This window comes from Nocardioides sp. T2.26MG-1 (assembly GCF_950101795.1).
In the GTDB taxonomy this organism is placed as follows: Bacteria; Actinomycetota; Actinomycetes; order Propionibacteriales; family Nocardioidaceae; genus Nocardioides.
Window position 1 is genome coordinate 224,999 of sequence record NZ_CATNLZ010000032.1, and the last position, 111,709, is coordinate 336,707.

107 protein-coding genes and 1 pseudogene (2 of these 108 cut by a window edge) are annotated in these 111,709 nt (G+C 72.4%); 61 read left to right on the plus strand and 47 right to left on the minus strand.

Translation table 11 applies throughout. The features are described from left to right. The 4 genes from QQZ14_RS16115 to QQZ14_RS16130 all read left to right on the plus strand — a co-directional run. A protein-coding gene (locus QQZ14_RS16115) for a LysR family transcriptional regulator (protein ID WP_284535378.1) crosses the window boundary here: on the plus strand, positions 1–778 show its 3' portion. The gene continues 68 nt to the left of window position 1, outside the view; the window shows 778 of its 846 coding nt (coding positions 69–846); its start codon lies beyond the left edge, outside the window; the stop codon is at positions 776–778. Positions 779–840: 62 nt separating this feature from the next. Further along, positions 841–4,425: an ATP-binding cassette domain-containing protein gene (locus QQZ14_RS16120; protein WP_284535379.1), complete on the plus strand. Its 3,585-nt coding sequence runs from the start codon at positions 841–843 to the stop codon at positions 4,423–4,425. Between the two features lie 46 nt (positions 4,426–4,471). Further along, positions 4,472–6,037 (plus strand): peptide chain release factor 3, encoded by a 1,566-nt coding sequence (locus tag QQZ14_RS16125; protein WP_284535380.1) that lies wholly within the window; start codon positions 4,472–4,474, stop codon positions 6,035–6,037. 43 nt (positions 6,038–6,080) lie between these two features. Further along, positions 6,081–6,437: a hypothetical protein gene (locus QQZ14_RS16130; RefSeq protein ID WP_284535381.1), complete on the plus strand. Its 357-nt coding sequence runs from the start codon at positions 6,081–6,083 to the stop codon at positions 6,435–6,437. A gap of 16 nt (positions 6,438–6,453) precedes the next feature. Here the strand turns inward: QQZ14_RS16130 and QQZ14_RS16135 are convergent, their stop codons facing one another. The 3 genes from QQZ14_RS16135 to QQZ14_RS16145 all read right to left on the minus strand — a co-directional run bounded on the left by QQZ14_RS16135 (position 6,454) and on the right by QQZ14_RS16145 (position 8,418). Further along, positions 6,454–7,488, minus strand: a complete 1,035-nt coding sequence (locus QQZ14_RS16135; RefSeq protein ID WP_284535382.1) for a threonine aldolase family protein — start codon at positions 7,486–7,488, stop codon at positions 6,454–6,456. 129 nt (positions 7,489–7,617) lie between these two features. After that, positions 7,618–7,836, minus strand: coding sequence for a hypothetical protein (locus tag QQZ14_RS16140; protein WP_284535383.1), 219 nt, complete (start codon positions 7,834–7,836; stop codon positions 7,618–7,620). Between the two features lie 81 nt (positions 7,837–7,917). After that, positions 7,918–8,418: a hemerythrin domain-containing protein gene (locus QQZ14_RS16145; protein WP_284535384.1), complete on the minus strand. Its 501-nt coding sequence runs from the start codon at positions 8,416–8,418 to the stop codon at positions 7,918–7,920. 117 nt (positions 8,419–8,535) lie between these two features. On the opposite strand from QQZ14_RS16145, the gene QQZ14_RS16150 reads away from it, so the two are divergent. Continuing rightward, entirely contained in the window at positions 8,536–9,738 is a 1,203-nt protein-coding gene (locus QQZ14_RS16150) for a hypothetical protein (RefSeq protein ID WP_284535385.1), read from the plus strand. A 21-nt stretch (positions 9,739–9,759) separates the two neighbouring features. Here QQZ14_RS16150 and QQZ14_RS16155 read toward each other — a convergent pair whose 3' ends face one another. After that, entirely contained in the window at positions 9,760–10,365 is a 606-nt protein-coding gene (locus tag QQZ14_RS16155) for a TetR family transcriptional regulator (protein WP_284535386.1), read from the minus strand. Positions 10,366–10,570: 205 nt separating this feature from the next. Between QQZ14_RS16155 and QQZ14_RS16160 the strand changes: the two genes are divergently transcribed. Genes QQZ14_RS16160 through QQZ14_RS16170 form a run of 3 tightly spaced genes read left to right on the plus strand, consistent with a single transcriptional unit; the run spans position 10,571 to position 13,722 of the window. Further along, positions 10,571–11,836 (plus strand): glycosyltransferase family 4 protein, encoded by a 1,266-nt coding sequence (locus QQZ14_RS16160; RefSeq protein WP_284535387.1) that lies wholly within the window; start codon positions 10,571–10,573, stop codon positions 11,834–11,836. Then, the gene (locus tag QQZ14_RS16165) at positions 11,823–12,581 is read left to right on the plus strand and encodes a class I SAM-dependent methyltransferase (protein WP_284535388.1); all 759 of its coding nucleotides are present in this window, start codon (positions 11,823–11,825) and stop codon (positions 12,579–12,581) included. Before QQZ14_RS16160 ends, QQZ14_RS16165 begins: the two co-directional genes overlap by 14 nt. Next, positions 12,574–13,722, plus strand: coding sequence for a prenyltransferase (locus tag QQZ14_RS16170; protein ID WP_284535389.1), 1,149 nt, complete (start codon positions 12,574–12,576; stop codon positions 13,720–13,722). The genes QQZ14_RS16165 and QQZ14_RS16170 overlap by 8 nt, the downstream gene beginning before the upstream one ends. Here QQZ14_RS16170 and QQZ14_RS16175 read toward each other — a convergent pair. After that, positions 13,681–14,334 (minus strand): class I SAM-dependent methyltransferase, encoded by a 654-nt coding sequence (locus QQZ14_RS16175; protein WP_284535390.1) that lies wholly within the window; start codon positions 14,332–14,334, stop codon positions 13,681–13,683. The two genes, QQZ14_RS16170 and QQZ14_RS16175, sit on opposite strands and share 42 nt — an antisense overlap. 87 nt (positions 14,335–14,421) lie before the next feature. Here QQZ14_RS16175 and QQZ14_RS16180 point away from each other — a divergent pair, with 87 nt between their 5' ends. The 6 genes from QQZ14_RS16180 to QQZ14_RS16205 all read left to right on the plus strand — a co-directional run bounded on the left by QQZ14_RS16180 (position 14,422) and on the right by QQZ14_RS16205 (position 24,025). Continuing rightward, positions 14,422–16,470 (plus strand): acyl-CoA dehydrogenase, encoded by a 2,049-nt coding sequence (locus QQZ14_RS16180; RefSeq protein WP_284535391.1) that lies wholly within the window; start codon positions 14,422–14,424, stop codon positions 16,468–16,470. 54 nt (positions 16,471–16,524) lie between these two features. Continuing rightward, positions 16,525–19,185, plus strand: a complete 2,661-nt coding sequence (locus tag QQZ14_RS16185; protein ID WP_284535392.1) for a cation-translocating P-type ATPase — start codon at positions 16,525–16,527, stop codon at positions 19,183–19,185. Between the two features lie 102 nt (positions 19,186–19,287). Continuing rightward, complete coding sequence (locus QQZ14_RS16190; protein WP_284535393.1) at positions 19,288–20,691, plus strand: lytic transglycosylase domain-containing protein; 1,404 nt, start codon at positions 19,288–19,290, stop codon at positions 20,689–20,691. A 51-nt stretch (positions 20,692–20,742) separates the two neighbouring features. Next, the gene (locus tag QQZ14_RS16195) at positions 20,743–21,540 is read left to right on the plus strand and encodes a MerR family transcriptional regulator (RefSeq protein WP_284535394.1); all 798 of its coding nucleotides are present in this window, start codon (positions 20,743–20,745) and stop codon (positions 21,538–21,540) included. Next, the gene (locus tag QQZ14_RS16200) at positions 21,537–22,442 is read left to right on the plus strand and encodes an ABC transporter ATP-binding protein (RefSeq protein ID WP_284535395.1); all 906 of its coding nucleotides are present in this window, start codon (positions 21,537–21,539) and stop codon (positions 22,440–22,442) included. The genes QQZ14_RS16195 and QQZ14_RS16200 overlap by 4 nt, the downstream gene beginning before the upstream one ends. Further along, positions 22,439–24,025, plus strand: coding sequence for a hypothetical protein (locus tag QQZ14_RS16205; RefSeq protein ID WP_284535396.1), 1,587 nt, complete (start codon positions 22,439–22,441; stop codon positions 24,023–24,025). Before QQZ14_RS16200 ends, QQZ14_RS16205 begins: the two co-directional genes overlap by 4 nt. Positions 24,026–24,031: 6 nt before the next feature. Here QQZ14_RS16205 and QQZ14_RS16210 read toward each other — a convergent pair whose 3' ends face one another. Further along, positions 24,032–25,264: an alpha/beta hydrolase gene (locus tag QQZ14_RS16210; protein ID WP_284535397.1), complete on the minus strand. Its 1,233-nt coding sequence runs from the start codon at positions 25,262–25,264 to the stop codon at positions 24,032–24,034. A gap of 137 nt (positions 25,265–25,401) precedes the next feature. On the opposite strand from QQZ14_RS16210, the gene QQZ14_RS16215 reads away from it, so the two are divergent. Continuing rightward, positions 25,402–26,856: a WS/DGAT/MGAT family O-acyltransferase gene (locus QQZ14_RS16215; RefSeq protein ID WP_284535398.1), complete on the plus strand. Its 1,455-nt coding sequence runs from the start codon at positions 25,402–25,404 to the stop codon at positions 26,854–26,856. On the opposite strand, the gene QQZ14_RS16220 is transcribed toward QQZ14_RS16215, so the two are convergent. Next, positions 26,822–27,766: an alpha/beta fold hydrolase gene (locus QQZ14_RS16220; RefSeq protein WP_284535399.1), complete on the minus strand. Its 945-nt coding sequence runs from the start codon at positions 27,764–27,766 to the stop codon at positions 26,822–26,824. The genes QQZ14_RS16215 and QQZ14_RS16220 overlap by 35 nt on opposite strands. An 87-nt stretch (positions 27,767–27,853) precedes the next feature. Here QQZ14_RS16220 and QQZ14_RS16225 point away from each other — a divergent pair, with 87 nt between their 5' ends. From QQZ14_RS16225 to QQZ14_RS16245, 5 genes are all read left to right on the plus strand, one after another. Next, entirely contained in the window at positions 27,854–30,103 is a 2,250-nt protein-coding gene (locus QQZ14_RS16225; protein WP_284535400.1) for an acyl-CoA dehydrogenase, read from the plus strand. A gap of 61 nt (positions 30,104–30,164) precedes the next feature. Continuing rightward, entirely contained in the window at positions 30,165–30,653 is a 489-nt protein-coding gene (locus QQZ14_RS16230; RefSeq protein WP_284535401.1) for an FAS1-like dehydratase domain-containing protein, read from the plus strand. 42 nt (positions 30,654–30,695) lie between these two features. Further along, positions 30,696–31,094, plus strand: a complete 399-nt coding sequence (locus tag QQZ14_RS16235) for a Zn-ribbon domain-containing OB-fold protein (RefSeq protein ID WP_284535402.1) — start codon at positions 30,696–30,698, stop codon at positions 31,092–31,094. Further along, the gene (locus tag QQZ14_RS16240) at positions 31,091–31,537 is read left to right on the plus strand and encodes a MaoC family dehydratase (RefSeq protein ID WP_284535404.1); all 447 of its coding nucleotides are present in this window, start codon (positions 31,091–31,093) and stop codon (positions 31,535–31,537) included. Before QQZ14_RS16235 ends, QQZ14_RS16240 begins: the two co-directional genes overlap by 4 nt. After that, positions 31,534–32,697 (plus strand): lipid-transfer protein, encoded by a 1,164-nt coding sequence (locus QQZ14_RS16245; protein WP_284535405.1) that lies wholly within the window; start codon positions 31,534–31,536, stop codon positions 32,695–32,697. The genes QQZ14_RS16240 and QQZ14_RS16245 overlap by 4 nt, the downstream gene beginning before the upstream one ends. A gap of 14 nt (positions 32,698–32,711) precedes the next feature. On the opposite strand, the gene QQZ14_RS16250 is transcribed toward QQZ14_RS16245, so the two are convergent. Then, entirely contained in the window at positions 32,712–33,158 is a 447-nt protein-coding gene (locus QQZ14_RS16250) for a MarR family winged helix-turn-helix transcriptional regulator (protein WP_284535406.1), read from the minus strand. Between the two features lie 61 nt (positions 33,159–33,219). On the opposite strand from QQZ14_RS16250, the gene QQZ14_RS16255 reads away from it, so the two are divergent. Next, positions 33,220–34,038: an NAD-dependent epimerase/dehydratase family protein gene (locus QQZ14_RS16255; protein WP_284535407.1), complete on the plus strand. Its 819-nt coding sequence runs from the start codon at positions 33,220–33,222 to the stop codon at positions 34,036–34,038. Positions 34,039–34,068: 30 nt separating this feature from the next. On the opposite strand, the gene QQZ14_RS16260 is transcribed toward QQZ14_RS16255, so the two are convergent. The 6 genes from QQZ14_RS16260 to QQZ14_RS16285 all read right to left on the minus strand — a co-directional run bounded on the left by QQZ14_RS16260 (position 34,069) and on the right by QQZ14_RS16285 (position 40,043). After that, a complete protein-coding gene (locus tag QQZ14_RS16260) occupies positions 34,069–34,524 on the minus strand; it encodes a VOC family protein (RefSeq protein ID WP_284535408.1) in 456 nt (151 codons plus the stop codon). Beyond that, the gene (locus tag QQZ14_RS16265; protein ID WP_284535409.1) at positions 34,521–34,967 is read right to left on the minus strand and encodes a helix-turn-helix domain-containing protein; all 447 of its coding nucleotides are present in this window, start codon (positions 34,965–34,967) and stop codon (positions 34,521–34,523) included. Before QQZ14_RS16265 ends, QQZ14_RS16260 begins: the two co-directional genes overlap by 4 nt. A 133-nt stretch (positions 34,968–35,100) precedes the next feature. Further along, positions 35,101–35,838 (minus strand): dienelactone hydrolase family protein, encoded by a 738-nt coding sequence (locus QQZ14_RS16270; RefSeq protein ID WP_284535410.1) that lies wholly within the window; start codon positions 35,836–35,838, stop codon positions 35,101–35,103. 18 nt (positions 35,839–35,856) lie between these two features. Continuing rightward, a complete protein-coding gene (hrpB, locus tag QQZ14_RS16275) occupies positions 35,857–38,328 on the minus strand; it encodes an ATP-dependent helicase HrpB (RefSeq protein WP_446740501.1) in 2,472 nt (823 codons plus the stop codon). 56 nt (positions 38,329–38,384) lie between these two features. After that, positions 38,385–39,188 carry a polyphosphate kinase 2 gene (gene ppk2 / locus QQZ14_RS16280; protein WP_284535412.1) on the minus strand — a complete coding sequence of 268 codons (804 nt, stop codon included), beginning with the start codon at positions 39,186–39,188 and terminating at the stop codon, positions 38,385–38,387. Between the two features lie 45 nt (positions 39,189–39,233). Beyond that, a complete protein-coding gene (locus QQZ14_RS16285; RefSeq protein WP_284535413.1) occupies positions 39,234–40,043 on the minus strand; it encodes an LLM class flavin-dependent oxidoreductase in 810 nt (269 codons plus the stop codon). A 19-nt stretch (positions 40,044–40,062) separates the two neighbouring features. Here QQZ14_RS16285 and QQZ14_RS16290 point away from each other — a divergent pair, with 19 nt between their 5' ends. The 5 genes from QQZ14_RS16290 to QQZ14_RS16310 all read left to right on the plus strand — a co-directional run bounded on the left by QQZ14_RS16290 (position 40,063) and on the right by QQZ14_RS16310 (position 45,017). After that, positions 40,063–40,575: a 2'-5' RNA ligase family protein gene (locus QQZ14_RS16290; RefSeq protein ID WP_284535414.1), complete on the plus strand. Its 513-nt coding sequence runs from the start codon at positions 40,063–40,065 to the stop codon at positions 40,573–40,575. Positions 40,576–40,584: 9 nt separating this feature from the next. Further along, on the plus strand, positions 40,585–41,787 hold the full coding sequence (locus tag QQZ14_RS16295) for a DUF480 domain-containing protein (RefSeq protein WP_284535415.1): 1,203 nt from the start codon (positions 40,585–40,587) through the stop codon (positions 41,785–41,787). A gap of 91 nt (positions 41,788–41,878) precedes the next feature. Further along, the gene (locus tag QQZ14_RS16300; protein WP_284535416.1) at positions 41,879–43,687 is read left to right on the plus strand and encodes a glycerophosphodiester phosphodiesterase family protein; all 1,809 of its coding nucleotides are present in this window, start codon (positions 41,879–41,881) and stop codon (positions 43,685–43,687) included. Positions 43,688–43,770: 83 nt separating this feature from the next. Next, positions 43,771–44,667: an aminoglycoside phosphotransferase family protein gene (locus QQZ14_RS16305; RefSeq protein ID WP_284535417.1), complete on the plus strand. Its 897-nt coding sequence runs from the start codon at positions 43,771–43,773 to the stop codon at positions 44,665–44,667. A 5-nt stretch (positions 44,668–44,672) separates the two neighbouring features. After that, positions 44,673–45,017: a RidA family protein gene (locus QQZ14_RS16310; RefSeq protein WP_284535418.1), complete on the plus strand. Its 345-nt coding sequence runs from the start codon at positions 44,673–44,675 to the stop codon at positions 45,015–45,017. A gap of 73 nt (positions 45,018–45,090) precedes the next feature. Here QQZ14_RS16310 and QQZ14_RS16315 read toward each other — a convergent pair whose 3' ends face one another. Continuing rightward, positions 45,091–45,948, minus strand: a complete 858-nt coding sequence (locus QQZ14_RS16315) for a MaoC family dehydratase (protein WP_284535419.1) — start codon at positions 45,946–45,948, stop codon at positions 45,091–45,093. A 2-nt stretch (positions 45,949–45,950) separates the two neighbouring features. After that, positions 45,951–47,633, minus strand: coding sequence for a 3-oxosteroid 1-dehydrogenase (gene kstD / locus QQZ14_RS16320; RefSeq protein ID WP_284535420.1), 1,683 nt, complete (start codon positions 47,631–47,633; stop codon positions 45,951–45,953). Between the two features lie 35 nt (positions 47,634–47,668). On the opposite strand from kstD, the gene QQZ14_RS16325 reads away from it, so the two are divergent. From QQZ14_RS16325 to dmpG, 3 genes are read left to right on the plus strand one after another with little or no spacing between them, the layout of a single operon-like run. Beyond that, the gene (locus tag QQZ14_RS16325; RefSeq protein ID WP_284535421.1) at positions 47,669–48,490 is read left to right on the plus strand and encodes a 2-keto-4-pentenoate hydratase; all 822 of its coding nucleotides are present in this window, start codon (positions 47,669–47,671) and stop codon (positions 48,488–48,490) included. Between the two features lie 15 nt (positions 48,491–48,505). Continuing rightward, positions 48,506–49,414, plus strand: a complete 909-nt coding sequence (locus tag QQZ14_RS16330; RefSeq protein WP_284535422.1) for an acetaldehyde dehydrogenase (acetylating) — start codon at positions 48,506–48,508, stop codon at positions 49,412–49,414. Next, the gene (gene dmpG / locus QQZ14_RS16335; RefSeq protein WP_284535423.1) at positions 49,411–50,502 is read left to right on the plus strand and encodes a 4-hydroxy-2-oxovalerate aldolase; all 1,092 of its coding nucleotides are present in this window, start codon (positions 49,411–49,413) and stop codon (positions 50,500–50,502) included. Before QQZ14_RS16330 ends, dmpG begins: the two co-directional genes overlap by 4 nt. Positions 50,503–50,616: 114 nt before the next feature. Here the strand turns inward: dmpG and QQZ14_RS16340 are convergent, their stop codons facing one another. From QQZ14_RS16340 to heR, 4 genes are all read right to left on the minus strand, one after another. Beyond that, positions 50,617–51,474 (minus strand): alpha/beta hydrolase family protein, encoded by an 858-nt coding sequence (locus tag QQZ14_RS16340; protein WP_284535424.1) that lies wholly within the window; start codon positions 51,472–51,474, stop codon positions 50,617–50,619. 57 nt (positions 51,475–51,531) lie between these two features. After that, entirely contained in the window at positions 51,532–52,179 is a 648-nt protein-coding gene (locus QQZ14_RS16345; RefSeq protein ID WP_284535425.1) for a biliverdin-producing heme oxygenase, read from the minus strand. After that, positions 52,176–54,428 carry a SpoIIE family protein phosphatase gene (locus QQZ14_RS16350; protein WP_284535426.1) on the minus strand — a complete coding sequence of 751 codons (2,253 nt, stop codon included), beginning with the start codon at positions 54,426–54,428 and terminating at the stop codon, positions 52,176–52,178. The genes QQZ14_RS16345 and QQZ14_RS16350 overlap by 4 nt, the downstream gene beginning before the upstream one ends. Before the next feature lie 84 nt (positions 54,429–54,512). Further along, entirely contained in the window at positions 54,513–55,301 is a 789-nt protein-coding gene (heR, locus tag QQZ14_RS16355; protein WP_284535428.1) for a heliorhodopsin HeR, read from the minus strand. Positions 55,302–55,497: 196 nt separating this feature from the next. Here heR and QQZ14_RS16360 point away from each other — a divergent pair, with 196 nt between their 5' ends. Continuing rightward, entirely contained in the window at positions 55,498–55,719 is a 222-nt protein-coding gene (locus QQZ14_RS16360) for a hypothetical protein (RefSeq protein WP_284535429.1), read from the plus strand. 15 nt (positions 55,720–55,734) lie between these two features. Here the strand turns inward: QQZ14_RS16360 and QQZ14_RS16365 are convergent, their stop codons facing one another. Beyond that, positions 55,735–56,691 (minus strand): lipase family alpha/beta hydrolase, encoded by a 957-nt coding sequence (locus QQZ14_RS16365; RefSeq protein ID WP_284535430.1) that lies wholly within the window; start codon positions 56,689–56,691, stop codon positions 55,735–55,737. Positions 56,692–56,837: 146 nt separating this feature from the next. Here QQZ14_RS16365 and hsaA point away from each other — a divergent pair, with 146 nt between their 5' ends. From hsaA to QQZ14_RS16385, 4 genes are read left to right on the plus strand one after another with little or no spacing between them, the layout of a single operon-like run. Then, a complete protein-coding gene (hsaA, locus tag QQZ14_RS16370; protein ID WP_284535431.1) occupies positions 56,838–58,004 on the plus strand; it encodes a 3-hydroxy-9,10-secoandrosta-1,3,5(10)-triene-9,17-dione monooxygenase oxygenase subunit in 1,167 nt (388 codons plus the stop codon). 3 nt (positions 58,005–58,007) lie between these two features. Then, on the plus strand, positions 58,008–58,925 hold the full coding sequence (hsaD, locus tag QQZ14_RS16375; protein WP_284535432.1) for a 4,5:9,10-diseco-3-hydroxy-5,9,17-trioxoandrosta-1(10),2-diene-4-oate hydrolase: 918 nt from the start codon (positions 58,008–58,010) through the stop codon (positions 58,923–58,925). Beyond that, positions 58,922–59,824, plus strand: coding sequence for an iron-dependent extradiol dioxygenase HsaC (hsaC, locus tag QQZ14_RS16380; protein ID WP_284535433.1), 903 nt, complete (start codon positions 58,922–58,924; stop codon positions 59,822–59,824). Before hsaD ends, hsaC begins: the two co-directional genes overlap by 4 nt. Before the next feature lie 27 nt (positions 59,825–59,851). After that, positions 59,852–60,526, plus strand: a complete 675-nt coding sequence (locus QQZ14_RS16385; protein WP_284535434.1) for a flavin reductase family protein — start codon at positions 59,852–59,854, stop codon at positions 60,524–60,526. A gap of 34 nt (positions 60,527–60,560) precedes the next feature. On the opposite strand, the gene QQZ14_RS16390 is transcribed toward QQZ14_RS16385, so the two are convergent. Beyond that, positions 60,561–61,205, minus strand: a complete 645-nt coding sequence (locus QQZ14_RS16390; protein ID WP_284535435.1) for a cupin domain-containing protein — start codon at positions 61,203–61,205, stop codon at positions 60,561–60,563. A 243-nt stretch (positions 61,206–61,448) separates the two neighbouring features. On the opposite strand from QQZ14_RS16390, the pseudogene QQZ14_RS25435 reads away from it, so the two are divergent. Together QQZ14_RS25435 and QQZ14_RS25440 are read left to right on the plus strand one after the other, a co-directional pair. Then, positions 61,449–61,859, plus strand: a pseudogene (locus tag QQZ14_RS25435) (response regulator); the annotation flags it as partial. A gap of 109 nt (positions 61,860–61,968) precedes the next feature. Further along, positions 61,969–62,259, plus strand: a complete 291-nt coding sequence (locus QQZ14_RS25440) for an Hpt domain-containing protein (protein WP_446740502.1) — start codon at positions 61,969–61,971, stop codon at positions 62,257–62,259. Here QQZ14_RS25440 and QQZ14_RS16400 read toward each other — a convergent pair. The 4 genes from QQZ14_RS16400 to QQZ14_RS16415 all read right to left on the minus strand — a co-directional run bounded on the left by QQZ14_RS16400 (position 62,249) and on the right by QQZ14_RS16415 (position 66,806). After that, on the minus strand, positions 62,249–63,211 hold the full coding sequence (locus QQZ14_RS16400) for an acyl-CoA dehydrogenase family protein (protein WP_284535437.1): 963 nt from the start codon (positions 63,209–63,211) through the stop codon (positions 62,249–62,251). The genes QQZ14_RS25440 and QQZ14_RS16400 overlap by 11 nt on opposite strands. Further along, the gene (locus QQZ14_RS16405; protein ID WP_284535438.1) at positions 63,211–64,083 is read right to left on the minus strand and encodes an acyl-CoA dehydrogenase family protein; all 873 of its coding nucleotides are present in this window, start codon (positions 64,081–64,083) and stop codon (positions 63,211–63,213) included. The genes QQZ14_RS16400 and QQZ14_RS16405 overlap by 1 nt, the downstream gene beginning before the upstream one ends. Next, complete coding sequence (locus QQZ14_RS16410) at positions 64,080–65,228, minus strand: acyl-CoA dehydrogenase family protein (protein ID WP_284535439.1); 1,149 nt, start codon at positions 65,226–65,228, stop codon at positions 64,080–64,082. Before QQZ14_RS16410 ends, QQZ14_RS16405 begins: the two co-directional genes overlap by 4 nt. An 84-nt stretch (positions 65,229–65,312) precedes the next feature. Further along, complete coding sequence (locus QQZ14_RS16415) at positions 65,313–66,806, minus strand: FadD3 family acyl-CoA ligase (RefSeq protein ID WP_284535440.1); 1,494 nt, start codon at positions 66,804–66,806, stop codon at positions 65,313–65,315. Positions 66,807–66,894: 88 nt separating this feature from the next. On the opposite strand from QQZ14_RS16415, the gene QQZ14_RS16420 reads away from it, so the two are divergent. The 4 genes from QQZ14_RS16420 to QQZ14_RS16435 are packed head-to-tail and all read left to right on the plus strand — an operon-like array spanning position 66,895 to position 70,670. Then, a complete protein-coding gene (locus QQZ14_RS16420) occupies positions 66,895–68,079 on the plus strand; it encodes an acyl-CoA dehydrogenase family protein (protein ID WP_284535441.1) in 1,185 nt (394 codons plus the stop codon). Then, positions 68,079–68,897, plus strand: a complete 819-nt coding sequence (locus QQZ14_RS16425; RefSeq protein ID WP_284535442.1) for an SDR family oxidoreductase — start codon at positions 68,079–68,081, stop codon at positions 68,895–68,897. The genes QQZ14_RS16420 and QQZ14_RS16425 overlap by 1 nt, the downstream gene beginning before the upstream one ends. A 4-nt stretch (positions 68,898–68,901) precedes the next feature. Further along, complete coding sequence (locus tag QQZ14_RS16430) at positions 68,902–69,510, plus strand: TetR/AcrR family transcriptional regulator (protein ID WP_284535443.1); 609 nt, start codon at positions 68,902–68,904, stop codon at positions 69,508–69,510. Continuing rightward, a complete protein-coding gene (locus tag QQZ14_RS16435; RefSeq protein ID WP_284535444.1) occupies positions 69,507–70,670 on the plus strand; it encodes an acetyl-CoA C-acetyltransferase in 1,164 nt (387 codons plus the stop codon). The genes QQZ14_RS16430 and QQZ14_RS16435 overlap by 4 nt, the downstream gene beginning before the upstream one ends. Positions 70,671–70,680: 10 nt before the next feature. Here the strand turns inward: QQZ14_RS16435 and QQZ14_RS16440 are convergent, their stop codons facing one another. Both QQZ14_RS16440 and QQZ14_RS16445 read right to left on the minus strand, forming a co-directional pair. Continuing rightward, positions 70,681–70,971, minus strand: a complete 291-nt coding sequence (locus QQZ14_RS16440) for an excalibur calcium-binding domain-containing protein (RefSeq protein WP_284535445.1) — start codon at positions 70,969–70,971, stop codon at positions 70,681–70,683. A 108-nt stretch (positions 70,972–71,079) separates the two neighbouring features. Then, on the minus strand, positions 71,080–71,634 hold the full coding sequence (locus tag QQZ14_RS16445; RefSeq protein ID WP_284535446.1) for a TIGR03086 family metal-binding protein: 555 nt from the start codon (positions 71,632–71,634) through the stop codon (positions 71,080–71,082). A gap of 128 nt (positions 71,635–71,762) precedes the next feature. Between QQZ14_RS16445 and QQZ14_RS16450 the strand changes: the two genes are divergently transcribed. Then, a complete protein-coding gene (locus QQZ14_RS16450) occupies positions 71,763–72,596 on the plus strand; it encodes an SCO6745 family protein (RefSeq protein ID WP_284535447.1) in 834 nt (277 codons plus the stop codon). An 18-nt stretch (positions 72,597–72,614) separates the two neighbouring features. Here QQZ14_RS16450 and QQZ14_RS16455 read toward each other — a convergent pair whose 3' ends face one another. The 3 genes from QQZ14_RS16455 to QQZ14_RS16465 are packed head-to-tail and all read right to left on the minus strand — an operon-like array spanning position 72,615 to position 74,764. Then, positions 72,615–72,974 carry a hypothetical protein gene (locus QQZ14_RS16455; protein ID WP_284535448.1) on the minus strand — a complete coding sequence of 120 codons (360 nt, stop codon included), beginning with the start codon at positions 72,972–72,974 and terminating at the stop codon, positions 72,615–72,617. Beyond that, entirely contained in the window at positions 72,971–73,465 is a 495-nt protein-coding gene (locus QQZ14_RS16460; protein ID WP_284535449.1) for a hypothetical protein, read from the minus strand. Before QQZ14_RS16460 ends, QQZ14_RS16455 begins: the two co-directional genes overlap by 4 nt. 9 nt (positions 73,466–73,474) lie before the next feature. Continuing rightward, entirely contained in the window at positions 73,475–74,764 is a 1,290-nt protein-coding gene (locus QQZ14_RS16465) for a DUF3604 domain-containing protein (protein ID WP_284535450.1), read from the minus strand. A 110-nt stretch (positions 74,765–74,874) separates the two neighbouring features. Between QQZ14_RS16465 and QQZ14_RS16470 the strand changes: the two genes are divergently transcribed. Then, entirely contained in the window at positions 74,875–75,531 is a 657-nt protein-coding gene (locus tag QQZ14_RS16470; RefSeq protein ID WP_284535451.1) for a hypothetical protein, read from the plus strand. Here QQZ14_RS16470 and QQZ14_RS16475 read toward each other — a convergent pair. Genes QQZ14_RS16475 through QQZ14_RS16490 form a run of 4 tightly spaced genes read right to left on the minus strand, consistent with a single transcriptional unit; the run spans position 75,528 to position 78,998 of the window. Then, positions 75,528–76,595 carry an NAD(P)H-dependent flavin oxidoreductase gene (locus QQZ14_RS16475; protein ID WP_284535452.1) on the minus strand — a complete coding sequence of 356 codons (1,068 nt, stop codon included), beginning with the start codon at positions 76,593–76,595 and terminating at the stop codon, positions 75,528–75,530. The two genes, QQZ14_RS16470 and QQZ14_RS16475, sit on opposite strands and share 4 nt — an antisense overlap. After that, a complete protein-coding gene (locus QQZ14_RS16480) occupies positions 76,592–77,341 on the minus strand; it encodes a CoA-transferase subunit beta (protein ID WP_284535453.1) in 750 nt (249 codons plus the stop codon). The genes QQZ14_RS16475 and QQZ14_RS16480 overlap by 4 nt, the downstream gene beginning before the upstream one ends. Then, entirely contained in the window at positions 77,338–78,231 is an 894-nt protein-coding gene (locus QQZ14_RS16485) for a CoA transferase subunit A (protein ID WP_284535454.1), read from the minus strand. The genes QQZ14_RS16480 and QQZ14_RS16485 overlap by 4 nt, the downstream gene beginning before the upstream one ends. Then, positions 78,228–78,998: an enoyl-CoA hydratase family protein gene (locus QQZ14_RS16490; protein ID WP_284535455.1), complete on the minus strand. Its 771-nt coding sequence runs from the start codon at positions 78,996–78,998 to the stop codon at positions 78,228–78,230. The genes QQZ14_RS16485 and QQZ14_RS16490 overlap by 4 nt, the downstream gene beginning before the upstream one ends. A gap of 62 nt (positions 78,999–79,060) precedes the next feature. Between QQZ14_RS16490 and QQZ14_RS16495 the strand changes: the two genes are divergently transcribed. Both QQZ14_RS16495 and QQZ14_RS16500 read left to right on the plus strand, forming a co-directional pair. Next, entirely contained in the window at positions 79,061–79,810 is a 750-nt protein-coding gene (locus QQZ14_RS16495; protein ID WP_284535457.1) for an SDR family oxidoreductase, read from the plus strand. After that, positions 79,807–80,688 (plus strand): SDR family oxidoreductase, encoded by an 882-nt coding sequence (locus QQZ14_RS16500; RefSeq protein WP_284535458.1) that lies wholly within the window; start codon positions 79,807–79,809, stop codon positions 80,686–80,688. Before QQZ14_RS16495 ends, QQZ14_RS16500 begins: the two co-directional genes overlap by 4 nt. Before the next feature lie 93 nt (positions 80,689–80,781). On the opposite strand, the gene QQZ14_RS16505 is transcribed toward QQZ14_RS16500, so the two are convergent. Next, on the minus strand, positions 80,782–81,723 hold the full coding sequence (locus tag QQZ14_RS16505) for a type IV toxin-antitoxin system AbiEi family antitoxin domain-containing protein (RefSeq protein WP_284535459.1): 942 nt from the start codon (positions 81,721–81,723) through the stop codon (positions 80,782–80,784). Positions 81,724–81,898: 175 nt separating this feature from the next. Continuing rightward, entirely contained in the window at positions 81,899–83,062 is a 1,164-nt protein-coding gene (locus QQZ14_RS16510; RefSeq protein ID WP_284535460.1) for a steroid 3-ketoacyl-CoA thiolase, read from the minus strand. A gap of 152 nt (positions 83,063–83,214) precedes the next feature. On the opposite strand from QQZ14_RS16510, the gene QQZ14_RS16515 reads away from it, so the two are divergent. After that, positions 83,215–84,456, plus strand: a complete 1,242-nt coding sequence (locus QQZ14_RS16515) for a cytochrome P450 (protein ID WP_284535461.1) — start codon at positions 83,215–83,217, stop codon at positions 84,454–84,456. Here QQZ14_RS16515 and map read toward each other — a convergent pair whose 3' ends face one another. Continuing rightward, positions 84,457–85,227 (minus strand): type I methionyl aminopeptidase, encoded by a 771-nt coding sequence (gene map, locus QQZ14_RS16520; RefSeq protein ID WP_284535462.1) that lies wholly within the window; start codon positions 85,225–85,227, stop codon positions 84,457–84,459. Positions 85,228–85,358: 131 nt separating this feature from the next. Between map and QQZ14_RS16525 the strand changes: the two genes are divergently transcribed. Genes QQZ14_RS16525 through QQZ14_RS16535 form a run of 3 tightly spaced genes read left to right on the plus strand, consistent with a single transcriptional unit; the run spans position 85,359 to position 87,385 of the window. After that, entirely contained in the window at positions 85,359–85,961 is a 603-nt protein-coding gene (locus tag QQZ14_RS16525) for a ClpP family protease (protein ID WP_284535463.1), read from the plus strand. Between the two features lie 5 nt (positions 85,962–85,966). After that, positions 85,967–86,587 carry a ClpP family protease gene (locus QQZ14_RS16530; RefSeq protein WP_284535465.1) on the plus strand — a complete coding sequence of 207 codons (621 nt, stop codon included), beginning with the start codon at positions 85,967–85,969 and terminating at the stop codon, positions 86,585–86,587. Between the two features lie 18 nt (positions 86,588–86,605). After that, positions 86,606–87,385 carry a maleylpyruvate isomerase family mycothiol-dependent enzyme gene (locus QQZ14_RS16535; RefSeq protein ID WP_284535466.1) on the plus strand — a complete coding sequence of 260 codons (780 nt, stop codon included), beginning with the start codon at positions 86,606–86,608 and terminating at the stop codon, positions 87,383–87,385. 7 nt (positions 87,386–87,392) lie between these two features. Here the strand turns inward: QQZ14_RS16535 and QQZ14_RS16540 are convergent, their stop codons facing one another. The 4 genes from QQZ14_RS16540 to QQZ14_RS16555 form a co-directional block, all read right to left on the minus strand. After that, positions 87,393–87,707 carry a helix-turn-helix domain-containing protein gene (locus QQZ14_RS16540; protein ID WP_284535467.1) on the minus strand — a complete coding sequence of 105 codons (315 nt, stop codon included), beginning with the start codon at positions 87,705–87,707 and terminating at the stop codon, positions 87,393–87,395. A gap of 74 nt (positions 87,708–87,781) precedes the next feature. Beyond that, positions 87,782–88,948 (minus strand): thiolase domain-containing protein, encoded by a 1,167-nt coding sequence (locus tag QQZ14_RS16545; RefSeq protein ID WP_284535468.1) that lies wholly within the window; start codon positions 88,946–88,948, stop codon positions 87,782–87,784. Beyond that, a complete protein-coding gene (locus QQZ14_RS16550) occupies positions 88,948–90,000 on the minus strand; it encodes a thiolase domain-containing protein (protein ID WP_284535469.1) in 1,053 nt (350 codons plus the stop codon). The genes QQZ14_RS16545 and QQZ14_RS16550 overlap by 1 nt, the downstream gene beginning before the upstream one ends. Before the next feature lie 31 nt (positions 90,001–90,031). Continuing rightward, entirely contained in the window at positions 90,032–91,039 is a 1,008-nt protein-coding gene (locus QQZ14_RS16555; RefSeq protein ID WP_284535471.1) for a Zn-ribbon domain-containing OB-fold protein, read from the minus strand. Positions 91,040–91,100: 61 nt separating this feature from the next. Between QQZ14_RS16555 and QQZ14_RS16560 the strand changes: the two genes are divergently transcribed. Further along, positions 91,101–92,159 carry an LLM class F420-dependent oxidoreductase gene (locus QQZ14_RS16560; RefSeq protein WP_284535472.1) on the plus strand — a complete coding sequence of 353 codons (1,059 nt, stop codon included), beginning with the start codon at positions 91,101–91,103 and terminating at the stop codon, positions 92,157–92,159. 204 nt (positions 92,160–92,363) lie between these two features. Next, complete coding sequence (fadD8, locus tag QQZ14_RS16565; protein WP_284535473.1) at positions 92,364–93,983, plus strand: fatty-acid--CoA ligase FadD8; 1,620 nt, start codon at positions 92,364–92,366, stop codon at positions 93,981–93,983. Here fadD8 and QQZ14_RS16570 read toward each other — a convergent pair. Then, positions 93,980–95,269 carry an endo-1,4-beta-xylanase gene (locus QQZ14_RS16570; RefSeq protein ID WP_284535474.1) on the minus strand — a complete coding sequence of 430 codons (1,290 nt, stop codon included), beginning with the start codon at positions 95,267–95,269 and terminating at the stop codon, positions 93,980–93,982. The genes fadD8 and QQZ14_RS16570 overlap by 4 nt on opposite strands. A 161-nt stretch (positions 95,270–95,430) precedes the next feature. On the opposite strand from QQZ14_RS16570, the gene QQZ14_RS16575 reads away from it, so the two are divergent. The 7 genes from QQZ14_RS16575 to QQZ14_RS16605 all read left to right on the plus strand — a co-directional run bounded on the left by QQZ14_RS16575 (position 95,431) and on the right by QQZ14_RS16605 (position 104,466). Then, positions 95,431–96,675: an ABC transporter substrate-binding protein gene (locus tag QQZ14_RS16575; protein WP_284535475.1), complete on the plus strand. Its 1,245-nt coding sequence runs from the start codon at positions 95,431–95,433 to the stop codon at positions 96,673–96,675. Positions 96,676–96,682: 7 nt separating this feature from the next. After that, positions 96,683–97,660: a carbohydrate ABC transporter permease gene (locus QQZ14_RS16580; protein ID WP_284535476.1), complete on the plus strand. Its 978-nt coding sequence runs from the start codon at positions 96,683–96,685 to the stop codon at positions 97,658–97,660. A 10-nt stretch (positions 97,661–97,670) separates the two neighbouring features. Further along, the gene (locus tag QQZ14_RS16585) at positions 97,671–98,510 is read left to right on the plus strand and encodes a carbohydrate ABC transporter permease (protein ID WP_284535477.1); all 840 of its coding nucleotides are present in this window, start codon (positions 97,671–97,673) and stop codon (positions 98,508–98,510) included. A 29-nt stretch (positions 98,511–98,539) separates the two neighbouring features. Further along, positions 98,540–99,604, plus strand: coding sequence for a LacI family DNA-binding transcriptional regulator (locus QQZ14_RS16590; protein WP_284535478.1), 1,065 nt, complete (start codon positions 98,540–98,542; stop codon positions 99,602–99,604). Next, complete coding sequence (locus QQZ14_RS16595) at positions 99,601–101,889, plus strand: beta-xylosidase/alpha-l-arabinosidase (protein ID WP_284535479.1); 2,289 nt, start codon at positions 99,601–99,603, stop codon at positions 101,887–101,889. The genes QQZ14_RS16590 and QQZ14_RS16595 overlap by 4 nt, the downstream gene beginning before the upstream one ends. Continuing rightward, positions 101,889–102,857, plus strand: coding sequence for an acetylxylan esterase (locus tag QQZ14_RS16600; protein WP_284535480.1), 969 nt, complete (start codon positions 101,889–101,891; stop codon positions 102,855–102,857). The genes QQZ14_RS16595 and QQZ14_RS16600 overlap by 1 nt, the downstream gene beginning before the upstream one ends. A gap of 124 nt (positions 102,858–102,981) precedes the next feature. Further along, entirely contained in the window at positions 102,982–104,466 is a 1,485-nt protein-coding gene (locus tag QQZ14_RS16605) for an MFS transporter (protein WP_284535482.1), read from the plus strand. A gap of 11 nt (positions 104,467–104,477) precedes the next feature. Here the strand turns inward: QQZ14_RS16605 and QQZ14_RS16610 are convergent, their stop codons facing one another. Further along, positions 104,478–105,320: a phosphatase PAP2 family protein gene (locus tag QQZ14_RS16610; protein ID WP_284535483.1), complete on the minus strand. Its 843-nt coding sequence runs from the start codon at positions 105,318–105,320 to the stop codon at positions 104,478–104,480. A gap of 58 nt (positions 105,321–105,378) precedes the next feature. Continuing rightward, positions 105,379–106,191 (minus strand): crotonase/enoyl-CoA hydratase family protein, encoded by an 813-nt coding sequence (locus QQZ14_RS16615; protein ID WP_284535485.1) that lies wholly within the window; start codon positions 106,189–106,191, stop codon positions 105,379–105,381. Positions 106,192–106,238: 47 nt separating this feature from the next. Here QQZ14_RS16615 and QQZ14_RS16620 point away from each other — a divergent pair, with 47 nt between their 5' ends. The 4 genes from QQZ14_RS16620 to QQZ14_RS16635 all read left to right on the plus strand — a co-directional run bounded on the left by QQZ14_RS16620 (position 106,239) and on the right by QQZ14_RS16635 (position 110,468). Then, a complete protein-coding gene (locus QQZ14_RS16620) occupies positions 106,239–107,885 on the plus strand; it encodes an acyl-CoA synthetase (protein ID WP_284535486.1) in 1,647 nt (548 codons plus the stop codon). 20 nt (positions 107,886–107,905) lie between these two features. Then, a complete protein-coding gene (locus QQZ14_RS16625; RefSeq protein WP_284535487.1) occupies positions 107,906–109,009 on the plus strand; it encodes an NAD(P)H-dependent flavin oxidoreductase in 1,104 nt (367 codons plus the stop codon). A 228-nt stretch (positions 109,010–109,237) separates the two neighbouring features. Then, positions 109,238–109,426: a hypothetical protein gene (locus QQZ14_RS16630; protein ID WP_284535488.1), complete on the plus strand. Its 189-nt coding sequence runs from the start codon at positions 109,238–109,240 to the stop codon at positions 109,424–109,426. 85 nt (positions 109,427–109,511) lie between these two features. Beyond that, on the plus strand, positions 109,512–110,468 hold the full coding sequence (locus QQZ14_RS16635; RefSeq protein ID WP_284535489.1) for an Acg family FMN-binding oxidoreductase: 957 nt from the start codon (positions 109,512–109,514) through the stop codon (positions 110,466–110,468). On the opposite strand, the gene QQZ14_RS16640 is transcribed toward QQZ14_RS16635, so the two are convergent. Continuing rightward, positions 110,434–111,483, minus strand: a complete 1,050-nt coding sequence (locus tag QQZ14_RS16640; RefSeq protein ID WP_284535490.1) for an NAD(P)H-dependent amine dehydrogenase family protein — start codon at positions 111,481–111,483, stop codon at positions 110,434–110,436. The two genes, QQZ14_RS16635 and QQZ14_RS16640, sit on opposite strands and share 35 nt — an antisense overlap. A gap of 41 nt (positions 111,484–111,524) precedes the next feature. Next, positions 111,525–111,709, minus strand: the 3' end of a protein-coding gene (locus tag QQZ14_RS16645) for a DUF1501 domain-containing protein (protein WP_284535491.1). Its footprint extends 1,078 nt past the window's final position; 185 of the gene's 1,263 nt are visible here — the last part of the coding sequence; its start codon lies beyond the right edge, outside the window — the gene reads right to left on this strand; it ends in the stop codon at positions 111,525–111,527.

The following is a 111,709-nucleotide window of genomic DNA, read 5'->3' on the forward strand; positions in this document are numbered from 1 at the left end:
GCGGCTCGGGATCGCCCAGCCACCGCTGTCCCGGGCGATCAGCCAGCTGGAGCGGCGCCTCGGAGCGACGCTGCTGGAGCGCACCAGCCGCACGGTCACGCTCACCGAGGCCGGCGCGGTGCTGCTGCGCGAGGGCCGCGCCGCCCTCGACGCTGTGGCCGCGGCCGAGCGCCGGACCCGCCGGGCAGCGGCGGCCCCGCGCGGGCGCACCGGGCTGGTGCTGGCGTCGAAGGCCGGGGCCGCCAACGAGCTGGTCGCCAAGCTGCTGGACCGGTACGCCGCGGAGCCCGGCGCCGTACCCGTCGAGGTGCTGCTGTGCGGTCCGGGGGAGCAGGCGCGGACCCTGCGCGACGGCCGTGCCGACGTAGCGATCCTGCACCTGCCGTACGACGACGTCGTCGGCTTCGACACCGAGCTGCTGATGGCGGAGGACCAGGTGGTGCTGCTCCCCGCCGGGCACCCGCTGACGGCCCGCGACCACGTCCGGCAGGCCGACCTCGATGCGATCGAGCTGCCGGCGCCGCGCTGGCCCGAGGCGGACGGCACCTACCCGGACGGTCCGGGGCCTGCTGTCCGCGACACCGCCCAGCTGCTCCAGCTCATCGGCCTGGGCCGCACCTTCCTGGTGGCGCCGGAGTCGGCGCGGACACAGCTGGCAGGGGACGTGGCCGCCGTACCGCTGGTGGACGCGCCGCCGGTGAGCACGCTCGTCGCGTGGCCGGCGCAGAGCCGGTCCACGGAGCTCGCGGCCTTCGTCAGCACGGCCACGAGCCTCTAGCCCACCCGCCCGGCGAAAACGGGGCGAGAACTGTCCCCGCGACGGCATAGCGTGGGCGGGCCATGACAGCGACCACGACCGCCACCCCCGAGACCGCCCCCTCCGGTCAGCAGCACCCGACGGCTCCCGTGGTCGACCACTCGCGCAGGATCGGCCCGGGGCGGCTCAAGAGCCCGGTGACGATCGTGGCCCTATGCGCGTCGGCGGTGGCCGCGATCGGGATGACGCTGGGCACGGTGGTCGCGGGGCGCCTCGCCGAGGACCCGACCCGGGACCTGGTCTGGCTGCTCGCGCTGTGCGTGATCGGCGCCGCCATCGTCGACACCGCGGGCAAGGTCGCGTGGGTCGGCTGCTCGGACCGAGCGGAGGGCCTGCTCCGCGAGGACCTGCTGCGCGCGGCGCTGAGCCAGCCGCTGTCCGCGCTCAGCGAGCAGGCGGTCGGCGAGGTGCTCGACCGGATCGACGACGACACCCACGAGGTCGGCAACCTCGTCCGCTGGCAGATCTGGATGCTCGCCCGCACCCTCTTCGGCGCGCTGCCGATGTGGGTCGTCGCCGGTCTCACGTGGTGGCCGGCGTTCGTCCTCTTCCCGGTGCTCGCGTGCGTCACCTGGCTGGCGATCCGCTCGCTGCTCGGTGAGATCTCGCGGCGCAAGGTCGTCGAGGAGATGGCCTGGACCGACCACGCCGCCGTGCTCGAGGAGGGCATCGCCGGGCGCGACGACCTGCGCACCAGCCTCGGGCAGGCGCACGTGCTGCGCCGTGTGGCGCGGCTCTCCGCCGACGTGCACGCGAAGTTCCGCGCGGTCGTCCTCGTCGAGAGCCGCCTCGTCCGCCGTGCCGGCCTCCTGCTGCACGGGCTGCTCGCCGGCATCGCGATCGCCGGGGTCGCCCTCACGTCGGGAGGCAGCCTGTCGGTCGCCCAGGTGGTGACGCTGTTCCTGGTCACCTCGACGTTCGTCGGCCAGATCGCGATGGCGGCCAACCACCTGCCGGACCTGCAGGCCGGGCTCGGCGCGGTGATCCGGCTGCGTCAGATGCTCGCCGTCCCGCCCGAGCCCGCGGGCGGCAGCGCGCTTCCCGACGGGCCGCTCGACCTGGAGCTGCGCGGCCTGCACTTCGCGTACGCCGAGGGCGCCTTCGCGCTCCAGGACATCCACCTGCGGGTCCCGCCTGGCCAGACGATCGCGCTGGTCGGTCGCACCGGGTCGGGCAAGTCGACGCTGGCCGCGCTCGTGTCGCGCGCGATGGAGCCGCCGCGCGGCACGGTGTTCCTGGGCGGCGCCGACGTCCGTGACGTCGACCTGCAGGTGCTGCGTCGCGCGGTCGGCGTGGTCACGCAGCGCACGGAGATCCTGGCCGGCACGCTCGCCGAGAACATCACGCTGTTCGCCGACGTGCCGCGCGGCACGGTCGAGGCGGCCGTGGTCGAGCTGGGCCTGGACGCCTGGGTCGCCGGCCTGCCGGACGGTCTCGACACCCTCCTCGGCCCCGGCGGCACCTCGCTGTCGGCGGGCGAGGAGCAGCTCGTGGCCTTCGCGCGCCTGCTGGTGCGCGACGTGCGGGTGGTCGTCCTCGACGAGGCGACCGCGCGGATGGACCCGCTCACCGAGGCCCGGGTGGTCGCCGCGGCGGACCGGCTGCTTGCCGACCGCACCGGCATCCTTGTCGCGCACCGGCTCTCCACGATCGAGCGGGCTCCGCTGGTCGCGGTGCTCGACCGGGGCCGCGTGGTCCAGGCGGGCCCGCGCGCCGAGCTCGCAACCGTCCCCGGCAGGTTCCGCGACCTGCTCGAGGCCAGCCGCACCGAGCCCGGCGGCGACCTGCCCGCCGGCGCGGGCGTCGACGCCCAGGGCAGCGCCGCCGCCGAGCTGTCCGAGCTATCGGAGCTCTCGGGGCCGGACCCCACCGGTGTCGGGGTACGCCGGCGCTCCGGGCCACCCCCTGAGGTCGAGGAGGTCGGCACCGGACCCTCGCTGGCCCGCGGCATCGCGCACGCGCTCGCGGTGCGCCCGACCTGGGGCGTCATGGGCGCCGTACTGTTCCTGCTCGCCTCGCTCACCGGAGCCCAGGGTGCCGTCACCGGCCTGCTGTGGGGGCGCGTCGTCGAGGACCTGGGCCAAGGCGGCAGCCCCACCTGGCTGACCGGCGCCGTCGTGGTCAGCCTGCTCGCCGCGCCGGTCCTGCTGGCCAACGCCTTCTACCGCTACCCGCGCTGGTGGATCGAGGTCATGCTGCGGGCCCGGATGGCCGTGCTCCAGGGCCAGACCCAGGAGCGCCGGCTCGTCCGCACCCCACCCGGCGAGGTCGTGGCCCGGTCGATGGACGCCGACCGCTACGCGCGGTACGCCGACCGGTGGGTCGACTTCCTCAACGGACTGGTGATCGCCAGCGTGACCGCGGTGCTGGCCGGCACCTGGGTGGCCGGAGCCGTCCTGCTCGCCGTGATGCTCACCTCGGCGCTCGCCTCGACGCTGGGCCGGCCGATCGCGGGCCGCTCGGCCGCCGCGTCCTCGACCGCGCGGGCAGGCTTCGGGCGCGCGCTCGTCTCGGCGCTCGACTCGGTGCGCACCGTCAAGCTCGCGGCCGCGATCCCCGAGGTCCACGCCCACCTGCGCCGCGTGGACTCGGGCCGCGTCGCCGCCGCAGTCAAGGAGCACCGGGTCCAGGCCGTCCTCGACGGCGTCCCCATGGTGATGGTCCAGGGCGGCGTCGTGACCGCGTGGGCGATCTACTTCGCCGACGGGTGGAGCCTCGCGATCGCGCTGCTCGTCGCCAACGCGGTCGGCGGCTTCGACTGGTTCGGCCGCGTCGCCGGGATGGTGGTCACGGAGGCGCCGGGGACCCGCGCCTGGCAGAAGGAGACCAGCCGGTTCGCGAGCGGCGCCGACCTGATGGACCTCCCGCCGGGGGTCGACCTGCTCAGCGGGGAGGCACCGGAGCCGGCGCCGGTCCGTCGCGTGTCGCTCGAGCGCCTCGAGCTCGCGGGGTTCTCGGCGATCCACGACGACGGGACCATCGGCGTGAGCAATGTCGACCTGACCGTCGAGGCCGGCGAGCTGGTGCTGCTGGTCGGGCAGGTCGGCTCGGGCAAGTCCAGCCTGCTGTCGGCGCTCGCCGGGCTGATCGAGCACTCCGGCGGGCTGCGCTGGAACGGCCAGGAGGTCACCGATCCGCAGGGCTTCCTGCGGCCCGCCCAGGTCGCCCACGTCGCCCAAGTGCCGCGGGTGCTGTCCGGGACGTTCTCCGACAACGTCCTGCTCAGCCACCGGCGTGCCTTCGACGACCCGGTCGCCGCCGCCCGCCTGGACCGCGACATCGAGGAGGCCGGCGGCAAGGACGCGCTCGTCGGTCACCGAGGCGTCCGGCTGTCCGGCGGTCAGGTCCAGCGGCTCGCGCTCGCGCGGGCACTGGCGGCCGACGCCGAGCTCCTTCTGGCAGACGACGTCTCCAGCGCACTCGACGCGGCCACCGAGATCGAGCTCTGGGACGCGCTGCGCGAGCGGCGAACGACGGTGATCGGCGCCTCCGCCAAGCGGGCCGCCCTCGCCCGCGCCGACCGGGTCGTCGTCCTCGTCGACGGCGCCGTCGCCGCCGTCGGTCCCTGGAGGGAGATCGGCTCCACCTGGGGTCACCTCGCCGGCTGACGCCGACGAAGCGGGAGTCGGCCCGCCCAGCCGGTAGATTCGCTCGGTGCCCGACACCCGCCCCCGACGTACCTTCGCCGTGATCAGCCACCCCGACGCGGGCAAGTCCACGCTCACCGAGGCCCTCGCGCTGCACGCACGCGTGATCACCGAGGCCGGCGCCGTGCACGGCAAGGGAGACCGGCGCGCGACCGTGTCCGACTGGATGGCCATGGAGAAGGCGCGCGGCATCTCGATCACGTCGGCCGCACTGCAGTTCGTCTACCGCGACCACGTGGTCAACCTCGTCGACACCCCGGGGCACAGCGACTTCTCCGAGGACACCTACCGGGTGCTGTCCGCGGTCGACTCCGCGGTGATGCTGGTCGACGCGGGCAAGGGGCTCGAGCCGCAGACGCTCAAGCTGTTCAAGGTCTGTGCGCTGCGCGGCATCCCGGTGATCACGGTCATCAACAAGTGGGACCGGCCCGGGCTGTCGGCGCTCGAGCTGATGGACCTGATCCAGGAGAAGATCAAGCTCCGGCCCACGCCCCTCACCTGGCCGGTGGGGGAGGCCGGCGACTTCCGCGGGGTCGTGGACCGGCGTACCGGCGAGTTCGTGAAGTACACGCGTACGCCGGGCGGCGCCACCCGCGCCCCCGAGCGGCGGCTGACCGCGGACCTGGTCGAGGAGGCCGACGCGGCCTGCTGGGCGGCGGCGATCGAGGAGCACGAGCTGCTCACCCTCGACGAGGCAGACCACGACCAGAAGCGGTTCCTGGCGGGGGAGACCACGCCGGTGATGTTCGCCTCGGCGCTGCAGAACTTCGGCGTCGCGCAGCTGCTCGACCTGCTGCTCGACCTGGCCCCCGGTCCGAGCGCGACCGAGGGGGTCGACGGGTCGGTCCGCCGGGTCGATGACGACTTCAGTGCGTTCGTCTTCAAGGTGCAGTCCGGGATGAACACCGCGCACCGCGACCGGCTCGCCTACGCCCGGGTCGTCTCGGGGACGTTCGAGCGCGGCATGGTCGTCACCCACGCGACGACCGGGCGTCCGTTCACGACGAAGTTCGCCCAGGCCGTGTTCGGACGCGAGACCACCTCGGTCGAGCACGCCGAGCCCGGCGACATCATCGGCTTCGTCAACGCGCAGGCCCTGCACGTGGGCGACACCGTGTACGTCGGCGAGCCCATCGAGTACCCGCCCGTCCCCAGCTTCGCCCCCGAGCACTTCGTGACCGCCAGCGCCGGCGACATCGGCCGCTACAAGCAGTTCCGCCGGGGCATCGAGCAGCTCGACCAGGAGGGCGTGGTCCAGGTGCTGCGATCCGACCTGCGGGGCGACCAGAACCCGGTCCTGGCGGCTGTCGGCCCGATGCAGTTCGAGGTGGTCGAGGACCGGATGACGAACGAGTTCAACGCTCCCATCCGGTTCTCCCGGCTGGACTACCAGGTGGCCCGACGCACCGACGCCGCCGGCGCCGCCGCGCTGTCCGGGATGCGCGGCGTCGAAGTGCTCGAGCGCAGCGACGGCACGCGGATGGCGCTGTTCGTCGACCAATGGCGGGCGATGGTCACGGCTCGGGACAACCCCGACATCATGCTCGAGGCGCTGCCGGCCGGCGGCAGCTGACCGTCGTCGGGAACCGTCGGGGCGCAGACGGCGTCCTACGGGCATGAGTCGGTGGGCGTGGATCGGCGGCGTACTCCTGGCGATCGTGCTGCTCGGTGGCTGTCTCAGCACCGACTCCGGCACCGGCAACGGCGGTGACTGCGAGAGCCACTACGTGCCGGTGGCCAGTGCTCCCACGTGGGATGCCCTGGAGGACGCGATGCTCGCCACCGAGGACTGGGGCGCGGTCGCATCGGTGCGGACGCAGGCGCGCGGGGAGGACATCGGACTGGGGGACCAGGACGTCGTCCGCATCGTCGACCTGCTCAACCGCAACGGCCGGCGCCTGGCCCAGGCCGAGGTGTGGCGCACGGGCGACGGCGGGTGGGCCGCCGGTGTCTGGAGCCAGTGCATCGACTGACGGTCTCGGGCCGGGGTCAGTCCGCGAGGATGACCTGGGCCAGCTGGGCGGCCATCGCGGCGAGGTCGAGGCCCAGAGCCGCCGGCGTCACCACCACCTCGGTCTGGACCCGCCCCGGCTCCCGGGCGGACCACCAGGCAGGCAGGCCGACGCCGTGCGCCTCGATCGCCTCCACCGTGCGCTCGTTGACCGCGTCGGCGTCACCGGCGGCGTACAGCAGGAACTGATTGGTCTGCGGCCGGCCCGGCTGCACGGTGATCGTCGCCGGCAGCGCCGCCGCGAACGCCTGGGCCCACGCCACCGTCTGCGGGATCAGCGGCAGCCGGTCGCGCAGACCGACGAGCGCGGCCACGGCCTCCGCGGTGACGCGGTACGTCGTCCCGCCCAGCCGGCGGCGCCACCGCCGGGCCTCGGCGACGACGTCCGCCGACCCGAGCAGCGCCGCCCCGGCCAGCCCGCCGAGGCCCTTGTAGAACGAGACGTACGTCGAGTCCGCCTGGGCGGCGATCTCGGCGAAGGAGTGGTCGAACCACGGCTGCGCCTCCCAGATCCGCGCGCCGTCGACGTGCAGCGCCACCCCACGCTCACGGCAGGCGCCGGACAGCTCCCGCAGCTCGTCCCAGGTGGGCAGCAGGCAGCCGGCGTCGCGCAGCGGCAGCTCGACCAGGACGGCCCCGAGCCGCCCCGGCAACGCAGCGACATGAGCAGCGGTGGGCACCTCGAACCCGCGGGTCAGGAACAGGATCTCCAGGTCGTGCAGCACCCGCGGCCCGTCCTCCTCGTGCACGAGCAGGTGGCTGAGGTCCGGCATCGCGACCCGCAGACTGCCCGCCCGATCGCAGTGCACGCGCAGCGCCGCCTGCTGCGCCATCACCCCGCTCGGGAAGAAGGCCGCAGCCTCGACCCCGAACCGCTCGACCAGGTCGTCCTCGAGACGGCGTACGGCGCCGCCCTCGCCGTACCAGTCCCAGGCGTCGATCCCGAGATCCTCGCAGGCGCGTGCGAGGGCGGAGAACACCTCGGCCGGAGATCGCGGGCTCTGGCCCGACACCGCTCGCTCGCACCGTCTCGCGGCGTCTCGGACTCGTGTCACCAGCTCCTCGGAGGGCACGACCGCACCCTACGCGGCGCGGCTCAACCGGAGGCCTCGACCGGTCGGCGTCGGTGCCCGCGGTGCTCGCTAGAGCTTCGACATCTTGTGGAACGGCCGCGCGACGCGCACGGTCTGCGCGCCGAAGTTGACGGTCACCGCTGCGGTGTCCACGTGGGTCACCCGACCCATTCCGTAGGAGTCGTGAGAGACGAGATCGTCGACCTCGAACTCCTCGACGATGGGCTCGGGATCCGGTCGGAAGGGGCTGCTCGCCAGGTGGCGGCGTCCCCGCGCTTGATTCGTCATCACCGTCAGTATCGCAGGTGCGGACGCCTCCAGCGATTGGACCGTGCAAATCGATGGAGGCGCGCCCCGATCATGACGAGATCAGGCGATGACGGCGTCGATCGTCTTCTTCAGTGCACCCGGCTGGGAGGGCTTGCGGGGCGCCTTCTTGCGCGCCTCGGCCATCTCGGCGCCGATCTCCTGGAGGGTCTTGCGGCCCAGCGCCTCGCGGACCTGCGGGAACCACTCGTCCTCCTCCTCCTCGATGTGGTGGCGCACGTTCTCGATCAGGACGGTCGTCTTGGCGGTGAACCGCTCGTCGTCGGGCTTCATCGCGACCAGCTCCATGACGAGGACGTCGGCGACGTGGTGCTCCTCATACGACTCCAGCACGTCGTCCTCGAGGTCCGGCACCAGCTCCCGCACGCGGGGGTACATGACCTCGTTCTCGATGTAGGTGTGCACCGTGAGCAGCTCGACGATCTTGTCGACGAGCTTGCCCTTGGTCTTCACCGCGGCGTCGCCGGCGGCCTCGAAGTCGCGGAACGCGCGGAGGATCTCCTTGTGGTCGTTCTTGAGCATGACGATCGCGTCAGTGGACATCGCTGATTCTCCTGGGCTCGGCGTGGTCTTGATGGCGGCAGGTGCCGCGCACGGTGCGTACCCAGCGGACGTCCGCTTCACGTGTGAGTTGCCCCGAAGCCGGGCACCCTGATCGGCGTGCCCGTGCTGTCACTCGTCTACCCGTGGCCTGCAAAGGGCCGTGCCGACCGGCCCACCGACGAGGACGAGGTCGCAGATGTGGCGATCCGGGCCTGCCGCTCGGTCGCGGAGCTTTACAGCGAGGCCCTCGGCGAGCTCGGCTTCACCAGCAAGGTCACCGAGCTGCGGATCTTCACCCGCCACGACCCGGACCTCGACGAGGTGCGCGTCACGGTGTCCGTGGACCCTGTCCGCGAGGGGTGCGAGGTCGGCCATGTGAGCGTACCCACCGGATTCCTCGCCCACAGCCCGCGAGTCAGGGCAGAGATGCTGCTCGAGGCCGTGCACGGGATTGTGACCCGGCTGGCGCTCGCGCGTGGCTGGGATGCCGATGCTCTGGAGGCGTGTCGACGTCACTGCCTCGACCGTGGGCTGGAGTATCGGTGGAGCTCGGCGCCGAAGGTGTCCCCGGACCGACGGCACGTGGCGCAGGCCGCGTTCCGGCTGGCGCCGGACGGGTACGGCCGTGTGCGGCTGCTGGTCACCCGGCGCGACGACGGCGTTCTGGTCGCGTCCTCGGACGAGGCTCTGGCGTTCTGCACCAGCGAGGGCTTCCGGCGGGCGGCGAGGTCGATGCGCTGGCACGGCAAGGACCGGGTCGCCGTGGTGCCTTACGACTTCGTGCCCGCGATCCGTGGGGGAGAGCTGAGCCTCTCGCGCGTGAACGACTCGTGGCGCGGCACGGTCGCGGACTACCTGAGCGTCCGGCCGGTCCCGGAGGGCGACCCCGCGCTGCCGCCTCTGACGGTTCGGGTCGAGGGGCGCGGCGCGACCGCGATTGAACAGCCGCCGGACGTCTCGTTCGTGGGGGGCGGCCCGATCGAGAGCCTCTGGACCAGGCGATTCCACCGCGCCTTCAGCGCTGAGATGGATCGGTTGGGGTCGCCGTCGGGTCACGTCTGGTGGGCCGGGTCGGGTATCCGCCTGCTCGAGGTCCAGATCTGGTACGGCGGGGACCGCGCCCGAGTCAGGAGTCGTCGCAGCGATCAGCGGCTGCGGGTCTTCGTGGACCAGCCCGACCTGTCGGCGTCGGACCGGGACCCCGCGACCCGGGCCAGGCAGGTCGCCGAGAGCGTCGTGGCGCTCGTGCGCCGGCGGACCGGCCTGGGGCCCCTTCCGGAACTCGAGTTCCCGTCGTCAGCGGGTTCGCGGCTCCCATGATGGCCGCTCGGGTCCGGGGGATCAGTCGCGCAGCAGGAGTTTGACCGCGACCTCGATCTGCTGGCCGGTCTCGGCGGCGGAGTTGCGGCCGGTGACCCAACCGACGAGCGCGGAGAGCCAGACGTCGCCGATCACCTTGGCGATCGCGATATCCTCGTCGGTGACCTCGTCGTGGCCCTCGGGCCGCATCACGCGGGTGAGCATCGAGGTGAGCAGCATGCCGACCTGGTGGATCTCGGCCTGCACGGAGGCGTCGGCGAACATGAACGCGCGGGTCAGCGCCTCGGTGAGCTTGGGGTCGCTCTGCATGCCGCGGGTGGTGCGCTTGAGCACCGTGATCACCCGCTCGGCGGTGGTGTCGCCCTCGATGGGCTTGTCGCGCAGCGCGACCTCGGTGCGCTCGAACTCGCGCTGGAGCGCGGAGACCAGCAGGTGGATCTTCGAGGGGAAGTAGCGGTAGAGCGTGCCGAGAGCGACGTCCGCCTGCTCGGCGACGGCGCGCATCTGGACGGCGTCGAAGCCGCCCTGGGATGCGAGCGCGATCGTCGCGTCGAGGATGCGCTTGCGTCGGTCCCGCTGGGCTGCTGAGCCCAGATCCTCGACCGCCAGCGAGTTGGCGCTGCTCACACGGACCCCCTGACGGGTTGGATGACGATCGGGACGACCCCGGTCCGCTCGAGTTTAGAGACTGACGACTGCCCCGTGCATATCGGCGGCTACGCTACCAATGCGTAGTCTAAAATCGGAACACGTTCCAGTTTGCCCGGCACGGCGTGTCCCACGCATCCGGCCAACCCTCCGGCACCGCCGGAGGTCGAGAGAAAGGGTGCGGATGCGGGTCGCACTGTTGTCCTACCGGAGCAAGCCCCACTGCGGCGGTCAGGGCATCTACATCCGGCACCTGAGCCGTGAGCTCGTCAACCTCGGCCACTCCGTCGAGGTCTTCTCCGGTCAGCCCTACCCGGACCTCGACGAGGGCGTGACGCTCACCAAGCTGCCGAGCCTCGACCTCTACCGCGAGCCGGACCCGTTCCGGGTGCCCAAGCTCAAGGAGTTCCGCGACCGCATCGACGTCGAGGAGTTCGCCACGATGTGCGCGGCCGGGTTCCCCGAACCCAAGACGTTCAGCCTGCGCGCGGCCCGGGCGCTGCGCGACCGCGTCGACGAGTTCGACATCGTGCACGACAACCAGGTGCTCGGCTACGGCATGCTCGAGATCGAGAAGATGGGGCTGCCGCTGATCACCACGCTGCACCACCCGATCACCTTCGACCGGCGCATCGACATCGGCTCCACCCGCAACCCGTGGCGCAAGTTCACGCTCAGCCGCTGGTACGGCTTCCTGAAGATGCAGGGCCGGGTCGCGCGCCAGGCGCGCAAGATCATGACCCCGTCGGAGACGTCCAAGCGCGACATCGTCAAGGACTTCGGGGTCGACCCCGACCGCATGCAGGTGATCCTGCTCGGCGTCGACGACGGGTTCGTGCCGCCCACCAAGCCCCGCGTCCCGGGCCGCATCCTCGCGATGGCCAGCGCCGACGCGCCGATGAAGGGCATCGCCACGCTGCTCGAGGCGTTCGCCAAGCTGCGCACCGAGCGCGACCTCGAGCTGCTGCTCGTCACCAAGCCGACGCCCGGCGGCCGCACCGAGCGGCTCATCGACAAGCTCTCGATCGGCGACGCGGTGCGCTTCGTGCACGGCGTCACCGAGGCCGAGCTGGTCGAGCTGATGGGCTCGGCCGAGATCGCCTGCGTGCCCTCGCTCTACGAGGGCTTCTCGCTGCCGACCGCCGAGCTGATGGCCTGCGCCACCCCGCTCGTGGTCTCGCGCGCCGGCGCGATCCCCGAGGTCGTCGGCCCCGACGGCCTCTGCTCCGACCTCGTGACCCCCGGCGACGTGGGCGAGCTGACCGCCGCGATCGCGGCGCTGCTCGACGACCCCGAGCGGCGGGCGCGGTACGGCGCCGCCGGCCGCCAGCGCGTCGACGAGCTGTTCAGCTGGCGCGCCGTGGCGCAGAAAGTCGCGGCGGCGTACGAAGAAGTGATCGAGGACTACCAGTCCGAGAAGCAGAAGGAGACCGCGCGTGCTGACCGTTGACTTCGACCGGCTCGGCCTCCAGCCCGGTGAGCGGGTGCTCGACATGGGTGCCGGCGGTGGCCGGCACGCGTTCGAGATGTACCGCCGCGGAGCGGACGTCGTCGCGTTCGACATGGACGCCGACGAGCTCGCCGGCGTGCTGGAGATCTTCGGCGCGATGAAGGAGAACGGCGAGGTGCCCGCGGGCGCCAGCGCCGACATCAAGCAGGGCGACGCCCTCGAGCTGCCGTTCGCTGACGGGGAGTTCGACCGGATCGTCGCCGCCGAGGTGCTCGAGCACATCCACGACGACGTCACCGCGATCAAGGAGCTGGTCCGCGTGCTGCGCCCGGGCGGCACCCTGGCGATCTCGGTGCCGCGCTGGCTGCCCGAGGTCGTCAACTGGCGGCTGTCCGACGAGTACCACAACGCCCCGGGTGGCCACATCCGCATCTACACCGACCACGAGCTGATCGACAAGGTCACCAAGGCCGGGAAGCTCAACGACGGCGAGCCCGGCGACGCGATGATCTGCGAGGGCAAGGACTACGCCCACGGCCTGCACGCGCCGTACTGGTGGATCAAGTGCGCGGTCGGCGTCAACAACGAGGAGCACTTCCTCGCCCGGACCTATCACAAGCTCCTGGTGTGGGAGATCATGAAGCAGCCCCGGACGCTCCAGCTGGCCGGCAAGGTGCTCGACCCGCTGATCGGCAAGAGCATGGTGCTGTACTTCCGCAAGCCCCTCGGCGGCGCCCGTGACTGACTCCGACACCGGGCTCGCGCGCATCCCGTACGTCGAGGGGGTGCTGAGCGCCGAGCACGTCGCCGAGACCGCGGCGACGATCGCGGCCATGCAGGAGGACTGCGGCTCCGTGCCGTGGACGACCGGCGAGCACACCGACGTCTGGAACCACGTCGAGGCCGCGATGGCGATGCTCGTCGGCGGCCAGGTCGAGGCCGCCGAGCGCGCCTACGCCTGGGTCCCGACCGTGCAGCGACCCGACGGCTCGGTGCCGATGAAGATCGTGGGCGGCGTGGTCGAGGACAACCGCGGCGAGGTCAACATGACGGCGTACCTCGCCGTCGGCGTGTGGCACCACTGGCTGGTACGCCGCGACATCGGCTTCGTGCAGCAGTACTGGCCGACCGTCCGCGCGGGCCTGGACTGGGTCGTCTCCCAGCAGCTGCCGTTCGGCGGCATCAACTGGACGCCCACCGAGTCGTTCGCGCTGCTGGCCGGGTGCTCGAGCATCTACCACTCGCTGCGCGCCGGCGTCGCGCTCGCCGACCTGCTCGACGATCCCCAGCCGGAGTGGGAGCTCGCCGGCGGCCGCCTGGGCCACGCGCTGCGCGAGCACCGCGACCTGTTCGCCGACAAGGCGATGTACTCCATGGACTGGTACTACCCCGTGCTCGGCGGGGCGGTGCGCGGGCGCGACGCGTTCGAGATGCTCGAGACCCGCTGGGACGAGTTCGTCGTGCCGGGCCTCGGCATCCACTGCATCGACGCCAACCCCTGGGTCACCGGCGCCGAGACGTGCGAGCTCGCGATGGCGCTCGACGGGCTCGGCGACCACCGCCGGGCGCTGGCGCTGCTCGCCGACATGCAGCACCTGCGCGACCCGGACGGCCGGTACTGGACCGGCTGGGTCTATGCGAGCCCCGGCGACCCCGGCTCCGCCGACGAGCCGCGCGACGTGCACTGGCCGGTCGAGCACACGACGTACACGGCCGCCGCGGTGATCCTGGCCGTCGACGCGCTCGGCGAGGTCGGCGGGCACAGCACGGCCGGCTCGGGCATCTACCGGGGCACCTCGCTGGCGCCGCACTTCACCGAGCTCGCGCTCGAGTGCGGCTGCCCCTCAGCCGACGAGCTGTCCAGCGTCACCGGCGGTCCGGCGTAGCACCCGCATCGAGCCCAGCGCCTCCACCTCGGTGAAGGCGCCGCTCTCAAGCGCGCGCAGGAACACGTGGTACGGCGGCTGCCCGCCGTCGGCCGGGTCCGGGAACACGTCGTGGATCACCAGCAGCCCGTCGCGCACCAGCCAGTGCGCCCAGCCGGTGTAGTCGTTCTGCGCGTGCTCCTCGGCGTGCCCGCCGTCGATGAACAGCATCGACAGGGGCGTCCGCCAGTGGGTGCTCACCGTGGTGCTGCGGCCGATCACCGCGACCACCTGGTCCTCGAGGCCCGCGGCCGCGATCGTGCGGCGGAACACCGGCAGCGTGTCCATCAGCCCGGTCTCGGGGTCGACCAGCGTCGGGTCGTGGTGCTCCCACCCGGCCTGGTTCTCCTCCGAGCCGCGGTGGTGGTCGACGGTGAACACGACCGCCTGGGGACCGCCGACGATGCGGGCGGCCGCGCCCAGGTAGATCGCGGACTTGCCGCAGTAGGTGCCGACCTCCAGCACCGGCCCGTGGGGGAGCCGGTCGAGCGCCACCCGGTGCAGCAGCAGGCCCTCGTCCTCGGGCATGAAGCCCTTCGCGGCCAGGGCGTGGGTCAGCCAGTCGTCGGTCACCCGCGCACTCTAGTAGAGTTGGAACACGTTCTAGATTTCGAGACGGTTGCTGCGCAACCTCCTCAATCACCGGCTGCGGAGGAATGCATGTCGATCGGGATCTCCGACGAGCACGTCGAGCTGGCGTCCAGCCTGCGCAAGTGGGCGGCCGACCTGCGCGGCCGCGAGCTGGCCCGCGCCGCCGAGGAGGACCCGGCGGCGACGTTCGACACCGCCTGGGCTGCGCTCACCGAGATGGGCGTCCCGACGATCGGGCTGCCGGAGGCGGTCGGCGGCGGGGGGACGACCCTCGACGTCGCGGTGGCACTCGAGGCGTGCGCCCACGAGCTCGTCCCCGGCCCGCTGCTCGGCCCGGCGGTCGCGGCCGCCGTGCTGGGCGAGATCCCCGAGGACGCCGTGGTAGCCCTCGCGCTGGGCGATGTCGTCTGGGACGCGCCCTCGGCGACCCACGTGCTGGCAGAGGCGGACGGGGGCTGGCGGCTGCTCCCGGTCGACGCGGTCGACCTCACGCCGGCCACCGGGATCGACCTGAGCCGCCGGTTCGGGCGCCTCGTTGTCCGTGACGCGGCCGCGGGGGAGCCCGTGGCCGTGACGACCGACCTGGTCCGGCGTACCGCCGTCACGCTGGCGGCCGCCGAGGCCGCCGGCGTCGCGCGCTGGTGCCTGGCGACGGCGGTCGACTACGCAGGAGTGCGCGAGCAGTTCGGCCAGAAGATCGGCAGCTTCCAGGCGATCAAGCACCTGTGCGCGGAGATGCTCGAGGCCGCCGAGTCGGTCACCGCGGCCGCGTGGGACGTCGCCTCCGCGGCCTCCGACGACGAGACCCAGTGGGCCTTCGCGGCCGATGTCGCCGCGGCCATCGCGTTCGACGGCGCCGTCGAGGTCGCGAAGTCCTGCATCCAGGTGCTCGGCGGCATCGGGTTCACGTTCGAGCACGACGCCCACCTCTACCTGCGGCGGGCCCTGACCCTGCGCGCTCTGGTGGGCGACAGCGACGAGGCCGCGGAGAGGCTCACCGCCGCCGCGGTCGAGGGCGTACGCCGGCGCGTGCAGCTCGACCTCGGGGGCCGCGACGAGGCGGTCCGTGCGAAGGTGCGCGCGACCGTCGAGCGGATCGCCGCGCTCCCGGTGGGGGAGCAGCGGGCAGCGTTCGTCGAGACCGGCTACCTCACCCCGCACTGGCCCGCGCCGTACGGCCTCGGCGCCGACCCGGTGACCCAGGTCGTCATCGACCAGGAGCTGGCCCGGGCGGGGGTCACCCGGCCCGACATCGTGATCGCCGGGTGGGCGGTGCCGACGATCCTCGAGCACGGCACCGACGAGCAGCGCGAGCGGTTCGTCCGGCCGTCGCTGCTCGGCGACCTCGTGTGGTGCCAGCTGTTCTCCGAGCCCGGCGCCGGCTCCGACCTCGCCTCGCTGCGCACCCGCGCTGAGAGGGTCGACGGCGGCTGGCGGCTCACCGGGCAGAAGGTGTGGAACTCCGTGGCCGAGCGCGCCGACTGGGGGATCTGCCTGGCCCGCACCAACCCGGACGCGCCCAAGCACAAGGGCATCACGTACTTCCTCGTGGACATGAGGAACACCCCTGGCATCGACGTCCGGCCGCTGCGTGAGATCACCGGCAAGGCGCTGTTCAACGAGGTGTTCCTCGACGACGTGTTCGTGCCCGACGACATGGTCGTCGGCGCGGTCGACGACGGCTGGAGGCTCGCGCGCACCACGCTGGCCAACGAGCGGGTCGCGATGGCGACCAGCCGGCTGAGCACCAGCACCGAGCGGGCCGTCGAGCTCGCGGCCGCGGGCGTCACACCCGCCCAGCGGGTCGCGGTGGGTCACTCGATCGCGCTGGCCACGGTCTGCTCGCTGCTGGGCGTGCGCTCCACGCTGCGCTCGCTCGCCGGCCAGGGGCCGGGTGCGGAGTCGAGCGTCGCCAAGCTGCTCGGCGTACGCAACCGGCAGGACGGCGCCGAGCTGGTGGTCGAGCTCCACGGCGACCGGGCCGTGCTCGGTGACGACGAGGCCGTGCGGGACGCCGTGTGGGAGCTGCTCAACACCCGTTGCCTCTCGATCGCGGGCGGTACGACGCAGGTACTGCGCAACGTCGCCGGCGAGCGGATCCTGGGCCTGCCGCGGTGACGTTCGGGCCCTAGGACCCTGGGGTGGCCGCCGGGGGCGGAGCAGCCTGGGGTCATGGGCGTCGTCACGACCGACCCGTTGCTGGACCCGCTGCCCGACCTGCTCGCCCGGCTCGAGACCGATGGAGCAGGGCTCACGCCCGAGGAGGCCGCGCGCCGGCTCACCGAGGTGGGGCCCAACCTCCTCAGCGTGACCGCGGGCACCTCGCTGCTCTCGGCGCTGCTGCGCCAGCTCGTGCACCCACTGGCGCTGCTGCTGTGGGGCGCGGCCGCGCTGGCGCTGTCCACCCAGGGCCCGACCCTGGGGGTGGCGATCATCGCGGTGATCGCGCTGAACGCGGCCTTCGCGCTCGCCCAGGAGCGGCACGCCGAGCACGCGGTCGCCGCGCTCAGCGCCTACCTGCCGCAGCGGGCGCTCGTGGTGCGGGGAGGCCACCGGCTGCAGGTCGACGCCCGCGAGATCGTCCCCGGGGACCTGGTGGTCATCGAGGAGGGGGAGTCGATCTGCGCGGACGCGCGGCTGGTCTCCGGGTCCCTCGAGGTCGACCTCTCGGCGATGAGTGGGGAGTCGCTGCCCGCCGTACGCGAGGCCGGCGAGCCCGACGGACCCGAGGCGCCGCGGCTGGTGGCCGCGCGCAACGTCGTGCTCTCGGGGACGACCTGCCTCTCCGGCGAGGGCACGGCCGTCGTCGTGCACACCGGCATGACGACCGAGCTCGGGCGGATCGCCGGACTGAGCAGCCGCACCGGGCACGAGACGAGCCCCCTGGAGCGGCAGGTTCGCCGGGTCGCGTGGATGATCGCCGCCGTCGCGGTCGGCGTGGGGCTCGCGTTCCTGCCGCTCGGCATGCTCGCCGGACTCGGTTTCACCGACGCCTCGGTGTTCGCGATCGGACTGCTCGTCGCGAACGTCCCCGAGGGCCTGCTCCCGACGATCACCCTTGCGCTCGCGGTCGGCGTCGCCGAGCTCGCCAAGCGCGGCGGCCTGGTCAAGCGGCTCAGTGCCGTCGAGACCCTCGGCTCGACCGACGTGATCTGCACCGACAAGACCGGCACCCTGACTCAGAACCGGATGCACCTCCACAGCGTCTGGGACGCGACCGCGCGCAGCGCCCCGGAGCCTCCGGTCGCGACCGCGCTGGTCCGGGTGCTCGCCACCTGCACCACCGCCGACCGCGAGACGGGGGTGGGCGACCCCACGGAGCTCGCGCTGCTCGGCGCCACCAGCCACCTCGGGGTCGAGACGTGGCCGCCGGACCGCCGCGAGCGGATGTTCCACTTCGACCCCCGGCTGAGGCTGATGTCCGTGGTGGCGCTCGGTGCCGACGGCACCCGGGTCGTGCTCACCAAGGGCGCCCCGGAGGCGGTGGTCGCACGCTGCACCACCGTCCTGACCCAGGCCGGCGCCACGGTGCCGCTCACCGGCGCGCTACGAGCGAACCTCGACCACCGGCTCCCCGAGCTCGCCGGCCGCGGCCTCCGGCTGCTCGGCTGCGGGACCCGGCTGCTCGGCGAGCACCCGCCCGAGGACCGGGAGGCCGTCGAGCAGGAGCTCACGCTCGTGGGCTTCGTGGCCCTGGCCGACCCGCTCCGCGACGCCGTGCCGGCCGCCGTCGGGCACGCGCACCAGGCCGGGCTGGTCGTGCACGTGATCTCCGGCGACAACGGCGCGACCGCGGCCGCGATCGCGCGTTCGGCGGGCATCGCCCGGGACCCGGTCACGGTCGTCGCCGGTGCCGAGCTGGACCGGATGCCGGACGACGAGCTCGACGCGCTGCTCGGCCGGGGCGAGGAGATCGTGTTCGCCCGCAGTTCGCCGGAGGACAAGCTCCGCATCGCGACCCGGCTACAGGCCGCTGGGCACGTCGTCGCGATGACCGGCGACGGCGTCAACGACGCCCCGGCACTGCGCCAGGCCGACATCGGCGTCGCGATGGGCGTCAGCGGCACCGACGTCGCCCGCGAGGCGGCCACGATGGTGCTGACCGACGACGACTTCGCGACGATCGTGCGGGCCATCGAGTCGGGCCGCCGGGTCTACGACAACGTCCGCAAGTTCATCCTCTACATCTTCGCGCACGCGGTGCCGGAGATCGTGCCGTTCCTGCTGTTCGCGCTCTCCGGAGGGGCGATCCCGCTCGGCCTCACGGTCACCCAGATCCTGCTTATCGACCTCGGGACGGAGACGCTGCCCGCGCTGGCCCTGGGCCGCGAGGCGGCCGAGCCCGGCCTGATGCAGCGCCCTCCGCGACGCCGGCACGAGAGCCTGATCACCGCCGGCATGCTGCTGCGTGCCTGGGGGATCCTCGGCGTAGTCTCCGCACTCCTCGTCACGACCGGGTTCCTCGGCGTCCTGTGGACCGCCGGGTGGCGGCCCGGCGACGCCACCGGTGCCGGCTCCGCGCTGCACGAGGACTACCTCACCGCGACCACGATGACGTTCGCCGGCATCGTCGCCTGCCAGATCGGCACCGCGATGGCGGCCCGCACCGACCGGGTCTCCCTGCTCTCGATCGGCGTGCTCAGCAACCGGCTGCTGGTCGCCGGGATCCTGTTCGAGGTGGTCCTCGCCGCGGCCGTGATCTACCTGCCGGCCGCCCAGGACCTCCTCGGGACCCGGCCGCTCGGGCTCGGCGAGCTGGCCTTCCTGGCGACGTTCCCGATCGTGGTCTGGGGCGTCGACGAGGCCTACCGCGCGATCCGCCGGCGGCGGTGAGGTGACCTGGTGTTCGGCCCGCGTTCACGCGATAGCACTCCCGGTGTCGAGATCTCCTCCTTCTGGGGGGTGACGCTCGGTGGGAATCAGGCACACACTGGTATGGACCGCGATCCCAGAGACGAGGACGAGCACTCACCCATGCACTTCCACCGGCGTGTCCGACTCGTGCTCGGCGTGACCGCGACCATGGCCACGGTGGCCGTCGTCGCGGCCTCCGCCCCGGGCACCGCGCCCCGGCCGCCGGTGCGAGACGTGGTGATCGCCGTGGACTCCGGCCCGGAGAACGCCGACGTGCCGGCCACCACGCCGACCTCGGCCGATGCGCGCCAGGTCGCGCACGAGACGCGCGGCGGTGCAGCCATGAACGCCTCGGCGACCGCGCCGCTCGACCTGCCGGTCGCCGCGGTCGGCGCCTACCGGTCCGCCGCGGCCGTGATGGACCAGGTGGACCCTGACTGCGGGCTGACCTGGACGCTGCTGGCCGCGATCGGCCGGGTGGAGTCCGACCACGGCCGCTTCGGCGGTGCGGTGCTCGGCTCCGACGGCGTCTCCACCCCGCTGATCCGGGGGGTCGCGCTCGACGGCGCCGGCCCCGTGGCCCGCGTGGGTGACACCGACGCCGGCACGGTCGACGGGGACCGGCGCTGGGACCGCGCGGTCGGCCCGATGCAGTTCCTGCCGAGCACCTGGTCGGCCGTCGGCGTGGACGCCGACGGCGACGGGGTCCGCTCGGCCGACGACCTCGACGACGCCGCTCTCGGCGCGGCCGTGTTCCTCTGCGCCGCCCCCGGCAACCTCGACAGCTGGTCCGGGCGCCGCGCCGCCGTGCTGCGCTACAACCCGTCCTCGGCGTACGCCGCCGCCGTGCTCGCGGTCGAGCGGGCCTACCGTGCCGGCGACTACGAGCTGCCCGAGCTGCAGACGTACGACGACAGCCCGCGCTCGGTCCGCACGGTCGCCCCGGCCGCGGACGAGCACGGCACTGACGAGGTCCGGCACCACGCGGGCCAGGGGCACGCCCACGCCGAGCAGGTCACCCACGGCCACGCCGGCGCCGAGCCGGTGCGCCCCGGCGACGTCGACCCCGGCACCCAGCCGGCCACCGACCCTGACCCGAGCACCGAGCCCACGCCGGACCCGACGCCGGACCCGACACCGGACCCGACGCCGGACCCGACGCCGGACCCGACGCCCGACCCGACGCCGGACCCGACTCCCGAGCCCGTCGACAGCGAGGAGGTCACCGGCACGCTCGCGGTCTGCGGGACCGAGGCCGAGCCCGCGTGGTGCCTCGACGAGGTCGTACTCGACGTCGGTGACGACGAGCTGCTCGGCGCCACCGCCCTCGCCGACTTCGACGGCGACGGTGCGGTCGAGAGCAACGCCGAGGAGCTGGCCGGCCTGGCCGGGACCGAGGTCACGGTGACCCTCAGCATGCCCGAGGACGACGCCGCCCCCGTGCTGCTCGCGATCGGTGACGACGCCTACCTCCCGGAGCAGTAGGCCGCACTCCGCTCTTGCTGTGACGTCACGTCACACCGCCATGCTGGACAGGTGAGAGTCGCAGAGATCGCCGAGCTGGTCGGCACCTCGGTTCGGACCGTGCGCTACTACCACCAGATCGGGCTGCTGCCCGTGCCCGACGAGGCCGGTGGCTACCGGGACTACGACCTGCGCCACGTCGCCCGGCTCAGCCGGATCCGCTGGCTCGCCGCCTCCGGCGTGCCGCTGCAGGCGATCGCCGAGATGCTCGCGCACGACGGGCAGCAGCCGGTCCGCGAGGGCGTGCTCACCGACCTCGGTGCGACGCTGGCGGCGGTCGAGGAGGAGCTCGCCGAGCTCACCACCCGTCGCGACCGGCTGCACGACCTGATCGGCTCGCTCCGGGCGGGCGGGCCGCTGTCGCCCGCTCCCGCCCCCGTGCTCGCCTTCTACCAGGAGATGGAGGGCCGTGCGCCCGACGAGCGCACCCGCCGTGAGGTGCGCCGGGAGCGCGACTTCGTCGAGCTCGCCTACTTCCGCGGCGACGTGCCGGCCGAGGCCGAGCTGCTCTACCTCGGGCTCGACGAGGCCGCTCGCGCGGCCAGCGCGGCGGCGTTCGAGGGCAACTCCACCGCCGAGCTGACACCGGACGTCGTCGAGCGGATCGCGGCCGACAACGCCGCCCGGATCGTGGCCCGCTTCACCGCCGGCGCCGAGCAGCACGGACGCCCGGTGCAGCCGGTCGACGTGGCGGGGCTGCGTCGCCTCTACGACCTCTTCGCAGCCACCGGCACCGACCGTGAGCGCGTGCTCGGCGAGGCAGTGATGCGGCACCTGGTCGCCGCGATCGAGGCCGGGGGGCTGGCGTGAGCGCCCCGGCGGTCGCCGTGACCGGCTTGGTCAAGCGGTTCGGCACCTTCGCGGCCGTGGACGGCCTCGACCTCGAGGTGCAGCCCGGCGAGGTGCACGGCTTCCTCGGCCCCAACGGCGCCGGCAAGTCCACGACGATCCGCGTGCTGCTCGGCCTCTACCGGCGTACGGCGGGGGAGGTGCGCGTCCTGGGGACCGACCCGGCCCACGACCCGGCGGGGGTGACCCGCCGCGTCTCCTACGTCCCGGGCGACGTCGCCCTGTGGCCCAACCTCACCGGCCAGCAGGTGCTCGACGCCCTGGCCGGCATCCGGGGCGCCTACGACCGCGACGCCGAGCGGCGCCTCGTCGAGGCGTTCGCCCTCGACCCCGGCCGCCGGGTCCGCACGTACTCGAAGGGCAACCGCCAGAAGGTCGTGCTGGTCGCCGCGTTCGCCGCCCGCACCGACCTGCTGGTGCTCGACGAGCCGACGACCGGGCTGGACCCGCTGATGGAGGAGGTCTTCCAGTCCTGCGTCCGCGACGCCGCGGAGCAGGGGCGCAGCGTGCTGCTCTCCAGCCATGTGCTGAGCGAGGTGGAGCGGCTGTGCGCCGCGGTCACGATCGTCAAGGACGGCCGCCTGGTGGAGTCCGGGCAGGTGGCGCGGATGCGGCACCTCGCGTCGTCGCGGGTCGCTGCCCGGGTGCCGGCGGAGGCCGTGGACGCGGTGCGCACGGCGACGGCCGGCCCGGGTGTCGCCGGCGAGGTCGGGGCGGACGGGACCGTGGACCTGCGCGCGCCGGGTGCGCAGGTCGCGGCCGTCCTCGGCGCCCTGGTGGCCGCGGGAGCGTGGGAGATCACCTGCACCTCGGCCACCCTCGACGACCTGTTCCTGCGCCACTACGAGGCGACTGCCCGGTGACCGGCCTGCTCCGGATCCTCGCGCGCCGGCACGGCCGCTGGGCCGGCACGTGGATCGGCGTGGTGGGGGTGCTGGTGGCGGGGACCTGCTCGGCGTACGCCGACACCTACCCGACCGCGGAGTCACGCCGCGTCGCGGTGGCGCGCGCCCAGGACGACGCCGCGTCGCTGCTGCTGTACGGGCGGCTTCCCGACCCGGGCACACCGGCCCAGATGTTCGGCTGGGAGATCGGGACGTTCGTGACGCTGATCGCGGCGCTGCTCGGGCTGATGCTGGCCGTACGGGTCACGCGCGCGGCCGAGGACGACGGCACGGTCGAGCTGGTGCGCAGCTGCGGCGTCGAACGGGACGCGCCGCTGCGCGCCGGGCTGGTTCTCGCGGGCCTGGTCGGGGCCGCGCTCGGTGCCGTCGCGGGCGGCGCCCTGGCCCTGCAGGCCGGCGCGGTGCCGGGTGCCGACGCCCGGGGGTGCCTGGCCTTCGGGGCGGTGGTGACCGCGACGTACCTGCTGATGGCCGGCGTGGGCTGCGTGCTGGCACAGCTGCTGCCGACCGCCCGCGGCGCCCGGATGGGCGGTGCGCTCGTGCTCGGGGTGGCGTTCCTGCTGCGCGGAGCGGCCGACGTGCTCGACGTACCGCCGCTGGGCTGGCTGAGCCCGTTGGGGCTGCGGGGGAGCGTCGGGCTGTTCGCGGACGACGACGTGCGCCCACTCGGCGTCGCGGCGGTCGCGTGCCTGGCTCTGGTGCTCGCCGCGACGTGGCTGGACCGGCGCCGCGAGCTCGGCTCCGCGCTCTGGTCGGCGCCACCGCGGAGCTCGGGCCGGCTGCGGGTGCGCAGCGCGACCGGGCTGGCGGGGCGGCTCGGGGCGCGCTCGGCCCTGACCTGGGCGGCCGCGGTCGCGCTCGGCGGCGCCGTGTTCGCCCTGATCGGTACCGGGGTCGTCGAGTCCGCGCGGGACGGGAGCCTGGAGGGCGGCTTCCTCGGCGCCCAGCTCGACGGCGCCGACCCGGCGGTCGCCTACCTCGCCTACACGGGGACCGTGGTGGGCATCGTGGTCGCCGCGAGCGCGCTGCTGTTGGCCGCCCAGGCCGTCGGGGAGGAGCGCGCCGGCCTGACCGAGCAGGTGCGCAGCCTCGGCGCGGCGCCGGCCGCGCCGCTCGGCGCCTGGTGGGGGGTCGCGGCGGCCGGCTCGGCGCTCACCCTCGTGGTGAGCGGCGTCGCGACGGCCGCGGTGACGGCCCTCGGGATCGACGGGAGCCTGGCGGACGACGCGTTCTGGTACGTCGTGGGGCAGTGGCCCTCGGTGCTGGTCCTGCTGGGGGTCGCCGTGCTGCTCGTCGGAGCCGCGCCCCGCCTCGCCTGGGCGGCCTGGTTGCCGTTCGGCATGAGCGTGGCGCTCGCGATGATCGGCGAGCTGCTCGGGGTGCCGGCGTCCGTGATCGACCTGGGCGCGTTCGGCCACCTGCCGGTGCCCGGTTGGGGGGCCGGCGACCTGCTCGCGCCGGCCCTGCTCGCGGCGCTCGGGCTGGGTGCCGGCGGGCTCGGGCTTCTCGTGGTGCGATGGCGCGACGTGGTGACCGGCTGACGCAGGTCAGGCCTGGTGCTCACGGCGCCAGCCGTTCCAGTGCCAGTGCAGGTAGCGGTCGATCGCGCGGACGACGTGCTGGCTGCGGATCGACGGGAACACGTCGAAGGCGTGCTGGGCGCCCGGCAGCTCGGCGTAGGTGACCGTGGCGCCGGAGACCTCGCGCAGCCGCTGCACGAACAGCCGGGCCTGCTCGACCGAGACCAGCGAGTCGTGTGCGCCGTGCAGCACGAAGAAGTCCGGCGCCTCCTTGCCGACCCGCAGCAGCGGGGTGCCGGCCTCGAAGACCTCCGGGTCCTCGGTCCAGCTCCGCTTCACGATCCGGGGCGCGAGGAACCTGTCGCGCATCAGCTCGGCGCTGCGCAGCCCGGTGCAGCCGGCGAAGTCGTAGACGCCGTAGTGGGGGATCGCCACCGCGACGCTGGTGTCGGCGCCCTCGAAGCCGGGCTGGTACGCCGGGTCGTTCGCGGTCACGGCCGCCAGCGCGGTCAGGTGCCCGCCCGCCGATCCGCCGGTGATCGCGATGTAGTCGGGGTCGCCGCCGTACTCCTCGATGTGCTCGCGGACCCAGGCGATCGCACGCTTGACGTCGATGATCTGCGCCGGGAACGGGTCACGCGGCGCGAGGCGGTAGTTGATCGCCACGCAGACCCAGCCCTTCGCGGCCAGGTGGTGCATGAGCGGGAGCCCCTGCTGGTCCTTGTTGCCGATCGTCCAGCCGCCGCCGTGCACCTGGAGCAGCACCGGCCGTCCGGTGACGTCGCCCTCGGCGGGCCGGTAGACGTCGAGCAGGCCGCGCTTGCCGTGCTCGGGGGCGTAGGCGACGTTCTTGTCGACCCGGACGGCGACGTCGCGCATCCGGAACGGGTTGACCAGCCGCCGCCACGGCACCGCGAGCTCCGCCGGCGTCGGCTTGGCGTCGAGCTGCTCGATGTAGTCGGCGCCCAGCCCCTCGACCAGCGCGTCCTCGGCCTGCGTGCGCACCCGGCGGGCCTGGTCGACCAGGAAGGCCTGGCCGGCGAGGTTGGCGGCCGCGAGGGCGAGGGCCTTCCGGCTGCGGCCGCGGCGCCGGGCGTGGGCCGCAGTGTCGGCCGCCGTGAGCGCCATCAGGTGCGGCGCGAGCTCGGAGGTGAGCCAGCCGGCCAGGAACGAGGGGATGCCGGCCCGGAAGCCCGGCACCGGCCGGATCGCGTTGGCGGTCAGGGCGGCGGTGACGAGCTGGCGGCGCAGGAACGACATACGACAAATGTAGAACGTGTTGCCGGACCGCACGGGGGTGCGCGACCCTTCGGGCGGGTATGAGACGTCCGTCACCCGTGGCCGTACCGTGGGTGGGTCGTTGATGCTGCAACACGTTCTACTGGTCGGGAGAGCTTATGGAACGCCTGTCGGGGCTCGACGCGAGCTTCCTGTACCTGGAGACGCCTGCCCAGCTGATGCACGTCTGCGGCGTCATCGTCCTCGACCCGAGCACGATGCCCGGCGGCTACGAGTTCGGCGCGATCCGCGACGCGATCGACCGGCGCGTCCGCGACGTGCCGGCCTTCACCCGCAAGGTCCGCAAGGTGCCGTTGGGCCTCGACCACCCGATCTGGGTGCAGGACCGCCACTTCGACGTCGACCGCCACGTGCACCGGCTCGCGCTCCCGGCGCCCGGCGGCTACACCGAGCTCACCGAGCTCACCAGCCACCTGGCCGGGCTCCCGCTCGACCGGTCCCGGCCGCTGTGGGAGATGTGGGTCATCGAGGGCTACCGCACCGAGGCCGGCGCCGAGGGGGTCGTGGTGTTCTCCAAGATGCACCACGCCACCGTGGACGGCGTCTCGGGCTCCAACCTGATCTCCCACCTGTGCAGCCTCGAGCCCGGCGCCGAGCCGATGTCCCCGGGGGACGTCGGCCGGGCGGGGCGCGACCCCAGCCAGGGCGAGCTGTTCGGCCGGGCCGTGCTCAGCACCATGACCCGTCCGCTGAGCGCCGTACGCCTGGTCTCACCGTCGGTGCAGCTGATCACCAAGACCATCGGCCGGGCCCGGGAGGGTACGGCGATGGCCGCGCCGTTCTCCGCGCCCCGGACGTCGTTCAACGGCACCATCACCGGGAACCGCGCGATCGCGCTGGCCGACCTGGACCTCGAGGACATCCGCCAGATCAAGAACGCCACCGGCACCACCGTCAACGACGTGGTGCTCGCGGTCGCCGGCGGCGCGCTGCGCGCCTACCTCGACGCCCGCGGCGAGCTGCCGTCGTCCTCGCTGCTGGCCACCGTGCCGGTCTCGGTGCGCGAGCAGTCCAAGCACGAGGGCGGCGCCAACAAGGTCTCCGCGCTGTTCGCCAAGCTCGGCACCGACACCGAGGACCCGCTCGAGCGGCTGCGCGACATGGCCGAGCGGAACAAGTTCGCCAAGGAGCACCACGCCGCGATCAGTGCCGACTCGCTCCAGGACTGGGCGGAGTTCGCGGCGCCGCGCACCTTCGGGCTCGCCGTGCGCGCGTACGCCGGGCTCCGGCTGCCCGAGCGGCACCCGGTCGTGCACAACCTGGTGATCTCCAACGTCCCGGGCCCGCCGGTCCCGCTGTACTTCATGGGCGCCCAGATCCTCGCGCTCTACCCGCTCGGGCCGGTGTTCCACGGCGCCGGGCTGAACATCACCGTGATGTCCAACAACGGCCGGATGCACGTCGGGATCATCTCGTGCCGCGAGTCGATGCCCGACGTCGACGACCTCGTGCAGCGGTTCCCCGTGGAGCTCGCGACGCTGAAGGCGGCGGTGGTGGCCGCCCAGGCGCCGACCCCGATCAAGCGGAGTCGGAAGCGGTCCCCGGCCCGCTGAGCCCGCGGCGCCGGACGTCGCGGCGCCGGGCGTTGACCGTGTCGACCGCCTCGAGCAGCGCGGGCACGAACCGTTCCGACTCGAGCACGCACGCGGCGTGCCCGGCCTGGATGTCGTGGATGGTCGCGCCGGGGATGCGGCGGGCCAGCGCGATCTGGTTGCTCGGCGGCAGCACCTTGTCGCGCAGTGTCACGACGACCGCGGTGGGCACGTCGATGCGGCCCAGCCACGGGCGGGAGTGGTGCCGGCCGAGGGCGGCGACCGCCTGGCCGACCGCCCACGGGCTGGTGGAGCGGAACTCGCTGAGCACCCAGTCGTGCATGTCGGCGGGGTCGAGGTCGAGCGCCCGAGCGGTCTGCCGCGAGGCCCGCACCGCCGTACGCGACCGGGAGACGCCGCGGGCGCCGGCCATCGCGACCTCGAGGCTCTGGTGGAACACCCGCTCGGCGATCGAGGAGCGGAACCGGTCGGTGGTCGCGCACAGCACGAGGCCGTCGATCTTGTCGGGGTGCTGGCGCCACACCCGCTGGGCGATGATCGACCCCATCGAGAACCCGGCCACGATCACGTCACGCAGGTCGAGCTCGTCGATGAGCGCGGCCACGTCGTCGGCGCAGTCGTGGATCGAGAACTCGGGGGACTGGATGCCGCGGCCGTGCCAGCGCTGGTCCATCGTCACCACGCGGTAGCGGCGCGAGAGCGGCTCGATCGACGGGAACCAGGTGAGCAGCCCGGTGCAGCCCACGGCGTGCAGCAGCACGACCGTGGGGGAGTCGGGGCTCGGGCCCGGGGTGTCGGTGACGTACGTCGACCCGCGGCCCGGCAGCTCGACCATCGCACCGGACGGGATTCGGGCGCGTGGGACGTAGTAGCGGCGGCGCACCAGCGCACCGGGCGAGAGTGGGTGCACACTCGACCTCCCTCTCGACGGGCGTAACCCGACTAGAGTAGAACAGGTTACAGTTTCGTACGTCAGGTACCCCAGGACCGGCAGGAGATGCGCGTGGGTCAGGACGGTTACACGGAGGTCGACGCCGAGGCGGTCGACGCCGTTCGCTCGGTCGTCACCGAGGCGCTCGCACGGGCCGGGGAGGGTCTGTCCGACGACGGGGGAGATGCCACGTGGCAGAAGCTCGCCTCTGCGGGGCTGCTCGCCCTCGTCGTGCCCGAGGAGCAGGGCGGCGAGGGACTCGGCCTGACCGAGGTGGCGGTGCTGCTGCGCGAGACCGGTGCGCGGGCCGTCCAGCTGCCGGTGTGGGAGACGCTGTGCTGCGGCGCGCTGACGCTGGCCGCCGCCGGCTCCGCGGAGCAGCGGCAGGTGCTGCTGCCCGGGGTCGCGTCGGGCGACAAGCTGCTCACGCCGGCGCTGCGCGAGGTCGGCGCGGGCATCCCCGAGCGACCCGGCACGACGTACGCGCTCGTCGACGGGGCCGGCCGGGTCACCGGGCGCAAGATCGGCGTCACCTACGCCGACCGGGCCGCACGGCTGCTCGTGAGCGTGACCGCGGACGGCCGCCCGGCGGTGGCGCTCGTCGACCCGCAGGGGCCCGGCGTCCAGCTGCTCGAGTCGCCCTCCTCGATGCGCACCCCCCAGCACACGGTGGTGCTCGACGGCGCGCCCGCCGAGCTGCTCGAGGGCGAGGACGCCGCCCGCACACTGCGCGAGCTGGCCATCGCGGGCCTGTGCCTGACCGCCGCCGGCGTCGTGGCCGGCGCGCGCGACCTGACCGCGTCGTACATCAAGGGCCGCACGCAGTTCGGGCGCGCGCTCGCGGAGTTCCAGGCGGTTGCGATGCAGGTCGCGGACGTCTACATCGCCTCGCGCACGCTCGACCTGGCCGCGCAGAACGCCGCCTGGCGGATCGCGGCCGGCCTCGACGCGACCGACGACCTCGCGGTCGCGGCGTACTGGGTCTGTCGCGAGGCGCCCGCCGCGATGCGCACCTGCCACCACCTGCACGGCGGCATGGGCGTCGACGTGACCTACCCGATGCACCGCTACTTCTCCTGGGTCACCGACCTCGCGCACGCGCTCGGCGCGCAGGCCGACGACGTGACCGTCGAGGACCCGACCACCAAGAACCTCGAGCTCACCACCGCGCAGCGGGCGCTCAAGGCCGAGCTGCGCGAGTACTTCACGGGCCTGGCCGGGCGCGAGGAGCACGAGGAGATCGGCCAAGGAGATGGGCCCCGTGACCGCCACGGCGAGACCTACCAGCGGGTGATCCGCCAGATGGGCGCCGACGGCTGGATGGGCATCGGCTGGCCGCAGGAGTACGGCGGGCACGGGCTCGGCGAGATCGAGCAGACGATCTTCGCCAACGAGGCGCAGCGCGCCGACGTGCACCTGCCGGCGGTGACGCTGCAGACCGTCGGCCCGACGCTGATCAGGTACGGCACGCCGAAGCAGAAGGACCTGTTCCTCGAACGGATCCTGAAGGGCGACGTGCACTTCGCGATCGGCTACAGCGAGCCCGACGCCGGCACCGACCTCGCGTCGCTGCGCACGACGGCGCGCCGGGACGGCGATCACTACGTGGTCAACGGGCAGAAGCTCTGGACCACCGGCGGGCACCAGGCCGACTACATCTGGCTGGCCTGCCGCACCGACCCCGACGCCCCCAAGCACAAGGGCATCTCGATCCTCATCGTCGACACCACCGACCCGGGCTACTCCTGGACGCCGATCATCACGGCCGACGGGTCGCACCACGTCAACGCGACGTACTTCAACGACGTGCGGGTGCCGGTCGACATGCTGGTCGGCGAGGAGAACCAGGGCTGGAAGCTGATCACCACCCAGCTCAACCACGAGCGTGTGATGCTCGGCCCGGCCGGGCGCCTCGAGGGGCTGCGCGACCGGGTCGCCGAGTGGGCGACCAAGGCGGGCGTCATCGACCGGCCCGACGTGCGCCGCACGATGGGCGAGGTCACCGCGGTGTTCCGCGTCAACGAGCTGCTCAACTGGGAGGTCGCCCGCGCCGCGGCCGTCGACGAGATCTCGGTCGGCGACGCGTCCTCGTCGAAGGTGTTCGCCGCCGACGAGGTCCAGCACCTCGCCGCAGACCTCGTCTCGATCGTGCACCGGTACGGCGACCCCTCGGACGAGGAGACGGCGTACCTCATGCGCTATCTCGACGGCCAGGCCAAGCGCAACCTCGTGCTGACGTTCGGCGGAGGCGTGCAGGAGGTGCAGCGCGAGCTGATCGCGATGTTCGGGCTCGGGCTGCCGCGGGTGCCGCGATGAATCACCCCACGAAGTTCTTCTCCTCCGCTTCGCTCCCCCGAACAACTTCGCGGGGACCCCGATGACCGCGCACGAGCGGATCGTGGCCGAGGCCGAGCGGATCAAGGCGCTCGGCGAGGCCTCGGAGTCGGTTGCGCCGTACCCCGTCAACCAGCCGACCATCGGTGCCTGGCTGGACGCGATGGGCTATGACAGCGAGCGCTTCCGCCACGGCGAGGCGCCGCCGTCGATGGCGCAGGTGTGGACGATGCCGGGGCTGGGCCGCAAGCGCCCGCCTGAGGACCCGCTGACCCGGATGACGGAGTTCCTCACCGACGCGGGCTACACCGCGGTGCTCGGCACCAACTGCGAGCAGACCTACGAGCGCTACCTGCGCGTCGGCGAGCACCCGCGCGTCACCAGCGCGCTGGACTCGGTGGTGGGGCCAAAGCAGACCGCGATGGGCGAGGGCTACTTCGTGACCTCCCGCAACACCTGGTACGTCGGCGACGAGGTGGTCGCGACCATGCTGTTCCGCGTCCTCAAGTTCATCCCGAGAGCCGGTGGTTGAGGTGCGAGCGAAGCGAGCCTCGAAACCACCCCAGGAGGCACGATGACCGCCGCCGTCGTGCGCCCCATGATCGGGCGCGACTCCCGGTTCTTCTGGGACGGCACCGCCCTCGGGGAGCTGCGGATCCAGAGGTGCAACGCGTGCGGCGACCTGCGGTTCCCGCCCGGTCCGGCCTGCCCGTCGTGCGGAGCCCTCGACCGCGGTCATGTCGTCGCAGCGGGCACCGGCACGGTGTTCTCCTACGTCGTGCACCGGCACCCGCCCGTGCCGGGCAAGGAGCTGCCGATCGTGATCGCGCTGATCGACCTCGACGAGGGCGTGCGGATGGTCGGCGAGGTCCTCGACGTCGACCCGGAGGAGATCGAGATCGGGATGCGGCTGCGCGTGGACTTCGACCGGATCGACGACGAGCTGACCCTGCCGGTCTGGAGGCGAGCATGAACGACCGGATGAAGCCTGGTGACACCTTGCCGGGGTGGTCGCTGCCGCTGACCCCGACCACCATCGTGAGCACCGCGATCGCGACCCGGGACTGGCAGGACGTCCACCACGACCGCGACGTCGCCCAGGCGGCCGGGTCGAAGGACATCTTCATGAACATCCTGACCAGCAACGGCCTGGTGGAGCGGTATGTCGTCGACGCGCTCGGCCCCGACACCGAGCTCAAGGGCATCGCGATCAGGCTGGGCGCCCCGGCGTACCCCTACGACACGCTGACGTTCCGCGGCGAGGTGACCTCCGTCGAGGACGGCATCGCCACGATCAGCGTCGTCGGGTCGGTCTCGCTCGGTGACCACGTCACCGGCACGGTGCGGGTGGTGGCGCTCCCGGCGGTTGAGGTGCGAGCGCCAGCGAGCCTCGAAACCCCGGGAGCTGACGCATGAGCCTCTCCGGCAAGGCCGCGATCGCCGGCATCGGCGCCACGGAGTTCTCCAAGGAGTCCGGCCGCTCCGAGCTGCAGCTCTCGGTGGAGGCCGTGCAGCACGCGCTGGCCGACTGCGGGCTGACCGCGGCCGACGTCGACGGGCTGACGACGTTCACGATGGACACCTCCTCGGAAATCGCCGTGGCGCGCGAGCTGGGCATCCCCGAGCTGCGGTTCTTCAGTCGCATCAACTACGGCGGCGGTGCGGCCTGCGCGACCGTGCAGCAGGCGGCGATGGCGGTCGCGACCGGCGTGGCCGACGTGGTGGTCTGCTATCGCGGCTTCAACGAGCGCTCGGAGTCGCGCTTCGGGCAGTTCTCGCTCGCGGCGGCGACCCAGGTCAACACCAACGGCCTCGACAATGCCTGGACCTACCCGATGGGTCTCGGCACGCCGGCGGCGACCGTCGCGATGCAGGCGCGCCGCTACATGCACGAGTACGGCGCGACCTCCGAGGACTTCGGCCGGGTCGCGGTGGCCGACCGGCGGCACGCCGCCACCAACCCCGCCGCGTTCTTCTACGGCAAGCCGATCACGCTGGAGGACCACCAGGCCTCGCGGATGATCGTCGACCCGCTGCACCTGCTCGACTGCTGCCAGGAGTCCGACGGCGCGGTGGCGCTGGTGGTCACCTCGGCCGAGCGGGCGCGCGACCTCGCGCAGAAGCCGGCGTACATCACGGCCGCCGCGCAGGGCAGCGGCGCCGACCAGTTCGTGATGACGTCGTACTACCGCGCCGACATCGGCATCCCCGAGATGGGCGTGGTCGGCCGCGAGCTGTGGCGCCAGTCCGGCCTGGTGCCCGACGACATGCGGATGGGCATCCTCTACGACCACTTCACGCCGTACGTGCTCATGCAACTCGAGGAGCTCGGCTTCTGCGGCAGGGGAGAGGCGCCGGGGTTCATCGCCGACGGAGCCATCGAGGTCGACGGGAAGTTCCCGCTCAACACGCACGGCGGGCAGCTCGGCGAGGCCTACATCCACGGGATGAACGGCATCGCCGAGGCGGTCCGCCAGGTGCGCGGCACGTCGGTCAACCCGGTCGACGGGGTCGAGCACCTCGTCGTCACCGCCGGCACCGGAGTGCCGACGAGCGGGCTGATCCTCTCCGCCTGAGCCCGGGCTCAGCCTCAGTCCGTGCCGCCGGTGGCGATCCGCTCCAACAGCTCGCGCAGGCGGACGGCATCGGCCTCGCCGAGATCGGCCAGCAGCCGCTGCTCCGCACGGTCGCTCGCTCGGGTCGCCACCTTCAGCGTCTTGCGCCCGACGTCGGTGAGCTCGACGACGTTGCGACGGCGGTCGGCGGGATCGGACCGGCGGGCCACCAGCCCCTTGCCCTCGAGCGCGTCGACGAGGCCGACCATCGTCGTGCGGTCGACCCCGAGGCGCTGGGCCGCCTGCTGCTGGGACTCAGGCTCGCGGTCGGCGAGCAGGAGGAGCACGGCCAGCTCGCGCGCGTTGATGCCCGACGAAGCCAGGTGCTCCTCGTGCAGCTCGTCGAGCGTCAGCAGGGCGTACTTGAGCAGGTAGGTCAGCCGCCGGCGCAGTCCCGGACCGAGGTCGCGCTCGTCAGCCATGGGCCCATCCTAGGGGTACGCTTATCATCAGCACTACTGACGATCACTGCAAAGGACGAGTATGACGACTCTTCTCCTCACCGGCGCCACGGGGCTGGTCGGCTCGCGGCTCCTGCCCCGGCTCGCGGACGCCGGCTTCGCCTGCCGGGCGCTGGTGCGCCGCGACGTCGCACTGCCCGACGGCGTCACCGCGTTGCGTGGTGACCTCGACGACCCCGACTCGCTCCCGTCCGCCGTGGCGGGGGTCGATGCCGTCGTCCACCTCGCAGCCCTGTTCCGCACCGACGACGAGGACGCGATCTGGCGGGCGAACCTCGACGGCACCCGTCACCTCGTCGATGCGGTCACAGCGCACGCGCCCGACGCGCGGGTCGTGATGGCCAGCACGGGCAACGTCTACGACGCGACCGCCGCGTGGCCGAGCCGGGAGACCGACACCTGCTCGCCGACCCTGGCCTACCCGGCGAGCAAGCTCGCCGCCGAGGGCGTGCTGCGCGACAGCGGCCTGACCTGGTCGATCCTTCGTCTCCCGTTCGTGTACGGCGACGGCGACGGGCACCTCGCCTCGATGCCGAGGCTCGCCCCGCGCTTCGGGCTGCACCCGGCCCACACGTACTCCGTCGCCCACCACCGCGACGTGGCCGCGATCGTGCGCCTCGCCCTCACCGGGGCCGCCGACGGCCGCATCGTCAACCTCACCGACGACGCGCCCGTCACGGTGTGGGAGATGGCCGAGCTCGCCGGCGAGCCGGTCGAGCCGTCGGCCGCACCCCTCGAGCACCCGTGGGCGGGCCGGATGGACGGGTCGCTGGCGCGAGAGCTGGGCTTCCGGCCGACCGTGCCGACGATCCGCGCCGCGGCTGCGGAGGGGATCCTCTGACCCAACGGCGCCTGAGTCGACGGAGGTCGGTCAGGCGTTCTCGTAGGCGTCCTTGACCTCGGCCGGGCTCGCGGCGTTGGGCTGGGAGATGCGGACCTGGTTGCCGAACGGGTCCCGGATGCCGAAGTCGGTGCCGTAGGGCTGCTGGACCGGCTCCTGGGTGATCTCGACGCCAGCCTCGGCGAGTGCGGCGTACGTCGCGTGCACGTCGTCGCTGAGCAGGAACAGCCCACCGAGCGCCCCCTTGGTGACGAGCTCGCGCACCTGGGCGGCCGTGGACTCGTCGTGCTGCGGGCCGCCGACGAGCTCCAGCAGGAGCGAGGAGTCCTGTCCCGGCACGCCGATCGTGAGCCAGCGCATGAAGCCGAGGTCGATGTCGTCGCGGACCTCGAAGCCGAGGTGGGTCGTGTAGAAGTCGAGCGCCTCGTCCTGGTCGAGCACCGGAAGGGAGCGGATGTTGAGGCTGGTGATGTGGTTGTTGGTCATGACGAGGACGCTAGAGGTCGCGGACCGGCACCGGCTTCTCCAAAACGACTGTCTCGTGGGCGGGTCCAGGTGGCGATGAAGCACGACGGCACGGCGACCGGGGCGTGGCGGGCGCGGAAGCGGGTCGGCGAGTGACCGACGATCCTGCTGAACGTCGAGCTGAACGTGCCGAGGCTGGCGAACCCCGTGTCCCAGGCGATGTCCGTGATCGCACGGTCGGTCTGGCGCAGCAGCGTCATCGCGCGCTCGATCCGGCGGCGCTGGAGGTAGCGGTGCGGGGTCTCGCCGTACACCTGCTTGAACATCCGCCCGAACTGGGACGGCGAGAGGTGCGCGACGGACGCCAGGGTGGGGATGTCGAGCGGCTCGGCGTAGCGGCGGTCCATCTCGTCGCGGGCGCGCAGCATCCGGCGGTTGAGGTCCTCGCGCCTGCTGAGCTCCACGGTCGTCGAGACTAGTCGGCGCGGCGGTGAAGGTTGAGTCGGGAGTTCGGACGGTCGAGTCGCGAGCTTCTCGCGGCGCGACGTACAGAAGTCCCGATTCGGCGTACAGAACTCACGACTCAACGGGCAGAAGTCACGACTCAACCTGGAGCTTGCCGGAGAAGAACCCGAGCACCCGGTCGACGGCCTCCTGCGAGCGGTGCTCGGTGAGCGTCGAGTGGCCCGTGCCCTCGAGGTCGACGCGCAGGAACGCGCCGCCGAGCTCGCGGGTGAGGGTCTCGAAGCGGGTGCCGACGGCGCGGTCGCCGGCGTAGCGCAGCCCGAGCACCTCGCACCCGGCGGCCGCGCGCTCCTTGACCGAGGTGAGGTCGGCGGGGGAGAGGTTGAGGTCGGCGGCGCGCGCCTTGCCGACCGGGAACGGCAGCGAGGGCTGGGCGAGCACCGGCGCGGCCACCGACGGGTCGACCATCATGGCCAGCGCGAACCCGCCGGTGAAGCACATGCCGAGCGCGCCGACGCCCGGCCCGCCGAGCTCGTCGTGCAGCGTCCGGGCCAGGTCGCGCAGCCACACCGCGACCGGGGAGGTCTGCCCGGTCGCCATCGTCGTGAACTCTTTGCTGACGCACAGGCGCGGGAGCACCTTGGCGATCGCGGCGGCGCCCATCGGCGCCTCGGGCGTGCCGAACAGGTGCGGCAGGACGACGGTGTAGCCGGCCGCGACCAGCTCCTCGGCGAACCCGATGACCTTCGGGGTCAGCCCGGGGATCTCGTGGATCACGATGACGCCCGGCCCGGTGCCCTTCCGGTACGTCGGGTGCGTGACCCCGCCGGCCGTGTGCTCGCCCTGCGTCCAGCTGTCGAGGAGGCTCATGCCCGCAGGGTAAGGGGATCAGGGGGAGGGACGGCGTACGCCGCGCGTCGGCGGCGCGGTCGTCGGGTCCTCCGGCCAGGCGTGCTTGGGGTAGCGGCCGCGGAGCTCGGCGCGCACCTGCGGGTAGCCGTTGGCCCAGAACGACGCCAGGTCGGCGGTCACCGCGGCCGGGCGCCGCGCGGGCGTGAGCAGGTGCAGCAGGAGCGGGACCCGGCCGTCCGCGACCCGCGGCGCCGCCGCCCAGCCGAACACCTCCTGCAGCCGCACCGCCAGCACGGGCTGGTCGCCGCCGTAGTCGATCCGGACGCTCGAGCCGCTCGGCACCTGCACCCGCTCGGGGGCGAGGTCGTCGAGTCGCCCGGCCTCGGGCCAGGGCAGCAGCCGGCGCAGCGCGGCGAGCACGTCGATCCGGCGCAGGTCGCGCACGCCGCGGATCCGCGCGAGCTCGGGTCCGAGCCAGCTCTCGACGCTCTCCGAGAGCGCCTGGTCGGAGACGTCCGGCCACGGGTCGCCGAGGGCCCGGTGCAGGAACGCCAGCCGTTCGCGCAGCGCGGTGGCGGCCTCGGTCCAGGGCAGCACGGCCAGCCCCCGCTGCCGCAGGCCCTCCCGGACGGCCGCCGCCACCAGCGCGGGATCGGGGTCGCCGATCGTCACCGAGGACAGCTCGATGGCCCCCAGGGAGACGACCCGCCGCGCGACGACCCGGTCCTCGGACCAGGTGACCTGCTCGGTCTCCTGCCAGATCGCGGACGCCGCCTCGAGGGCGAGGTCCTCGGGGAGCGGCGCGGCCGAGCGGACGGTCGCGTCCCGGGCGCCCGGCCGCCGGTCGGCGTCCGCGATCGCCAGCCACGGCAGGCCGGCGATCGGGGAGCCGGCGGGCACGACCGCGCCGGTGCCCGACGTCATCAAGTACGCCGTGCCGCCGGGCCGCAGCCGGGCGATCCGGTCGGGGTGGGCGAGCGCGACGACGAGTCCGACGGCGACGTCGTCCGGGAGCCCGCTGCCCGGTCGGCGTGCGCCACCGAGCGCGGCCTCGAGGCGCCTCGCCGACGCGGCCCACGCCGTACCGTCGGGTCCGCCCCGGCGCACGGCGCGCAGCGCGGCCACGAGGTCGGCTCCGGGGGCGCGCACGTCCTCGGACAGCAGGGCCACGATCTCGGCGGCGCGCCGGGAGCCGGCGACGTCGGCCCCGTGGAGCAGCGCGCGGGCGAGCCTCGGGTCGGTGCCGATGCCGGCGATCCGGCGGCCCCGGTCGGTGACCGCCCCGTCCTCGGTGACGGCCCCGAGCCCGGCGAGCGTCGACCACGCCGCGGCCATCGCCGACTCCGGCGGCTGGTCCAGCAGGGCAAGCAGAGCCGGATCGGGGCTGCCCCAGGTGGCGATCTCGAGCGCGAACGCGGTGAGGTCGGCGGTCGCGATCTCCGGGGCGGGGTGCGTGGGCAGGTGCGCGTGCTCGGCCTCCGACCAGCAGCGGTAGACCGCGCCGGGGGCCTCGCGTCCGGCGCGGCCGGCGCGCTGCTCGGCGGCCGCGCGGCTCGCCGGCACCGTGACCAGTCCGGCCAGCCCGCGGCGGTGGTCGGTGTGCGGCTGCCGCGAGAGGCCGGCGTCGACGACGGCTTGCACTCCCGGGACGGTCAGGGAGGACTCCGCGACGGCGGTCGAGACCACGACCCGGCGTCGCGGGCCGGGCGTGAGAGCCAGGTCCTGATCGCGAGGCGGCAGCCGCCCGTGCAGGGGACGGACGTCGGCGTCCACGCCGGCCAGCCGGGCGGCGACGCCCGCCACCTCGCCCGCGCCGGGCAGGAACGCCAGGACGTCTCCGTCCTGCTCGGCGAGCGCCCGGCGCACGCACGCCGCGACGTGGTCGAGGAAGCGGGGGGTGAGCCCCCGGTCGTCGGACCGGCGTACGCCGGGCGGCAGCGGGCACCAGACCTCGGTGACCGGGTGCAGCGTGGCCGGGACGGCGATCACCGGCGCCGGCGTCGTGCCGCCGAGAAGGGACGCGGTGCGCTCGGCCTCGATCGTCGCGGACATCGCGACCAACGGGAGGTCCGGTCGCAGGTGCGCGCGCACCTCGACGAGCAGGGCCAGCGTCAGGTCGGAGTCGAGCTGGCGCTCGTGGACCTCGTCGAGCACGACCGCGGCGACACCGGCAAGGCCGGGGTCGCGCTGGAGCCGGCGGAGCAGCACGCCGGTGGTGACGAACTCGATCCGGGTGCGGGCGCCGACCTGGCGGTCGCCGCGCACGGAGTAGCCGACGGTCTGCCCCACCGGCTCGCCGAGGAGGTGGGCGACCCGACGGGCCGCCGCCCGGGCCGCGATCCGGCGCGGCTGGGTGACCACCACCCGCCCGTCCACCAGACCGGGCGACGCCGCGACGGCGGGCGGCACCAGCGTCGTCTTGCCGGTGCCGGGCGGCGCCTGGACGACGGCGGTGCCGGTGGACCGGAGGGCGGCGGCGAGGTCGGCCAGACCGTGCCGCACCGGCAGGTCGGGCGGGTCCGCGAGCAGCCGCTCGATCGGGTCGCCCCGTCCGGCGGGCGAGGTCAGAGCAGCCCCTCGACGTGGTCGGGAACGTAGTTGGTGTGGTCGCGCGGTGGGCGGACGTAGCCGGTCGAGGCCGGTCGCTCGGGGATGGCGATCTCGGGCAGCGGCACGTCGCGGTACTCCAGGGTGGACAGCAGGTGGGCCATCATGTTCAGCCGCGCCTCCTTCTTCACGTCGCCCTCGACGACGTACCACGGAGCCTCGGGGATGTCGGTGTGCACCATCATGTCGTCCTTGGCGCGCGAGTAGTCCTCCCAGCGCGTGATGGACTCGAGGTCCATCGTCGACAGCTTCCACCGCCGCATCGGGTCCTCGACGCGCGCCTTGAAGCGGCGGTGCTGCTCCTCGTCACTGACCGAGAACCAGTACTTGCGCAGCAGGATCCCGTCCTCGACGAGCAGCCGCTCGAAGATCGGGCACTGGTGGAGGAACCGCCGGTGCTCGACCGGGGTGCAGAAGCCCATCACGTGCTCGACTCCGGCGCGGTTGTACCAGGACCGGTCGAACAGCACGATCTCGCCGGGGCTGGGCAGGTGCTCGACGTACCGCTGGAAGTACCACTGCCCGCGCTGCCGCTCGCTCGGTGCGGGGAGCGCGGCGATGCGCGCGACGCGGGGGTTGAGGTACTGCGTGATCCGCTTGATCGCGCCGCCCTTGCCGGCGGCGTCACGGCCCTCGAAGACGATCACCAGCCGCTTGCCCTCGGCGCGCACCCACTCCTGCACCTTGACCATCTCGGCCTGCAGCCGGAACAGCTCCGCCTCGTACTGCTCGTCGGACAGCCGCCTCTTGGACTTCGCCATGCTTCGCACCCTAGTCACGGGCCGCCGCCCGCGTGGGGAGAGGCGTCAGGGACCGGCCTCGACCAGGGCCCGCACCCGCTCGAGCTCGAGGTCGAACGGACCGACCCGGGTCAGCACCCAGGTCGCCCCGGAGGCGAGCCAGGGTGCGGGGTCCTGATCGGGCTGCAGGTCCACGACGACGTCGAAGCCGGGCCTCGGCTCGTGCTGGCCGAGGTCGTCGAGGACGGTGCCGACGTCGGACGGGTCCCCGAGGCCAATCACGAAGAGGCCGTCGTGGCGAGCCGCGCGACGCAGCGGTGCGGCGTTGCCGAAGCGACCACCCAGCCAGACCGGGACCGAAGGAGCCGGCAGGTACCGGACGCCGCGCGCCGCGTAGTGCTCGCCGTCGTGGTCGACCGGCTCGCCCGCGAGCAGCCCGGCGACCACCTCGAGTCCCTCGTCGAGCATCCGGCCGCGCCTGCTCGGGTCGGCCTCGTCGCCGTACGCGCTGAACTCGCCGACCCAGTCGTCGCCGAGACCGAGACCGAGCACGAAGCGACCCCTGGACAGCGTGGCCAGGCTGGCCGACTGGCGGGCCAGCACCTGCGGACGACGACGGGCCAGCGGCGTGACCATCGGGCCGAGCCGCAGCGAGCTGGTGCGCATCGCCACGGCCGCGCAGCAGATCCACGCGTCGGCGATCCGCTGCACGCGGTCGCCGTACTGGAGGTGGTCCCACAGGAAGAAGCCCTCCCAGCCCGCTGACTCGGCGGCGGCCGCGAGGTCGCCGACGACCGCGGGGTCCGCCAACGCGTCGAAGGGAGCGACGAAGAGACCGCGGCGGGCCAGCTGCTGTGCCATGCCCTGCTGCGTCATGGGAGGGAGTATGGACCGTATGCCGAAGCTGCACGCCCTCGAGCTGGTCCCCGACGACGACGGCGCGGAGGCGGTACGCCGGGACTGGCAGCGGCTGCGCGACGCCGGCCTGCCCAGCCAGCTCGACCACCCGGGCCGGACGAACTCTCCGCACGTCACGGTGGTCTCCGCGCCGGCCCTGCCCGACGACGCGATCGACGTGGCCCAGGTGCGGCTGGGCTCCCTGCTGCCGGTGCGTGCGCGAGCGGCCGGCGTGCTGCTGCTCGGCGGCGAGCGGCTCACGATCGCGCGGGCGGTCGACATCGACGACGACGTCGTACGCCGGGTGCTCGCGGTGCGCGTCCAGGTGCCCGACCGTCAGCACGTCGGCTGGATCCCGCACGTGACACTGGCGCGGCGGGTGGCGCGGGCGGATGCCCAGCGCGCCATCGACGCCCTCGGCCACGACGACGTGGTGCTGACGCTCACCGAGCTGCGCCGATGGGATCCCGACGCCGACCGGGTGACGACGATCGCCCAGGCGCGTCAGTAGGGTCGTCGCATGCCCGATCTCCCCGAGCTCGACGCGGAGGAACAGCGCGTGCTGGGCAGCCTGCTGGAGAAGCAGCGCACGGTGCCCGACTCCTACCCGCTCAGCCTCAACGCCCTGCGCACCGCCTGCAACCAGTCCAGCAGCCGCGACCCGGTCGTGGACTACGACGAGCAGACCGTCGAGCAGGTCGGCCGGCGGCTCAAGGACCGCGGCCTGCTGCGCATCGTATGGTCCGCCACCGGCCGTCGCACGCTGAGGTACCACCAGACCCTCGACGAGGTGCTCGGGCTGGCCGACGACGAGCGGGCGCTGCTCACCGTGCTGCTGCTCCGGGGCCCCCAGGCGCCCGGCGAGCTCAGGACGCGCACCGAGCGTCTGCACCACTTCGCCGATCGGTCCGACGTAGAGCAGGTGCTCGCGCGGATGGCCGAACGGGGCCTGGTCCGCGAGCTGCCCCGCCAGCCGGGTCAGCACGACCTCCGCTGGGTGCACCTGCTCGGCGAGCCCGCCGTGGCTCCCGTGGTCGCCGCGCCCGCCGTCGACCGTGACGCGGTGCTCGCGGACGGGCCCGAGGCGCGCGACCAGCGGGTGCGCGCGTCGTACGACGCCGTCGCGAGCTCCTACTCCGAGCACCTCTTCAACGAGCTCACCGGGCTGCCGTTCGAGAGCTGGCTGCTGGACCGGGTCGCCGCGCACGCGGATGGGGGAGCGGTGGTCGAGGTGGGCTGCGGGCCGGGCCACGTCACGGCGTACCTCGCGGACGCCGGCGCCGGGGCGACCGGGATCGACCTGTCTCCGGGCATGGTCGCGGAGGCGCGGCGGCGCTACCCCGACGGCACCTACGAGGTCGGCGACCTGCGGCGGCTGATCCGGCCGGCGACCGGGCCGGGCTGGCAGGCGGTGCTCGCGTGGTACTCGCTGATCCACCTAGGCGCCTCCGAGCTGCCGGGCGCGATCGCCGCGCTCGCCCGCCCGCTGGACGCAGGCGGCTGGCTGGTGCTCGCCCTGCACGCCGGTGCGGAGGTGCGCCACGTCGACGAGTGGTTCGACGCACCGGTCGACCTGGACTTCGTGCTCCAGGACCGGGCGTTCGTCGTGGGCCTGGTCGAGCAGGCCGGGCTCGTCGACGTCGAGTGGTACCACCGCGGCCCGCTCGCCGATCGGGGCGAGACCACCGAGCGGCTCTACGTGGTCGGCCGCAAGCCGGCCTGACCGCGACGTCACACGAATCCGACGCCTGACGGCCGACGGCCCGACAGATGCCGTTCGCCTGCCCGGTGGCCGCCCACCCGAGGGTCGGGACATGACCTCTCGGAACCTCATCGCCGGACTGGTGGTCGCGTGTGGCGCGGCCCTCCTCGTGCCGATCGCGCAGCCGGCCGCAGCCGCCGCCGCCCAGGAGCAGCCGCCCTTCGACATCCAGGCCCACCGCGGTGGCATCGGCCTCACGGTCGAGAGCACGCTCGCGTCGTTCGACAAGGCGCTCCGGCTCGGGGTCAGCACCCTCGAGCTGGACGTCCAGATCACCGAGGACGGCGAGGCCGTCGTCACCCACGACCGCTTGGTCAACGGCGCCAAGTGCCAGGACACCGCGCCCGCGACACCCGACGACCCGGAGTACCCCTACGTCGGCAAGTACGTGAACACGCTGACACTCTCGCAGGTCCGCACCCTCGACTGCGGCAGCCGCTCGCTGCCGCGGTTCCCCGGGCAGCGGACGTCGCCGGGGGCGCGGATGCCGCTGCTGAGCGAGGTCTTCGACCTGGTCCAGGCGTATGGCGCCGACGACGTCGCGCTCAACGTCGAGACCAAGGTCGAGGCGGGGGCGCCGAGCGAGACCGCGCCGCGTGAGCAGTTCGTCCAGGTCGTGGCCGCGGAGATCCGGGCCGCGGACATCGCGTCGCAGGTGACGATCCAGAGCTTCGACTGGGGCTCGCTGATGCGGATGAAGGAGGTCTATCCCGAGCTGCCGCTGGTCGCGCTCACCAACTACGACTTCCTGCAGGTCGACCAGCCCGGGCGCTCGCCGTGGCTCGGCGGCCTGGACATCGACGACTTCGACGACGACCTGGTCAAGGCGACGGCGTCGTTCGGGGTGTGGGCCATCTCGCCGGTGCACGGGTTCCCGCAGGACGGCAAGGTCTCCGACCCGGACTACCGCCCGTACGTCACCGAGCAGATGGTCCAGGAGGCGCACAAGCACGGGCAGCGGGTCATCCCGTGGACGGTCGACGACCCCGCGACGATGAACAAGCTGATCGACGACGGCGTCGACGGGCTGATCACCGACTACCCCGACCGGCTGCGCGACGTGCTGGCCGACCGCGACCTAGCGGTCCCGGAGGCGCTGTCGCGCCCGGCCCAGGCTCGGCCGCTGCCCCAGGCGCACGCCCACAACGACTACGAGCACCAGCGTCCGCTCCTCGACGCGCTGGACCAGGGCTTCACCAGCGTCGAGGCCGACGTCTGGCTGGTTGACGGTCAGCTGCTCGTGGCCCACGACCGCGACCAGGTCGTTCCGGGACGCACCCTCGAGCGCCTGTACCTCTCGCCGCTCGAGGCGCGGCGCCAGATGAACGACGGCGCGGTCTACCCCGGCTGGGACGACGGGTTCCAGCTGCTGATCGACGTGAAGTCGGCGGCCGCGCCGACCTGGGCCGCGGTGCAGGAGGCGCTCGCCCGGCACCCGCGGCTGATGACCAGGTTCACGACCGACGACACCGAGGCCGGCGCCGTCACCGCGGTGATCAGCGGCAACCGCGACCGCGCCGCCATGCTCGCCGCACCGGTCCGGTACGCCGGGTACGACGGCCGGCTCACCGACCTGGAGTCCGGGACGCCCGCCTCGTTCATGCCGCTCGTGAGCGACAACTGGACCAACACCTTCACCTGGACTGGTCGGGGCCGGATGCCGGCCGTCGAGCGGGCCAGGCTCCGGTCGATCGTGGCGCGCGCCCACGCCCACGGCTACCGGGTGCGGTTCTGGGCGACCCCCGACGTCGCCGGTCCGGCCCGCGCCGCGGTCTGGCGCGAGGAGCTGCGCGCCGGGGTCGACCACCTCAACACCGACGACCTGGCCGGCCTGCGCCGGTTCCTGGCCGGACATCGCTGACCTCGCATCCTGATCCCCGGCCGGCCGGCGCCCGTGACAAACGCGGTGCGCCGGCCGGTGGCGGGCGCCTAGGGTCGCCTGCGATGCACGAGAACGAGGTCCCGGTCCCCGACGAGCTGGTGCGCCGGCTGGTGGACGAGCAGTTCCCGGCGTACCGCGGACTCCCGCTGAGCCGGCTGCCACCGATCGGCACTGACCACCAGCTGTTCCGGCTCGGGGAGGACCTGCTCGTCCGGCTCCCGAGGATCGACTGGGCGGCCGACCAGGCCCACTCCGACTGGACCTGGCTGCCCCTGCTCGCGCCGCACCTGCCGCTCACCGTGCCGGTGCCGGTGGGGCTGGGGGAGCCGGCGCACGGCTATCCGTTCGCGTGGACGATCGTGCCCTGGATCGAGGGCGAGAACCCCACCGACGACAACGTCGACCGGGTGGCCTGTGCCACCGAGCTCGGCCGGTTCGTGCGCACGCTGCGCGGGATCGACGCCATGGGCGGTCCGCTCAAGACCGAGAGGTCCCGGGGCGTGCCGCTGGCCGCGTGCGACGACTGGGTCCGCGAGTGGACGGCCAAGGCCGGCGACCGTCTCGACCAACGCGCGGTGCTGGCGGTCTGGGAGGACGCGCTGGCCGCACCGCTGTGGCCGCACGACCCCGTCTGGCTCGCGGGGGACATCCAGCCCGGCAACGTGATCGTCCGCGATGGCCGGACGGTCGGCGTCATCGACTTCGGTGCGCTCGGACTCGGCGACCCGGCCGTCGAGCTGATGCCCTGCTGGATGTGGTTCACCGATCCGGCCAGCCGCGCGGCCTACCGCGACGCGGTCGGTCTCGGCGAGGACGCCTGGCGCCGTGGGCGGGGCTGGGCGCTGGTGCCGGCGGTGAGCGGGCTCACGTACTACGAGGAGACCTCGCCGTTCCACGCCCAGCTGGCCGCGGCGGCGATCGCCGAGGCGATCGCGGAGTTCGGCGCGAGGCTAGGTTGACCGGCATGGCAGCGATCTTCGAGCAGGTCCGCGAGGCCGGCGGCTTCCTCTTCGTCTCCGGGCAGACACCGCTGACCGAGACGGGTGCGGTGCCCGACGACGCGGGGGAGCAGGCCACGGTCGTGATCGGCAAGGTCCGCGCGCTCCTCGCCGGCGCGGGTGCGTCGCTCGACGACGTCGTGAAGGTGGCGTACTTCCTCACCGACATCGGCGACCTCGACGCCGTCCGGGCCGCGCTGGACGCGGTGCTCCCGCATCCCCGCCCGGCGGCGAGCCTGGTCGAGGTCTCCGCGCTGGTCGACCCGCGGTTCCGCGTCGAGATCGAGGCCACGGCGTACGTCGGCGCCTGAAAGTCCCGACTGAACCGTCAGAACTCCCGACTCGACGGTCAGAAGTCCCGACTCGACCGTCAAAGGTCCCGACTCAACGGGGGGTGGGGGTGAGGACGACGTCGCCGAGGACGGGGGCGCCGTCGCGGTCACCGCCGGCGACGGTGGCCGAGCCGACGATGCGGTCGTCGCCCCCGCGCCAGCCGCGGACCCGGATGGTCTCGCCGGGGAACAGCACGCCCGCGAACTTCACGCCGAATCCGGCGACCCGGGCGGCGTCGCCGCCGAGCAGCACCTCGGTGAGCGTGCGCAGCACGATGCCGTAGGAGCAGAGCCCGTGCAGGATCGGCGCGGGGAAGCCGGCGGCCTTCGCGAAGTCGGGGTCGGCGTGCAGCGGGTTGCGGTCGCCGCAGAGGCGGTAGAGCAGGGCCTGCTGCGGCAGGACGTCGTACGTCGCGTCGGCGTCGGGGGAGCGGTCCGGGAGCTCGACCGGCGTGGATGCGCCGCGGTCGCCGCCCCAGCCGCCCTCGCCCTTGACGAAGATCGACGAGCGGGTGGTCCACAGCTCCTCGCCGGAGGGTGCGACCGCGACGCCCTCCTGCCAGACGACCGCGGCCTTGCCCTTGTCCCAGATCTCGCTGATCCGGGTGGTGACCGTGGCCGAGCCGGACGTGGGGATCGGCCCGGCCACGGAGATCGACTGCGACCCGTGCACGACTTGGGCGAGGTTGATGTCGCACCCCGGGAGGTCGAGCGGCGGCGGGTCGGTCATGTGGAACGTCGGGGCGACCACCCCGAACGACGGCAGCACCTGCAGCGCCGGACCCTCGAGCGTGTAGGCGAGGTCGGTCGCGCCGATCGCGAGGTGGTAGAGCAGGACGTCGCTCTCGGTCCACGAGAAGCGCTGGGAGCCGAGCTCGGCGCCGATCGCGACGGACGGGTCGATGGGCATGGTCAGTCCTCCCCGAGAGCGAGGTCCTCTGCGGCCAGGTAGCCGAAGGTGAGCGCGGGCCCGATCGTGGCGCCGGGGCCGGCGTAGGTGCGGCCCATGACCGCCGACGAGACGTTGCCGGCGGCGTACAGGCCGGGGATCACCGAGCCGTCGGGGCGCAGCACGCGGGCGTGCTCGTCGGTGACCAGCCCGCCCTTGGTGCCGAGGTCGCCCGGCACGATCTTCACGGCGTAGAACGGTGCCTGGTCGATCACGTGCAGCGAGGGGTTCGGCTTGACCCGTGGGTCGGAGTAGTACTTGTCGTAGGCGCTCTCACCACGGTGGAAGTCCTCGTCGACACCGGTGCGCGCGAAGCCGTTGAAGCGCGCGACGGTCTCGGTCAGCGCGTCGGCCGGCACGCCGATCTCCGCGGCCAGCGCCTCGAGCGTGGCGGCCTTCTTGACGGTGCCGAACTTGAGCCAGCGTCCGGGGAACGGCTGCCGGGGCGAGAGCCCGGCGAACAGGTAGCGGTTGCGGTAGCGCTGGTCGATCACCATCCACGACGGCACGTGCCCGACGCCGGTGGCCTCGCCCCGGTAGATCTCGTGCACGGCCTCGACGTACGGCAGCGCCTCGTTCATGAACCGCCGGCCGGCCTGGTTGACGATGATCGAGCCCGGCAGGTTGCGCTCGGCCAGGCAGAACCACGGCCCGGACGGCAGCGGGATCGTCGGGCCCCACCACGCGTCGTCCATCAGGTCGGTCTGGGCGCCCGCGGCGATGCCGGCCAGCACGCCGCCGCCGGTGTTGAACTCCGACCCGGTCGTCCAGTCGACCGAGGTCGGTTGCGGCTGGTACTTCTCGCGCAGTTCGAGGTTCTTCTCGAAGCCACCGCTGCCGAGGACCACCCCTCGCCGGGCGCGGATCACGTGCTCGACGCCGTCGCGCAGCACGCGCACGCCGGCGACCCGGCCGTCCGCGATCACCAGGTCGCGCAGCTCGGTGTCGTAGTGCACGGGCACGCCCGCGTCCATCAGGCCCTTGCGCAGCCCGATCGCGATCGCGTTGCCCATCGCGTACATCTTCTGGCCGCGCACCAGGCTGACGATCCGCTTGAGCAGCACCTTGGCCATCGTCAGCGGGCCGCGGAGCGTGCGCAGGCCGAGGCTGATCTTCCGGAAGTCGGCCTGGGTGACGATCATGTTCGCCGGCGCCTTGGTGTACTGCGGGTGCAGCCGCTCCAGCTCGTCGCCGAGGAACCGTGCGTCCAGCGGGATCGGCTCCGCCGACCGGCCCGCGGCCCGGCCACCGGGCGCCTCGGGGTGGTAGTCGGCGTACTGCGGCACCCAGGTGAACCGCAGCGGCGTGCGCTCCTTGATGAAGTCCATGACCTCGGGGCCGCGCTCGAGGTAGGTGTCGCGGCGGACCTTGGGCACGACGTCGCCGACGATCGAGTCGAGGTAGAGCTTGGAGCTCTCCAGCGGGTCGTCCTGGCCGGCCGCCTTCAACGCGTAGTTGCCGGGGATCCAGACCCCGCCGCCGCTGCGCGCCGTCGACCCGCCGAAGTAGGAGCTCTTCTCGATCAGCACCGTGTCGAGACCACGCGAGGCGGCGGCGAGCGCGGCCGTCATGCCGGCGCCGCCGGCACCGACCACCACGACGTCGGCACTCCCCGGGATCTCGGGGCGTGGCAAGGGGGGCGTCATGGCCAGAAACTGTAACAGGTTCTACTATTGGTCACGTGACCTCCCAGGACTCGATCGCTGCCTCGATCACGGCAGCGGTGGCCCGACTCTCCCAGGCCCAGGCGACCCGTGTCCCGTGCGCCCCGGTGCGCGACCTGATCGGCACCGACGACCTCGACGCGGCGTACGCCGTGCAGCGGGGTCTCGTGCAGGGTCGGATCGCCGCGGGAGCGCGGGTGGTCGGTCGCAAGATCGGGGCCACCTCCGAGGCCGTGCAGACGCAGCTCGGCGTCGACCAGCCGGACTTCGGCTACCTGCTCGACGACATGGACGTCTCCGCGGGTGCGGTCGAGGGGGCCGACCCCATCTCCATGCGCACGCTGCTGCAGCCGCGGGTCGAGGGGGAGGTGGCCTTCGTGCTCGGCACCGACCTGGACCTCCCCGAGGAGGCGATCACCATCGACGCGGTGCGCGCGGCGGTCGACGTGGCGCTGCCGGCGCTCGAGATCGTCGACTCGCGCATCGACAAGTGGGCGATCGGGTTCACCGACACGGTGGCGGACAACGCGTCGAGCGGGCTGTTCGTCGTGGGCACCGACGGCCGGAGGCTCGACCGGCTGGAGCCGCGCGACGTCACGATGTCGCTGACCATCAACGGCGAGGAGCGCTCCGCCGGCAACGGCGCGGCCTGCCTCGGCGACCCGCTCGAGGCGCTGCGCTGGCTCGCCGTGCAGGCGGCCCGCTTCGGCGACCCGCTGCGGGCAGGCCACCTGATCCTGTCGGGGGCCCTGGGCCCGTTCGTGCCGTTCGCCCCGGGGGACCGGGTCGTCGCGACCATCAGCGGCTTCGCGCCGCTCAGCGTCACCTTCACCGAATGACTCGCGAGGAGTGAGATGACCAGCAAGCTGACCGCAGCCATCGTGGGGCCGGGCAACATCGGCACCGACCTGATGTACAAGCTCCTGCGATCCGCCCAGAACGGGGGGAGTGTCGAGCCGCGCTGGATGATCGGCGTGGACCCGTCGTCGGAGGGCCTCAAGCTCGCGGCCGCGCAGGGGCTCGAGTCGACCCACGAGGGCGTCGACTGGCTGCTGAAGCAGGACCAGCTGCCGGACCTGATCTTCGAGGCGACCTCGGCGTACGTGCACCGCGAGTACGCCCCGCGCTACGCCGAGGCCGGCATCCGCGCCATCGACCTCACACCCGCCGCGGTCGGGCCCGCGGTGATCCCGCCGGTGAACGGCGAGCAGCACGTGGGCGCGATGAACGTCAACATGATCACCTGCGGCGGCCAGGCGACGATCCCGATGGTCGCGGCCGTGTCGCGCGCGGCCACGGTGTCGTACGCCGAGATCGTCGCCTCGGTGTCCAGCATGTCCGCGGGCCCCGGCACCCGGGCGAACATCGACGAGTTCACCCGCACCACCGCCGCCGGCGTCGAGGGCATCGGCGGCGCCGAGCGTGGCAAGGCGATCATCATCCTCAACCCGGCCGAGCCGCCGATGATCATGCGCGACACGATCTTCTGCGCCGTCCCGCCGGACGCCGACCGCGACGCGATCGTGCAGTCGGTGTTCGCGATGGAGAAGGCCGTCCAGGAGTACGTGCCGGGCTATCGGCTGCTCCAGGAGCCGCAGATCGACGAGCCGTCACCCGCAAGCCAGGGCCAGACGAAGGTGTCGATCTTCGTCGAGGTGGAGGGCGCGGGGGACTACCTGCCGACGTACGCCGGCAACCTCGACATCATGACCGCCGCCGCCACGCAGGTGGGCGAGAACATCGCAAGGAGCGTGCTCGCATGAACGACCTCAACGCCCTGACCCGCACCTGGTCCGGCACCCACGGCGACGAGCCCTGGGGCACGCTCGACCTGCGGCTGACGGATACCTGTCTCCGGGACGGGTCGCACCACAAGCGGCACCAGTTCACGGCGCAGGAGGTGCACGACATCGTCGAGGCGCTCGACTCCTCCGGCATCCCGGTGATCGAGGTGACCCACGGCGACGGCCTCGGCGGCTCGTCGTTCAACTACGGCTTCTCCCGCACCCCGGAGCAGGAGCTGATCAGGATCGCGGCCGAGACCGCGACGCGCGCCAAGATCGCGTTCCTGATGCTCCCCGGCGTCGGCACCAAGGACGACATCCGCGCCGCCCAGGACAACGGCGGCCAGATCTGCCGGATCGCCACCCACTGCACCGAGGCGGACGTCTCGATCCAGCACTTCGGGCTGGCTCGCGAGCTCGGCCTCGAGACCGTCGGGTTCCTCATGATGAGCCACACCCAGCCGCCTGAGGTGCTCGCCAAGCAGGCGCGCGTCATGGTCGACGCCGGCTGTCAGTGCGTGTACGTCGTGGACTCCGCGGGCGCGCTGATCATGGAGCAGACCGCCGACCGGGTCTCGGCGGTGGTCGCCGAGATCGGCGACGTCGCCGATGTGGGCTTCCACGGCCACGAGAACCTCGGGCTCGGGGTCGCCAACACCGTGATCGCGGCCCGCGCGGGCGCCACCCAGATCGACGGCTCGGTGCGCCGCTTCGGCGCCGGTGCCGGCAACACGCCGCTGGAGGCGTTCATCGGGGTGTGCGACAAGCTCGGCTGGACGACCGGCGTGGACTTCCTCCAGATCGTCGATGCCTCCGAGGACGTCATCAAGCCGGCGATGCCCGAGGAGTGCCAGCTCGACCGGATGACGCTGATGATGGGGTACGCCGGGGTCTACTCGAGCTTCTTGAAGCACGCCGGCAACGCCGCGGACCGCTACGGCGTCTCGGGGGCGAAGATCCTGCTCGAGGCCGGGCGCCGCAAGCTGATCGGCGGCCAGGAGGACCAGCTCATCGACATCGCGCTGATGTTGAAGGCCGAGGCGGAGAAGGAGGCGGCGAACTCCTAGGCGAGGAGCCGGTCAGCGCCGGCGCTCGCGTCGCCGCAGCAGCCAGATGATCAGCGCGACGACCAGCAGGAAGAGCACGAGCTCCGGGACGCCGATGCCGAACATGTCGCCACTCTAGGGCGTCGTCAGCCAGGCGACGATCGGATCGCCCGCCACGTCGGCCGCGAAGATCTCGAGGTGGTCGGCTCCCGGCACGAGCTCGACGGTCGTCGGGTGCCCGGCGGCCTCGAGCGCGTCGGCGAGCTGGGTGGTGAAGTCCACGGGCACGACGTCGTCGTCCTCGCCGTGCATCAGCAGCACGGGGACCTCGGGACGCAGGCCGGCACGCTGTACCGGGTTCGCCGCCTCCCAGGTCGCGGGATCGTCGTCGGGCTCGCAGCCCAGCAGTGCCGACGCGAGGTCGGGCCGCCGGCTGATGTCGTAGGGACCGCTGAGCCCGATGAGGGCGTCGGGCTCGACGACGGGGGCCTCGCAGTCGGGGGTGTAGTCGTCGAAGGCGAGGACGGCGAGGGCCGCGAGGTGGGCGCCTGAGGAGTGGCCGAGCACCGCGACGGTCGTCGGTGTGAAGCCGCGCGACTCCGCCTCCGCGACCGCCGCCGCCACCGCGCACAGGACGTCCTCGACGGGTGTGGGGTAGACGACGTCGTCCTCCGCGGCCCGGATGTGGGTGGGCGCCGCGACGATGCCCTGGTCCGCCAGATGGTCCGCGAGCGCGGCGAGGCCGGTGGGGTCGGACGTGGTCCACGAGCCACCCGGGACGAGGACGACCACGGGAGCTCGGCCGGTGCTCGTGGGCAGGTACAGCGCCTCCGTCACGCCGGGTCCGTACGTCACCGTGGCCGACGGCGGCGGACCGGCCCCCGGGGGCGACCCGGACCCACTGCAGCCGCCTGCCAGCGTCGCGACGGCCAGACCCAGCGCCAGGGTGGCGACGAGTGCGCTCGCCCGGCGTCGTACGCCTCCGTCGACCATGGCGCACCACCTCCGCGCCACCAGTCTCGGCCGACCGGGCTGCGAGCCGACAGAGGACTATGTCCCGGATGTCTCGAGCTCGCCCAGCAGGGCGCGGTTGAGGCCGAAGGCGACCGGGACCTCCGCCACGACCCGGTCCCGGTCCGCGGGGGAGAGGTCGAGGCCATCGAGACGGGCGCGGTAGTCCCGTCGGTAGCGCGGGGGCGCGGCGACCTCAGGGAAGGCGTAGAGGGCGCGCCCGCGTCCACCGAGGCCGTAGGCGTGTTCCAGGAGCCGCCCGATGACCTGTCCGCCGGAAAGGTCGCCGAGATAGCGCGTGTAGTGGTGTGCGACGAGGAGCGCCGGCGTCGCGGCCGCCTCGTGGATGCGGGAGCAGTACGCCGCGGCCGCGGCCGAGTCGGTGCTGCGCGGGCCGTCCGGCAGCCAGTGGTCGAGGTCGGCGTCGATGGCGGCCAGCCGGCCGAGCGCGGGGTCGTGGACCGCGGCGACGACGGGGTGGTCCGCGTGCTCGTGCAGCGCCGACTCGAGTGCGTCGTACACGGCTCGGAGCCGCAGGAGGTAGTCGGCGTACCTGCGCCGGTCGGCCCGTCCGGCGAGCAGTTCGGTCAGGAACGGCGCGGACTCGGCCAGCCGGTGCTGGTCGTGCGAGCCCTCGCGCATCGCGACGGACAGGGCGACCGTGGTCTGCTGGTCGGCGACGGTCATCGGACGAGCCGGACCGCGAGCAGGGTGGTGTCGTCGTCGGGCTCGTAGCCCTGGACCGCCAGCAGCCCCGCGACCCAGTGGTCGAGGTCCGGACCGGGGAAGGTCCGTCCGGCGAGGTCGCGCAGCTGCGCGAGACGCTGGTCGAGGTCGGTCTCGCGCTCCTCGATGAGCCCGTCGGTGTAGATGAGCAGCGTGGCTCCGCCGGTGAGGTCGATCTCGGTGGTCGTCGAGCGCCCCGCGCCGATCCCGAGCAGCGGGCGGGAGAGCACGTCGAGGACCGTCGCGCCATCCCCGTCGACCAGCAGCGGCGGGGGGTGCCCGGCGCTCGCGATGCCGAGCCGGCCGGTCGCCGGGTCGAGGACGGCGACCGCGGCGGTCGCGATGCGCTGGTCGAGGAGCCCGTCCATGAGCTGGTCGAGCTGGTCCAGGCACGCCGCCGGTCCGTGGCCCTCGAAGAGATAGGCGCGCAGGGCGGTCCGCAGCTGGGTCATCGCCGACGCCGCCGACACCCCGTGCCCAGCGACGTCGCCGACGGCGAACGCGATCCGGCCGTCGGGCAGCTCGAAGGCGTCCCACCAGTCTCCGCCGAGCTGGTACGTGGTCGCGGGCTGGTAGCGGGCCGCGAGCTCGATCCCGGGGAAGACCGGCGCGTGGTCGAGCACGACGCTGCGCTGCAGCGACTCCGCCATCGCGATCTGCTCGCGAGAGCGCATCAGCAGCAGCCCGGTCATGTGCCTGCCGAGCGCGTCGGCGGCCTCGATCTGCCAGCTGGTCCACGGCAGGCTCCGGCCGCGGACCACCTGACGCCACTTCTCGAACGACTTGCGGGGACTGAGCCGGACCTCGGGGCCCTCGGTGGCCGAGATCAGTTTGTTGGTGGGGTCGCCGCCCCAGTCGACGACCTGCTCCTGCTCGGGGCGGAGCCACAGCAGCCACCGGTCCTGTGCGGACCCGATCCGCAGCACGCCCGCCGTGGCTGCGTCGCCCTCGAGGTCGGGAAGCAGCGTCTCGACCCGGTCCGTGCAGGTCGCGTAGCTCAGCGGCGAGGCGAGGGCTGCCGCGATGCGCCGCAGCGTCGCCTCGTCGACCACGGTTCCCCGGGTCGTGATCACCCCGTCGAAGCAGAGCGCCGCGCCCTGCGCGCCCATCAGCGTGAGCAGCTCAGGGTCGTCGACCAGGCTCTCGAGCGGGGGTCGGGTGCTCGCCGAGATCCGCGCGGTGAGGCCGGCGAGCGTGGCCTGGGTCTCGAGCGCGGCCTCCCGCTCGTCGGCGCGCTCCCGGTCGAGCACGATCTGGGAGGCCACCTGGCCGAGGAACTCGGCCGCGGCGCGGGCGTCCTGGCTCGGCCGGTGCGGTCCGGAGTAGTGGTGGCACGCGATCAGGCCCCAGAGCCGTTCCTCGACCACGATCGAGACCGACATCGAGGCGGTCACCCCCATGTTGGAGAGGTACTCCACGTGGATCGGCGACACGCTGCGCAGTGTCGAGAAGGACAGGTCCAGCGGCGCCTCCGTCTCGGGGTCGAAGACGGGGTGCAGCGGGACCGGGGTGTAGCCGACGTCGGCGATCAGGCGGGTCCAGTTCACGGTGTAGAGCCGACGTGCCTGGGCCGGGATGTCGGTGGCGGGGTAGTGCAGCCCGAGGAACGGGTTGAGGTCGGGGCGCCGCTCCTCGGCGATGACCTCGCCGTTCCAGTCCGCGTCGAAGCGGTAGACCATCACGCGGTCGAACGCGGTGAGCTCGCGGACCTCGTGGGCCAGCGTCGCGGCGAGCTCGTGGACGGCGCCGGCGCTCGCCATCCGGGCCATCGCGCCGCGAGCGGTGTGGTAGGACAACGCGGTCCGCTCGGTGCCCGCCACGGGTTCGAGCTCGACCACCAGCCGATCTCCCGATCGGTGGGTGCGGACGTCCACGTCGCTGCCGGCGAGCGTCCCCGCCGCCGGCAGGTCCCCGAGGGGCAGCACCAGCGGCGTGTCCGGCAGCCCGGCCGCCTCGCGTGCGGCGACCGCATCGGCCAGGGTGGGGCCGGCGACGTCGGCGAGGGCGCGATCCAGCGCCCCGGCCGGGTCCACGCCGAGGAGCAGCGCGCAGTTGCCCGAGACCATGCGCACCCGGTGGTCGGCGTCGACCGCGATCAGCACGCCGTGGGGCTGGATCGCGCCGGGGATGTGGATCGGCTCGCGGTCGCAGGTCGTGAGGTCGACCTCGCCGTACGACGGGGTGTGGGGCGACCCGGGGATGTCGGTCAAGGCGGCGTCAGCGGGGCCGGCCGGCCGGGCTCAGGGCACTCAGGGTCACCTCGGCATCGTAGAGGGCCCCGCCAGGGACGGGGCTCACCCGGACGAGGCCAGCGAGCCGGCGAAGATCTGCCAGGCGAGCGCCGACTTCGCCACCAGGCTCAGCACCAGGTAGGACTTCTCGCCGAACGCGTAGCTGCGCCACGGCCCGACCCGGCGGTACTGCAGCCACTGGTTGAGCGCGAAGCTGTTGAAGAACACGAACAGCGACACGAAGATGCCGACCACGAAACCGGGGACCTCGTCCGCGGCGACCAGGTTGTAGCCGATCGCCACCCACGGGGCGGCGCCGGCGGCGCAGCCGAACCAGAACGGCCTCATCGTCACCCTCGACCTGCCGGGCGGGTTGGCGGACTCCTGCAGCCACCCGAACAGGATCATGGCGACGTTCGCCCCGGCGATGCCGATGAGTGCCGAGACGCCGTCGATGCCCGTGTAGAGCGCGATCAGCAGGATCATCAGGGTCGCGCTGAGGGAGTACTCCACCCACCGGATGCGGTTGATCCCGGCGCGGAGGTCGCTCTCGTAGGTGCGCCGCAGCGCGGTCGCGGTGAGCAGGTGGTCGAGGGCGGCGAGGGTCAGGAACGCCGCGACCGCGGCGCCGATGCGCAGGTCGAACAACGCCTCGGGAGACCCGGCCGGGGTGCCGGGAGGACCCGCCGGCAGGGACCTCGTCACGGTGACCGCGAAGTCCGTCGCCAGCGCGAACACCGCCACGGCCTGCCCGAGGTGCAGCAGGGTGAGGCCGAGGTTCCAGCCGCGGAGGGACCGCAGGCTGCGATCATCGACACCGGCGGCGGTCACGGGCGGGGACGGAACGGTCATGCGCCCATCATGGGGGACGCGCCGACGGGTGCTCGACTCCACGGACGCGGTGCTCCCGGCACTCGCAGGACCTAACTTAGGCACATTCAGGACCGAAGGCACCGGAGCGTGGGACCTTCCGCACCTACGGAATCGCCGTGTGCGGCCGATGCTGGAGATGTCAGGAAGAAGATCCCAACGTCCATCAGGACCCGCCATGTCGCTCGCCACGCTCGTCGCCCCCGCCACCCTCACCGAAGCCGTGATCATCGCGGTCGGGAACGGCGCCTGGTCTCCCGCCGAGATCCTCGTCGCCGTCGCCGACCAGCACGCCGAGCGCTGCGACGTCATCGCCACCCTCTGGGACCTGGTCGACGCGGGCACGCTGGTCTTCGTCGCGGACTTCACCTACCCGGCCTTCCGGCTCGCTCGTCCCTGACCCTCCCGCCTCCGGTCAGCGCGCGTACGCCGGGACCGGCGGCTCCCGGTCGACCCATCGGGTCGGATCGGCCAGCCCGGTCGCGAACCGGCCCACCGCCCGGAGGAACACCGGCGAGCCCGCGAGGTCGCCGTTCGGGATGAACGTCTGGTCGCACGTGTCGTCCGGCAGCCGGCCGACGTCCGCGGGACCCGCGTGTGTGATCGCGTCGAGCGCCAGCGCGTAGGCGACCGGGTCGCCGAGGATCAGCCCGTGCTCGGAGGGATCCTGGACGCAGACGTCCTGCAGCAGGATGTTGGTGGCGCCCTCGAGCGTGCTCGCCGCCGGCTGCGGCCGCACGATCTCGTCGTACTGCGACGAGATCGACGTGATCGCCACCCCCTCCGGCAGGGGTGCGGCTCGCAGGGCGGCCAGGGTGCTCGAGCCCTGGCGCAGCTGCCACGCCAGCGGCGCGCACCGACCGGCCGCACAGAGCTCGTTGCCGAGCGCCGTGCCACCGAACGGGCCGGCCAGGCTGACCACGTCGGTGACCCGGGCCGCGACACCCGGCCAGAACGTCACCGCCCAGACCGGCAGTGCCCCGCCCTGGCTGTGCCCGACCACGGCGATACGCCCGCCGGCCTGTCGTGACGCGACCCGGATGCCCGTGGCGACGTACGGCGCCGCCGCGGTGAAGCTGCCCAGGGCGTGGTCGGGGAGCTCGACCGTGCAGGTCGCGAGCCCGTCGGCCTGTAGTGCCGGCTCGTAGCTCCACGACCACGTGTCCTCCGGCGTCGACCCGGTCCCCGCGACGAGCAGCACCACGCCACGCGCGGCGCGCAGCTCGGCGCGCGGCGCGCACCTCGTCGCCGACCGCAGCTCCGACGCGCGGGCGGAGGGTCCGGGCGCCGCGGCGTCCGTCGTCGCGAGCGGCACGACCGCGAGCGGACCGGCCAGGAGCAGGGCGGTGGCGAGTGCGGCGAGGCGCGGCATATGCCTCCAACGACGGCTCCGAGTGCGGGTCACGGATCGCCGCCGGCCGCCGTAACGCAACGTTCACGGACCGAGGCAGGTGTCGTCTCGACCAAAACGAGAACGTGTTCTAGTATTGCTGCTGTCCGACCACGACAGGAGATGCGATGTCCCAGGCTGTTCTCGATGGCGTCCGTGACCTGCTGCCCGGCATCCGGGAGCGGGCCGACGAGGCCGAGCGTCTTCGTGTCGTCCCCGAGGCGTCGATCAAGGAGCTGGAGGAGGCCGGGTTCTTCCGGCTGCTCCAGCCCCGGCGGTTCGACGGCCTCGAGGCCGACCCCATCGACTTCTACACCGCCGTCCGCGACATCGCGGGCGCCTGCGGCTCGACCGGCTGGGTCTCCAGCGTGGTCGGGGTCCACCCCTGGCAGATCGCGCTGTTCCCCGACGCCGCCCAGCAGGCCGTCTGGGGCAGCGACACGACCACGCGCGTGAGCTCGTCGTACGCCCCGACCGGCAAGGCCCAGGTCGCCGAGGGGGGCTACACGCTGTCGGGCAAGTGGAGCTTCTCCTCGGGCTGCGACCACTGCAGTTGGGTGCTGCTGGGCGGCCTGGTGTTCAACGACGAGGGCCAGGTCATCGACTTCAAGACGTTCCTGGTGCCGCGCGAGAACTACACGATCAACGACGTCTGGAACGTCGTCGGCCTCTCCGGCACCGGCTCCAACGACATCGTGGTCGAGGACGTCTTCGTCCCCGCGGACTTCACGCTCTCCATGGGCGACACCGGGCGCTGCTTCGGCCCCGGCCAGGAGCAGAACCCCTCCGACCTCTACAAGCTGCCGTTCCACTCGATCTTCACCGGCACCATCACCACCCCGATCATCGGCATGGCGATGGGCGCGTACGCCGAGCACGTCGACATGCAGCAGAAGCGCGTGCGCGCGGCGTACCTCGGAGAGAAGGCCTCGCTCGACCCGTTCGCCGCGGTCCGCATCGCGAAGGCCTCCTCCGACATCGACGCGGCCTGGGCGCTGCTGGTCAACAACATCCGCGAGGAGCAGGCCTGCGTCGCGCGCGGGGAGAAGATCCCGCTCGGGCTGCGGCTCAAGGTGCGGCGCGACCAGGTGCTCGGCACCCAGCGCGCGATCGACGCCATCGACTCGCTCTTCGAGGCCTCCGGCGGCCGCGCGCTCGCGACCGGCACCTACCTGCAGCGGGCCTGGCGCGACGCCCACGCCGGCCGCGTGCACGCCGCCAACGACCCGGAGCGGGCGCTGCAGATGTACGGCGCGCACGAGTTCGGGCACAAGGTCGACCCGGGGATGTACTGACCGATGACCCTCTCCAAGGAGTCCGTCCAGCGCTCCGTCAAGATCGGGGGGCCGGAGGCGGGGGACATCACCCTCGGCTACTACGAGGCCGGCCCGGACACCCAGCCCAGCGACGTCGGCGGCGGGCTGCCGCTGGTGATGCTGCACGGCGGCGGGCCCGGTGCGTCCGCGTGGTCCAACTTCGGCGGCGCGTTGCCGACGTTCGCCGCAACGTTTCGCACCCTGCTCGTCGACCAGCCCGGCTTCGGCAGGTCCGACAAGCCGCCGGTGGTCGGCAACTACTACCGCCACGCGGCCGACTACGTCGTCAAACTGCTCGACGAGCTCGGCATCGACCGGGTGCACCTGCTCGGCAACAGCCTCGGCGGCGGTACAGCGATGCGGCTCGCGCTCACCTACCCCGACCGGGTCGGCCGGCTGATCCTGATGGGCCCCGGTGGCCTCTCGCTCAACCTGTTCCACGCCGACCCGACCGAGGGCGTGCAGCGGCTGATGGACTTCGGGGCCGACCCGACCCGCGACAAGCTCCGCGCGTTCATCTCGACGATGGTCGTCAACCAGGCGCTGGTCACCGACGAGCTGGTCGAGGAGCGGTTCGCCGACGCGACCGCGCCCGGTGCCCAGGAGGCGATGCGCTCGATGGGCATGTCGTTCTGGAACCCCGAGACCGCCGAGGACGGCATGCTCTGGCGCGAGGCGCACCGGCTGCGCAAGCACACGCTGCTGACCTGGGGGCGCGAGGACCGGGTGAACCCCCTCGACGGCGCGTTCGCGGCGCTCAAGCTGATCCCCAAGGCGCAGCTGCATGTCTTCCCCAACTGCGGGCACTGGGCGCAGATCGAGGCGGCCGAGGAGTTCGCCGAGGTCTCGATGGCGTTCCTGCGCCGCCACGTCGAACGTCCCCGGAAGGACACCGCATGACCATCGACATCAAGTCCATGGGCTACGTGCGGGTGGCGAGCACCGACCTGGACCAGTGGAAGACCTTCGCCGGCAAGGTGCTCGGGCTCGCCGAGGGCCGAGGGCCGAACCCCGACCACCAGTACTGGCGCATCGACCAGGTCTCGGCCCGGCTGGTCGTCTTCCCCTCCGACGTCGACCAGCTCGCCGCCACCGGCTGGGAGCTGGCCGACCATCAGGCCCTGCAGGAGGCCCGCGAGCACCTCGCCAAGGCGGGCGTGGAGTTCGAGGAGGGCACCGCCGAGGAGCTCGCCGAGCGCCGGGTGCAGGAGCTGGTGCGGTTCCGCGACCCGTGGGACAACGTCTTCGAGCTCTTCCACGGCATCACCTACGAGTCCCGGCCGGTGGTGACGCCGTACGCCGCGAAGTTCGTGACCGGCGACCAGGGGATGGGCCACATCGTGCTGCCGGTGCTCGACGACGTCGAGGCGCTGCGGTTCTACACCGACGTGCTCGGCTTCCGGCTGCGCGACTCGATGAGCATGCCGGGGGAGTTCGTCGGCAAGGAGCCCGGGTCGAAGGTGTGGCTGCGGTTCCTCGGGGTCAACCCGCGGCACCACTCGCTGGCGTTCCTGCCGATGCCCAACCCCGCGAAGTGCGTGCACATCATGCTCGAGGTCGACGAGCTCGACCACGTCGGTCGCGCGCTGGAGCGGGTGCGCAAGCACAAGGCGCCGCTCTCCGCCACGCTCGGGCGGCACATGAACGACGAGATGATCTCGTTCTACGTGAAGTCGCCGGGCGGCTTCGACGTGGAGTTCGGCACCGACGGTCTCACCGTCGACGACGGGCGCTGGGTCGCCCGGGAGTCCACCGCGGTGTCCTACTGGGGCCACGACTTCGGCGGCGGGACGCAGTGAATGGGCCCGGGTGAGAAACTGGGGCTCATGACCTCGGAGCCCAGTCGTCAGGTGCCCAGTCGCGACATCCCGGAGGGCATGAGCCCGGACGCGCGGGAGACCTGGCCGAGCCCGGAGCTGATCAGCTCCTGGCTGGGCGATCAGGACATCGACTTCGAGTTCCGGCCCGGCGAGGACGTCGCCGTCCACGACGACCCCGAGACGGTGGCCGCCGCGCGGCGGTTCCGCGACGTCCTCGGCCGCTTCGCCTCCGGCGTCACCGTCGTCACCGGGGTCAGCAACGACGAGCCGGTCGGCATGACCTGCCAGTCGTTCTCCAGCGTCTCGCTCGACCCGCCGCTGGTGCTGTTCATCCCCGCCAAGACCTCGCGGGCGTGGCCGCTGATCCAGCGGTCGGGCAAGTTCTGCGTCAACTTCCTCGCCGCCGACCAGGCAGAGCTCTCCAACACCATGGCCAGCCGCGGCACCGACAAGTTCGCCGAGGTGAAGTGGACGCCCTCGCCCGCGACCGGGTCCCCGATGCTCGAGGGCGCGCTCGCCCAGGTCGACTGCACGATCCACACCGTCCACGAGGCCGGCGACCACTACGTCGTGATCGGTCGGGTGGTCGACCTCGTCACCGACGACACACCCGACGAGGCGGCGCCCGTCGACCCGCTGCTGTTCTACCGCGGCGAGTACCGCACCGCCGACCGGCGCTGAGCCTGCAGGCTGAGCCCGGCCGGTTGCCGGGCTGCTACGCGCGACCGTCGGGTGGGTCGACGTTGACGGTCGGGACCCCACCGCCGGCCCGCACGATCACGGCCAGCGACGGCTCGTCGAGCGGGTTGCTCTCGCGGTGGACGGTGAACGACGGCACATGGACGAAGTCGCCCGGCCCGGCGTCGACGTGGCCGTCGTACCCCTCGAACTCGAAGCGCAGCAGTCCGCGGACGACGTACAGCGCCGACTCGTTCACGTCGTGGTGGTGCCATCCGGACACCACGCCGGGTGCGGTCTCCACCTGACCGGTCCACAGCCGCGGCAGCTCGAAGGCACGCTGCCGAGTCATCCCCGGCGTCGGGTCGGCGGCGACCAGGTCGTCGGCCCGGAACACCTGGACCGGCGGCGGTGGGCCGTCGAAGGAGATCGTCAGGCCGCTCAGGTACTCCGCGGCGCCCGGCGTGTCGCCGGGCCACGCGGCGCGCGCCCGGAACGCGAATCCGTCCTGCTCGGCCTCCTCCCAGTCGAAGACCACAGCCTGGCCCGGGATCAGGGTCTTGTAGCCGTCCATCCGGAGCATCGAGCAGTGCACCCAGCACCCGCCCGGGGTGTCGGCAGAGTCGACGACGCCCCAACCCTCGAGCTCGCTCCAGGACCGGACCGTTCCCGTCGTGCGCATGGACCCAGCCTGCCACCGAGGGCCTCTGGCTGTCCGCACCTCGGGGTTCGCGGCTCCGGTCCCCTGGGGATGCCCGGCGTCGACGGGCTCGCGCTGGCGCGCCGGATCTCGGCGACCCCGGCGCTGTCCGGCACCCGGCTGGTGCTGCTCACCAGCGGGGTGGAGCTCGACCCGGTGACGCTGCGAGCCGCGGGCGTCGTCCAGGTGCTGAACAAGCCGGTCCGCAGCTCCGCGCTCCTCGACATGCTGCTCGACCTCGTGCCCGTGGTCGCGGAGGAGGTCGCCACCGAAGGCCGGCCGGCCCTCGTCGGCGAGGGCCGCGGCCGGGTGCTGGTGGTCGAGGACGACCGGGTCAGCCAGATGGTCGCGCAGGGCGTGCTCACCCAGCTCGGCTACCGGGTCGACCTCGCCGCCGACGGCACCGAGGCGGTCGACGCCGTCGCCGCGACGGCCTACACGCTCGTCCTCATGGACTGTGACATGCCCGTGCTGGACGGCTTCGCCGCGACCGCCGAGATCCGTCGGCGGGAGACCGGCAGTGACCGGGTGCCGATCGTCGCCCTGACCGCGGCGTCGACACCGGAGGAGCGAGCCCGCTGCCGGGACGCGGGCATGGACGACTTCCTCGCCAAGCCGCTCGAGGTCGCCGAGCTGGAGTCCGTGCTCGAGCGGTTCGTGGACATCGGACAGGGGCCACCGGCCGTGGACGATCGCGTCGTGCTCGACCCGGAGCGCGTGGACCTGCTCCGGCGCCTCGGTCCCGGTGACGGCCGCGGCCTGCTGGCGCCGGTCGCGGAGGCGTTCGACCTCCCCACCCCGCCTGCTCACGAGCATCCGGGCCGCCACCGACGGCCGCGACGGTCCGGGACTGCGTCGTGCCGCTCACGAGCTGGCCGGGAGCGCCGCGAACCTGGGCGCGGTCCGGGTCGCGGACCTGGCCCGGCGGATCGAGGACGCGGCCGGCGGCGACGCCGTCGACGCCGTCCTGGTCGACCGGCTCGCTGTCGAGCTCGACGACGCCCGTCGGTCGCTGTCGGAGGTGCTCAGAGCGTGATCATCGCCCGGTGGGTCCGCGAGGTGCCGAACAGCTGACCGAGCGCGTGAGCGCGCTTGAGCACGAGGTGGGCATCGTGCTCCCACGTGATCGCGATGCCGCCGTGCAGCTGCACGGTCTCGGCGGCGATGTGGGCGAGCGCGTCGCCGCAGTAGGCCTTGGCGGTGTGCGCGAGCTGCTCGGCGTCGTCGGTGCGGTGGGCCACGGCGTACGACGCCGCCCACGACGCCGACCGCGCCATCTCGAGCCGCACGAGCATGTCGGCCATCCGGTGCTTGAGCGCCTGGAACGAGCCGATCGGCCGGCCGAACTGCACGCGCTCCTTCGAGTACTCCACCGTCATGTCGAGCGCCCGTGACGCGCACCCGACCGCGAGGGCCGCACACCCGACGGCACCCACCAGCCGGGCCCGGTCGCGGGCCGCGGGCCCGTCGCCGATCCGGGTGGCCGCGGCGTCGACGCGCACGTCGGCGAGCCTGGTCGTCTGGTCCATCGACGGCACCCACCTCCGCTCGACGGTCGCCGGGTCGACCTCGTGGAGGCCGTCGCCGGCCGCCACCACCAGGATCGACGCGAGGTCGCCGTCGAGGACGGGGCCGTCGCCGTCGGTGTAGGCCGCCACGTCGCCGGCGGCGATGCGGGGGAGCAGCCGCTGCTTCGCCTCGTCGTCAGCACCGGCCAGCAGCGCCTCGGCCGTCACCAGCGACGAGAGCAGCGGGGAGGGGACGAGCGAGCGGCCGACCTCCTCGAGCACGACGAGCGAATCGAACAGCGAGAACCCGGCGCCGCCGTACTCCTCGGGGATGCCGAGCGCGGCCACCCCGATCTGCTCGCACAGGGTCTGCCACAGCCCCTCGTCATACGTCTCGACCCGGGGGTCGGCCCGCCTGCCGAGCAGCGAGCGGACGGTCGAGGCGAGCTCCTGCTGCTCCTCGGAGAGCGCGAACTCCATCAGCTCGCCCCGAGCTGCTGGAGGAGCCGGCCGCGGTGGAAGTCGGGCGTGCCCCAGGCGGTGACGAGCGCACGGATCTTCGTCAGCCACAGGCTCAGGTCGAACTCGGCGGTGTAGCCGATCGCGCCGTGCACCTGCAGGCCGGTGCGAGAGGAGAGGTACGCCGCGTCGCCGGCGGCGATCTTGGCGGCGGACACGTCGACCTCGCCGAGCGCCGCGCCGAAGACCAGCGGACGGGCGAAGTCGAGCGCGATCCGCACGTCCGCGAGCGCGTGCTTGATCGCCTGGTAGGACCCGATCTCGCGGCCGAACTGCGTGCGCTGCTTCACGTAGGTCACCGAGTCGGCGAGCACCCGCTCCCCGGCGCCCAGCAGCTGCGCGGAGACCGCGAGGACCGCGAGGTCGAAGCCCGGCCGACTGGGCTCGCCGTCGCCGCCGACCTCGAAGAGCCGACGGGTGCGGTCGACCGAGACCCGCATCGCCCCGACCGACGCGGCCGGGGTGCCGTCGACGTAGACGGCGTCGGCGACGTCGGCGTCCAGGGCGAACGGCACGTGGGGCGGCACCGCGACGGTCGCGATGCCCTCGACCTCGTGCCCGAGCGCGATCGGCAGGTACGCCGCAGACTCGACCCATGGGCCGGGTACGGCGTGCCGGCCGAGCGCCTCGAAGGCGACGGCCACCTCGACGGGCGTGGCGTCGGTCGCGAGCGAGGTGACCCCCAGCTCGGCCAGCCGGGCCCACAGCTTGAGACCCGGGTCGTGGTCGCCCTCGGCCCAGGCCCGCGCCACCGCGACGGTGTCGGCTCCGGCCAGCAGCGAGTCGAGCGCGGCCGCGAAGTCGCGCTGGTCGTCGTCGAGCACGAACCTCACTTGGTGGCCCCCTTGGGCTCGCGCGGCAGGCCGAGGATGCGCTCGGCCACGATGTTGCGCTGGATCTCGTTGGTGCCGGCGTAGATCGGCCCGGACAGCGAGAACGTGTAGCCGTCCAGCCACCGGGACTCGAGCTCGGCCTCCGGGCCGAGCAGGTCGAGCGCGGTCTCGTGCAGGGCGATGTCCAGCTCCGACCAGAACACCTTGTTGACCGACCCGGCGGCGCCCATGTCGCCGCCCGCGGCCAGGCGGGTGACGGTTCCCCAGGTGTAGAACCGGTAGGCCTGGGCCTTGACCCACGCATCGACGACATCCCCGGCGAACGCCGGGTGGGGTGCGGACCGGTACAGGTCGACCAGCCGGTCGGCGGCCGCGCAGAAGCGGCCGGGGGAGCGCAGCGACAGCCCGCGCTCGTTGCCGGCGGTCGACATCGCCACCCGCCAACCGTCACCGGGGGCGCCGAGCACGTCGGCGTCGGGCACGAACACGTCCTCGAAGAACACCTCGGCGAAGCCGACCTCGCCGTCCAGCTGGGCGATCGGCCGGACCGTGATGCCCTCGGCGTCGAGCGGGAACAGGAAGTAGGTCAGCCCGCGGTGCCGCTCGGCCTCGGGGTCGGAGCGGAACAGGCCGAAGCCCCAGTGGGCGAAGCTGGCCCGCGAGGACCAGGTCTTCTGGCCGTCGAGCACCCAGCCGCCACGCTCGTCGTCGCGGCGTGCGGTCGAGCGCAGCGACGCCAGGTCGGAGCCGGCCTCGGGTTCCGACCAGCACTGCGCCCAGACCCGCTCGCCGGTGGCCATCGAGGGCAGGAACCGGTCCTGCTGCTCGGGGGTCCCGTGGTCGAAGATGATCGGCGCGAGCAGGAAGATGCCGTTCTGGGAGACCCGGCCGGGGGCGCCCGCGCGGTAGTACTCCTCCTCGAAGATCACCCACTCGACCAACGACGCGTCGCGCCCGTGGTAGGCCTCCGGCCACGACACCACCGCCCAGCGGGCGTCGGCCAGCCGGCGCTCCCACTGCTGGTGGGCGACGAAGCCGTCGGCGGTGTCCATCGAGGGCAGCGGCTCGGCCGGCACGTTCGCCGCCAGCCACGCCCGCGCCTCGTCGCGGAACGCGACCTCGGACTCGGACAGGTCCAGATCCATCGTCAGGGCTTCCTCTCGGGTGGTTTCGAGGCTTCCTTCGAGGCTCGCTTCGCTCGCACCTCAGGACGAGCGCTCGCTCGCACCTCAGCCACCGTTGCGCAGCTCGGTCTTGAGCACCTTGCCGGACAGGTTCCGCGGCAGGGCGTCGGTGATCTCGACGTACCGCGGGACCTTGAAGTTCGCGAGCCGCTCCCGCGCGAAGGCGATGACCTCGTCGGCCGTCACCTCGGCCGAGACCACGATGTACGCCTTGCCGACCTCGCCCATCCGCTCGTCGGGGACCCCGACGACCGCGACGTCGGCGACGCCGGCCATCCGGGCGAGCGCCTGCTCGACCTCGGCGGGATAGACGTTGAACCCGCCGGAGATGTACATGTCCTTGAGGCGGTCGGTGATCGACAGGTTGCCGTGCTCGTCGATGACGCCGATGTCGCCGGTGTGCAGCCAGCCGTCCGCGTCGATCGCCTCCGCGGTGGCCGCGGGATCGTCGAGGTAGCCGAGCATCACGTAGTCGCCGCGGACCAGCAGCTCGCCCGACTCGTCGTCGGTGCGGATCTCCATGCCGGGGATCGCGCGCCCGCACGTGGTGGCGACCGTCTCGGCGGAGTCGTCGGGCCGGCACATCGTGACCACGACCGCCTCGGTCATGCCGAACGCCGTCACCACCTGGTCGATGCCCAGACCCTGGGGTGCAGGGGCGCGCATCCGCTCGATCAGCACGACCGGTACGACGGCGGCGCCCGTGACCGCGAGCCGCAGCGACGAGAGGTCGCGCTCGGCCCGCCCGGGGGCGGCGAGCAGGGACTGGTAGATCGTCGGTGCACCGGGCAGCACGGTGATCTGCTCGGTCTCGATGAGGCGCATGGTCTCCTCGAGGTCGAAGGTCGCGAGCGGGTAGAGCGTCGCCCCGGTCAGCAGGCCGACGACGATGCCGATCTTGTAGCCGAAGGAGTGGAAGAACGGGTTGACCACGAGGTAGCGGTCGTCCTGCCGCACGCCGCCGAGCTCGGCCCAGGCCCGCGCGACGCCGATCGTCTGGCGGTGGGCGCTCATCGCGCCCTTGGACCGGCCCGTGGTGCCGGAGGTGAAGAGGATGTCGGCGACGTCGTCCGGGCCGAGGTCCTCGTGCCCCGTGCGCTCGGCGCTCCCCGCCGGTGCCATCAGCTTCGCGAGCGGGGTGATGATCCGGGGCTCGACGCCGGCCTCCTCCAGCTCGCGGACCTGCTCACGGTCGAGGAACCCGTCGTGCACGACGACCATCGCGGCGTTCGTGCGCTCGACGACGTCGGCCACCTCGGCGCCGACGTAGCGCGAGTTGACCGGCACCAGCACCGCGCCGGCGTACGAGACGGCCAGTGCGGCGACGGCCCAGTCGATGCTGTTGGGCCCCCAGAGGACGACCCGGTCGCCACGCCCGACACCGGCCTCCGCATACTCCGCGCTGGTCCGCTGGACGAGTCGCAGCAGCTCGGCGTACGACACGGTCCGGCGCTGCCCCTCACCGGCCTCGACGTACGCCGGGTGGTCGCCGAACCGCTCCGCGGCCGCGCGCAGGACCCCTGGGATGGTGTCGCTCACAGCACCTCCGCCTGGTGATCGGTGGCTGAGGTGCGAGCGCAACGAGCCTCGAAACCCAACCAAGCAATTGCTTGGTATGGTAGCACCCGTGGACCTGACCTACTCCGAGGAGGACCAGGCCTTCCGCGCCGAGGTGCGGGGCTGGCTCGAGGAGCACCTGACCGGCGAGTGGGCCGCGCTCAAAGGACTCGGCGGGGCCGGGCGCGACCACGAGGCGCACGAGGAGCGGGTCGCCTGGAACCGGCTGCTCGCCGAGCACGGGTGGACCTGCCTCGGCTGGCCCGAGGAGTACGGCGGGCGCGGGCTGAGCCTGGCGCAGCAGGTGATCTTCCACGAGGAGTACGCCCGGGCCGACGCTCCGGGGCGGGTCAACCACCTCGGCGAGGAGCTGCTCGGTCCGACCCTGATCGCGTTCGGCACCGACGAGCAGAAGGCGCGGTTCCTACCGAAGATCGCGGCGGTCGAGGAGCTGTGGGCGCAGGGCTACTCCGAGCCGAACGCCGGCTCCGACCTCGCGAACGTGCAGACCAGGGCGCGGCTCGACGGTGACGACTGGGTGGTCGACGGGCAGAAGGTGTGGACGTCCAACGCGCACCTCAGCCACTGGGCGTTCGTGCTGTGCCGGACGGAGCCCGGCTCGCAGCGCCACCATGGCCTGTCCTTCCTGCTCGTGCCGCTCGACCAGGAGGGCGTGGACGTCCGGCCGATCGAGCAGCTCACCGGTGGCTCGGAGTTCAACGAGGTCTTCTTCACCGGCGCGCGTACCGCGGCCGACCTGGTCGTCGGCGAGCCCGGCGACGGGTGGCGGGTGGCGATGGCGCTGCTCGGCTTCGAGCGCGGGGTGTCCGTGCTCGGCCAGGTCGTGGGCTTCGCGCGCGAGCTCGACGGCGTGGTGGCGCTGGCTCGCGAGAACGGCGCGATCGACGACCCGGTGCTCCGCGACCGGCTGGCGGGGCTCAAGGTCGAGCTCGCGGTGATGCGGTTCCAGGCGCTGCGCGGACTGGCCGCTGACGACGCAGCCTCGCCGTCGATCTTCAAGCTCGTCTGGGCCGGCTGGCACAAGCGGCTCGGTGAGGCCGCGATGGACGTCGCCGGCCCGGCCGGCCTCACGGCACTGCCCGGCACCGAGGACGAGCCGTACCGGCTCGACCGCTGGCAGCGGCTCTTCCTGTTCTCCCGCTCCGACACGATCTACGGCGGCAGCGACGAGGTGCAGCGCAACATCCTGGCCGAGCGCGTGCTCGGCCTGCCCCGCGAACCCAAGGGAGCCTGATGACCGACGCCGAGATCACGCAGGGCCGAGTCGAGCAGCCGGCTCCGGCGTACGTCCCGGGTCACGACCTGCTCGCCGGCAAGGTGGTCGTGGTGACCGCGGCTGCCGGCGCGGGCATCGGGGCCGCCGTCGTGCGCCGCGCGCTCGAGGAGGGCGCGAAGGCCGTGGTGTTCAGCGACACCCACGAGCGCCGGCTCGCCGAGGCGGAGGAGACGCTGGCCGGCGAGTTCGGCGCCGACCGGGTCCGGCAGCTGGTCTGCGACGTCACCGACGAGGCGCAGGTGCAGGCGCTGCTCGACGTCGCCGACGAGCTCGGCGGGGTCGACGTGATGGTCAGCAACGCGGGTCTCGGCGGCACCGCCAACGTGCTCGAGATGACCGACGAGCAGTGGCTGCGGGTCCTCGACATCACGCTCACCGGCACGTTCCGCTGCGTGCGCGCCGCGGGGCAGCGGATGGCCGACGCCGGCCGGGGCGGCGTGATCGTCAACAACGCCTCGGTGATCGGGTGGCGCGCCCAGGAGGGCCAGGCCCACTACGCCGCCGCGAAGGCCGGGGTGATGGCGCTGACCCGCTGCGCCGCGCTCGACCTCGCCCCGCACGCGATCAGGGTCAACGCGGTCTCGCCGAGCCTGGCGATGCACCCCTTCCTGACCAAGGTCACCTCCGACGAGCTGCTCCACGAGCTCAAGCAGCGCGAGGCGTTCGGCCGGGCCGCCGAGCCGTGGGAGGTCGCCAACGTGATGGTGTTCCTCGCGAGCGACTACTCGTCGTACATGACCGGGGAGGTCGTCTCCGTGAGCAGTCAGCGAGGCTAGGGCCATGGCCCAGACGACCGACCCCGCCACGAACCCGGTGACCAACTCCCGCCGCGCCGAGCTGCTCGCGATCGCGGCCAGGCTCTTCGCCGAGAAGGGGTTCAAGAACACCACGGTGCGCGACATCGCCGACGCCGCCGGGATCCTGTCCGGCAGCCTGTACCACCACTTCGACTCCAAGGAGTCGATGGTCGACGAGATCCTGCGGACGTTCCAGGAGGAGCTCTTCGGGCAGTACGACGAGATCCTCGCCGGCGACCTCGACCCGCGCGCCAAGCTGGAGCGCGCCGTCGTCGTGTCGTTCGAGGCGATCGACAAGCACCGCGACGAGGTGGCGATCTTCCAGAACGAGGCGGCCCACCTGCTCACCTTCGACCGGTTCGCCTACCTCGCCGACCGCAACCAGCAGTCCCGCGAGGTCTGGCTGACCCTGCTGCGCAACGGCGTCGACGCCGGTGTGCTGCGCGACGACCTGGACCTCGAGCTCACCTACCGCTTCATCCGCGACACCGTCTGGGTCGCCGTGTCCTGGTACCGCCCCGGCGGCCGGCGCACCCACACCGAGATCGCGCGGCAGTACCTGTCCATCCTCCTCGAAGGGATCAGATCGTGACCGAGGCCTACATCGTCGATGCCGTCCGCACCCCGGTCGGCAAGCGTGGCGGCGCGCTCGTCGGAGTCCACTCGGCCGACCTCGCCGCCCACTCGATCGGTGCGCTGATGCGGCGTACCGGCGTCGACCCGGGCGCCGTCGACGACGTGATCCTCGGCTGCTGCGACACGATCGGCTCGCAGGCCGGCGACGTCGCGCGCACGGCGTGGCTGGTCGCCGGGCTGCCCGACCATGTGCCGGGCGTGACGATCGACCGGCAGTGCGGGTCGTCCCAGCAGGCGGTGCACTTCGCGGCCCAGGGAGTCATGTCCGGCACCCAGGACCTCGTGGTCGCCGGGGGAGTGCAGAACATGAGCGCGATCCCGATCTCGGCCGCGATGCTGGTCGGCCAGCAGTACGGCTTCTCCACGCCGTTCGCCGAGTCGCCCGGCTGGCAGGAGCGGTACGGCGACCAGGAGGTCAGCCAGTTCCGCTCCGCCGAGATGATCGCGGAGAAGTGGGACCTCTCCCGGGAGGAGATGGAGGCGTTCGCGCTGGCCTCCCACGAGCGGGCCCGCGCCGCGATCGCCGAGGGGCGCTTCAAGGACGAGATCGAGCCGGTGACGCTGCCGGACGGCACGGTCGTCGACACCGACCAGTGCCCGCGCGAGACCTCACTGGAGAAGATGGCCGGGTTGGAACCGCTGGCTCCGGGCGGCCGGATCACGGCGGCGGTCGCATCCCAGATCTGTGACGCGTCCTCGGCGATGCTGATCGCCTCGGCGGCCGCCGTACGCGACCACGGCCTGACGCCGCGGGCCCGCATCCACCACCTCTCCGTGCGCGGCGACGACCCGGTGTGGATGCTCACCGGCCCGATCCGCGCGACCGAGCACGCCCTGGACCGCAGCGGCCTCGCGATCGAGGACATCGACCTGTTCGAGTGCAACGAGGCGTTCGCGTCGGTCGTGCTGGCCTGGATGAAGGAGACCGGTGCGCCGCACGAGCGGGTCAACGTCAACGGCGGCGGCATCGCCCTGGGCCATCCGATCGGCGCCACTGGCACCCGGCTGATGACCACCCTGCTCAACGAGCTCGAGCGCACCGGCGGCCGCTACGGCCTGCAGACGATGTGTGAGGGCGGCGGTCAGGCGAACGTGACGATCATCGAGCGGCTGTGACGCCGGGCGATCACGCCTCGCAGGCCGTCCCGTCGTCGTCGCGGTCCAGCCGCGAGTGGTTGGTTGCGTAGACGGCGCGCGCGGTCCGGCTGGTCGAGGGACGCCCGTAGCCGTCGCGGACCTGCTTGGCCGCAGCCGCGGCGCTCTTCGCGACGCCGTGCCGGTAATCGCGGTGCAGGGCGTCGCAGTTCGAGTAGTACCGGCCGCCGGCCGCGGCGTCGGCCGGGCCGGCCGCGACGACCACGAGGGGCGCCGCGGTGACCGCGATGGTGAGGACGACTGTGCCGACCCGAGTGAACATGATCTCTCCCTGACGTTGGACGCCGCGGCGAGACACCGGTGCGCCTCCCCGTCGACGCGGCGACCGTAACCCCGCGGCCGGGTACGCGTCCCGAGATCGGCGAGATCGCTACGGGCGGCGGCCGAACATGTCGAGCAGGCGCCGCTGCGGGTCGGCGTCCGGCGGGAGGGTCCCGCTGGGGCCGGCGCCGTACGCACCGAAGGCGAGCATCTCGTCGAGATGAGGCTGGACGACCTCGAGCAGCCGGTCCACGACCTGCGGGTCGAGGGTCTCGTCCTGCCCGGTGGCCCGCAGCAGGTCCCAGGCATGGACCACCAGGTCGACGAGGCGGAACCGCAGGAACGCCTCCGCCGTGATGTCGCCCTTCGGGCCGTCGAGGACCTGTCCCGGCGCCGACGCGGCGAACCCCTCCTGCTGCCGGCGCGCCGACTCGACGACGGCCGCTGCCGGGTCTGCTCCGAGCTGGTCACCGCCCAGGCCTGCTCGGGCCTCGGCCCGGGAGACGCCGGCCAACAGCATCGCGGTGAAGCGGTTGCCGACGACCACGTGCTCGACGAGCTCGCGCACCGAGATCTCCGACGGCGTCGGGAGGTCCCACGAGTCGTCGGGGAGCCGGCGTACGACTCGGACGAGCTCCGCAGACGCGGCCTCGATCAGTTCCACGGCCGCAGCCTAGACTGGCCCGCCGAGCGGGCACTCCGGCAACCTGACGCTGTCGTGCGGCGGCGATCACGTTCGTAGCCCTGGTGAGAGGCTGTCGCAGGGACCGCCACGACCGTGGGAGACGCACGATGCAGCACCGGGAGCCGGTCGCCCGCCGGATGTTCGACCTCACCGAGCCGATCGCGCTGGTGAACTTCTTCGCCGACGAGCCGAACGACGAGATGGCGGCGCTCGGCCTCGGGAGCTACTGGGACGGCTACTTCGCCGGGCGCTCGGCGCCGCTCGGCCGGGTGCCGGCCGAGGTGGTCCACGCGGCCTTCTACAGCTTCGCCGAGGGCGAGGTCGCCCGGCACATCCCGAAGGTCTGGGAGGCCGCCACGCCCGAGGCGGCTTACGCCGCGCGCCTGCGCGGCTGTGTCGCGGCGCTGCGGCGCATCCTCGGCGACCTCGTCGGGACTCCTGGGCTCGCGCGCGCCGCCGAGCTGCTCGCGAAGGCGTCCACGAGCGCACCGACCGAGGGTCGGGTCATGTACGCCGGGCTCCGCACGCTCCCGATGCCCGAGGAGCCCGTCGCCCGGCTCTGGCACGCGGCGAACATGCTGCGTGAGCACCGGGGTGACGGCCACGTCGTCGCCCTCGTGTCCGAGCGGATCGGCGGGACCGAGGCGCACGTGCTCGGCGCCCTCGCCATGGGCATCTACCCTGCAGAGTCGTTCGGCCGCATCCACCACCTGCCCGCGGCGCGGCTCGCCGCGGTCATGTCCGGCCTGCGGGAGCGAGGGCTCGTCGACGACGCGGGGCACCTCACGGACACGGGCCGCGAGGCGAAGGCCCGCATCGAGTCACTGACCGATGCGCTCGCCGAGGCGCCGTACGAGGAGCTCGACCCGGCCGAGCTCGCCGACCTGACGTCGTCGCTGGAGCCGGTCGCCGCCAGGCTCCGCGCCACCGGGTCGCGGTAGTCGGCCGCCAGTCCCGGGTCAGCGCAGCACGAGGTACAGCCCCACGATCCCGGGCACGAGCCCCAGCAGCAGCCAGGGCGAGACGAACTTCTTCTGGTGGATCGCCCGGGCCACCGCGATCGCGATCACGCCGAAGGCCGCGGCGAGGACGTTGAGCCCGACCTGGGCGTCGGTGCGGGTGTCCTCGACGTACAGCGCCGCGATCACCAGCCCGCCGGACATGTGGATGATCGTGGTGAACGCCAGCGCCGAGAGCACCCACTTCTGCACCGGCTCGAGGTGCATCGGGCCCGAGTCGCTCGGCTTGCGGATCTCGCGGCGGGGGTTGTCCGGGTCCATCAGGTGCCGGGGCCGCTTGCGTACGGGCTGCTCGCTCACGCGGCCATTGTCGCCCCGCCCCTGGGACGACCCGCAGGCGGGGCGGGCGCGGGGCGGCGGACGAAGCTCAGCGTGCTGAGCAGCACGATGTACCCGGCGATGGCGACCACGGCGCCGGCCGTCGACACCAGGAAGCTGAGCTCGAACAGGCTGTCGGAGTAGCCGAAGGCCTGGGTGAGCAGCGCGACCTGGCTGTCGTCGGTGTCCCCGAAGTCCGGCATGAACGCCCCGAACACCACCAGGCCGGCCCAGGTGACGAGCTGGCCGGCGGCCTGGAGACCGGTCAACGACCGGGGCCGGCCGTGCTGGGTCCAGGCCAGGACGGTGGTGACCAGCAGCGCGATGAGCGCGAGCGGCACCGCGGTCACCAGCAGGATGATCCAGAACCACCCGATCACGCCGTACGCCACCCGGCCGATCGCGATCCAGGCGATCACGAGCACGTTCACGGGGATCATCGAGAGGAGGACCGCGCGGCCCAGCGTGTTCACCCGGGAAGGCTAGGGCACGAGCCACCACGGACTCGTGTAGGCGACGCCGAGGTCGTTGCACGGATGCCCGGCCGGCCCGGGGGAGGCGTTGGGCTGGGCGGGGTCCGCCACGCGCAGCAGCACCCAGTCGCCGTCCGCGACGTCGAGAGGTACGTCGAACGCCACGACCGGGCCGACCCGGAACTCCTCGACGTGCACGACCGTGGGTGCCTCGGCGCCGGGCCGCAGCACCTGCACGCTGAGCGGCCGCCCGGCCCAGGACTGGTCGCGGGCCAGGTCGAGCCGGAACCGGACCGTCCCGGAACGCAGCGGCAGCTCCGAGCCCATCCGCCGGGCTGGCCCGCCGCGCGGCGTCGCGGTCGCGTCGAGCCGCAGACCCGACGTACGCGTCGCGAAGAACCGGCGCGCCCGCATCGCCTGCTTCACGCCCGCCCGCGAGTGCTCCTGCACCCAGAGTCCCGTGCGGCCCTTGCCCTCCGGGAACCCCCAGTCGGTCCCGTGCTCGTCGGTGACGCCGGTGATGCCGGTGCGCCAACCGGCGTTGAGGCAGGCGACCAGGGGCGAGGTCTTCCCGTCGGCCCACCCCTCGAACACGTAGTCGTCGCGCCGGTTGAACATCTCCAGGGACACCACCTGGTCGCGGACCCGTGGGTCGTAGGTGAACTCCTGGAACCGGCCCGGCTCACGGCCCGGGTGGTTGAACCCGGCCAGGCCGTCGGCGCCGCCGTCGAGCACGAGGCCGGGCTTGCGGCGCAGCCACGCCAGCAGCGGCTGCATCAGCCCGGCCTGGAGGACGTCGGTGTAGTGCTCGGTGAACCAGACGTTGACGTGCCCGATCAGCGGCTCCGACCACTCGAAGCCGCGGATCGCGGTGAAGGTGCCGTCCTGGTTCGCGGCGTCGGCGTACTGCTGGGTCCGGCTCCAGCCGGACCGGGTCAGGCCGCCGACCTGGGTGTACTCCGGCGGCAGGATCCCGGCCAGCACGTCGCCGAGCAGGTTGTCCGACAGGGTCGCGTGGTCGGTGAGGGCGGCGACGTCGAGCCCGGCGGCGCGCATGGAGTCGAAGGCGAGCGCCGGATCGCCGTCCCCGTCGGAGAGCAGCGTGTGGTTGTGCAGGTCGGCGTGCACGAGACGGGTGCCGCGGGTCAGGCGGGAGGACCGGGAGGCACCGGTGCCGGCGATCGCGCCCGTCGCCGGACCGAGCGAGGAGGCGATCAGCAGGCCGGCTCCCGCCGCGATCGTGGCGCGCCGGGTGAGGGGACGCGAGGGGAGGGTTCCGTGGTGGTGGCCGTCGCACATGACCGGCCCAACGCGTGCCCCGCTCGGGGGTGACGATCGGGCGGGTGAACTCCGAGCGAACCTCAGGCCGTTAGGCTGCGCTGGTCCACCGTCCGACGACAGGGGTGCTCATGATCGGCGTGCCGGCGCACGGGTTCGTGCTGCTGTCGATGCCCAAGTGCGCGTCCACGTCGCTGGTGCGCTCGCTGCAGGGGCATGCCGAGCTGGTGCTGCGCGGCAACCCGCGGCTCAAGCACATGAACTGCCGCTCGTTCCACAACCTGATCGTCCCCGTGCTGCGCAACGCGGGCTACGAGCGCGAGGACTACGAGCTGGTCTCGCTGTTCCGCGAGCCCACGGCCTGGCTCGAGTCGTGGTGGCGCTACCGCCAGCGGCCCTCACTGCAGCAGGTGGAGCCGTCGAAGTCGACCGCGGGCATCAGCTTCGAGGAGTTCGTCGGCAGGTACGTCGACAACGACCCGCGGCCCGGGACCCTCCGCGGCCGGCCGGCGCGGTTCGTGGCGATGAGCGACGAGCTCGACATCGGGGTGGACCGGCTGTTCGCACTCGAGCAGCCGCAGGTCTGGCAGACCTGGATCGGCGCCAAGGTCGGCGGCGGCATCGACGTCCACGTCGACAACCGGTCCGACGTGCGGCCCGAGCCGCAGCTCAGCCGCACCCTGCGCGCGCGGCTCGACGAGTTCTTCGCGCCGGAGTACGCGATCTACGAGCAGCTGCGCGCCACGGGGGAGTGGGCGCCGCCCAAGGGGCTCGTGCCGGGACGCTAGAGCACGTACGCCGACGCGCGGCGCAGCTCGTCGGCGGCGCGGGTGACCACGCGGTCGAGCAGCTCCTCGCAGGTCGGCAGGTCGTCGATCACGCCCACGACCTGGCCGCTGGCGAGCACGCCCGCGGAGGTGTCGCCCTCGACCAGGCCGGCCTTGAGCATCATCGGCGTGTTGGCGGCGAGGGCCATCTGGGCGAGGGTGCGTCCCTGCGCCTTGCGCATTCCGCGGCCGTCCTTCAGCAGATCGGGCCAGGACATCCCGCTGGTGCGCTTGAACTCCAGCGTTCGCCGGAGCGTCGGGCCCATCCGGCGTACGGCGCTGGTCTCCTCGAGCTCCTCCACGAGCTCGGTGCGCAGCATCCGGTGCGGCATCCCGTCGACCTTGGCGGTCACGACGGTGTCGGTGAGGCCGCGCTCGAGGTAGAGCCGCTTGACCGCGTCAGGCACGGCGCTGTCCTGGGTGAGCAGGAACCGGGTGCCCATGCCGATCCCGGCGGCGCCGTACGACAGCGCGGCCGCGAGCCCGCGACCGTCGAAGAACCCGCCGGCCGCGACCACCGGGATCTCCACGGCGTCCAGGACCGTCGGGAGCAGCAGTGTGGTCGGCACCGGGCCGGTGTGGCCGCCGCCCTCGCCGCCCTGCACCATCACCGCGTCGGCCCCCCAGGAGGCGACCTTGACGGCGTGCTTGGCGGCGCCGATCGAGGGCATCACGACGATGCCGTGCTCTTTGAGCGTCGCGATCAGCTCCGGCTTGGGGGCGAGCGCGAACGACGCGACCTTCACGCCGTGCTCGATGAGCAGCCGGCAGCGGTCGGGGGCGTCGACGGCGTCGGCGCGGAGGTTGACCCCGAACGGCTGGTCGGTGCGGTCCTTGACCTCGACGATGGCCCGCTCGAGCTCCTGGATCGTCATGGTCGCGCTCGCGAGGATACCGAGTCCGCCGGCGTTGGCCGTGCCGCTGACCAGCCGCGGGCCCGAGACCCAGCCCATGCCGGTCTGCACGACCGGGTGGCGGACGCCGACGAGATCGGTGAAGGGCGTGCGGAGCAGCTGCTCGATCACTCGGCCGGCACCTCCTTGAAGCGCAGGCCCTTCGGGTCGAGCACCTCGCGGATGATGACCTGCTCCTCCATGGTGGGCTCCCGGGTCGTCGGCAGGTCGTCGGGGAGTTCGATCTCGAACCCGGTGGCGCTCCGCACGTCGTCGGCGCTGACGCCCGGGTGGAGGCTGAGCAGCCGCACGGTGTCGTCGGTGCCCTTGACGTCGAGGACGGCGAGGTTGGTGACGATGCGGTGGATGTCGTTGAAGCGGGCCGCCGCGGGACCAGCCTCCGCGGCCCGCTTGGGCCCGACACCGGAGACGATGTCGACGCGCTCGACGAAGACGCGCGGGGAGTGCTTGGGCACCCAGTAGGACGTGCGGTTGTTGACGGTGTTGCCGGGCGCGCCGCGGCTGCCGAGCAGCTGCCGCTTCGGGCGGGCCCAGTCGCCGATCGCGGAGATGTTCTGGTTGCCGTGCCGGTCGACCTGGGTGGCGCCCATCATCACGTGCCGCTTGCCGTAGGCGACGACGTCGAAGACCTTGCGGAACGGGATCCAGCCCTCGACCACGTCGCCCAAGGCGGTGAGCGGCGGCACCCCGGCGAGGAACAGCGACTCGCCGTCGGAGATCACCAGGTCGGGGTTGCTGGTCAGCTTGGCGAGCCGGACGCCGAGCATCGGCAGCAGGCCCATCGGGCTGGCGAAGATCTCGCCGTCGTCCTTGAACGCGTCCGCGATCGCCGCGGCGCACACATCGGCGCGCGTCATGCCTGCTCCTCCTGGAATGCCTGGACGGCGGCCTGGTAGGTCGCCTCGTCGCCCTCCAGGAACCGGGCACTGAACGCGGCCCAGTCCTCGTCGGACCTGCCGGCGGCCGCGGCGTACGCCCGCTGGAAGCGCTCGTCGCGCTCGTAGTCGGGCGTGCACGTGGTGAAGTGCGCGCCGTTCGGGGTCTCGACGACGCCGGCGACCATCATCCGGCTCAGCAGCAGCCGCTGGACGGGCGTGTCGACGGTCAGGCCCGCGGTGTCCACGATCTGCTCGCAGCTGACGTAGGTGCGCTCGGCGGCCATTGCGAACAGGTCGTCGAAGTAGGGATCGGGCCCGAGGTACGTCGCGTTGCCGTGCCGGTCCGCCCGGTTGAGGTGGACCAGCGCCACGTCGAGGGGGAGGGCGGGTACGGCGACGAGCTCCTCCTGCCGACCGTCGGGGCCGTCGTACGGGCTGGTGACGGTCTGGATCCACGGCTGGTTGACCAGCACGTCGGAGCCGAGCCCGGCGCGCATCGGCAGGAACGGCAGCCGCTGGGCGGCGGCGCGCAGGCCGGTCTGGAACATGCCCTCGTCGAGCTCGACGAGCTCGGGGATCGTGCCCTCCTGGCGGGCCTTCTGGAAGTTCGGCTCCAGCGGGACCGAGTCGAGGGAGACGAACGCGTAGACCAGCTTGCGGATCTTGCCGGCGCGGGCGAGCAGGCCGACGTCGGCGCCGCCCCAGCTGACAATGGTCAGGTCCTTGAGCTCGCTGCGCAGGACCGCCCGCACCAGCGCCATCGGCTTGCGGCGCGGGCCCCAGCCGCCGATGCCGACGGTCATCCCGTCCCGCAGCTCGCCGACGACCTCGTCGATGCTCATCCGCTTGTCGCGTGGTCCCTTGGTCACACTGATCCCTTCTTCTGGGAGCTCTTCTCCGTCCCGGCGAACTCGTCTCGGAGCTCGTCGCTCACGCCGGCGAGGTTGAGCTCCATCGTGAAGCCCTGCTCGAACCGGTAGCTCTTGTTGACGTCGATCGGGTCGATGCCGTTGAGGCACTCCTTGGCGGCCCGGATCACCCGGGTGTCGTGGCCGGCGATCTCGCCGGCGACCTGGAGCGTCGCCTCGTCGAGGCGATCGCGGGGGACCGTCTCGAGCACGCTGCCGAACTGCACCAGGTCGGCGGCCTTGATCGTGCGCGCGGTGAAGTACAGCGTGCGCATCATGTGCTGGGGGACCAGGCGGGCCATGTGGGTCGCAGCGCCCAGAGCGCCCTGCTTGACCTCGGGCACGCCGAAGTAGGCGTCGTCGCTGGCGACCACGCAGTCGGCGTTGCCGACCAGGCCGACCCCGCCGCCGAGGCAGAACCCGTTGACCGCCGCGATCACCGGCACCGCGCACTCGTAGACGGCCTTGAACGCGGCGAAGCAGCCCTTGTTGGCGCCGATCAGGGCGTCGAACCCGGTGGTGTGCTGCATCTCCTTGATGTCGACGCCCGCGTTGAAGCCGCGGCCCTCGGCGCGCAGCACCACGACCTTGGTGTCCCGGTCGGCGCCGGCCTCGTCGAGCGCGGCGGCGAGGTCGAACCAGCCCTGCACGGTCAGCGCGTTGACGGGCGGCGCGTTCATGGTCACCACCCGGATGCCGTCCGGGCGGAGTTCGGAAGTGATCGTCATGGACGTCCTCACCCTGGGGTTGAGCTTGTCGAAACCAAGCAAGTGCTTGGTAGGGTATCAGCATGACGCTGACCGTGGACCTCTCCGGACGCGTCGCGCTCGTCACGGGCGGGACGAAGGGGATCGGGCTCGGGATCACCCGGGCGCTGGTCGCGGCGGGTGCCACGGTCGTGACCTGCTCCCGCTCCGAGGCGTCGCCGGTGCCGGGGACGACGCACCGGGTGTGCGACGTCCGCGACCCCGACGCCGTGCGGGACCTCGTGGCGTCGCTGGACCGGCTCGACATCCTGGTCAACAACGCCGGGGGAGCACCGGCCGCCGAGGCCGCCACGGCCTCGCCGCGCTTCCACGAGAAGGTGGTCGCGCTCAACCTCCTCGCCCCGCTGGCCTGCGCGCAGGCGGCCAACGCCGTGATGCAGGGCCAGGACACCGGCGGCGCGATCGTCAACATCTCCTCGATCTCCGCGGGCCGCCCGGCCCCGACGATCGCGGCGTACGCCGCCGCCAAGGCCGGGCTCGACTCGCTGACCGCGTCGCTGGCGATGGAGTGGGCGCCGAAGGTCCGGGTGAACGCGATCGACGTCGGGCTCTGCCGCACCGAGCAGACCGACGACCACTACGGCGACGACGCGTCGGTCGCCGCCATCGAGCGCACCATCCCGCTCGGCCGGATGGCCGAGCCCGACGAGGTGGGGAACGTCGCGGCGTTCCTGGCCAGCGACCTCGCGTCGTACGTCTCGGGCGCGACCGTCGCCTGTCACGGCGGGGGAGAGACGCCCGCCTTCCTGTTGGTCCAGAAGGGACTCTCATGACCTCACTGCTCGAAGGCCGGATCGCGATCGTCACGGGTGCCGGCCGCGGCATCGGGCGCGCACACGCGCTCGAGCTCGCGCGGCACGGCGCGGCCGTCGTCGTGAACGACTACGGCGTCTCGCTCGCAGGCGAGGGCACCGGGGAGACCCCGGCCGACGCGGTGGTGGCGGAGATCGCCGCTGCTGGAGGGCGGGCGGTGGTCAACACCGCCGACGTGGCCGACTTCGAGCAGGCCGCCGCGATGGTGGAGCAGGCGATCTCGACGTACGGCGGCCTCGACATCCTGGTCAACAACGCCGGGTTCGTGCGCGACCGGATGCTCGTCAACACCTCCGAGGAGGAGTGGGACGCGGTGATCCGGGTGCACCTCAAGGGCCACTTCGCGCCGCTGCGGCACGCGGGGGCGTACTGGCGCGCGGAGGCGAAGGAGGGGCGGGTCCGCGCGGCGCGCGTCATCAACACCTCGTCCGGCGCGGGGCTGCAGGGCTCGGTCGGCCAGGCGACGTACTCCGCCGCCAAGGCCGGCATCGCCGGGCTCACGCTCGTCGCCGCGCAGGAGCTCGGGCGGTACGGCGTGACCGTCAACGCGATCGCCCCGGTCGCCCGGACCCGGATGACCGAGGGCGCGTTCGACACCTCCGCGATGGCGCTGCCCGAGGACAACTCGCCCATCGTCGCCTGGCTCGCGTCCGTCGAGGCCGGGGACGTCACCGGTCGCGTCGTCGAGATCGACGGCTCGACCATCACCGTGGAGACCGGGTGGGCGCACGGCCCCGCCCACGACCTCGGCCGCAGGTGGGAGGCGGCCGAGGTCGGTCCGGCTCTGCGCGCGCTCTTCGACGCCGCTCCTGACCCTGAGCCGGTGTACGGGGCGTAGGGGCCCGCGAGTTTCGTCGGCCGGCCGACGAATCTCGTGCTTGGACGACGAAGCTTTGTCGTCCAAGCACGAGATTCGTGGCGGTGACGAGTCTCAGCTGGCGCGGCGCTGGTTCGCGACGCGCCAGACCCGGGCGGCGAGCCGCTGCTCATCGTCCAGATCAGGCCAGGTCACCCGGAGCATCCGGAGGCCGGTGAGCTCCTCGAGCAGGACCTCCCGGGCGCGCTCCGCGCGGATGACGTCTTTGATCGTCTGTCCGGGCTTCAGGAGCCGTCCGTACTTGATGCGGCCGTCGAACTCCACCATCACTCCCTGGGCCTCGAGCAGCAGGTCGACCCGACCGGCGAGCCGGCCGGATGGGTCGAACACCTTCCACTGAGGGATCGGGTGGAAGCCTTGGTTCTCCAGTGCCAGCCGCGTGCGTGTCTCGCCCACGGACTCTGAACCTTCGTGGCTGCGGCCGACCGCGACTGGGAGCATCAACGTGTCGGGCCACTCCCGCAGGTACTCCTCGCTGTAGAGCTCGAGTTCCTCGCGGGTTGCCAGGCCCTGGTTGAGGGTCCAGTCGAGGACGCACACCGCGGGCACGAGGCTCGCCTGGGCGGCTGTCTCCACGGCGGTGCGCGACGGCGCGGTGATCCAGTGGTCGTCGATGCGGGTGACGTCACCGACCCGGACTTTGCCTCGATGGTGCGTGATGCCCGCCTTCTTGCGGTCGCCTCGCCCGAAGAGGTTCGTGATGTTGACGGTGTCGAACGTCAGCCCCCAGTCCGGTCCGCCGCGGAGGAGGTGGGCGCTGGCATGCGAGAGCGCGACCCGGTCGTCGTACTGCTGCATGACGGCCCGGGAGAGCAGCAGATGCTGTCCTACGGCGCCCGCTGTCGCCCAGATCCGAGGGTCGGCGTAAACGCCGTGCCGGATCCTGATCAGTGCGCCGCACTTCATCATGCGGTGCAGCCAGTCGTCGTCGTAGCCACGGGCCACGGCGGTACGCCGAAGTAGCAGGCCGTGTTCGTCGAACGGAATGTCGAACATGGCCGGAGACTTCCCGGCTCGTGCCGTCGCGCACCACGCCTCTCATCGGCCTGTGGAAAGGGTGGTCGCCCACCACGAAACTCGACCCTGGACGACGAAGGTTCGTCGTCCAGGGTCGAGTTTCGTCGGCCGGCCGACGAAACTCGCGCGGGCCGTCCCAGCCCCCGCCGCCGCCTCAGATGCGCTCGAGCACCGTCCCGGTGGCCATGGCACCACCGGCACACATGGAGATCAGGGCGGTGCTGCCGTCGCGCCGCTCCAGCTCGTGGAGGGCGGTGGTGATCAGGCGGGTGCCGGTGGAGCCGACGGGGTGGCCCAGGGCGATGGCGCCGCCGTTGACGTTGACCCGGTCGAGGTCGACACGGTGCTGGCCGACCCAGGAGAGCACGACGGACGCGAACGCCTCGTTGACCTCGAACAGGTCGAAGTCGGAGATCGCCATGCCGGTGCGGTCGAGCACCCGCTGGGTCGCGTCGATGGGGCCGTCGAGGTGGTAGTAGGGGTCGGAGCCGACCAGGCAGTGCGTGACGATCCGGGCCCGCGGGGTGAGTCCCAACGACCGAGCGCGGTCGGAGTCCATGATCAGCACCGCCGACGCGCCGTCGGAGATCTGCGAGGACGTGCCGGCGGTGTGCAGCCCGTCCGGGAGCACGGACTTCAGGCCGGCGAGCCCCTCGAGCGTGGTCTCGCGCAGACCCTGGTCGGTGTCGACCAGCCGGGTCTCGCCCGTGGGGGCGCCGGTCTCGTCGAGCACGGGGGCGTCGTACGCCGCGATCTCGCGCTTGAACCGTCCCTCGTCGACGGCGACCCGTGCCTTCTGCTGCGACGCGAGGCCGAACGCGTCGAGGTCGGCCCGGGTCAGGCCGCGGTTGCGGGCGATCCGGTCGGCCGCCTCGAACTGGTTGGGCAGGTCGATCGTCCAGTCCTCGGGCCGGGGGTCGCCGAGTCCCGGCGGGACGTTGCCGCCGAGCGGGATGCGCGACATCGACTCGACCCCGCACGCGATGCCAACCTCGATCGTGCCGGCGGCCACCATGTCGTGCACCAGGTGCGCGGACTGCTGGCCGGACCCGCACTGTGCGTCGATCGCGGTCGCGCCGGTGTGCCGGGCCAGCCCGGCGTGCAGCCAGGCGCGGCGGACCATGTCGTTGGACTGCTCGCCGGCCTGGGTGACGCAGCCGCCGACCACCTGCTCGACCAGCTCGGAGTCGATCCCGGCACGCGCGAGCACCTGGGACTGCGCGAACCCGAGGAGTACGGCGGGGTGCACGCCGGCCAGCCAGCCCTTGCGCTTGCCGAGGGGGGTGCGGACGGCGTCGACGATCACGGGGGTGCCCATGGGAGCAAACTAGAACACGTTCTTGTTTGCGACAACCCTTGGATTGAGGAGCCGAGGGACGAGGCGTCTCGAAATCTTCCGCTACGTACTTCGGGTATGTAGTCTCTGTCACTAGAACGTGTTCCAGCCAGCGAATGTTGAGGGAGCCCCCTGTGACCGCAACCGACGTCCTCCCCGAGGGTTTCGACTTCACCGATCCCGACGTGAACCAAGCGGCGATCCCGCACGAGCAGTTCCGTGCCGCCCGCAAGCACGCGCCGATCATCTGGGTCGAGCAGCCCCCGGAGGTCCGCAGCGGCTTCACCGAGGAGTCCGGCACCGGCTACTACGCGGTCACCCGGCACGCGGACGTCTCGGCGATCTCGAAGGACAGCAAGAACTGGTCGACGTACGAGAACGGCGCGATCATCCGGTTCCCCGGCGAGATGCTGCGCGAGCAGATCGAGCTCCAGCGGGTCATCCTGATCAACCAGGACCCGCCCGAGCACACCGCCACCCGGGCGATCATCTCGCGCGGCTTCACCCCGCGGTCGATCGCCGAGCTCGAGGACCAGATGACCCAGCGGGCGACCTCGATCGTCAAGGACGCCGTCGGGCGGGGCACCGGCAACTTCGTGGAGGACATCGCCGCCGAGCTGCCGCTCCAGGCGATCGCCGACCTGATCGGGGTGCCCCAGGAGGATCGCCACAAGCTCTTCGAGTGGTCCAACCAGATGCTGGCCGGCGAGGACCCCGACTACGCCGGCAACAACGAGGTGGCGGCCGCCGAGATCCTCGGCTACGCGATGATGCTGGCCGCCGACCGGCAGGCCAACCCGCGCGACGACCTGATCACCAAGCTGATCAACGCCCACAAGGGCGAGCGCGGGCTCACCGACGACGAGTTCGGCTACTTCGTGATCCTCCTCGCGGTCGCCGGCAACGAGACCACGCGCAACGCGATCTCGCACGGCATGAACGCCTTCCTCGACAACCCGGAGCAGTGGGAGATCTGGAAGCGCGACCGGCCGGCGACGATGGTCGACGAGGTCGTCCGCTGGGCCACGCCGGTCAGCGTCTTCCAGCGCACCGCCCTCAACGACGTCGAGGTCGGGGGCGTGCAGTTCAAGAAGGGCCAGCGCGCTGCGCTGTTCTACGCGAGCGCCAACTTCGACGAGGACGTGTTCGACGACCCCTTCACGTTCAACATCCTGCGTGACCCCAACCCGCAGGTGGGCTTCGGCGGTCACGGCGCGCACTACTGCGTGGGTGCCAACCTGGCTCGCCAGGAGATCCGGGTGATCTTCGAGGCTCTCGCCGACTACGCCCCGGACATCACCAAGCTGGCCGAGCCCTCGCGGCTGCGCCACTCGTGGGTGAACGGGATCAAGGACCTCCAGGTCAGGTACGCCTGATCAGGTGGTCCGCTGGGTGAGCACCAGCGGACCGTCCGCGGTGATCGCCACGGTGTGCTCCATGTGAGCCCCGCGGGAGCCGTCCTTGCTGCGCAACGTCCAGCCGTCCGCGTCGGTGTAGATCTCGTCGGTGGTGTGCAGGAACCACGGCTCCAGCGCGAGCACCAGCCCCGGTCGCAGCTTCAGCCCGCGGCCGGGGCGCCCGTCGTTGGCGACGTGCGGCTCGCCGTGCATGGTCCGGCCGACTCCGTGCCCGCCGAACTGGAGGTTGATCCCCAGTCCGGCGGCCCGGGCGACGTCGCCGATCGCGGCGGAGATGTCACCGAGCCGGTTGCCCGCGCGGGCCGCGTCGATGGCCGCGTCGAGCGCGCGCGAGGTCACCTCGATCAGCTCGAGGTCCTCCGGCCGCGGGGTGCCCACGACCAGGCTGAGCGCCGAGTCGGCCACCCAGCCGTCGACGCTCGCGGCGAAGTCGACGCTGAGCAGGTCGCCGTCCTGCAGCCGGTAGTCGTGCGGGAGGCCGTGCAGGACCGCGTCGTTGACCGACGTGCACAGCACCTTGCCGAACGGCGAGGCCCCGAACGACGGGTGGTAGTCGATGTAGCAGGACTCCGCGCCCCGCTCGCGGATCATCTGGTGCGCGAGCGCGTCGAGCTCGAGGAGGTTGACGCCGACGTCCGCGCGCTCGGCGAGCGCGGTGAGGACGTCCGCCACGAACCGGCCGGCCGGGCGCATCTGCTCGATCTGGGCAGGGGTGCGGAGCTCGATCATGGAGTGGACCCTATCCAGGGCCACCACGGTCCTCCGCCCAGGTACATCCGCTCGGGTACATCCGCTCAGGGCAGATCTGCCCCGGGCGGATCCGCTGGGATCCGCGGCCCGGGGCCCGCAGGCTCGAGGACATGACCCAGACACCCTCGCTCGCCGGCCTGTCCGCGGCCGACCGGCTGCTGCACCAGCGGATCATCGTCCTCGGCCAGCAGGTCGACGACGACATCGCCAACAAGCTCTGCGCGGAGCTGCTGCTCCTCTCCGCGGAGGACCCGAAGCGCGACATCGCGCTCTACATCAACTCGCCGGGCGGCTCGGTCAGCGCCGGACTCGCCATCTACGACACCATGCGGCTGATCCCCAACGACGTCAGCACCCTGGCCATGGGGCTGGCAGCCAGCATGGGCCAGTTCCTGCTGTCGGCCGGTACGCCGGGCAAGCGCTACGCGCTCCCGCACTCACGGGTGCTGATGCACCAGGGCTCGGCGGGCATCGGCGGGACCGCCATCGACATCGAGATCCAGGCAGAGAACCTCGAGCACACCAAGAACGTGATGACGGGGCTGATCGCCGAGCACACCGGCCAGCCGGTCGAGGTGATCGAGCGCGACTCGCTGCGCGACCGGTGGTTCACGGCCGAGGAGGCGCGCGAGTACGGCTTCGTGGACGAGGTGCTCAGCGACGTACGCGCGGTGACCCCCGCACGTCCGACCCCGTCCTTCGGGCTGCGGTGACCGCGATGTCCACCTACACGATCCCCAGCGTCGTCGAGAAGACCGTCCGCGGCGAACGCGCGGTCGACATCTACAGCCGGCTGCTCACCGACCGCATCGTCTACATCGGCACCGAGATCGACGACGGCGTCGCCAACGTCGTCATCGCCCAGCTGCTGCACCTGGAGTCCGAGAGCCCCGACCAGCCGATCAGCCTCTACCTCAACTCCCCGGGCGGATCGGTGACCGCGATGCTCGCGATCTACGACACCATGCAGTTCATCCGCTCACCCGTCGGTACGACGTGCGTCGGCCAGGCAGCGTCGTCCGCGGCGGTGCTGCTCGCCGCCGGCGCGCCGGGCAGCCGCACCGTGCTGCCGCGGGCCCGGGTGGTGCTGCACCAGCCCTCCGGCGGCGGCCAGGGGACGCTGCCCGACCTCGCGCTGCAGGCCAAGGAGATCGTCCGGCTGCGCGCGGAGATGGAGGAGATCCTCTCCCACCACACCGGCCAGAGCGTCGAGCAGCTGCGGGAGGACACCGACCGCGACCTGATCCTCTCCGCACAGCAGGCCGTCGACTACGGGCTGGCCGACGTGGTGCTCGACAGCCGCAAGGTCGCCACCGAGCTGAGGAACAAGGGGGCCTGACCCGGGGTTGGGCCCGACATGAGCGAACTCGTGAACCGCGTCATCACGTCCCTGCGCACCAACCACGACACGCTCGTGGCGGTGCTGCCCAACCTCACCGACGACCACCTGACCGGGCCGAGCGGTGCCTCGGAGTGGACCATCGCGCAGGTCCTGTCGCACCTCGGCAGCGGCGCGGAGATCTTCGCGAAGCCGCTCGCCCGGGCGGCCGGCCGGCCGTTCGAGGAGGAGGACAACCAGGCGGTCTGGGCGCGGTGGGACGCGGCAAGCCCGATCGACCAGGCCGCGGGCTTCGTCGAGCACGACGGCGCCGTCCTCGAGACCGTCGAGTCGCTGACCCCGGAGCAGCGCGACTCGCTGCTGATCGACCTGGGCTTCCTGCCCGAGCCGGTGCCGCTGGTGGTCGCGCTCGGCATGCGGCTCAACGAGGTCGCGGCGCACGCCTGGGACGTCCGGGTCGGTCTGGACCCCAACGCGGGCCTCGACCCGGAGTCCGCGCAGCTGCTGGTCGAGCTGTACGACGGGCCGCTGGCGTTCCTGCTCGGATTCTCCGCCAAGCCCGAGCTGCTCGCCGATCCGGCCCGCGTCACGATCCCGGGCGGCGGGCTGGTCGTGACCGACCAGGTCGCGGTGACGAGCGCCGAGCCGGCCGATGCCACGGCGACGTTCGAAGGCCCGCAGGAGGCCGCGGTGCGGCTGCTGACCGGGCGGCTGAAGCCGGAGTACACCCCCGAGGACGTGCAGGTCACCGGCAACGTGACCCTCGACGACCTGCGGAAGGTCTTCCCGGGCTACTGACCCGGCGTCACGCCGCGAGGCAGACCGGCCCCGAGATCCGGGTCAGCCGGCGGCTGACCCGCGACGTCAGGTCCACCAGCCGCAGCCCGAGCGCGCCGGCGACCGCGCCGAGCACCTCGGAGCTCGGCTCCTTGCGGCCGCGCTCGACCTCGGAGAGGTACTGCGTGGAGACGCCGGCCTCGCCGGCGACGTCGGCGAGCGTGCGGCCCGCCGTACGCCGTTCCTCGCGCAGCTCATGCCCCACGGCCTCCCGCCAGAGCGGCTCGGGCTCGGGCGCGGGGGAGCGCTGCGGCGGGACCGGGAATGCGACGACGTCACCCATGGCCCGACTCTAGCCGGGTCGTCCGCCTGAGGTGGTCCATAGAGGTGCGAGAGGCGGACGACCCGTCAGGGCCCTCAGTTCGCGGGCTTCTCGGAGCCGACCACCCACATCGCGAAGAACTGCGATCCGCCGCCGTACGCGTGGCCGAGCGCCCTGCGGGCGCCGTCGACCTGGTGCTCCCCGGCGGCGCCGCGCACCTGGAGCGCGGCCTCGCCGAAGCGCAGCATGCCCGACGCTCCGATCGGGTTCGAGGAGAGCACGCCGCCGGAGCAGTTGACCGGGATCTTGCCGTCCATCGCCGTCGCGCCGGATTCGGAGAGCCGCCAGCCGCCGCCGTTGGCCTCGGCGAACCCGAGCGACTCCAGCCACATCGGCTCGAACCACGAGAACGGCACGTAGATCTCGGCCGCGTCGATCTCCTCGATCGGGTTGGTGATGCCGGCCTGCTTCCAGAGCGCGGCCGCCGCGTCGCGCGAGGCCTGCGGGTTGACCTGGTCGCGCTCGGCGGCGGTGGTCGCCTCGGAGCGCATCACGGTGCCGTGGATCCACGCCGGGTTGGCCGACGCACGCGCGGTGTCCTCGTCGACGATCACCAGCGCGCAGGCGCCGTCGGAGGACGGGCAGGTCTCGTCGTACCGGATCGGGTCCCACAGCATCTGCGACGCCAGCACCGACTCGACGGTGGTGTCTGGGTTGCGCAGGTGCGCGTAGGGGTTCTTCAGCGCGTTGCGCCGGTCCTTGGCGGCGACGATCGCGCCGACGTGCGTGGGCGCCTCGGAGCGGCGGATGTAGGAGCGCACGTGCGGGGCGAAGTAGCCGCCGGCGCCGGCGTGCACCGGCATGTTGAACGGCAGCGGCACCGACAGCGCCCACATCGCGTTGGACTCCGACTGCTTCTCGTAGGCGACCGTGAGCACCCGTTTGTGCACGCCGGCCTGCACGAGCGAGGACGCGACGATCGCGGTGGAGCCGCCGACCGAACCGGCCGTGTGCACGCGCAGCAGCGGCTTGCCCGCGGCCCCGAGCGACTCGGCGAGGAACAGCTCGGGCATCATCACGCCCTCGAACAGGTCGGGCGCCTTGCCGACGACGATCGCGTCGATGTCGTCGAGGGTCAGGTTCGCGTCGAGCAGGGCCCGGTCGATCGCCTCGCGGCAGAGGCCGGCCATCGAGACGTCCTCGCGCTTGGCCCGGTGGTGGGTCTGGCCGACCCCGACCACGGCTGCGGGCTGCTTGGCCATCAGATGTTTCCTTCCAGGACGCAGAGCAGGTTCTGCTGCAGGGCGGGGCCGGACGTCGCGTGCCCGACGGCCTTGGACACCTCGCCGGACCAGATCCGGCTGGCGGCCTCGCCGATGCGGATCCCGCCGCCGGAGAACATCGGGTTGCTGGTGAGCGCACCGCCGGACGGGTTGATGCGCACGTCCTCCGCGAGTCCCAGCTCGCGGCGCAGGATCAGCTCCTGGTGGCTGAACGGCGCGTGCAGCTCGGCGAGCTCGACGCCGCCCAGGTCGACCGCGGCCGCGGCCCGCGCCGCGGACGGTGCCCGGGTCAGGTCGCGGGTGCCCATGCTGATCGGGTCGACGCTGTGGGCGAGGCCGCTGATCCACGCCGGCCGGTCGCGGACCTCGCGGGCCTGGTCACCGGCCGCCAGCACGATGGCCGCGGCGCCGTCCGTGACGGGCGAGCAGTCGTGCTTGCGCAGCGGGTCGGCGTAGACGGGACGGGACAGCAGCTCCTCGACCGACGAGCCGCCCTTGCGGATGGAGTACTCGTTCTTCTCCGCGTCCGTCAGCGACCGGTTGGCGACCTCCGCCATCGCCCGCTCGTCCCACGCGCCGGCGTCGATGCCGGCGCGCGCCTGCACGCCCGCGAGCGAGACCGTGTCGGGCCAGAGCGGGGTCATCGTGTACGGGTCGAGCTGGAGCGCGAGGGTGCGCCGCAGCACGCCGGCCGAGGCCTTGCCGAAGGCGTAGACGAGCGCGGTGTCCACCTCGCCGGTCTGGATCTTCAGCCAGGCCTCGTACATCGCCCACGCCAGGTCCATCTCGACGTGGGACTCGTTGACCGGCGGGATCACCCCGATCGCGTCGACGGCCTGGACGAACGAGAACGACCGCCCGGCCAGGTAGTCGGACGACCCCGAGCACCAGAACCCGATGTCGCGCCGGGTCCAGCCGGTCTGCTCGTAGCACTCCGCGAACAGCGGGACCAGCAGCTCCACGCAGGTCGGGGAACCGTCGAACTCTGCCATCTGTCGCTGGGCGAACCCGACGACCGCAACGTCTCTCATCTCGTGCCTCTCAGTTCCAGCCGGGTCCGCGTCACAAGTGGTCCCGGTAGGTGTCGTAGTCGGCGTCGGGCTCGCCGGTGGGCTCGAAGTGGTCGATGTTCTCCAGCGAGTAGGTCCACTCCGCCTCCGGCTTCCACACCGCCTTGACCCGCATGCCCATCCGCACCTCGGCCGCCGGGACACCGAGGATCAGGTGCAGCACGGCGATGTCCGCGCCGTCGAGCAGGACGTACGCCGAGACGTACGGCGGGGTGATCTTCTGCCCCAGGAACGGCACGTTGACGATGCAGAACGTCGTGATGGTGCCGGTCTGCGACACCTCGACCTCCTCCGCCGTCGGCGTGCCGTCGGCCGGGCAGGCGCTGCGCGGCGGGACATAGACCTTCTGGCAGGTCGGGCAGCGCTGGCCGAGGATCCGGCCCTGGTTGAGGCCCCGGTAGAAGGCGCTCTCCTCGGGGGACGCGGCGTAGATGTAGTCGAGCGACACGGGGGTGATGACTCCGCTGACGTCGGCGGATCTCGACTGCTCCGTCGCAGCCTCGTTCCTCGGCTGCGGTCGCGCTCGATCTGGCCCGGGCTCGCTGGGCTCGACTCCGTCGAGTCCAGCGACGGGCTCAAAGCACGCGAGGTCCGTGATCGCCCCGACCCGCTCCTCGGCCCACCGCACCCGCACCCGCATCCCGGTCGAGACCTGGTCGGGGGAGGAGGCGTCGAGCGCGTGCAGCATCGGGGTGTCGGCGCCGTCCAGCGTCACGAGCGCCCAGGCGAACGGCCGGTCGAACGGCTGGCCCTTCACCGGCTCCGGCACCCACGACCACGAGGTGACGGTGCCGGTCGCCGCGACGTCGACGAACTCGGTGAGCGGCTCGTGGGTCACCGGGTCGAACTCCGGGGGCGGGACGACGACCCGGCCGTCCGAGGTGCGGCCGCCGACGATCTGCCCGTCGCGCAGGCCGGTGAAGAAGCGTCCGAGAACCGGACCCGTCGAGCGGGTGTAGTCGAACGCTACGGTGACCGGTGCTGACAGTGTTCGTGTCATGGTCTGAAACTAGAACACGTTCTAGGATCGGGCAAGCCAACCGCACGACAGGAGAGACCGGATGAAGCTCGGACTGCAGCTCGGCTACTGGGGCGCGCAGCCTCCGCAGGGGGTCGGCGAGCTGGTCGCCGCCGCCGAGGACGCCGGCTTCGACGCGGTGTTCACCGCCGAGGCCTGGGGGTCCGACGCCTTCACGCCGCTGGCGTGGTGGGGGCGCGAGACCTCCCGCCTCCGCCTCGGCACCTCGATCGTGCAGATGTCCGGCCGGGCGCCGACCTCGATCGCGATGCACGCCCTGACGCTCGATCACCTCTCCGGCGGCCGGGTCGTGCTGGGCATGGGCGTCAGTGGACCCCAGGTCGTCGAGGGGTGGTACGGCCAGCCGTTCGAGAAGCCGCTGGCCCGCACCCGCGAGGTCGTCGAGATCATCCGCAAGGTGCTGGCCCGCGAGCGGGCCGTCACCAACGACGGCCCGCACTACCCGCTGCCCTACCGCGGCCCGGGCTCGGTCGGGCTCGGCAAGCCGCTGAAGCCGATCGTGCACCCGCTGCGCGCGGACATCCCGATCTGGCTCGGCGCCGAGGGCCCCAAGAACGTCGCGCAGACGGCCGAGATCGCCGACGGGTGGATCCCGATCTTCTACACGCCCAAGTCCGCGGCGATGTACCGGCCGTGGCTCGAGGAGGGGTTCGCGCGACCGGGCGCCCGCCACTCCGCCCCCTGGGGCGGCGGCTCCGGCTTCGAGATCGCGGCCACCTGCCACCTCCAGGTCGTCTCCGGGGCGGAGGAGAAGCGGGCCGTGCTCGACGCGATGCGGCCGTTCGTGTCGCTCTACATGGGCGGGATGGGCGCCAAGGAGGCGAACTTCCACAACCAGGTGTTCGTCCGGATGGGCTACGCCGACCTCGCCGCCGAGGTGCAGGAGCTCTACCTGACGGGGGAGAAGGACCGCGCGACCGCGTTGATCCCCGACGAGCTCGTCGACGACATGCACATCATCGGCACCGCCGGCGAGGTGCGCGAGAAGGTCGCGCAGTGGGAGGAGACCGGAGTGACCACGCTGATGCTCAGCCTCGGCTCGCCGGACGAGGTGCGATCCGTCGCGGAGCTGCTGGCCTGACGGCCGTCGCGAGCGGCCGGGCTGTCCAGGTTTGTCCGGGAACCGGTCGCGAGCCGGGAATCCGGCGTCGCGGTCGCTGCGGTCGGCTGGAATTGGACGGCCCGGTCGGACCCACGGGGGAGGTCCAGCCGGGACATCACCCGTCGCGCGGACGAGGGCGGACGAGGATTGCCCCCACGTAGAACACGTTCTAGTCTCGGGCCCATGCGCGACTCGGCACCCACGGACGACATGCGACTCGGGACCCACAACGGCCACCTCATGGTGGCCGCGCTGAAGCGGCACCGCAGCCAGCCGGTGATGCACCTGGGGGAGACCACCTTGACCGGCGGCGAGACCGCCGAGCGGATCAGCCAGTACGTCCAGGCGTTCGAGGCGCTCGGCGCCGGCCGGGGCACGGCGGGGGCGCTGCTCGCGCTCAACCGCCCCGAGGTGCTGTTCATCCTCGGCGCCGGGCAGACCCAGGGCTACCGGCGTACGTCGCTGCACCCGCTCGGCTCGCTCGAGGACCACGCGTACGTCATCAACGACGCCGAGATCACCACGATCACCATCGACCCGGTGCCGATGTTCGTCGAGCGGGTGATCGGTCTGCTCGAGCGCTGCCCCAAGCTCGAGAAGGTCCTCACGATCGGACCGGTGCCCGACGAGCTGAGCCACGTCGGGTTCGACCTCACCGCGGCGGCCGCGTCGTTCGACCCCCTGCCGCTCGAGGCGGTGACCCTCCAGCCGGACCACATCGTGTCGATCACCTACACCGGCGGCACCACCGGCAAGCCCAAGGGCGTGATCGGGACCTCGCGCCAGATGCACACGATGACGCAGATCCAGATGGCCGAGTGGGAGTGGCCCGAGGCGCCGCGCTTCCTCATGTGCACGCCGCTCTCGCACGCGGGCGCGGCCTTCTTCGTGCCGACGGTGCTGAAGGGCGGCTGTCTCTACGTGCTGGCCAAGTTCGACCCGGCCGAGGTGCTGCGCACCATCGAGGAGCAGCGCATCACCGCCACGATGCTGGTGCCCTCGATGCTCTACGCGCTGATGGACCACCCGGACTCCCAGACCCGTGACCTGTCCTCGCTGGAGACCGTCTACTACGGCGCCTCCGCGATCAACCCGGTGCGGCTGAAGGAGGCGATCGACCGGTTCGGCCCGATCTTCGCGCAGTACTACGGCCAGTCCGAGGCGCCGATGGCGATCACCTACCTCGCCAAGGAGGACCACGTGACCGGCGACGAGCGCCGGCTCGCGTCCTGCGGCCGCCCGTCGGCGTTCATCCGGGCCGCGCTCCTCGGAGAGGACGGCAGGCCGGTGCCTGCCGGCGAGCCCGGCGAGATCTGCGTGGCCGGGCCGCTCCTGGCCGGGGGCTACTGGAACCTCCCCGACGAGACAGCCGAGACCTTCCGCGACGGGTGGATGCACACCGGCGACGTGGCCCGCGAGGACGACGACGGCTTCTGGTACATCGTCGACCGCACCAAGGACATGATCGTCACCGGCGGCTTCAACGTGTTCCCGCGCGAGGTCGAGGACGTCGTCGCCGCACACCCGGCCGTGGCCCAGGTCGGCGTGATCGGCACCCCGCACGAGAAGTTCGGCGAGGCCGTCACGGCGATCGTGGTGCTCCGCTCCGAGGCGCCGCGCGACGACGAGGCCATCGCCCGGATGACCGCAGAGATCCAGGAGATGGTCAAGGACCGCAAGGGCTCGGTGCACGCGCCCAAGCAGGTGATCGTGGCCGAGTCGCTGCCGCTCACCGCGCTGGGGAAGCCCGACAAGAAGGCCCTGCGTGCGCAGTACTGGACCGGCGACCGCGCGGTCGGCTAGCGCCGGCCGAGGGTCACCTCGAGCTCGGGGGCGCCCGCGGCGAGGGCGAACGTGGCAATCGCCCCGCCGCATTCCAGGGCGTAGTCGCCCGGCCAGCCCTCCACCTGGAGCCGACCCTCGTGGTCCGTGCGCATCGTGGTGGGGGAGAGCCACCACTCCTCCTTGACCAGCCGCCGGAGGGCGTCGTACGCCGGCTTGGGCGTGCCGTCGGGACGGACCAGCCCGGCGGGGGCCCCGAGCCAGGCGCCGCGGTCGGTGATGCCCCAGTAGTTCACGGCCTCGACCGAGGGGTGCGAGAGCAGTGTGCGGTAGTGGCGGACCAGCTCGTCGGCCTGGCGCGCCTCGCCCTCGGGCGTCGACGGCCAGCTGGCCGGCTGGTAGTCGTTGAGGTCCTCGATGTCGGCGGGCATCAGATCGCCGGACAGCAGCGTGGTCTCCGTCATCTGCAGCGGCAGGCCGAACCGGGCGAACCGCTCGAGAGTGGCGAGCGTGCGCTCCTCGCCCCAGTAGCCCTGGTGCATGTGGCTCTGGAGCCCGATCGCGTCGACCCGGATACCGGCCTCGAGAACGCCCTCGATGAGGCACTCGTAGGCCGTCGACATGTCGAAGTCGTTGAGCACCAGGCGCACGCCGGCTCCCGCCTGGTCGCTGGCGGCGCGGGCCTCGTCGAAGGCGAGCCGGATCGTCGGGATCCGCCCGATCCGGCGGCAGAGCCGGGTGATCGCGTTCTGCTCGGCCTCGTTGTCGAAGACCGGCATGATCACCACCTCGTTGATCGCGTCCCACGTGTCGATCAGGCCGGCGAACGCCGTCACCTCGCGTCGGACGCGAGCACGGACGACGTCCTCCGCCTCCGGGTCGGGACGCCCGCGCAGCCAGTCGGGCGCCAGGGTGTGCCACACGAGCGGGTGGCCCTTGAGGGAGACTCCGCGGTCGCGGAACCAGCGCGCAGCGGCGAGCATCCGCTCGGTGTCGGGACGGCCCTCGGTGGGCTCGAAGCCGGCCCAGTAGAACGGCAGGGTGGCGGTGTTGAAGACGTCGAGCCAGAGCCCGACGAGCCGCTGGGCGGACTCGCGGTCGGCTCCGCCGAACACGTGGGGCCCGTCCGCCTCGATCCCCACCTCGCCGGCCGCGAGGTCGACGAAGTCGAAGCCGATGTTGCCGAACGCGAACGCGTGGCGCACCTGCCGGACGGTCACCTCGGTGTCCGGGCGGGGTGCGCCGTCGGCGGTGCGCACGGTCACGGCCGAGCGGTGGGAACGGTGGGAGAGAGAGAGGGTGATCACGTCGAAATCGTTATCGATAACGATTGACATGCGCAAGAGGTCAGTGGGACGTTTCCTCTGTGTGACGGACGTCCCACAGAGGTCGTGGGCAAATGGAAGGGTTCCCAATGAGGCGGAAGACTCGAAGCGCGGCAGTAGCTGCGCTCTGTGCCGGCGCGTTGATGTTTGCGTCGGCGTGTGGCAGCGACAGCGACGGAGACTCGTCGAGCAAGGGTGGCGACACCACGATCACGTGGTGGCACAACTCGAACAACGAGCCCGGCAAGGGCTACTACGAGCAGGTGGCCAAGGACTTCGAGGCCGACCATCCCGGGGTCAAGGTCGAGATCAGCGCGATGGCGCACGAGGACATGGTCGACAAGCTGGCCGCCGCCTTCCAGAGCGGTGACCTGCCGGACATCTACATGGAGCGTGGCGGCGGCGAGCTCGCCGACCACGTCGAGGCCGGACTGGTCCGCGACATCTCGGACGACGCCGCTGACGAGATCGGCAAGATCGGCGGCTCCGTCGCCGGCTGGCAGAACGACGGCAAGACCTACGCACTCCCGTTCTCGATGGGCGTCGTGGGCTTCTGGTACAACACCGACCTGTTCGAGAAGGCCGGGATCACCGCGCCTCCGACCACGATGACCGAGCTCTACGACGTGATCGGCAAGCTCAAGGCCGCCGACATCACCCCGATCTCGGTGGGCGCCGGCGACAAGTGGCCGGCCGCGCACTACTGGTACTACACCGCGCTGCGCTCCTGCTCCGAGGACGTTCTGAAGGGCGCCGTGACCAGCCTCGACTTCAGCGACCCGTGCTTCGTCAAGGCCGGCGAGGTCGTCGAGGACCTGCTCAAGACCGAGCCGTTCAACCCCGGCTTCCTCAGCACCCCGGCCCAGGAGGGCGCGACCTCCGCGTCCGGTCTGCTCGCCACCGGCAAGGTCGCCATGGAGATGCAGGGTCACTGGGAGCCCGGCGTCATGCAGGGCCTGACCGACGACGGCAAGGGCCTGGGCGACAAGACCGCCTGGTTCCCCTTCCCGGCCGTCGAAGGTGGTGCCGGTGACCCGGCCGCCCAGCTCGGTGGTGGCGACGCGTGGGCCGTCTCCGAGGGTGCGCCCGACGAGGCCGTCGATCTCGTGAAGTACCTGCTCTCCGACAAGGTCCAGATCGGCTTCGCCGAGAACGACATGGGTCTGCCGACCAACCCGGCGGCGTCCGGTTCCGTCAAGGACCCGGCCCTGGCCGGCCTGCTCGAGGTCCGCGACGCGGCTCCGTTCATCCAGCTGTACTTCGACACCGCCTTCGGTCAGTCCGTGGGCGGCGCGATGAACGACGAGATCGCCCTGCTGTTCGCCGGCAAGGCTTCCCCGCAGGACGTCGTGGACGCCACCCAGACGGCTGCGGCCGACGAGGGATGATCTGACGATGTCTAACGAGGGCGCCGCCGCCACCGCGGCACCCGCGCATGCGGAGGTCACCCGGCGCGTGAAGACGCGCCGGGTGACCCCCCGGCAGGACGGTCCCTGGCGTCAGCGCCTCGAGATCACGCTGTTCGTGACTCCGGCGCTGACCCTGATGGCGTTGTTCGTCGTCTGGCCGATCGCCTCCGCGGTGCGGATGTCGTTCTACCGCTGGAAGGGCTTCGGCCCGATGGACGACTTCGTAGGTTGGCGCAACTACGACCGCGTCCTCCACGACCAGGTCTTCACCGACGCGATCGTGCACAACTTCACGATCGTCATCCTGTCCATCCTCGTCCAGCTGCCACTCGGGCTTGCGGTGGCGCTCCTGCTCAACCGCAAGATCCGGTTCCGTGGTGTGCTGCGCACGGTCGTCTTCGTGCCCTACGTCCTGGCCGAGGTGATCGCAGGTGTGGTCTGGTTCCAGCTGCTCCAGCCGGAGTCCGGTGTCGTCGACGGTCTCATCTCGGGGATCGGCCTGACACCGCCCGAGCAGGGCTTCCTGGGCACCCCGAACCTGGCGCTGGGGACCGTGTTCGTGGTCCTCACGTGGAAGTACCTCGGCCTCGCGATCCTGCTGTTCATGGCGGGGCTGCAGAGTGTCCCCGAGGAGCTCTACGAGGCGTCCCAGCTCGACGGCGCCAGCTGGTGGCAGACCCAGCGACGGATCGCGATCCCGCTGCTCGGCCCCACGATCCGGACCTGGGCGTTCTTGTCGATGATCGGCTCGATCCAGCTCTTCGACATGGTCTGGATCCTCACTGGCGGCGGCCCCGCGAACGCCACGACGACGATGGCGACCTACCTGATCAACCAAGGCACCGGGCGCTACAACTACGGCATCGCCGGCGCGGCGTCGGTGGTGCTGTTCGTCATCGGCTTCGTGATGGCGCTGGCCTACCAGACGTTCGTGCTCCGGCGCGACACCCAGACCGAAGGGTGAGGTGAACGACATGGCATCGCGGCGCAAGAAGGAGTTCGGGGGCGGCAGTCCTCTGGTCTACTTCCTCGCACTCGCTGCGGTCGCGCTGACCGTAGGTCCCGTGCTCTACGGCGCGCTCGGCGGGTTCCGCAGCAACGAGCAGCTGGCTCGCGACCCCGCCGGCCTGCCCGACCCCTGGGTGTTCAAGAACTACTCGAACGTCATCAGCAACCCCGACTTCTGGCACTACGCGGTGAACTCGACGGTGATCGCGCTGATCACGACCGTGGTCGCGGTGCTGTTCGGCGTGATGGCGGCGTACCCGCTCGCGCGCTACCAGTTCAAGTTCCGTGAGTCGCTCTTCATGGTGTTCGTCCTCGGCCTGCTCTTCCCGGCCGCCGTGGCGATCATCCCGCTGTTCATCCTGGTCACGCGTGACCTGTCGATGGGCAACACCTGGTGGGGGGTCGCGCTGCCCCAGGCGGCGTTCGCGCTGCCCATCACCGTGGTGATCCTGCGGCCGTTCCTGATGGCGATCCCCAAGGAGCTGGAGGAGGCCGCGCTGATCGACGGCGCCTCCCGGATAGGGATCTTCCGCTGGCTGGCGCTCCCGCTCTCGGTGCCGGGCCTGATCACCACCGGCGTGCTGGCGTTCGTGGGCTCGTGGAACGCCTACCTGCTTCCGTTGCTGCTGCTGCAGGACGACATGCGTACGCTTCCGCTGGGCGTCGCGGACTACTCGACCGAGCACTCGGCCGATACCGCCGGCGTACTCGCCTTCACGACGCTTGCGATGATCCCGGCCCTCCTGCTGTTCCTGACGATGCAGCGTCGCATCGTCGGCGGTCTGCAGGGTGCGGTCAAGGGCTGAGCCCGGGGAACATGGGAGAGGACGTCAAGGTGGACACCAGCACGCGGGACCGCGACGGCGAGAGGCGATTCCGCCCGGCGTCCGGCAACGGGCGCGTGACGATGCAGCAGGTGGCGGCCGAGGCCGGCGTCTCGGTGTCGACGGTCTCCAAGGTCATCAACGGCCGGTACGGCGTCGCGAGCGAGACGTTCGAGCACGTCACGGAGATCGTCAACCGCCTCGGCTACGAGGCGAGCCTCGTGGCACGGAGCCTGCGCAACAGCCGGACCAACGTCATCGGCGTGCTGGTCGCGGACTTCGAGCCGTTCAGCGTCGAGGTGCTCAAGGGGGCCGCGGACGCGATCCGCGGCACCGGGTTCGAGCTCGTCGCCTACTCCGCAGGCGGCCGGGTCGACGAGCACGTCGGCTGGGAGCGGCGCTACCTCTCCCGGCTCATGGGCACGCTGGTCGACGGCGCCGTGCTCGTCACCCCCACGGTGACCGACGTCCGGGGTGACGGGCCGGTGGTCGCGGTCGACCCGCACACCGGGCGGACCAGCCTCCCGACGGTGACGGCGGACAACCTCCAGGGCGCCCGGATCGCGGTCGACCACCTCCTCGAGCTGGGTCACCGCCGCATCGGCATGGTGACGGGCCGGCCCGACCTGATCTCCGCGCGGCTGCGTGAGCGCGGCTACCGCGAAGCGCACGCCGCCGCCGGCGTACCCGTCGACGAGAGTCTGCTGCGTCTCGGCGCCTTCGAGCACGACCAGGGCCGTGACGCCGCTCGCGAGCTGCTCCTGATGCCCGAGCGTCCGACGGCGGTGTTCGCCGCCAACGACCGGACGGCCCTCGCGACGTTGGAGGTGGCGGAGGAGCTCGGCATCGCCGTCCCGGGCGAGCTGTCCGTGGTGGGCTTCGACAACATTCCCGAGTCCGCGCTGGCGACCCCCGCGCTGACCACCGTGCAGCAGCCGATCCGGCAGATGGGGTACGACGCGATGACCATGCTGGTGGCCCTCATCGAGGGCAACGAGCCACCCGACATCCACATCGAGCTCGAGACGACGCTCGTCCGGCGCGGGTCGACTGCAGCGCCCGGAGGTCCGTCATGACCGACCTGTGGCAGGACGCCGAGGCCTCGATCGAGGTCCGCGTGGCCGACCTGATCGGCCGGATGACGCTGACCGAGAAGGTCGCCCAGCTCTACGGGGTCTGGGGCGTCGACCCCGAGGTCGGCGAGATGGCGCCCATGCTGCAGGACGGACTGGGCCCCACCCAGCCGTGGAAGGACGTGATCACCGACGGACTGGGGCAGCTGACCAGGCCGTTCGGCACCGAGCCGGTCGAGCCCGCGGCGGGCTTGGCGGCACTGGCGCAGCGGCAGCGGGAGGTCATGGCGGCCAACCGGTTCGGCATCCCCGCCCAGGTCCACGAGGAGTGCCTGACCGGCCTCAACGCGTGGCAGGCCACGGTGTACCCCTCGCCACTGTGCTGGGCGGCGTCGTTCGACCCGGCGCTCGTGGAGCGGATGGGCGCGCGGATCGGCGACGACATGCGCCGGCTCGGCATCCACCAGGGGCTCGCGCCCGTGCTGGACGTCGTCCGGGACGCGCGTTGGGGCCGCGTCGAGGAGAGCCTCGGTGAGGACCCGTTCCTCGTCGGTCTGATCGGCGGGTCCTACGTGCGCGGCCTGGAGTCGGGCGGCGTGGTGGCGACCCTCAAGCACTTCGCGGGCTACTCGGCCTCGCGGGCGGGGCGCAACCTGGCTCCGGTCGGGATGGGCCCGCGCGAGCTGGCCGACGTGATCCTGCCCCCGTTCGAGATGGCGCTGCGAGCAGGCGCGCGCTCGGTGATGAACTCCTACACCGACACCGACGGCGTGCCGGTCGCGTCGGACCGCGCGCTGCTCACGACCCTGCTGCGGGACACGCTCGGCTTCACCGGGACGGTCGTCGCCGACTACTTCTCTATCGCCTTCCTCGAGACGCTCCACCAGGTGGCCGCGACGACGGGGGAGGCCGCTCGCCTGGCCCTCGAGGCCGGCATCGACGTCGAGCTGCCCTCACCCAACGCCTACAGCGAGCCCCTTCTCCAGGCGATCGCCGACGGGCTCGTGGACGAGAAGCTGGTCGACCGGGCGCTCTCGCGCGTGCTGGCCCAGAAGTGCGAGCTGGGGCTGCTGGACCCCGACTGGGCTCCGGCCGAGGCTGGCGACGTCGACCTCGACGCTCCCGAGTCGCGAGCGCTCGCGCTCGACCTGGCCCGGCGCTCCACCGTGCTGCTGGCCAACGACGGCGTGCTGCCGCTGCGTGAGGGGAGCCGCCTCGCGGTGGTCGGCCCGCGCGCCGACACCGCGCAGGCCATGATGGGCTGCTACTCCTTCCCGATGCACGTGCTCGTGCACTACGACGGGATCGACATGCGCCTCGAGGTCCCGACCGTCCGCGCGGCGCTCGCCGAGGACTTCGAGGTCACCTACGCGCAGGGCTGCCCCGTACTGGGCGGCACGGACGAGCAGATCGCCGAGGCCGTGGCGGCGGCGCAGGGCGCCGACGTGTGCGTCGCGGTGCTGGGTGACCAGGCCGGACTGTTCGGCAACGGCACCTCCGGCGAGGGCTGCGACGTCGCCACGCTCAACCTGCCGGGGCGGCAGGAGGAGCTGCTCGAGGCGCTGCTCGCGACCGGCACGCCGGTGGTGGCGGTGCTCCTGGTCGGACGCCCCTACGACCTGAGCCGGCAGGCCTCGCGCCTGGCCGGACTGGTGTGCGGCTTCTTCCCGGGTGAGGAGGGCGCACACGCGCTCGCCGATGTGCTGAGCGGCCGGATCAACCCGTCGGGCCGGCTCCCCGTGAGCTTCCCGGGCGCCGGGTCGACGCAGCCCTCGACGTACCTGGCCGCGCCGCTGGGCCAGCGCAGCGAGGTCAGCGTGGTCGACCCGACCGCGCTCTACCCGTTCGGTCACGGACTCTCCTACGCGGACGCGACCTGGGGTGCCGTGTCCGCGGTGACGGGGGAGACCTGGGCGACCGAGGGCAGCTGCGAGATCGCCGTCGAGCTGGCGAACGACGCCGAGCGGGCGGTCTCCGAGGTGGTCCAGGTCTACCTGCACGACCCGGTCGCCTCCGTCGTACGCCCGGTGCAGCAGCTCATCGGCGCCGCCCGCGTCGACCTGGAGCCAGGCCAGCGCGCTCGGGTGCGCTTCGAGCTGTCGGCCGACCTCACCTCGTTCACCGGCCGTGACCTGGTCCGGATCGTCGAGCCGGGCTCGGTCGAGCTGCGCGTCGGCGCCTCCAGCACCGACATCCGAGCCGTGCTCGAGCTCGAGCTGGTGGGAGCGTCCCGGCAGGTCGGGGCCGAGCGGGTGCTCGAGCCGACCGTCGTGGTCGAGGGACGCTGATGCCCTGGTTCGACCTGTCCGAGGCCGAGCTGCGCGACTACCGCATCTCGACGCCCGAGCCGGACGACCTCGACGCCTTCTGGGCCACCCGGCTCGCCGAGGCCGCCGACGCGGCAACGCCACCCACGCTCACCCGCCACGCCGAGGACGCCTACGGCGCCGTTCGTGTCCACGACGTCGAGTTCTCCGGCGCGCGCGGGGATCGGATCCGGGGATGGTTCCTCCAGCCCCCCGGAGCCCGGGACGTCCCGGTCGTCGTCACCTTCATCGGGTACGGCGGCGGCCGGGGCCTTCCCGTAGAGCACCTGGCGCTGCCGGCCATCGGCATCGCGGCGTTCGTCATGGACACCCGTGGCCAGGGTGGCGGCTGGACGACCGGCTCGACGGGCGACCCCGGCCGCGAGACCGACGGGCCGGAGTACCCCGGCGTCATGACGCGCGGCATCACCAGCCCGGAGACCTACTACTACACGCGGCTGATGACCGACGCGGCCCGGGCGGTCCAGGTCGCCGCAGCGCTCGACGGCGTGGACCCGGCCCGGCTCGCGGTGCAGGGCATCAGCCAAGGCGGCGGGCTCGCCCTCGCGGCGGCGGCACTCCAGCCCGACCTCGTGTCGGTCTGCCAGGCGGACGTGCCGTTCCTGTGCGACCTGCAGCGGGCCGTCGGGCTGACGGGGGAGTTCCCCTATCGCGAGGTGGCGAACTTCCTCTCCCAGCAGGTCGACCTCGCCGACCGGGCGCTCGACACGCTGCGCTACGTCGACTGCGCGCTGCTCGCCCGCCGGATCCGGGCGACCACGCTGATGAGCGTCGGCCTCATGGACGAGACCTGCCCGCCGTCGACGGTCTTCGCGGCGTACCACGAGATCAGCGCGCCGAAGGAGATCGCGGTGCACGCGTTCGGCGGCCACGCGGTCCCCGGCGCCCACCTCGAACGCCGGCTGCGGCACCTGCGCGCGACGCTCTGACCCGCGTCACGGGAGCACCGCGAAGGTGGGTGAAGGCGGCGTGAAGCCGGTGTGAAAGCGCCGCTTCCTAGCGTCCCTCCTGCGTCGTTCGGCACTCGGACGCGCCGTACGACAGGAGCCGCCGATGACGACGACCACCCGCCCCACCACGTCCGCCCCGGCCCGCACCTACCCGTCGCTGCGCGCGGCGTGGATCCCGCTCGCCGCCCTGTGCCTGGCGTTCTTCGTCGAGATGGTCGACAACACGCTGCTGTCGATCGCGCTGCCGACCATCGGCCGTGACCTCGGCAGCGGGACCACAGCGCTGCAGTGGGTCACCGGCGCCTACTCGCTGACCTTCGGCGGCCTGCTGCTCACCGCCGGGTCGGTCGCCGACCGCTTCGGCCGCCGCCGCGTCCTGCTGCTTGGGCTCTCGGTCTTCGGGATGCTGAGCCTCTGTGTGGTCGCCGTGGGCTCCGCCGGCCAGCTCATCGGGCTGCGCGCCGGGCTCGGGATCGCCGCTGCCGCGATGGCGCCGATCACGAACTCGCTGGTGTTCCGGCTCTTCGAGGAGAAGGCGCTGCGGATGCGGGCGATGACACTGATGATCGTCGTCGGCATGTCCGGCTTCGTCCTCGGCCCCCTGCTCGGTGGGACCGCTCTGGCCCACGTGCGGTGGGAGTGGCTGTTGGTCGTCAACGCACCGATCGCGCTGCTCGCCGTCGTCGGCGTCCGGCTCGGCGTCCCCGCCGACCGGCCCGAGGACCTGACCGACGACGTGCTCGACCTGCCCGGAGCCCTGTTGAGCATCGCGACGATCGCCCTCGCCTGCTGGTCGTTGACCAGCGGGGTCGAGCACGGCTGGCTCTCGGTGGTCACGGTCTCCTCGATCGTCCTCGCCGTGACCGCCGGCTGGGCGTTCGTGCGGCACGAGCGCCGCAGCGAGTCGCCGATGCTGGACCTCGGGCTGTTCTCCGACGGCACCGTCCGTGGGGCCGCGATCGCCCAGGTCGGGACGTCGATCGCGATGGCCAGCGTGATGTTCGGGCTGATCCTGCACTTCCAGTACGCCTACGGGTGGAGCCCGGTCCGCGCCGGTCTCGCCAACCTGCCGCTCATCGTCACGATGGTCCTCGCGACCCCGCTGTCGGAGTGGCTGGCGGTCCGGTTCGGCCACCGCGTCGCCTGCCTGATCGGCGCCGCCTGCCTGGCCGGGTCGCTGGCCGGCCTCTCGTGGGGCGTCGAGCACGGGTACGTCGCCATCGCCTCCGCCATGGTCGTGATGACCATCGGCCTGCGCACGGTGATGACCATCTGTGCGGTCGCCCTCGTCGACGCCATGCCGAGCAACCGGACCTCGATGGGTGCGGCCCTCAACGACACCGCTCAGGAGGTCGGGATGAGCGTCGGCACCGCCGTCGTCGGCACCCTGATCGCTGCGCTCGTCACCACGCAGCTCCCGGCGGGCACGTGGAGCAGCGCTCTCGTGACGTCGTTCTTCCACGGGGAGCGGATCACCTACGCCGTGCTGGCCGTCGTCGTCGGGCTGGTGGCGGCGGCCGGCGCTCTCACACTCACGAGCTCGCACTCGGTCGAGGACGCCTCGCACACCGTCGGGGACGCCGTCTGACGGAGCGACGATCAGACCTCGTCGGCGTACGCCGGAGCCGGCACCACCTCGAGCGGCGCCTCCGCGGGGCGCCGACGGGTGCGGAGCGACCGGGCCGCCGTGTCCAGACGCAGCCCGCCCCACAGCAGCAGCACCGCCACGATCCCATCGAGCCACCAGTGGTTGGCGGTGGCGGCGACGACCAGCGTGGTGAGGACGACGTGGAGCAGGAAGACCCACCGCCACCGGCTCGTCGAGGCCGCGACGATCCCGAAGGACACGACGGCGGCCCAGGCGACGTGGATCGACGGCATGGCGGCGAACTGGTCGGAGACCCCGGTCGTGACATCGGATCCGTACACCGAGATCCCGTAGTGGTGGGAGAGGTCCTCGTAGCCCAGGTCGGGGAAGAACCGCGGCGGCGCCACCCGGACGAACCGGATCACCAGGCAGGCCGCGGTGACCAGCGCGAGGCCGTTGCGCCAGTGGGGGTAGCGGTCCCGGTGACGGACGAAGAGCCAGACCAGGAAGGCGATCAGCGCCGGCACGTGCAGGGTCGCGTAGTAGAACGTCGTCGGCGGGCCCAGCCAGTCGTGCCGCAGCACGAGCTGCTGGAGCGACAGCTCGGTCGGCAGGTGCAGGGCGTGCTGGAGCCGGTCGATGTCGCGGCCTCGCTGCATGGCACCGGAGTCGGTGGCGAGCGGGAGCATCCGGGCGAGCCGCCACACGGCGTACAGTCCGGCGACCAGGGCGAACTCCATGGCGGCGGGCTCGAGAGCGCGCGCCACGTCGGAGCGGATCCGGCGCAGCGCCCAGCCCAGCACGAGGCTGAGAACGGCGGCCAGAGCGGCCTGATCCCAGGTCGGCCACGGCACCTCCCCAGTGTGCCAGCCGACCGGTGCCGGGTGTGGGGGAACCACGGGGCTCCTCGACTCAGCGACCCTGGAAGTCGGGGCTCCGCTTCTCGGCGAAGGCGCGCGGCCCCTCCTTGGCGTCCTCGGACGCGAAGACAGCCATGCCGACCTTGGCGTCGTCCGCCCAGCAGTCCTGCTCGTGGCGGCCCTCGGAGTCACGGACGGTGCGCAGGATCGCCTGCACCGCCAGGGGTCCGTTGGCGCAGATCAGGTCGGCGATCTCGTGCGCCTTCGCCAGCGCCTGCCCGTCGGGGACGACGTGGCCGATCAGGCCGATCTCCTTGGCCTCAGGCGCCTTGATGTGACGACCGGTGAGCAGCAGGTCGAGCGCCACCGTGTAGGGGATCTGCCGGGGGAGGCGGACCGCGGAGCCGCCCATCGGGTACAGGCTCCACTTCGCCTCGGAGATGCCGAACCTTGCCGACTCGCCGGCGACCCGGACGTCCGTCCCCTGGAGGATCTCGGTGCCACCCGCGATGGCCGGACCCTCGACTGCGGCGATGAGCGGCTTGGTCAGCCGGAAGCCCTTGAGCAGCCCCTTGATCACCGAGGGGTCGAAGCCGGACTCGAAGCTCTCGCTGGGCGGCCGCTTGGTCGCGGCCTTGAGGTCCATGCCCGCGCAGAAGTAGCCGCCGGCCCCGGTGAGGATGCAGGCCCGGATCGAGTCGTCCTCGTTGACCCGGTGCCAGGCCTCCTCCATGATCGCGAGCATCTCGCCGGAGAGCGCGTTGCGCGACTCGGGACGGTTCATGGTCACCACGAGCTTGTGGCCGTCCTGCTCGACGAGGCAGTGCGGCGACTCGGCGGCAGCGTCGGATCCCGGAGAGGTCATGGCGGCCAGCCTAGCCAAAAACGAGAACGTGTTCTAGTCTCGCGCTCGTGGCTCACAACATCGCTGACCTCTTCGAACACGCCGTCGATGCCGCCCCCGACAACCTCGCCGTGAAGGTGGGGGACCGGGCCGTGACCTACGCGGACCTGGAGGCCGACGCCAACCGCCTCGCGCACTTCCTGGCCGCTCGGGGGGTGGGACCCGGGGACCACGTGGCGATCTACGCCAAGAACAGCATCGAGCACGTGGTGGCGGTGCTCGCCGTGGTGAAGATCCGCGCGGTCAGCATCAACGTGAACTACCGCTACGTCGAGGGTGAGCTCGACTACCTGTTCGACAACGCCGACGTCGTCGCCGTCATCCACGAGCGCACCTATGCGCCCCTGGTGGCCGCCTGCTTCCCCAAGCACGACAAGCTGGCGCTGGCCGTCGTCGTGCCGGACGCCCTCGAGCCCGGCGACACCTCCGACGTGTCGTCGTACGGCGGGGTCCTGTGGGAGGACGCCCTCGCCGGGCAGAGCGCCGAGCGCGACTTCGGTGAGCGCAGCGCCGACGACATCCACATCATCTACACCGGCGGCACGACCGGCTTCCCGAAGGGCGTCATGTGGCGCCACGAGGACTTCTGGCGGGTGCTCGGCGGCGGCATCGACTTCTACACCGGCGCCCCGCTCGAGGAGTACGACCAGTCCAAGCAGGCCAACGACCCGCGGATGGTCACCTTCCCGCTCAGCCCGCTGATGCACGGCGGCGCGCAGGCCGGGCTGCTCATGCACCTGTTCGCCGGGCACCTGACGATCCTCGAGCCGAAGTTCGACCCGGTGCGCACCTGGCAGATCATCGACAACGAGTCGGTCCAGCTGATCTTCATGACCGGCGATGCGATGGCGCGCCCGCTGATCGAGGCCTACGAGGAGGGCGGCTTCGACGGGTCGAGCCTGTTCGCGATCTCGAGCAGCGCCGCGATCTTCAGCCCCCCGGTCAAGCAGCGTTGGATGGCGGCGTTCCCCAATGCCGTGTTCACCGACTCGATCGGCGCCTCCGAGACCGGCTTCCAGGGCATGGGCATGCAGGACAAGGACAACATCAGCAGCGACGGACCCGTCGTCGGCCTCGGACCCCACAGCGTCGTGATCGACGAGGACAACCGGGTGCTCGACACCGCCACGGACATCGGGAAGATCGGGCGGCTGGGCCGCGGCGGCAGCGTGCCGGTCGGCTACTACAAGGACCCGCAGAAGTCCGCGGCCACGTTCCTCACCATCGACGGCGAGCGCTACTCGGTGCCCGGCGACTTCGCGCGCATCGAGGAGGGTGGCCGGGTCACGCTGCTCGGCCGCGGCTCCAACTGCGTCAACACCGGCGGCGAGAAGGTGTACCCCGAGGAGGTCGAGATGGCGATCAAGGGGCACCCTGCCGTCTACGACGTCCTGGTCGTCGGTATCCCGGACGAGAGGTACGGGCAGGCCGTGGCCGCCGTGGTCGAGCTGCGCGAGGGCGCCGAGCTCGAGCTGGAGGACCTGCGGACCTACCTCCGCGGACACCTGTCCGGATACAAGCTGCCGCGGGCGCTCACGGTCGTCGACCGGATCCCCCGCAACGCCACCGGCAAGGCGCAGTACCCCCGGGCGAAGGAGCTGGCGATGGCCGGCTTCGCCGCCAAGGCGCCGACCGTCGACCCGACCTCCGTCTGACCACTCCCGGGAGAGAGACCATGCGCACCGCGATCTGCGACACCTTCGGCATCGACTACCCGATCTTCGCGTTCACCCCCTCCGAGCACGTCGCTGCCGCGGTGTCGCGCGCCGGTGGCCTGGGCGTGCTCGGCTGCGTCCGGTTCAACGACACCGACGAGCTCGAGCGCACGCTGAGCTGGCTGGACGACAACACCGACGGCAAGCCGTACGGCGTCGACATCGTGATGCCGATGAAGATCCCCACCGAGGGCACCTCGGTCGACCTCAAGTCGATGATCCCCGAGGAGCACATCAGCTTCGTCGAGCGCACCCTGCAGCGGCTCGGCGTACCCCCGCTTCCGGAGGGCGAGGGTCGCGACGGCGTGCTCGGCTGGCTGCACTCGGTGGCCCGCTCGCACCTCGACGTCGCCCTCAACCACCGGCCGGTGCTCATCGCGAACGCGCTCGGCTCACCGCCGGTCGACGTCATCGAGAAGTGCCACGAGCACGGGGTGCTGGTCGCGGCGCTGGCGGGTGCGGCCAAGCACGCGCGCTCGCACGTCGCGAACGGCGTCGACATCATCGTGGCCCAGGGCTACGAGGCCGGCGGGCACACCGGCGAGATCGCCAGCATGGTGCTCCAGCCCGACATCGTCGACGCCGTCGGGCCCGACGTGCCGGTGCTCGGCGCCGGCGGCATCGGCTCGGGCCGCCAGATCGCCGCGTCCCTCGCGCTCGGCTCGCAGGGCGTCTGGACCGGGTCGATCTGGCTCGGCACCGCCGAGTACCAGAACCTGCAGTCCAACGCCGGCTGGACCGAGGCGTTCACCCGGGCGACGTCCTCCGACACGGTCCGGACCCGGATCTACACCGGCAAGCCGGCCCGGCTGCTCAAGACCAAGTGGACCGAGGCGTGGGCCGAGACGGAGGCTCCCGAGCCGCTGCCGATGCCGCTGCAGAACCTGCTGGTCGCCGACGCCCACAACCGCATCAACGCCTCCGGCGACCCGGACGTGATCTCGATGCCGATCGGTCAGATCGTGGGCCGGATGAACGAGGTGCGCCCGGTCGCCGACGTGATGGCCGACCTGGTTGCGGAGTTCGAGCAGACCGTGACCCGCCTGGAGGCCATCCGCAAGTAGGCCGACGTCGATGGCCGCCCGGGGAGCGTTGCGGTTTGGTCACCAACGACGGAGATCTCGCCGCCGGAGTTGCGGTTGGTGACCAAACGACACGGGCTGGCAGCCGGCGCGCGGACCTGACGGTTCCATCGGCAGAATCACCTGCGCGGTGCTCCGCGCCCGACCGAGGGCGTGGCACCATGGCCTGGAGGGGAACACACCCGCGTCACCAGGTCTGGGGGGACTGAGATGCGCGACGTACTGCATGCCATCGCGACCGCGATTGTCGTCGCGATCGCGACCTTCTGCACGATCGTGCAGGTCACTGACGTCCAGCACGCCCTGGAGCGGCTGCGGCACGACGACGGTGTCGTGCAGCAGGTCGGCCACGACACCGGCAGGCGCGACACCGGGGCACGGAGCGCGGGCGACGAGTAGCGCGGGTCCACAGTCTCTCCGCCCGCGGACCTTCGCCCCTGACCCGGACCCCGTGGCGCGGGTCAGGCTCGGGGTGGGAGGTCCCATGTCGATCACCGAGCTCGTCGCAGCAGCCGCCTGGGCGCCGTCGTCGCACAACACCCAGCCGTGGCGCTGGACCGTCTCGGCCGACGAGGCCCGCCTGGACCTCTATGCCGATCGGAGCCGGGCGCTGCCCGTCAACGACCCGCGGGGTCGCGAGCTCGTCATCAGCTGCGGCGCCGCGCTGTTCGCCCTGCGGGTGGCGGCGGCGTACGCCGGCCGCGGCGCGATCGTCGAGCCGTTCCCCGACGGCGACACCGACGACACCGACCACCTGGCGACCGTCCACCTGGCCGGGCCGCTCGGCCGGGAGGCGGGACTGTACGACGCCCTCGCGGCCCGCCGCACCCACCACGGCCCGTTCCAGCGGGCCGCGGTCGACCCGGGCACGCTCAAGGACCTGATGGCCGCGGCCGAGGCCGAGGGCGCCTACCTGCATGTGATGGACGCGCTCCAGCGGAACGCGGTGGCCGGCCTGGTCGGCGAGGCGGACCACGTCCTGTGGTGCGACCGTGGGTGGCGCCGCGAGCTGGCCCGGTGGTTCCGCACCCGCCACGGTGGGGACGGCCTGCCCGTCTCGCTCGCGTCGCTGGTGCCGACGCGCTTCGTGGTCGCCCACCTCGATCTGGGCCGTCGGCTCGGCACGACCGACGCCCGCCTGGTGGCGGAGGCGCCCGCCGTGGTGGTGCTCGCCACGCCCGAGGACGAGCCCGGCGACTGGCTGCGGGCCGGCCAGGCCCTCGAGCGGGTACTGCTGACGGCGACGTGCGCGGGGCTGTCCGCCGGCTTCGAGAACCAGCCCTGTGAGGCCAGCCCCGCGCTGCGCGCGCGGCTGGGGGCGGTCGTGCACGGGCACGTCCCGCAGATCGTGGCGCGGCTCGGTCCCGCGGCGCCGACCCGGCCGACCCCGCGCCGGCCGGTGGCGGTCACCGCAGGTCGGGGTGCGCCCGTCCCGCGATGAGCGGCAGGTCGAGGTAGGTCCGGATCCCGGGCTCCGCGGCCACGACGTACGGGATCGAGTTCACGCAGTGCTGGGCGGTCGCGACCACACCGGGGTTGCGGACCAGCCCCTCCTCGACGGTCCCCGGCTGCCAGCCCTTGATGGTGACGAACGTGTCGGGGTCGCCGCGCACCTCCACCTCGAACCGCTCGCCCTCGGGCCCGAACGACCACGCGGGCTCCAGGTGCTCCTCGCCCATCAGCCAGTTGACCGCGATCCGCACCACGCAGTCGGCGCGGACGAAGGCCTCCCACACGAACCGCTGTCCGGCGACCAGGCCCGGCTCGATCACCCCGATGGGCGTCTCGATCCGCGCGGTCGCCACCGCGACCTCCTGCGACGTGCGGATGTCGGCGTCGGCGGCGAACCCGAGCGTGTCCAGGCACATCCGCACCGACTGGATGAACCCTCCCGAGAGCAGGCCCAGCATCGGGCCTCCCATCGCCTCCTCCGGGAGGCCGCCGAACATCATGATGTGCCGCACCACGTCGGGGGCGTTGTAGGTGCGGATGTCGGAGAACTCCTCGCCGCGGACGAACGTCACCGCCGAGGAGAGCGCCGAGAACACCAGCGGGTGCAGCTCGGTGATGCCTCCGGGGTTGATGCCGGTGCCGTGCAGCGTGGTCCCGCCCTCGGCGCAGGCGGCGGCGAGCGGCGCGCCGTCCTTCTCGGTGGGGTAGAACCAGCCCACCGGGGTGACCACGTTCTTGCCCGACCGCAGCAGGGCGGCGACCTGGTCGCGGTCGGGGATCAGCGGCGCGTACAGCACGGCGTCGGCCTCCAGGGCGAGGATCTCCTCGACGCTGGTCGTCGCGCGCACCCCGATCGGCTCGGTGCCGACGATCTCGCCGACGTCCGTCCCGTGCTTGCCGCCGCTGTGCACCCAGCAGCCGACGAGCTCGAGGTCGGGGTGGAGCAGGATGCCTTCGATCGCCGCCCGGCCGACGCCGCCGGTGGCCCACTGGATGACGCGCACGCCCGACACCGTCGCAGATAGAACACGTTCTTGTCGACGGCTCAGAGCGAGGTCATCACACCCACCGGCTCGGGGGAGAACCGCGGGAACACCTCGGCGGTGGACGCTCCGAACCGGGTCGCCACGACCTCGGCCAGCACGCTGCGGTAGTCCGTCGTGACGGGAACGTCGGAGTCGACGTCGCCGGTCAGCGGGGCCATCGTGCCGTAGTAGCGGGCGCCCTTCA

Excerpts from the sequence above, each read along its gene's own strand:
- QQZ14_RS16120 (WP_284535379.1), top strand. The coding sequence starts at position 841 with ATGACAGCGACCACGACCGCCACCCCCGAGACCGCCCCCTCCGGTCAG.
- QQZ14_RS16130 (WP_284535381.1), top strand. The coding sequence starts at position 6,081 with ATGAGTCGGTGGGCGTGGATCGGCGGCGTACTCCTGGCGATCGTGCTG.
- QQZ14_RS16140 (WP_284535383.1), bottom strand. The coding sequence starts at position 7,836 with ATGACGAATCAAGCGCGGGGACGCCGCCACCTGGCGAGCAGCCCCTTC.
- QQZ14_RS16145 (WP_284535384.1), bottom strand. The coding sequence starts at position 8,418 with ATGTCCACTGACGCGATCGTCATGCTCAAGAACGACCACAAGGAGATC.
- QQZ14_RS16160 (WP_284535387.1), top strand. The coding sequence starts at position 10,571 with ATGCGGGTCGCACTGTTGTCCTACCGGAGCAAGCCCCACTGCGGCGGT.
- QQZ14_RS16180 (WP_284535391.1), top strand. The coding sequence starts at position 14,422 with ATGTCGATCGGGATCTCCGACGAGCACGTCGAGCTGGCGTCCAGCCTG.
- QQZ14_RS16185 (WP_284535392.1), top strand. The coding sequence starts at position 16,525 with ATGGGCGTCGTCACGACCGACCCGTTGCTGGACCCGCTGCCCGACCTG.
- QQZ14_RS16190 (WP_284535393.1), top strand. The coding sequence starts at position 19,288 with ATGGACCGCGATCCCAGAGACGAGGACGAGCACTCACCCATGCACTTC.
- QQZ14_RS16210 (WP_284535397.1), bottom strand. The coding sequence starts at position 25,264 with ATGTCGTTCCTGCGCCGCCAGCTCGTCACCGCCGCCCTGACCGCCAAC.
- QQZ14_RS16215 (WP_284535398.1), top strand. The coding sequence starts at position 25,402 with ATGGAACGCCTGTCGGGGCTCGACGCGAGCTTCCTGTACCTGGAGACG.
- QQZ14_RS16225 (WP_284535400.1), top strand. The coding sequence starts at position 27,854 with ATGCGCGTGGGTCAGGACGGTTACACGGAGGTCGACGCCGAGGCGGTC.
- QQZ14_RS16230 (WP_284535401.1), top strand. The coding sequence starts at position 30,165 with ATGACCGCGCACGAGCGGATCGTGGCCGAGGCCGAGCGGATCAAGGCG.
- QQZ14_RS16235 (WP_284535402.1), top strand. The coding sequence starts at position 30,696 with ATGACCGCCGCCGTCGTGCGCCCCATGATCGGGCGCGACTCCCGGTTC.
- QQZ14_RS16240 (WP_284535404.1), top strand. The coding sequence starts at position 31,091 with ATGAACGACCGGATGAAGCCTGGTGACACCTTGCCGGGGTGGTCGCTG.
- QQZ14_RS16245 (WP_284535405.1), top strand. The coding sequence starts at position 31,534 with ATGAGCCTCTCCGGCAAGGCCGCGATCGCCGGCATCGGCGCCACGGAG.
- QQZ14_RS16250 (WP_284535406.1), bottom strand. The coding sequence starts at position 33,158 with ATGGCTGACGAGCGCGACCTCGGTCCGGGACTGCGCCGGCGGCTGACC.
- QQZ14_RS16255 (WP_284535407.1), top strand. The coding sequence starts at position 33,220 with ATGACGACTCTTCTCCTCACCGGCGCCACGGGGCTGGTCGGCTCGCGG.
- QQZ14_RS16260 (WP_284535408.1), bottom strand. The coding sequence starts at position 34,524 with ATGACCAACAACCACATCACCAGCCTCAACATCCGCTCCCTTCCGGTG.
- QQZ14_RS16270 (WP_284535410.1), bottom strand. The coding sequence starts at position 35,838 with ATGAGCCTCCTCGACAGCTGGACGCAGGGCGAGCACACGGCCGGCGGG.
- ppk2 (WP_284535412.1), bottom strand. The coding sequence starts at position 39,188 with ATGGCGAAGTCCAAGAGGCGGCTGTCCGACGAGCAGTACGAGGCGGAG.
- QQZ14_RS16285 (WP_284535413.1), bottom strand. The coding sequence starts at position 40,043 with ATGACGCAGCAGGGCATGGCACAGCAGCTGGCCCGCCGCGGTCTCTTC.
- QQZ14_RS16290 (WP_284535414.1), top strand. The coding sequence starts at position 40,063 with ATGCCGAAGCTGCACGCCCTCGAGCTGGTCCCCGACGACGACGGCGCG.
- QQZ14_RS16295 (WP_284535415.1), top strand. The coding sequence starts at position 40,585 with ATGCCCGATCTCCCCGAGCTCGACGCGGAGGAACAGCGCGTGCTGGGC.
- QQZ14_RS16300 (WP_284535416.1), top strand. The coding sequence starts at position 41,879 with ATGACCTCTCGGAACCTCATCGCCGGACTGGTGGTCGCGTGTGGCGCG.
- QQZ14_RS16305 (WP_284535417.1), top strand. The coding sequence starts at position 43,771 with ATGCACGAGAACGAGGTCCCGGTCCCCGACGAGCTGGTGCGCCGGCTG.
- QQZ14_RS16310 (WP_284535418.1), top strand. The coding sequence starts at position 44,673 with ATGGCAGCGATCTTCGAGCAGGTCCGCGAGGCCGGCGGCTTCCTCTTC.
- QQZ14_RS16315 (WP_284535419.1), bottom strand. The coding sequence starts at position 45,948 with ATGCCCATCGACCCGTCCGTCGCGATCGGCGCCGAGCTCGGCTCCCAG.
- kstD (WP_284535420.1), bottom strand. The coding sequence starts at position 47,633 with ATGACGCCCCCCTTGCCACGCCCCGAGATCCCGGGGAGTGCCGACGTC.
- QQZ14_RS16330 (WP_284535422.1), top strand. The coding sequence starts at position 48,506 with ATGACCAGCAAGCTGACCGCAGCCATCGTGGGGCCGGGCAACATCGGC.
- dmpG (WP_284535423.1), top strand. The coding sequence starts at position 49,411 with ATGAACGACCTCAACGCCCTGACCCGCACCTGGTCCGGCACCCACGGC.
- QQZ14_RS16340 (WP_284535424.1), bottom strand. The coding sequence starts at position 51,474 with ATGGTCGACGGAGGCGTACGACGCCGGGCGAGCGCACTCGTCGCCACC.
- QQZ14_RS16345 (WP_284535425.1), bottom strand. The coding sequence starts at position 52,179 with ATGACCGTCGCCGACCAGCAGACCACGGTCGCCCTGTCCGTCGCGATG.
- heR (WP_284535428.1), bottom strand. The coding sequence starts at position 55,301 with ATGACCGTTCCGTCCCCGCCCGTGACCGCCGCCGGTGTCGATGATCGC.
- QQZ14_RS16360 (WP_284535429.1), top strand. The coding sequence starts at position 55,498 with ATGTCGCTCGCCACGCTCGTCGCCCCCGCCACCCTCACCGAAGCCGTG.
- QQZ14_RS16365 (WP_284535430.1), bottom strand. The coding sequence starts at position 56,691 with ATGCCGCGCCTCGCCGCACTCGCCACCGCCCTGCTCCTGGCCGGTCCG.
- hsaA (WP_284535431.1), top strand. The coding sequence starts at position 56,838 with ATGTCCCAGGCTGTTCTCGATGGCGTCCGTGACCTGCTGCCCGGCATC.
- hsaD (WP_284535432.1), top strand. The coding sequence starts at position 58,008 with ATGACCCTCTCCAAGGAGTCCGTCCAGCGCTCCGTCAAGATCGGGGGG.
- hsaC (WP_284535433.1), top strand. The coding sequence starts at position 58,922 with ATGACCATCGACATCAAGTCCATGGGCTACGTGCGGGTGGCGAGCACC.
- QQZ14_RS16385 (WP_284535434.1), top strand. The coding sequence starts at position 59,852 with ATGACCTCGGAGCCCAGTCGTCAGGTGCCCAGTCGCGACATCCCGGAG.
- QQZ14_RS16390 (WP_284535435.1), bottom strand. The coding sequence starts at position 61,205 with ATGCGCACGACGGGAACGGTCCGGTCCTGGAGCGAGCTCGAGGGTTGG.
- QQZ14_RS16400 (WP_284535437.1), bottom strand. The coding sequence starts at position 63,211 with ATGGAGTTCGCGCTCTCCGAGGAGCAGCAGGAGCTCGCCTCGACCGTC.
- QQZ14_RS16410 (WP_284535439.1), bottom strand. The coding sequence starts at position 65,228 with ATGGATCTGGACCTGTCCGAGTCCGAGGTCGCGTTCCGCGACGAGGCG.
- QQZ14_RS16425 (WP_284535442.1), top strand. The coding sequence starts at position 68,079 with ATGACCGACGCCGAGATCACGCAGGGCCGAGTCGAGCAGCCGGCTCCG.
- QQZ14_RS16430 (WP_284535443.1), top strand. The coding sequence starts at position 68,902 with ATGGCCCAGACGACCGACCCCGCCACGAACCCGGTGACCAACTCCCGC.
- QQZ14_RS16440 (WP_284535445.1), bottom strand. The coding sequence starts at position 70,971 with ATGTTCACTCGGGTCGGCACAGTCGTCCTCACCATCGCGGTCACCGCG.
- QQZ14_RS16450 (WP_284535447.1), top strand. The coding sequence starts at position 71,763 with ATGCAGCACCGGGAGCCGGTCGCCCGCCGGATGTTCGACCTCACCGAG.
- QQZ14_RS16465 (WP_284535450.1), bottom strand. The coding sequence starts at position 74,764 with ATGTGCGACGGCCACCACCACGGAACCCTCCCCTCGCGTCCCCTCACC.
- QQZ14_RS16470 (WP_284535451.1), top strand. The coding sequence starts at position 74,875 with ATGATCGGCGTGCCGGCGCACGGGTTCGTGCTGCTGTCGATGCCCAAG.
- QQZ14_RS16480 (WP_284535453.1), bottom strand. The coding sequence starts at position 77,341 with ATGACGCGCGCCGATGTGTGCGCCGCGGCGATCGCGGACGCGTTCAAG.
- QQZ14_RS16490 (WP_284535455.1), bottom strand. The coding sequence starts at position 78,998 with ATGACGATCACTTCCGAACTCCGCCCGGACGGCATCCGGGTGGTGACC.
- QQZ14_RS16495 (WP_284535457.1), top strand. The coding sequence starts at position 79,061 with ATGACGCTGACCGTGGACCTCTCCGGACGCGTCGCGCTCGTCACGGGC.
- QQZ14_RS16500 (WP_284535458.1), top strand. The coding sequence starts at position 79,807 with ATGACCTCACTGCTCGAAGGCCGGATCGCGATCGTCACGGGTGCCGGC.
- QQZ14_RS16505 (WP_284535459.1), bottom strand. The coding sequence starts at position 81,723 with ATGTTCGACATTCCGTTCGACGAACACGGCCTGCTACTTCGGCGTACC.
- QQZ14_RS16510 (WP_284535460.1), bottom strand. The coding sequence starts at position 83,062 with ATGGGCACCCCCGTGATCGTCGACGCCGTCCGCACCCCCCTCGGCAAG.
- map (WP_284535462.1), bottom strand. The coding sequence starts at position 85,227 with ATGATCGAGCTCCGCACCCCTGCCCAGATCGAGCAGATGCGCCCGGCC.
- QQZ14_RS16525 (WP_284535463.1), top strand. The coding sequence starts at position 85,359 with ATGACCCAGACACCCTCGCTCGCCGGCCTGTCCGCGGCCGACCGGCTG.
- QQZ14_RS16530 (WP_284535465.1), top strand. The coding sequence starts at position 85,967 with ATGTCCACCTACACGATCCCCAGCGTCGTCGAGAAGACCGTCCGCGGC.
- QQZ14_RS16535 (WP_284535466.1), top strand. The coding sequence starts at position 86,606 with ATGAGCGAACTCGTGAACCGCGTCATCACGTCCCTGCGCACCAACCAC.
- QQZ14_RS16540 (WP_284535467.1), bottom strand. The coding sequence starts at position 87,707 with ATGGGTGACGTCGTCGCATTCCCGGTCCCGCCGCAGCGCTCCCCCGCG.
- QQZ14_RS16545 (WP_284535468.1), bottom strand. The coding sequence starts at position 88,948 with ATGGCCAAGCAGCCCGCAGCCGTGGTCGGGGTCGGCCAGACCCACCAC.
- QQZ14_RS16550 (WP_284535469.1), bottom strand. The coding sequence starts at position 90,000 with ATGAGAGACGTTGCGGTCGTCGGGTTCGCCCAGCGACAGATGGCAGAG.
- QQZ14_RS16555 (WP_284535471.1), bottom strand. The coding sequence starts at position 91,039 with ATGACACGAACACTGTCAGCACCGGTCACCGTAGCGTTCGACTACACC.
- QQZ14_RS16560 (WP_284535472.1), top strand. The coding sequence starts at position 91,101 with ATGAAGCTCGGACTGCAGCTCGGCTACTGGGGCGCGCAGCCTCCGCAG.
- fadD8 (WP_284535473.1), top strand. The coding sequence starts at position 92,364 with ATGCGCGACTCGGCACCCACGGACGACATGCGACTCGGGACCCACAAC.
- QQZ14_RS16575 (WP_284535475.1), top strand. The coding sequence starts at position 95,431 with ATGTTTGCGTCGGCGTGTGGCAGCGACAGCGACGGAGACTCGTCGAGC.
- QQZ14_RS16580 (WP_284535476.1), top strand. The coding sequence starts at position 96,683 with ATGTCTAACGAGGGCGCCGCCGCCACCGCGGCACCCGCGCATGCGGAG.
- QQZ14_RS16585 (WP_284535477.1), top strand. The coding sequence starts at position 97,671 with ATGGCATCGCGGCGCAAGAAGGAGTTCGGGGGCGGCAGTCCTCTGGTC.
- QQZ14_RS16595 (WP_284535479.1), top strand. The coding sequence starts at position 99,601 with ATGACCGACCTGTGGCAGGACGCCGAGGCCTCGATCGAGGTCCGCGTG.
- QQZ14_RS16600 (WP_284535480.1), top strand. The coding sequence starts at position 101,889 with ATGCCCTGGTTCGACCTGTCCGAGGCCGAGCTGCGCGACTACCGCATC.
- QQZ14_RS16605 (WP_284535482.1), top strand. The coding sequence starts at position 102,982 with ATGACGACGACCACCCGCCCCACCACGTCCGCCCCGGCCCGCACCTAC.
- QQZ14_RS16615 (WP_284535485.1), bottom strand. The coding sequence starts at position 106,191 with ATGACCTCTCCGGGATCCGACGCTGCCGCCGAGTCGCCGCACTGCCTC.
- QQZ14_RS16625 (WP_284535487.1), top strand. The coding sequence starts at position 107,906 with ATGCGCACCGCGATCTGCGACACCTTCGGCATCGACTACCCGATCTTC.
- QQZ14_RS16630 (WP_284535488.1), top strand. The coding sequence starts at position 109,238 with ATGCGCGACGTACTGCATGCCATCGCGACCGCGATTGTCGTCGCGATC.
- QQZ14_RS16635 (WP_284535489.1), top strand. The coding sequence starts at position 109,512 with ATGTCGATCACCGAGCTCGTCGCAGCAGCCGCCTGGGCGCCGTCGTCG.